Below are 115,343 nucleotides of genomic sequence, written 5' to 3' on the forward strand. Positions count from 1 at the left end.
TCGCACGGCAAGGACACGCGCGGCATCTTCCGGGTGCACCAGTTCGACAAGGTCGAGATGTTCTCGTACGTCGACCCGGCGGACTCGCGGGCCGAGCACCAGCGCCTGCTGGACTGGGAGAAGCAGTGGCTGACCTCGTTGGAGCTGCCGTTCCGGGTGATCGACGTGGCTTCGGCCGACCTGGGGTCTTCGGCGGCCCGTAAGTTCGACTGCGAGGCGTGGATCCCCACCCAGGGCAAGTACCGTGAGCTGACGTCGACTTCGGACTGCACGGAGTTCCAGTCGCGGCGCCTGGCGATCCGTATGCGTGACGGCAAGACGGTGAAGCCGCTCGCGACGCTGAACGGCACGCTGTGCGCCGTACCGCGCACGATCGTGGCGATCCTGGAGAACCATCAGCAGGCCGACGGCTCCGTACGCGTGCCAGAGGTGCTGCGGCCGTTCCTCGGTGGCCGGGAGATCCTGGAGCCGGTCGCCAAGGCCGCCAAGTGAGCGACTCCGCTCCCGCCTTCCCGTACAAGCTCGTCGCGACCGACCTCGACGGAACGCTGCTGCGCTCCGACGACACGGTCTCGGAGCGCACCCGTGAGGCGCTCGCCGCGGCCACCGCGGCGGGCGCCGCGCACATCGTCGTCACCGGGCGGGCGGCGCCCTGGACCCGCCACATCCTCGACGAACTCGGGTACGACGGGATCGCGGTGTGCGCTCAGGGCGCGCAGGTGTACGACGCGGGAGCGCACCGGCTGCTCACCACGCTGACCCTCGACCGGCAGCTGGCCGCTCTCGCGCTCGCCAAGATCGAGGCGGAGGTCGGCGCGCTGGCCCTGGCCGCGAGCCGTGACGGCCTCGACGGCGATGTGCTGATCGGTCCCGGCTACCAGGTCCAGGGACTGCTGCAGGCCGTCCCGTTCACCGACCTCGCGGAGCTGTGGGCGGAGCCGCTGACGAAGCTGTACATCCAGCACCCGCGTCTGACCGACGACGAACTCGCGGACGCGGCACGTCAGGCGGCGGGCGGTCTGGTGTCCATCACCATGGCGGGCGAGGGCATCGTCGAGATCCTTCCCCTCGGTCTCTCCAAGGCCACGGGCCTCTCACTCGCGGCCCGCCGTCTGGGCGTCAAGGCGGCCGACACGATCGCCTTCGGTGACATGCCCAACGACATCCCGATGTTCAGCTGGTCCGCCCACGGCGTGGCCATGGCCAACGCCCACCCCGAACTCAAGGCGGTCGCCGACGAGTTGACCCTGTCCAACGAGGAGGACGGGATCGCGGTGGTACTGGAACGGTTGCTGGGCTGAGCGCGCAACGCTGCCGCTGTGACCTGGCACCTGGCACATCACAGCGGCAGCGTTCCGGCAACGTCGGGAGGGGCGGCCCGCGCGAGATGCGCGCTCGAAGCGGCCGCCCCGGGCAGCTCCCCGTGCGGGGCGGACTCGACGGAGCGGTAGCTACTCCGGAGTGCGCCGCGGGCTGCCCTGTCGGGAGCTCGACGGACTGCTACTGATGGGCATCGTCGCGCTCCTCTCCCAGAATGCGGCGCCGGAGGAACCCGGCGACCTGGACATAACTACTCTGCCCGTACGCCGAGTTGGGCGCCACCGAATAAAAGGGCGCTCCGGGTAGAAGCGCACTCCGGGCAGGGCAGCCCGGGAGCGGCTACCGCCGGCGCCACCTGCGTCGTCGCGCCTTGCTGAAGAACCAGCCCGCGGGCGGCTCGTCGGACCGCCAGGGCTGTGGCTCGGGACCTCCGTTGCGCCAGCGGGCCGCGAGCATACGGGCGCGTGCCGACGGCTCGGCCGTCTCGGCGGACCGTATGAAGTCCTCGTCCAGGACGAGTTCGTCCCAGGTGTCCTCGGACTCCCCCTGACCGTCGCTTCGCGGTGCCTGCCTTGCCATCCCCGTTCCTCCTTGTCGTGCATCCCCTTTGGACAAGTGTGCCGTTGTGCGTGTAAAGCCGATCTCAAGATCAGAAGCTCCGCGTCGCAAGAGGCCCCGCACCGCACGGTCCTCGCAGCGCGAAAAGCTCCACGCGCGCGTGCACCCCCGACATCGGGCACGCGCGCGTGGAGCCGCCCCGACTCCCCGGAGCGCTTGGACCGACCGGCACTTGGAGGGCGGTCTTACTCCTCGCCGGCCAGTGTCAGCGTCCGCAGCTTCTGCCCCGCGAACCATGTGGCGGCCACGGTCACCACGATCAGCAGCACCGTCCCGGTCGCCAGGCCGACGTCGGAGGTGACGAGGTCGGCGCCCGTGACCTCGTGGGCCACGGCGAGCGACCACTGCTGGACGCTGAGCGTCCGCGCCCCGGACACCAGCGTCCCGAAGAGGGCCTCCCATACCAGGGCGTAGACGAGCCCGAAGACCACCGCGTGCCGTGTGATCGTGCCGAGCAGCAGGAAGAGGGCGGCATACGCGATGGAGGCGACCAGCGCGGCCACGGTGTACGCGACGGCGATCTGCTGCCCGTTGCCGTTGAGGATCATCCCCGCGAGGAACGTCGGGAGTGCGGAGAACGCCATGGTCACGGCGATGGCAACGATCAGCTTGGTGAAGATGATCGTGGGGCGCTTGATCGGCTTGGCGAGCAGATACACGACGGAACCGTCGTCGATCTCCGGCCCGATCGCGCCCGTACCGGCGATGACGCCGATGATCGGGACCATGGTGGCGAGCGCGAATCCGCCGAGGAGGTTGACGGCCACCTGGTCGTCGGTGCCGGTGAAGGCACGGACCGCCACGGAGAGCACGATCAGCAGCAAGGGCAGCGCGCCCAGGATGAGGGCCCGGCGGCGGCCGAGCAGGGCCCGGTAGGTGAGCCGGGCGACTGTGGGGTCGTACATCTTGGCCTCCTACGCCGCGACGAGATACGAGAAGACGGACTCGAGGGACTCGTCCGACGGCGAGACCGTCAGCAGCCGGATGCCATGGTCACGGGCCACCCGCGGCAGCAGTGCCGTGAAGCGCCCGAAGTCGACCGCCTGGATACGCAACGCGCCCTCTTGGAGGTCCACTTCGATGCCGGAGGTCGACGGGTCGGCGATCAGCGCTGCCGCGAGCGCGCGGTCGTCGCTGGAACGCACGAGGTAGCGGTGCGGGCGGTCGGTCATCAGGCGGCGGATGCGCCGGAAGTCGCCGCTCGCGGCGTGCCGTCCGGCGACGATCACCTCGATGTGCGAGGCGAGTTGCTCGACCTCTTCGAGGATGTGGGACGAGAACAGCACCGTGCGGCCCTCGTCTCCCATGCGGCGCAGCAGGTTCATCAGCTGCATGCGCTGGCGCGGGTCCATGCCGTTGAAGGGTTCGTCGAGCAGCAGCAGGGACGGTTCGTGGACGAGTGCGGAGGCCATCTTCACGCGCTGCCGCATGCCCTTGGAGTACGTCGATATCTTCCGGTCCTGTGCGTATTCCATCTCGACCGTGGTGAGCGCCTTCTGGGCGGCCTTCTTGCCGAGGCCGTGCAACTCGGCGTTGGCGACGACGAATTCGCGGCCGGTGAGGAAGTCGTACATCCCCTCGCGCTCCGGGACGATGCCGATCTTCTTGTAGATCTGTTCGTTGCGCCAGGTCGGCTGGCCGTCGAGTGTGACGGAGCCCGTGGAGGGGGCGAGGAAGCCGCCCATCATGTTGATGAGGGTGGACTTTCCGGCGCCGTTCGGGCCGAGCAGGCCGGTGACACCGGGGCCGATCGTCATGGTGATGTCGTTGACGGCCACCACGTTTCCGAACCAGCGTGATACGTGGTCGATGTTGAGCGTGGTCACAGTCCGACCTTTCGGTAGCGGCGCATCAGGAGGCCGTAGCAGCCCGCGATGAGGCCCAGGACGACGAGGAGGTAGACGACGCCCTCGCCGGTCGACGGGCTCACGCCTCCGGGGAAGGAGGTCTCGGCGCCGAGGAAGGCGGTCTGTACTCCGTCGATGAGCGTGATGGGTGAGAAGAGGCCGAGCCAGGCGATCGCTCCGGTGCTGTCCTGGCTGTACGCGATGGCCTGGACGGTGGACACCGCCCCGTAGGAGATGGTCAGCGTGGCGATGACGGCCGCGATGCCGAAGCCGCGGCGCGGGGTGACCGCCGAGATGACCAGGCCTATACCGGCGAAGAGCAGTGAGAGCAGTGCCACGGAGACAAGCCCCTGTGCGAATCCCTTGGTCTGGTGCGAGAAGTCGAGTTTGGCCAGCAGCGCGCCCACATAGAGCACGAGCAAGGGTGCGGCGGTGAGGATGAACATCGCCGAGGCCAGCGCCGCGTACTTGGCGCGGACGTAGTCGGCGGTCTCGATGGGGCGCGAGAAGTACAGAGGTACGGTCTTGAAGCGCAGGTCGCGCGAGACGGACTGCGGTGCCTGCGAGGCCACGTACAGGCCGATGACCGCCTGCAGGAAGATCGCGTACCGCGTGTAGTCGACCGGCAGGTCCTTCGCCGTGGTGGCGACCGCGACGGCGACCATGATGGCCGCGGGCACGCACATCACCACGAAGATCAGCATCGGCAGGACCTTGGACTTGACCGAGCGGCCGAGGCCGTACGAGCCGCGCAGGGACTGCGAGTAGAGCGAGCGGCGGGCGTAGGCGCGTCCCAGGCGCGGGCCGTCGTAGTTGCGGTAGCCGATGTTGTGGATCCGGCTCTGCTCGCCGGCCTGGGCCGGGGTCTGCTCAACCGCCATGGCCGACCGCCTCCTTCCGCTCTTCGTCCCGCGCGTCGTCGGCGTCCTTGAAGACCTCCGAGATGTGGTGCCTGCGCTGTTCCATACGGACCAGGCCGAGGCCGAGGTCGGCGACGATGTCGCGTACGAGGTCGTACGTCTCCTCGCCGTCCGCCGTCAGCAGCAGGATGTGACCGGCACCCGGCAGTCCGCTGCCGTCGTGGGTGTCGATCCCGCGCGCGTGCAGCACTTCGCGCACCGCACGGGTGCCGTCCGGGTGGTCGTCGGTGTCGGTGACCTCTATCGCGAGGATCGCCGTGCTCTGGGTGAAGTCCGTGGTGGAACTGGACCGCAGGAGCTTGCCGCCGTCGACGACGACGACGTGGTCGCAGGTGCGCTCCAGCTCGCCCAGCAGGTGCGAGGTGACCAGGACCGAGATGCCGAAGTCCGTGTGGATGCGGCGGATCAGGCCCAGCATCTCGTCGCGGCCGACGGGGTCGAGGCCGTTGGTCGGCTCGTCGAGGAAGACCAGCTGGGGGTCGTGGACGAGGGCCTGCGCGAGCTTCACTCGCTGCTTCATGCCGGTGGAGTAGCCGCCTATGGGGCGGTACCGCTCCTCGTACAGGCCGACGTGGCGCAGCGTGTCCGCGGTGCGCTCGCGGGCCGCCGCCGGAGGCAGGCCGGACATGCGCGCCATATGGACGACGAACTCGGTGGCCGAGACATCGGGCGGCAGGCAGTCGTGCTCGGGCATGTACCCGACCCGCTCGCGGATGTCACCGCCCTTCGTGGCGACATCGAGGCCGAGCACTTCGGCGCGGCCCTCGGTGGCCGGGGACAGACCCAGCAGGATCTTGATCAGTGTGGACTTGCCGGCTCCGTTGGCTCCGACGAGTCCCGTCACACCGGGCCCGACATCCACGGAGAGCCGGTCAAGCGCGGTCACCCTGGGGAACCGCTTGCTCAGGCTTTCGGTCGCGATCACAGTCACGATTCGAAAGTAGTGGCGCAGGCCACAGCAGGGCGTCACCCCAGGGAGCTGTATCGGCGTCACTCTCCGGTATTACGGGCCCGTAAGGGTCCCCCTGAGGTCGAACAACCGGCGCCGGATTTCCACATCGGGCTGGTTGTCCACATCGGGCGGATTGTCCACAGGCTCCGCACCTGCCCGTTGACGCGGCTTCCAACAATTGGAACATTCGACAGGGCCCGGCATGCGATCGCTGACGGGCCTGACCGGCATGCGTAAGGGGGAGCGTGTGAGCAAGCGAGGCCATACGAGCAAGAAAGATCGCCCGACAGGCGAAGGTCTGCTCAAGGGCGCGCGCGAGCGCTGGGTGCGGACGGGCGAGGTCGAGTTGTGCGTCGCCGAACTGGGGGACCCCGCGCGGCCGACTGTCCTGCTCGTCCACGGCTATCCGGACACCAAGGAGGTGTGGTCCGAGGTCGCTCCACGCCTCGCCGAGCGCGGTTTCCACGTGGTGCTGTACGACGTCCGGGGCCACGGCAGGTCAACCGCGCCGCAGCCGCTGCGCGGCGGGTTCACTCTGGAGAAGCTGACGGACGACTTCCTGGCGGTCGCGGACGCGGTCAGCCCCGACCGGCCGGTGCATCTGGTCGGGCATGACTGGGGCTCGGGCCAGGGCTGGGAGTTCGTCACGGTCGGGCGCACCGAGGGGCGGATCGCCTCCTTCACGTCGATGTCCGGGCCCTCCGTGGACCACTTCGGGCACTGGATCAAGAAACGCATGGCCCGCCCGACCCCGTGCAGGCTCGGTCAACTCCTCGGCCAGGGAGCCAAGTCCTGGTACATCTACGCGATGCACGTCCCTGTCCTGCCCGAACTTCTCTGCCGCGGCCCGCTCGGCAAGCAGTGGCCGAAGATCCTGCGGCGGATCGAGAAGGTCCCCACGGACGAGTACCCGACCGCCTCGCTGCCCTCGGACGCGGCGCACGGCGTGTGGCTGTATCGGGACAACATGCGGGCGCGGCTGCGCAATCCCCGCCCGGACGCGTACGCGCACGCGCCCGTGCAGCTCATCACGCCCCTGGACGACGCCTTCCTGTCCGAGCGGCTCTACGACGAACTGGAGCTGTGGGCCCCGCGGCTGGTCCGCCGCACGCTCCCGGCCAAGCACTGGATCCCGCGCACCCGGCCGGATCAACTGGCCGCCTGGATCACCGAGTTCGTGACCTCGACCGAGAGTGGAACGCCCACACCGGTGGCAACCGGCAAGTACGCGGACCGCTTCGGCGGGCAGCTCGTGCTGGTCACCGGGGCGGGCAGCGGCATCGGGCGGGCCACCGCCCTGGCGTTCGCCGAGGCCGGAGCACGCGTGGTGGCCGTCGACCGGGACGCGCAGAGCGCGGCCCGCACCGCGGAGCTGTCCCGGCAGGGCGGCGCCGCGGAAGCGTGGGCCGAGACGGTCGACGTCGGTGACGAACAGGCCATGGAGAAGTTCGCCGACAAGGTCGCCGCCGAGTACGGGGTGGTCGACGTACTGGTGAACAACGCCGGGATCGGGCTCTCCGGCTCCTTCTTCGACACCACGACGGAGGACTGGAAGAAGATCCTCGACGTCAACCTGTGGGGCGTGATCCACGGCTGCCGGCTCTTCGGCAGGCAGATGGTCGAGCGCGGACAGGGCGGCCATATCGTCAACACCGCGTCGGCGGCGGCGTATCTGCCCTCGAAGACGCTGCCCGCCTACAGCACCTCCAAGGCGGCGGTGCTGATGCTCAGCGAGTGCCTGCGCGCGGAGCTGGCGGGCCAGGGCATCGGCGTCTCGGCGATCTGCCCGGGATTCGTCAATACCAACATCACCTCGACCGCACACTTCGCGGGCGTCGACGCCGACGAGGAGAAGCGGCGCCGGAAGAAGACCGCGCGGCTATACGGGCTGCGCAATTACCCGCCGGAGAAGGTCGCCGACGCCGTCCTGCGCGCCGTCGTCCACAACCAGCCCATGGTGCCTGTGACCCCCGAGGCCCGCGGCGCCCACCTCATGGCCCGCTTCACACCCAGGGCACTGCGCGCGATCGGACGGATAGAGCCACGACTGTGAGGAGACGGCTGAGACAGCTGCGATGGCTCGCGATGGCTGAGGAAAAACACCGAAGTGACAGAGAGTTGTCCACAGGTACCGCCAACTTGCCCTGTGGATAACGCATTTAGCTGTGGATCAAACCTCCGCACCTAAATAAAATGCGTGATCAGCGTCTCACCAGGCACTCTGGCGCCATGAACGAATCCGAGACCGATTCCGAGACCGATGCCGAGACCGGCTCTGAGATCGACGAACGCCGCACCGTGAAGGTGTCGAAGTATTTGTCGAAACACCTGCGGCATCAGCCAGAGCGGATAGGGCTCACGCTCGACGAGGGCGGCTGGGTCGAGATCGAGACGCTGATGGCCGCGGCGGCAGCCCATGGCTTCCGGTTCACGCGGGCCGAGCTCGACCACGTGGTGGCCACCAACGACAAGCGGCGCTTCGCGATCGAGGGCACCCGGATCCGCGCCAGCCAGGGCCACTCCGTCGAGGTGGACCTCGGTCTGCCCCTGGCGACGCCGCCCGCGTACCTCTACCACGGGACCGTGGCCCGCAACCTGGACGCGATCCGTGCCGAGGGCCTCAGGCCCATGAACCGGCACGACGTGCACCTCTCGCCGGACCGCGAGACCGCGAGCCGCGTCGGTGCCCGCCGCGGCCGTCCCGTCGTGCTCTCCGTGGACGCCTCCGCCATGCACCGCGACGGCCACGCCTTCCGCGTCAGCGCCAACGGCGTCTGGCTCACGGCCGCCGTGCCCCCGCGCTACCTGCGGTTTCCCGGCCCGCACTGACCGGCCGCATCGGCGGGCCCTGGGCTGCGCCTGGGTTCGGAGCCATGAGTCTGCGCCTGAGCACCGTGATCCTGCCGTACCGCCGCCGGGCCGGCATGAGGGAGGGCGTTCTGCGTGGCAGCGCGCAGAGCAGCTGGGGTTCCACACGGCGTACACGTACGACCATCTGTCGTGGCTTACGTTCCGCGAGGGTCCATGGTTCGGCGCCGTGCCAACAGTGCGTGGGCTCAACGCGGAGCGGCGCAACCCCGTCCGGGGAGATCTGGTGCTCCCGTTGCTCGCGGTCACCGGAGCATAGGGTCGTAGGCATGCGACTGAGCACCGTAGTCCTTCCCATCCATCGGTGGAGCGAGGGACAGAAGACCTGGCAGCGGGCCGAAGACCTCGGGTTTCACACCGCGTACACGTACGACCACCTGTCCTGGCGGAGCTTCCGGAACGGGCCGTGGTTCGGGGCGGTACCCACGTTGACCGCAGCAGCGAACGCTACGCAGCGTATGCGATTGGGCACGCTCGTGACCTCGCCGAACTTCCGGCATCCGGTGACCCTCGCCAAGGAGCTGATCTCACTCGACGACATCTCCGGTGGCCGCGTCACCCTCGGCATCGGCGCGGGCGGCAGCGGCTTCGACGCCAGGGCGCTGCTGAAGAACGGCCAGGAACCCTGGACGCCGCGCGAGCGGGCCGACCGCTTCGGCGAGTTCGTACCGCTGCTCGACCGGCTGCTCACCGAGGACTCCGTCTCGTACGACGGCCGGTTCTACTCGGCGTACGAGGCCTACAACATCCCCGGTTGCGTCCAGCGCCCCCGGCTGCCCTTCGCGGTGGCCGCCACCGGGCCGCGCGGGCTGCGTCTCGCCGCCCGGTACGGGCAGGCGTGGGTGACGACGGGCGACCCGAAACTGTTCGAGACGGGCACTCCGGAGCAGTCGGTCCAAGCCCTTCGGGGCCAGGCCGAGAAGCTGGCCGCCGCGTGCGATGCGGTCGGCCGTGACGTCGACGAGCTCGACAAGATCCTGCTCACCGGTTTCACCCCGGACCGCGGCCGTCCACTGGAATCCCTCGACGCGTTCGTCGACTTCGCCGGCAAGCACAGGGAGCTCGGCTTCACTGACATCGTGATCCACTGGCCCATCCCGGACTCGGACTTCGCGGCGGACGAGAAGGTCTTCGAGCAGATCGCGATGGAAACGGTCGAGCAGCTGAGCTGATGCTCTTCCCGGCACCGGCACCGCAGGTCAGGGCGTACGACCCCCGGGTGTGCGGTCTCTCGTACGGCCATGTGTGTGATCCGTCGTACGGCCGTGCGGGCAGCTGCGGGACAATGGCGGCGTGACCTCAGCGACCCGCCGGCCCCAGACTCCGGCCTCCACCGTTCCACCCCGGCTGATCGCAACGGATCTGGACGGCACCCTGCTGCGCGACGACCACTCCGTCTCGCAGCGCACGATCGCCGCTCTGGCCGCCGCCGAGGAGGCCGGCATCGAGGTCTTCTTCGTGACCGGCCGCCCCGCCCGCTGGATGGACGTCGTCAGCGACCATGTTCACGGCCACGGCCTCGCCATCTGTGGAAACGGTGCTGCCGTGGTCGACCTGCACGGCGGCGCCGGCAACCATCGCTTCGTCAAGGTCCGGGAGTTGGCACGGGAGAACGCGCTCGATGCCGTGCGGCTGCTCCGCGAGGCCGCGCCGGGGACCGTGTTCGCCATCGAGCAGACGTACGGCTTCTACCAGGAGCCGTCGTACCCGAAGATGCACATGGAGATCCCGGACACTCTCGCGCCCGCCGAGAAACTCCTGGCGCCGGACGGCCCCGGTGCCGACGAGCCGGTGCTCAAGATTCTCGCGTTCCACCACGAGATCGACCCGGACGACTTCCTCATGACCGCCCGCCTGGCCATCGGCGACCGCGCAGGCGTGACCCGCTCCAGCCCCAGCGCACTGCTGGAGATCAGCGGCCCCGGTGTCTCCAAAGCCAGCACGCTCGCGCTGTGCTGCGCCGAGCGCGGCATCTCGCACGAGGAGGTCGTCGCCTTCGGGGACATGCCGAACGACGTGGAAATGCTCACCTGGGCAGGTACGTCGTACGCGATGGGCAACGCGCACCCCGACGTGATCGCCGCGGCCTCCGGACGCACGGTCGCCAACAACGAGGACGGTGTGGCGGTCGTGATCGAGCGGATGCTGGCTCTCTCCTAGTTGAGCCGCACTCCGCGCTCGGCCAGCCACCTCACCGGATCGACACCTGAGCCGTGATACGGCGTCAGGCGCACCTCGAAGTGCAGGTGCGGTCCGGTGGAGTTGCCGCTCATGCCCGACTGACCGACCCACTGCCCGGTGGCCACCCGCTCCCCCTGGTCGACGGCGACGGTCGCGAGATGCGCGTACTGCGTGTAGTAGCCCCCTCGGTGCCGCACCACGACCTCGACGCCGAACGGGCCGCCGCACGACACCCTGACCACGCGCCCCTTGCCCACCGACCGCACCGACGTGCCGATGTCCACCGCGAAGTCTTGCCCGGTGTGCCGATTCGCCCAGTGCTTGCCGCCGCTCCCGAATCCCGCGGAGAGTTCATACGTCTTCAGCGGCGCGACCCAAGCCGCCGTGAAGCCCGTTTTCGGCTGGTCGAGCCGGACAGCGCCCCGGCACGCACCCGCCGCGACCGAGGCGTCCGCCTGCCCCTGAAGCGTCGACTGCGCCGCTTCGAGCTGCTGCTCGATCCCTCGCTTCATCTCGGCGAGCTTGGCATTGCGCCGTCCCAGCGTCTGCCAGGCCTTCGCGGCCTTCGCCTCGTCGGTGGCGAGCCGGGCCTCGGCGCGGCGGCTCTTGGTGACGGCGTTGTTGACCGCCAGGTCCGCCTGCCAGACGGCACGCTGACCGCGCATCACCTCCTCGGGGCTTTCCGCGAGCAGCAACTGCGCGGTGTGCGGAAGCCCTCCACCGCTGCGGTACTGGGCGCGCGCGATCCGTCCGAGGTCCCCGTGCAGCACCGCGATGTTCCGTCGCTCCCGCGCGAGAAGCCGCTCCAGCCGCTTCGCCCGGGCCCGCTGTACCCCGGCCTTCCTGCGTCCTTCCTCGTACCGCTGCGTCATGGCGGACGCCTTCTCGACGAGCCGCGCCACCTCGGCGCTGAGGCCCTCGGGACCGTCGGTGTCACCTATGGCCGCCGTGGGCCGGGCCGTCAGAACGGCCAGCGCGCACAGCAGCGCCGGTACAAGCAGGGAATGGCGTCGAGATGGGCGCATGAAACGGATCGTGTCCCGCGCCGGGGCCGCGGGCCTGTTCAAGTCGTACGCCTGGGGGAGCGAATGCCACGGACGGACCACTTTGCTGCTCCGAACAGCGGCCTCGTTCACGGCACTTGAGTGGACCGTCGGCAGGGCGGTTCCGTACGGAGACTTGGCCGCTCCGTACGGATCTTGGCCGGCTCAACGAGCCACCGCCAACAGCTCCGACGCCTCCTCCCGCTCCCGCATCTCCCGCAGCGGACCGTCCACGGCGGCCAGTTCGCCGTACGGGCCCCGCTGCACCACGCGACCGTCCGCCAGCACGATCACCTCGTCCACGGTCTCCAGACCCGCCAGCCGGTGGGTGATCAGCAGCGTCGTACGACCCTCGGTCGCGGCGAGCAGATCGGTGGTCAGCGCGTCGGCCGTCGGAAGGTCGAGGTGCTCCGCGGGCTCGTCGAGGACGAGGACCGGGAAGTCGGCGAGCAGTGCACGGGCCAGCGCGAGCCGTTGCCGCTGCCCGCCCGACAACCGTGCCCCGTGCTCGCCGATCAGCGTGTCGAGCCCCTCGGGCAGAGTGTCGGCCCAGTCGAGCAGCCGGGCCCGCCCGAGCGCGTCACGCAGTTCGTCCTCGGTCGCGTCCTTCCGGGCGAGCAGCAGGTTCTCACGCACCGAACTGTCGAAGAGATGCGCATCCTGCGCACACAGCCCGACTAGGCGCCGTACGTCGTCACTGCCGAGGTCGTACGCGTCCACGCCGCCCAGCGTGTACGTCCCCGCGTCCGCGTCCAGGAACCGCAGCAGCACCTGCGCGAGGGTCGTCTTGCCGGACCCGGAGGGCCCGACGACGGCGATCCTCTGCCCTCGTCCGAGCGTCAGGTCGAGCCCGGCCAGCGCGTCCCGGTCCTGCCCGTGGTGGCGGGCGGACAGCCCTTCGAGGACGAGCGGGAACGGCGACGCGGGCGCCTGCCCCGGCCGCTCAGGTTCGCGTACGGGATCGGGGGCGTCCAGGACCTCGTACACGCGCTCCGCGCTCTTGTGCACCCGCTGCCTGTACTGGACCGCGAGCGGCAGCCCCAGGACGGCCTCGAACGCGGCGAGCGGGGTGAGGACGACGACGGCCATCAGTACGCCGCTGAGGCGTCCGTCGGCGACCGCCTGGGCGCCGACGAGCGCGGTGACCGCCACGGTGAGCCCGGAGACGAGCGCGATGAGCCCGTCGCCGAGCGCGGTGGCGGTCGCTGTGCGCGAGGCGATGCGGGTGAGCGCTGCGTCGGCCCGCCGCGCTTCGGCGGTGCGCGCGGGCAACGCACCGGCGACCGTCAGCTCGGCCGTCCCCGCGAGGAGATCGGCCACGCGGGTCGCCAGGACGCCGCGGGCGGGGGCCAGCCTGCGCTCCGCGCGGCGCGCGACGGCGCCGGTCACCAGGGGAACGCCGGCTCCGGCGGCGAGCAGCCCGAGGGCGAGGGCGGCCCCGGCCTCGGGCAGCAGCCAGGCCGTGAACCCCACGGAGGCGGCGGACACGACGACCGCTGCCGAGGCGGGCAGCAGCCAGCGCAGCCAGTAGTCCTGCAGCGCGTCGACATCGGCGACGAGCCGCGAGAGCAGGTCACCGCGCCGGGCGGTCCGCAGCCCCGCGGGAGCGAGCCGTTCGAGCCGCCGGTACACGGCGACCCGGGTGTCGGCCAGCATCCGCAGCACGGCATCGTGCGACACCAGCCGCTCGGCGTACCGGAAGACGGCCCGCCCGATCCCGAACGCCCGCGTGGCCGTGACGGCGACCATCAGATACAGCACGGGAGGCTGCTGCGAGGCCCGCGAGATCAGCCACCCCGAGGTGGCCATCAGCCCCACAGCACTGCCGAGTGCGAGGCTGCCGAGCACGAGAGCGAGCGCAAGCCGACCGCGCCTGGGTCCGGCCATGGCACGGACGCGGGCGAGGAGGCCGCCCCGCTCCTCAGTGGAGAGCGGCAGTTCGTCATGGCCGGCCGTGGGCACCGCCTCCGCTCCGGTGCGGCGCGCCTCCGTACCGCCGGGGTGTGCGGAACCGGCTCCCGCGACGGGCACCGCGGACTCCAGCCGCACCACCCGATCCGCCACCCCCAGCAGCGCCGGCCGGTGCACCACGAGCAGCACCGTCCGCCCCACCGCCAAACGCCGGACGGCCTCCACCACCTCGGCCTCGGTCTCCCCGTCCAGCGAAGCCGTCGGCTCGTCGAGCAGCAGCACAGGCCGGTCTGCGAGGAACGCCCGGGCCAGCGCGAGCCGTTGCCGCTGCCCCGCGGACAGCCCGGCCCCGTCCTCGCCCAGTACGGTCCGTATCCCCTCGGGCAGCGCGTCCACGAACTCGAGCGCGCCCGCGTCACTCAACGCCCTGCGTACATCGGAGTCGTCCGCGTCGGGTCGCACCAGCCGTACGTTCTCGGCGATGGACCCCGCGTACAGATGAGGCCGCTGCGGCACCCAGGCCACATGCGAACGCCACTTGGCCAAGTCGGCCCCGGCAAGGTCGACTCCCCCGATCCGCACCCGACCCGAAGCGGGCTTCACGAACCCCAACAGCACATTCAGCAGCGTCGACTTGCCCACGCCGCTGGGCCCGACGAGCGCGACCGTCTCGCCGGGTTCGACCGCGAAGGACACGTCCGACACGGCCTCGGACGGTCGCTCCGGGTACCGGACCGTCACCGCCTCGAAGCGAATCCCGCCGGCGGGCGGCACGATCGCGGTCCCGGAGTCCGGCACCTGCGTCTCCAGCACCGAGAAGATCTCCTCGGCGGCGGACAGTCCCTCCGCCGCCGCGTGGTATTGCGCCCCCACCTGCCGCAGCGGCAGATAGGCCTCGGGCGCGAGAACGAGGATGACCAACCCCACATACAGATCCATGTCGCCGTGGACGAGCCGCATCCCGGTGGTCACCGCGACCAGGGCGACCGACAGCGTGGCGAGCAGTTCCAGCGCGAAGGACGAGATGAAGGCGATCCGTAGAGTCCGCATGGTCGCCTGCCGGTACTCGCCGGTGATCCGCCGGATCGACTCTGCCTGCGCCTTGGCCCGTCCGAACACCTTGAGCGTGGGCAGACCGGCGACCACATCGAGGAAGTGCCCCGAGAGCCGTGACAGCAGCCGCCACTGACGATCCATCCGGGACTGCGTGGCCCAGCCGATGAGCACCATGAAGACGGGGATGAGGGGCAGTGTGCCGACGATGATCGCCGCCGACACCCAGTCCTCCGTGACGATCCGCGCCAGCACCGCCACCGGCACGACCACCGCGAGTCCCAACTGCGGGAGGTAGCGCGAGAAGTAGTCGTCGAGCGCATCAACTCCGCGGGTGGCAAGCGCGACCAGCGACCCCGTCCGCTGCCCGCTGAGCCACCCCGGCCCCAGCGCGCCCGCGCGCTCCAGCAGCCGCCCCCGCAGCTCCGACTTGACCGCCGCGCCGGTCCGGTGCGCGGCGAGTTCCGTGAGCCAGGAGACAAGCGCCCTGCCACCTGCGACCGCCACCAACAGCAGGAGTGGCGTACGGAGTTCGGCAACCTCCAGCCCGTGCTGGAAGGCGCCGACCACTATCTCGGCGATGAGCATTGCCTGGGCGATGACCAGCCCCGCCCCGGCAGCGCCCAGCACTACGACCGCCACCAGGAAGAGGCGAGTGGCGCGGGCGTACCGGAGCAGTCGCGGGTCGATCGGTTTCACGTGAAACACACCCTCGGGTCAGGCAGGTGTGTTTCACGTGAAACACACCCTTTTCTCAACGGGCACGTTTCACGTGAAACGTGCCCCTGAATTCAGATGGTGAGCGAGCTCAGTGCGCAACCTCAGCGATGTGCTGCGTACCGATCCGCTTGCGGAACACCCAGTACGTCCACCCCTGGTAGAGCACCACGACCGGTGTCGCGATCCCGGCACACCAGGTCATGATCTTCAGCGTGTACGGGCTCGACGAGGCGTTGGTGACCGTCAGGCTCCAGTCGTCATTGAGCGAGGACGGCATGACGTTCGGGAAGAGGGTCAGGAAGAGCATTGCCACGGCGGCCACGATGGTGATGCCGGACAGGGCGAACGCCCAGCCCTCGCGCCCCGCCTGGTTCGCCCCGATCGCCGCGGCCAGCGCGACCACCGCCACGATCAACGCGACCAGGCTCGTGCTGTCGCCCTTGTCGGCCTGGGTCCAGCCCAGGAAGACCAGCGCGAGCACGGCGGTCACCACACCGAGCCGCAGCGCCAGCTTCCGCGCCCGCTCCCGGATGTCGCCCAGCGTCTTGAGCGCGGCGAACACCGCTCCGTGGAAGGTGAACAGCGCCAGCGTCACCAGGCCGCCCAGGACGGCGTACGGGTTGAGCAGGTCCCAGAGGTTGCCGACGTACTCCATGTCCCGGTCGATCTTCACGCCCCGCACGATGTTGCCGAAGGCCACGCCCCACAGGAACGCGGGGATCAGCGAGGTCCAGAAGATCGCACTCTCCCAGTTGCGCTGCCAGCTCTCCTCGGGCCGCTTCGCCCGGTACTCGAAGGCGACTCCGCGCACGATCAGACAGACCAGGATGAGCAGCAGCGGCAGATAGAAGCCGGAGAAGAGCGTGGCGTACCAATCGGGGAAGGCGGCGAAGGTCGCACCGCCCGCGGAGAGCAGCCAGACCTCGTTGCCGTCCCAGACCGGCCCGATGGTGTTGATCAGCACCCGCTTCTCTGCCCGGTCACGGGCGAGCAGCTTGGTGAGGACACCGATCCCGAAGTCGAAACCCTCCAGGAAGAAGTAGCCGATCCACAGGACGGCGATGAGGACGAACCAGACGTCGTGAAGTTCCATGACTCTGCAGCTCCCTGGGCCTAGTAGGAGAAGGCCATCGGCTTGTCGGCGTCACGGGAGTCGCCGCCGATCTTCGTGGGCGGATTGAGGTCGGCCTCGGTGAGCTCGGGCGGTCCGGCCTTGACGTACTTCGCGAGCAGCTTGACCTCGATGACAGCGAGGGCCGCGTAGAGCGTCGTGAAGACGATCATCGAGGTGATGATCTCGCCCTGGGATACGCCGGGGGAGACCGCGTCGCGGGTCTGCAGCACGCCGTAGACGACCCACGGCTGGCGGCCCATCTCGGTGAAGATCCAGCCCCAGGCGTTGGCGATCAGCGGGAACGCCATCGTCCAGAGCGCCAGCAGCCAGTACAGCCGGGTGAGTCTCCGCCCGAGCGGCTTCTTCAGCAGCACCAGATGCGGTACCTCGTCCTCGCCGGTCCGCACTGCGGCCGGCAACAGGAACCTCTTCCGAGTGAGCCACAGCCCCAACAGGCCGAGCGAGAGGGACGCCATACCGAAGCCGATCATCCAGCGGAAGCCCCAATAGGCGACGGGGACGATGGGCTTGTAGTCACCGGGGCCGAACTTCTCCTGCAGGGCCTCATTGGTGTCGTTGATGCCGGGCACATAGGACTCGAAGTCGCTGTGAGAGAGGAAGGAGAGCAGTCCGGGTATCTCCAGGGCGACCTTGTTGTGCCCCTTGTCGACATCCCCGTACGCGAACACGGAGAAGGGCGCAGGGCTCTCACCCTCCCACAGCGCCTCGGCGGCGGCCATCTTCATCGGCTGCTGCTCGTACATCACCTTGCCGAGGGTGTCCCCGCTGACCGCGGTGAACAGACCGCCGACCGCCAGGGTGACCAGGCCGAGCCGGAGCGAGGTCCGCATCACCGGGATGTGCTTCTTGCGCATCAGGTGGAAGGCCGCGATGCCCACCATGAAGGCGCCACCCGTCAGGAAGGCCGCCGAAAAGCTGTGGAAGACCTGGTTGAGCGTGGTGTTCTGGGTCAGAACCAGCCAGAAGTCGGTGAGTTCGGCGCGGCCCCGCTGTTCGTTGATCCGGTAGCCGACGGGGTGCTGCATCCAGGAGTTGGCCGCGAGGATGAAGTACGCCGACAGAAGCGTGCCGATCGAGACCATCCAGATGCAGGCCAGGTGGATCCTCTTCGGCAGCTTGTCCCAGCCGAAGATCCACAGACCGATGAACGTGGACTCGAAGAAGAACGCGATCAGTGCCTCGAAGGCGAGCGGGGCACCGAAGACGTCACCGACGAAGCGTGAGTAGTCGGACCAGTTCATGCCGAACTGGAACTCCTGCACGATGCCTGTGACGACACCCATCGCGATGTTGATCAGGAAGAGCTTCCCCCAGAACTTCGTCGCCCTGAGGTACTTCTCTTTCCCCGTACGCACCCAGGCGGTCTCCAGGCCGGCCGTGAGCGCGGCGAGCGAGATGGTCAGGGGGACGAAGAGGAAGTGGTAGACGGTGGTGATGCCGAACTGCCATCGCGCCAGGGTCTCCGGCGCCAGAGCCAGGTCCACGTCGTCAGTCTCCTTACGTCGCCGTGGTCACAGCGGCAGTTTGACCCGCTTGTTCGCAGACATCACGGGATCAACCGGGCTAGCTTGTGAACGCGTTCACATTCACAAGCAATTATGACGCACGACCGCTCGAGCCGTGAGGGGTGGGGGGTCCCTAAGCGTGGACCATCCGGCCCCCGGCACGAAGACGCAGGTCAGAGCATGTGAACCGAAGAGGGGCAGGAGACCCGCCGGCAGAGCCCCGTCCACGACGGAACCCTGCCGGCCACCGGAAGCTAGAGCTCCTTTCGGAACCCCTCCGTAGCCTTCAGGAAGATGTCGTTCGCCTCGGTCTCGCCGATCGTCACGCGCACGCCCTCCCCCGGGAAAGGCCGCACAACGACCCCGGCCTGCTCACAGGCCACCGCGAAGTCGACCGTACGCTCGCCGAGCCGCAGCCAGACGAAGTTCGCCTGCGTCTCCGGCACCGTCCAGCCCTGCCCACGCAGAGCCTCGACGACGCGGGTGCGCTCACACACCAGCGAGCCCACCCGGCCGAGGAGCTCGTCCTCGGCACGCAGTGAGGCGACCGCCGCGTCCTGCGCGAGCTGGCTCACACCGAAGGGCACGGCGGTCTTGCGCAGCGCCGCTGCCACCGGCTCATGGGCGATCGCGAAGCCGACCCGCAGCCCGGCGAGTCCGTACGCCTTGGAGAACGTACGCAGCACGCACACGTTCGGCCGCTCACGGTAGATCTCGACGCCGTCCGGCACCTGGAGGTCTCGGATGAACTCCCGGTACGCCTCGTCGAGGACTACCAGGACGTCGTTCGGCACTCGGTCGAGGAACCGTTCCAGCTCGGCCCGGCGCACCACGGTGCCGGTGGGGTTGTTGGGGTTGCAGACAAAGATCAGCCGCGTCCGCTCGGTGACCGCGTCCGCCATCGCGTCGAGATCGTGCACGTCCCCCGGCGTGAGCGGCACCCGCACCGACGTCGCCCCGCTGATCTGCGTGATGATCGGGTACGCCTCGAAGGACCGCCAGGCGTAGATGACCTCGTCACCGGGACCGCTCGTGGCCTGCAACAGCTGCTGGGCGACGCCGACCGACCCCGTGCCGGTGGACAGATGCGCAAGCGGCACCCCGAACCGGTCCGCCAGCTCACTCATCAGTGCCGTGCACGCCATGTCCGGGTAACGGTTGAAGGAGCCCATCGCCGCGGCCACCGTCTCCATCACCCCGGGCAGCGGAGGATACGGGTTCTCGTTGGAGGACAGCTTGTACGCCACCCGACCGCCGGCCGCAGCAGGCTTCCCCGGCTTGTATGTGGGGATACCCTCCAGCTCGGCACGCAGCTTGGGGCTCGTCTCGCTCACCGCAGTCCTCCTCGTGACCGTCTCCGGCTCATGACCACCACCGGATACCAATACTCCTCACCTTAAGAGGATTCGGCGCCGCTGCGTATGGCTCGGGACCGACCGCGTAGGCGGCCCTCGGGCATCGGCCCCCGGAGGCGTACGAAGTGGGGGGCGCGCCGCTGTCCAGTTCAAGCGCCGGTGGCTCGCGCCGTGGCGCGCATCCCCCATGCAGGTGAGTTGAGACCTCTTCGAAACATGACCCCTTCGGCAGGCCCATACGCCCCGACAAGTGACGTACTGTCATTGAATCGCTCAACTACCTTCTCTTCCAAGACAATTGAGTGCTCTCGACCATGCAGAAACGTGCCTGTCAACGAGTGAATATGCGTCCGCACTACCCCACCGCATGAGCCCTACTATCGGCTCGCCATGACAGCAGCAGGGAAGCACCAGGTGAGCCGGGCCGAGACCACCCGTCGAAGCAGTCGGCCGGGCCGGGCGGGCATCAGAGACGTGGCCGCGGCCGCCGGAGTCTCCATCACGACCGTGTCCGACGCACTCAACGGCAAGGGCCGGCTCCCGGACGCCACCCGACGCCATGTCCGCGAGGTCGCCGACCGGCTGGGCTATCGCCCCTCCGCCGCGGCCCGCACGCTCCGTACCGGAAAGTCGGGCCTCATCGGCCTGACCGTCACGACCTACGGGGATGAACCTTTCACCTTCACAGAGTTCGCGTACTTCGCGGAAATGGCCAGAGCCGCCACCTCGGCCGCGCTCGCCCGGGGCTACGCCCTGGTCATCCTCCCCGCCACCTCGCGCCACGACGTGTGGTCGAACGTGGCCCTGGACGGAACCGTGGTCATCGACCCCTCCGACCAGGACCCCGTCGTCAGCGAACTGGTCCGCCAGGGTTTACCGGTGGTCTCCGACGGCCGCCCGGCCGGCTCGCTCCCGGTGACCGCCTGGGTGGACAACGACCACGAAGCCGCGGTGATGGGCATCCTCGACCATCTGGCCGACGCGGGCGCCCGCCGGATCGGCCTGCTCACCGGGACCTCCACGGACACGTACACGCATCTGTCGACGACCGCGTACCTGCGCTGGTGCGAGCGTGTCGGCCAGGATCCGGTGTACGAGGCCTATCCCGCGCACGATCCCTGCGCGGGAGCCGCCGCCGCAGACCGGCTGCTCGCCCGGCCCGATCGGCCCGACGCCGTGTACGGGCTGTTCGACCCGAACGGCACCGACCTCCTCGCGGCCGCCCGCCGTTACGGTCTGCGCGTACCGGAGGATTTGCTGCTCGTCTGCTGCAGCGAGTCCGCCGTGTACGCCAACACCGAGCCGCCCCTCACCACTCTTTCACTCAAGCCGCGCCACATCGGCACGGCCGTGGTCCAGCTCCTCATCGACGCCATCGAGGGAGTCGCATCAGACCAACCGGTCGAGCAGGTGATACCCACGGAGCTGATCGTGCGGACCTCCTCCGAGCGACGGCCGCCGCGTACGACCGTCAGCCCGCCCCGATCACCGGAAGAGGAGTGACGTCAGGCGGTGACATCCGGTGTGAAAGCCCTTCCAATTCGGGAGAAAACCACGGTGAACCGGGGTCCTGCCCCGATTCACCACCCCTGGGTCATCACATGGCGCGATCCGCATTCCTATGATGGGCGCACGACACCGCGGGCCGCTGCGACCAGGCAGTCCGATGCGGTGCAGATGCGGCGCGATGGTGGTGGAGGGGTCGATGACTCAGGGGGCCGGTCAGGGACCCGAAGTGCGGACACCGACGGTGCGCGACTTCCGCGTGCCTGCGTACGTCCACGAAGCCGATCCGTATACGCAGCCGTCCGGCCCTTACTCCCAGCCTGGACCTCATCTGCAACAGCCGCCTCATGCGCAGCAGATGCCTCCCGATGAGGGCACCAGACCGGGCGAGGACCCTGAGGGCTACACGCCGACGCAACGCGATCTGCCCGTCATCAACCGCGGTGACACCCTTCAGGTGCCGATCAGCCCCGAAGCCGCGACCGTCCCGCAGTCCACCGAAGGGCCGGGCCCGCTGTACGTCGTCGGCGATGTGCACGGCTATCTCGACGAACTCGTCGCCGCGCTGCGCGAGAAGGGCCTCATCGACATCGACGGCCGCTGGTCGGCGGGCACCGCAAGGCTGTGGTTCCTCGGGGACTTCACCGACCGAGGGCCCGACGGCATCGGCGTCATCGACCTCGTGATGCGGCTGTCCGCCGAGGCCGCCGCAGCCGGCGGCTACTGCAAGGCGCTGATGGGCAATCACGAACTGCTGCTGCTCGGCGCCAAGCGATTCGGCGACACCCCCGTCAACTCCGGTGCAGGTACGGCCACTTTCCAGGCCGCCTGGCTGCTCAACGGCGGCCAGAAGACCGACATGGAACGCCTCGAGGACCACCATCTGCAGTGGATGGCCCGCCTCGACGCGATGGAGCTGGCGGACGGACACCTTCTGGTGCACTCCGACACCACCGCCTATCTCGACTACGGCGACTCCATCGAAGCGGTCAACGACACCGTCCGCGAAGCCCTCACACGCAACGACGCGGACGAATGCTGGGACCTCTTCCGCAAGTTCACCAAGCGCTTCGCGTTCCGCGACGACGGGGGCGCCCAGGCCGTGCGCGAGCTCCTCGACATGTACGGCGGCTCCCGCATCGTCCATGGTCACAGCCCCATTCCGTATCTCCTCGGCGAGGCCGGTTCGGAAGACGACGACGATGCCGCGGGCCCTGTGGTCGAAGGACCGCATGTGTACGCCGACGGGCTGGCCATCGCGATGGACGGCGGCGTGACCATGGCCGGAAAGCTACTGGTCCAGCAACTGCCCTTGGATAGCTGACCCTTCTCCGGGCAGGCGTTCTCCCACCGGGGACGGTGCCGGCCAAGGGGCAATTTCTGGAAACCCCCTGTCACCGCGTGCTGTCCCCGCTCTACCATCGGCTTATCCGTAGCAGGCTCCCCTCCGTTTCTGCCCGACGGCTCGTCAGCATGCCGAGCCCCAAGCCCTACGGAGCATCGGGGGATGCACATGAACAGCGTTCCGCAGCACCTGCTGAGCGAGGACCGCCAAGAGTACGAGCGGATCCTCGATGAGGCGCTGCGCTCCGCACCACACCGTCCGGAACTCGCCGCTGTAGGCCAGCGGCTCAACCCCGAACAACTGCGCACCATGGCGCTCAACGCCTCCGCTCTCATCACGGCCGCCGCGGCGACCGAATATCAGCACTACGTGAAGGTCCGCGAGGAACAGCGCCAGCCGGCGCCACCCACCCCACGCGTCCACGAAGGATCCGGATCCACGGACCCGGGCACACGTGTGGTGGGACTCGCCGCCACGGTGGGGGAGGCGGCCGAGACTGCCGGGGCAGGCGCCACCGCCGTCGCCGCGGTACTCACTCCCGTCCTCGCCGGTACCGCCTCGGCGATCTTCCTGCTCGTCGGCTACCTCCTGAAGATGCTGAACCCCGAGCCGGCGTTCGCCCAGACTCTCCTCACCACCGGGTGGGTCTTCGGCGCGGTGACCGCGGCGGCGATCCTGATCGCCGCGGTCGGGCTGCTGCTCACCGCTCTGCGCAACGGGGAGAGCTCGTTGCAGGCCGGCGCGCAGAGCGAGAGCAGCGAGGAAGTGACCCGGGCCAGGGAAGCCTGGCGCGAGGCCCTCCTGGAGCGCGGCATCATGCCGTTCCTCCGAGAGGCACTCGCCGACCCGGGCTCAGCGGTCCTCGGCCGTACGACACCGCCGCAGCCGACCAGCCGAATCCCCCACCTCGGCTACAACCGCCCGGGCTTCAGCAGCCCCGACGGCGGCCCCGCGGCGGGCCCCCGCCCCAGCTACTCGAGCCCGGACTTCTCCAGCCCGGACTTCGGGGGACCGGAGCATCAGCCGGAGTAGCAGCGACCGGGGCGATACCGAAAGCAGCCGAACCGGAACCCGGAACTTCCGGTCGGACGGACAAGCCGCACGGGCACCCCGGCCCACGACCACAAAGTCGAGGGCCGGAGCCCGGAGCGGTGCGCTGCCGCCGTGCCCGGACCAGGCTCAGTCCGCGAGCGGCAGATACACCCGGTTACCCGCAGCTGCGAACTCTTTCGACTTCTGCACCATGCCTTCCTCGATCTCCGTCTGCGTACCGCCGTGTTCGCGGCGGATGTCGTGGGAGATCTTCATCGAGGACAACCAAACCCCTGAGATGGCCCTCAAGAACGGGATCAGAGGATGCCCGCCTGGCCGGCGGCCGTCATCCAGGTCGGGAACTCGGACAGGAGCCGGTCGTACAGTTCCTGGTCCGGGACTGTACTGATGTCGTCCACAGCGAAGAACCCCACGTTGTCGACACGGCGACCAGGCAGGGTGTCGAATCGCTCCAACACGCCGTAGTTGGACCGGCCCAGCCCGATGAACTGCCAGAAGATGGGCTCCTCAACCGCGTCCCTGAGCTCCCGCTCGATCGCGGCGTTGCGATAGATGCCTCCGTCGGAGAAGAACAGCACCAGGGTGGGGGCAGCGGCCGGGTTTTCCCTGACATACGTTCGGACGTGGGCGATCGCCTTCTGTTCTTCGTTCTGGATGCCGACCGTCCGCATGTCGACCTGACCGGATTCCAGTCCCTTGCTCGGTTTCTTGCTGCGGCGGAAGAGGCTCGCCTGTCCCACCCGGACGTGCAGCCGCAGCCATTCGGGGAGTTCCCCCAGACGCAAATCAGGAAGTCGAGCCGCGTTCGAAGCGAACGTCCAGGCTTGCATCTCTCCGTCGTCGTCAAGCTGTGCGGCAACCGCGGCCATGCGCTCCACCACGTCGGCAACGACACCCCTGGAGTAGAGGAACGACATGGAGCCGGAAGCGTCCAGGACCAGGATGACGCGCGCAGTGGCCCCGGCTGCTCCATGCTTCCTCAGACTGATCGCCACCTGCTCCTTGCGTAGGGACAGACGCTTGCGCATGTCGACGGGCAGCCGTTCCTCGCCATCTCTGATGCGTGGGCCGAAAGACGCCGTGGCCGTGACAGGTGGCGCCGGAACAGGTGCCGTCGGCAAAGCAGACGTGTCCGAGGGGACATCGTCAACGGTGATCCCGAAATCGGTGGCCAGTCCAGCGAGACCGGAGGCGTAGCCCTGCCCGACTGCGCGGAACTTCCACTGCCCCGCCCGCAGGTACAGCTCGCCACCGATGAACGCCGTCTCCATGTCGGCCTCCATGTCGAACCGTGCGAGCTCGGTCCGCGTCCCGGCGTCCAGCAGCCTCATGGCCAGCCCAGGCACCTGACCGAACGTCCCTCCGTCGGCCGACGCACACAGCACGACCCGTTCGATGGCCGGCTCCAGCGAATTCAGGTCCACCTCTACCGTGTCGGTCATCACACCAGCGCCACTCTGTTTTCCCAGGTGCGTCACGGCGTTCGATGCATGTTGCGGCTGGTTGTAGAAGACGAAGTCACCATCGCCACGAACGCGTCCGCCCGCAGTGAGCAGCAATGCCGAAGCGTCGACGTCGGGCACATCAGGCCCTTCGGACCAAGCAAGCTCAACGCGCACCGCAGGAGAATCGACGGGAAGGTTGGCGCCCTTACTCAGTGCTCTCGCTGTCATGGAGTCAGTCTGCCGACCCGAGAGCCGAAGGGCTGCCTTCCTGAACTCTCAAAGGAGCGATGCCCCGGAGAGCCGGGGCATCGCTGCCTTGTTCTCAGTCAGCGATCGGCAGATACACGCGGTTGCCGCTCGCCGCGAACTCCTTCGACTTCTGGAGCATCCCCTCAGCGACCTCCTCGGCCGTCGCCCCCGCAGCAGCCGTACCGCCGAACTGCTCTGTGATGCTTTGGCTAATCTTCATCGAACAGAACTTCGGCCCGCACATCGAGCAGAAGTGGGCCGTCTTGGCGGGCTCGGCCGGGAGGGTTTCGTCGTGGAACTCTCGGGCCGTGTCAGGGTCGAGGGCCAGATTGAACTGATCCTCCCAGCGGAACTCGAAGCGGGCGTCGGACAGCGCGTCGTCCCATTCCTGCGCACCTGGGTGCCCCTTGGCGAGGTCGGCTGCGTGGGCGGCGATCTTGTAGGTGATGACGCCGGTCTTGACGTCGTCACGGTTGGGCAGGCCCAAGTGTTCCTTGGGCGTGACATAGCAGAGCATGGCCGTGCCCCACCAGGCGATCATCGCGGCACCGATGCCGGAGGTGATGTGGTCGTACGCCGGCGCGACGTCCGTCGTCAGCGGGCCGAGCGTATAGAACGGAGCTTCATCACAGATCTCCTGCTGAAGGTCGATGTTCTCCTTGATCTTATGCATCGGGATATGTCCCGGGCCCTCGATCATGGTCTGTACGTTGAAACGCTTGGCGATCGTGTTGAGTTCCCCGAGCGTCCTCAACTCCGCGAACTGAGCTGCGTCGTTGGCGTCCGCGATCGAGCCGGGCCGCAGCCCGTCGCCGAGCGAGTACGTGACGTCGTAGGCGGCCAGGATCTCGCACAGCTCCTCGAAGTTCTCGTAGAGGAACGACTCCTTGTGGTGCGCGAGGCACCAAGCCGCCATGATCGAGCCGCCACGCGAGACGATGCCGGTCTTGCGGTTCGCGGTGAGCGGTACGTACGGCAGGCGCACGCCCGCGTGCACGGTCATGTAGTCCACGCCTTGCTCGGCCTGCTCGATGACCGTGTCTTTGTAGATCTCCCAGGTCAGCTCCTCGGCGCGGCCGTCGACCTTCTCGAGCGCCTGGTAGAGCGGGACCGTGCCGATGGGGACGGGGGAGTTGCGCAACACCCACTCGCGGGTGGTGTGAATATTGCGGCCGGTGGACAGGTCCATGACCGTATCGGCGCCCCAGTGGGTCGCCCAGGTCATCTTCTCGACCTCCTCCTCGATGGAGGAAGTGACCGCCGAATTACCGATGTTGGCGTTGACTTTCACCAGGAATCGCTTGCCGATGATCATCGGCTCGATCTCCGGGTGGTTGACGTTCGCGGGCAGCACGGCTCGTCCGGCGGCGATTTCCTCGCGTACGACCTCGGGCTCGACGTTCTCGCGGACCGCCACGAATTCCATTTCCGGTGTGATCTCACCACGTCGTGCGTACGCGAGTTGCGTGACGGCCGTACCGCTGCGGCCCCGGCGTGGCTGGCGCGGACGCCCAGGGAAGACGGCGTCGAGGTTGCGCAGTCCGCCGCGTGGCGAGGTGTGCTTGATCCCGTCGTCCTCGGGGCGGAGGGGACGGCCCGCATACTCCTCGGTGTCGCCGCGGGCGATGATCCAGTTCTCGCGCAGTGGCGCCAGGCCCCTGCGGACATCGGTGTCGACGGTCGGATCGGTGTACGGGCCGGAGGTGTCGTACAGGGTGACTGACTGCCCGTTGGTGAGGTGCACCTGACGGACCGGCACCCGCAGGTCAGGGCGCGAGCCCTCGACGTATGCCTTGTGCCAGCCGATGGACTTCCCGGCCTCGCCGTTCCCGGACGAGGCGGAATCCCCGTCCGTGTGGCTGGAGGCAGGCGTGCGTACGTCCTTGTTGGTCATGAGACCTACTCCCTACGCCGGCATTACCCGGTAACAGGTTCAGCGGTCGACGCAGCGGTTTCCGTACGGCGATGTTCCACGTGAAACATCGCTGGGACGGAGGTCAGCGCCCTCTCAGCCCGGTGCCCCGAGCTCCCGCGTGTACAAAAGGTCCTTCCACGCTAGCGTCATGTTGGGCGCGCTGAACAGTGGGCCCCTTTCGTTCTTGCGATGATCGGTCGGTGACTACAACGCATCAGCCCCCGCTTCCCCCGTCCGAACCGCCGCACGGGCCCGGTCCCGGCGACAGCCACGGCTCTGGTGACGGTCATGGCCACAGCCATGCGCACAGCCATGGCCATGGTCCTCCAGCCCCTGTGTCCAAACACTTGCGCAAGATCATCGCTGCGGTGCTGATTCCCTTCGCCACGGCGGTCGTCGTAGGCCTGGCCGTGCTGTGGCCAGGCGGTGCTCCACCCCATGAACGCACCGGCGTCGGCTTCGACCGGCAGACCCAGCAGGCCACGGTGACCAAGGTCGACGAGGTGGACTGCAAGTCCGTCAACGCCTCGGGGGGCACCCCGACCGGCGACACCTCGACCGCGGAGGGCTCCTCCGCTCAGCAGCAGGCGAACGGCATCTGCAAGAAGGCGACGGTCCGGGTCGACACTGGCAAGGACAAGGGCCGTACCTTCACGGAGATCGTCCAGCCGGACTCGTCGCGGCAGCTGAGCCAGGGGCAGGAAGTGATCGTGGCGTACGCGCCCGACGCCCCCAGGGACCTTCAGTACTCGGTCACCGATGTGAACCGCAGGCTTCCGATGGCGCTGCTCGCGGGGATCTTCGCGCTCGCCGTGGTCGTGGTGGGCCGGATGCGCGGCGTCATGGCGCTGATCGCGCTGGCCGTCAGCTTCCTTGTCCTGACGTTCTTCATCCTGCCCGCGATACTTCAGGGATCGAACCCTCTGGTCGTGGCGGTCGTCGGGGCAAGCGCCATCATGCTGATCGCGCTCTATGCCTGCCACGGACTCTCCGCCCGAACATCGGTCGCAGTGCTCGGAACCCTGCTCTCACTGCTGCTGATCGGGGTGCTCGGCTCCCAGTTCATCGACTGGTCCGCGCTCACCGGCAACACGGACGACAACACCGGTCTGATCCATGGCCTGTACCCGAGCATCGACATGAGCGGTCTGCTGCTCGCGGGCGTCATCATCGGTTCGCTCGGTGTGCTCGACGATGTGACGGTGACGCAGACATCGGCGGTCTGGGAGCTGCACGCGGCCAATCCGTCGATGGGCTGGCGCGGGCTGTACCGCGCGGGTATCCGTATCGGCCGCGACCACATCGCGTCCGTCGTCAACACGCTCGTCCTCGCGTACGCGGGCGCCGCGCTTCCCTTGTTGCTGCTGTTCTCGATCGCGCAGAGCGGCGTGGGGACGGTGGCCAACAGTGAGCTGGTCGCCGAGGAGATCGTGCGTACGCTCGTCGGCTCGATCGGCCTGGTCGCCTCCGTACCGGTCACCACGGCCCTGGCCGCTCTCGTGGTCTCGGCGGACCGCCCCGGCTCCGCGTCCCCGGCGCAGACACCTACGCAGGCACAACCACCGGAGCAGGCACAGGCAGGCGTCAGGACGCCGGTGCTCGGCGGAAGGGGACGCCGCCGCAAGCGCTGAAGCGTTACGGCACTCTGAGTGCCGTACGACCGTACGACTCAGCCCGCGCTCTGTTCCTCCGCCAGGATGCGGTCCAGGGCCTCGTCGAGGTGTGTGTCGAAGTCGGCGAGAGAGTGCTCCTGACCCAGTGGCACCAGCTTGTCCGTGCGGTCCAGGAACGCCACGAGCGGCACCGCACCGCAGCGGAACAGTGCCTGGTCGACGCCCACTTGGAGCCGGATCAGCACATCGCCGAACCCCTCGGAGCCGGCGGGCGCAATGTGCACATCGCCGACCCCACACGGCCGCCCCACCCCGTCGATCAGCAGCTCCCGGCCGAAGGCCCAGGTCACCGGGGCATCGCCGGGCAGGTGGAAGGTCAGCCGTACGGCATAGGGATCAGAGGTCTCGTATCGAAGCTCCACCGGAATGCGGAAGGAGAGCTCCTCCGACACAAGAAAGCTCATCATGATCTCTGCCTGTACTACTGACTCGCGCATCGCCTACCCCACCGTCTGCCGTCGACTGGCCAGGAACCATCCACCTGACACTGCTGGCATCTTGCTGAAAGTACACACCAGATCACAAGGAGTGAGTTTTCAGATGCTGATAGAGAGGGCGAGCGTCCCTGGCAGCCTGCCGATCTCGTTCTGCAACTGCCGTGCCGCGGGCAGCAGTCGGTCCGCCTGGTGGGCGGGCAGTGAGATGGCCATCGAGCCGACCGTGGTGCCCGCAGTGATCGGAATCGCGGCGCAGACCGTGCCCAACGCGTATTCCTGCCGCTCGACCACGGGCTGCATGCGTTTTGCCCCGTCGAGGCGCCGCAACAGAATGTAATCGTCACGCACCGTGTACGGAGTGATCGACTGCACAGGATACCGGTCGAGGTGGTCGCGGCGGGCCTCCTCGTCGAGCTGGGACAGCAGGCACTGGCCGATCGCGTGGGCGTGCCCGGTCTCGCGGAAATCGGCCCACTCCTCTACCGCCGGATTGGCGGGGGTGTCGGCGACACACTGGACGTCGATCTCGCCCTCTCGGTAGACCGCGTAGTACACGGGCACCCCGATTGAATCGCGCCACTGCGCGAGCGCGTCGACGACCGTGCTGCGACGTTTCTGCCGGGCGGCGCTGCTGCTGAGTCGCTCGGCCGCCTCGCCGAGGAAGAACAGGCCCTTCTCGCGGCGCAGATAGCCTTCGTGGGCGAGGGTGCGCAGCAGATGGTACGCCGTGGGCAGCGCGAGGTGGGCCTCGCGGGCCAGTTGCTTGGCGGGTGCCCCGTGCTCGTGCTGGGCAGCGGATTCCAGGAGGCGCATCGCACGCTGCACGGATCCGATGAGTGTCGTGGGGTTCGGCTCGGTGGAAGGGACGTTCGGTCCTGGGGATGCGGTGTCAGCAGTGGCCAAGGGTCACTCCCTAAGCGCGAGGGGGCCACCCGTGCGGGGGTGTCACGGGAGGGGTCTGTGCGCCGCCCGCGGGGATCAACCCCGCGTCGAATTCCGGACTTTAACCGCCCACCACCGCTCGCGGACGGCCTGCCCCGAAACTTCCCTCCCCCGAGGGAATCGTTGATTCCTGTTATTGCCGACCGGTTGTCGGCAACCCCCTGCGGCAGCCCATCTACCCGCTTCCGCCGCGTACGAGCTGCTCCACCAAGCGCTCTACCAGTCGCTCCGTGACGATGAGCTCGCCATGAACTTCCGTACGACGTACATGACTCCGCCGACCAGTGCCACGAACACCAGCACCTTGAAGAGCAGGCCGATCACGAACCCGACGACGCTCGCTATCACGCCGCCGAACACGACCAGAGCGATGACCGGCACCGCGACCCACTTCACCCACCACGGCATCCCCGCGAAGATTTCACCCATCGCCCTTGTTCCTTGTCTCTCTGCCCGTCGCCCCCTGCTGAGGGGGCGACGGGTCTCGAATGTCCTGCCTTCGATGCTAGGCGCGACAGGGGTGTCGGCGGGGGCCTGGCACCCCTTGTCCTCCCCTGATCGTTCCCCTAGGGAACCCTGAGACCGGACGTCAGCTCTCCGGCGGAGAGAAGACCACCAGAACCCGCAGATCCTCGCTGATGTGGTGGAACTTGTGGGCCACCCCCGCGGGCACATAGACAACGCTGCCGCGCGCCACCTGGGTCGTCTCCATGCCCACCGTGATCGCGGCGCGGCCGCTCACGACGAAGTACACCTCGTCCTGGCGGTGGGGTTGCTGCGGGTCCTGCGTGCCCGCGTTCAGCGCGTACAGGCCGACCGACATGTTCTTCTCGCGCAGAAACTGGAGATACGCACCGTCGTTGGCGGCGCGCTCCGCCTCCAGTTCATCCAGCCGGAATGCCTTCATCGCCCTCGTCCGCACTAGTTACCGATCTCGTCTGCCACGATCAGACACATGAAGAATTTCGTAGTCAAGACGATCGCCAACGCGGGCGCTCTCGCCATCGCCGTATGGCTGCTCGACAAGATCACCGTGACCGGCGACAGCACGGGCAAGAAGACCGGCACCCTGCTTCTCGTGGCGCTGATCTTCGGCCTGGTGAACTTCCTGGTCAAGCCGATCGTGAAGGTGCTCACCTTCCCGCTGTTCATCCTCACCCTCGGCCTGATCACCCTGGTGATCAACGCTCTGATGCTGCTGCTCACCTCATGGCTCGCGGACAAGCTCGACCTGAGCTTCCATGTCGAGGGATTCTGGACCGCCGTCCTGGGCGGCCTGATCATCTCGATCGTCTCCTGGGCGCTGAACGTCGTCCTCCCCGACAAGGACTGAGCGATCCTGATGCCCTATCGCGTGTGTTTCGTCTGCACCGGCAACATCTGCCGCTCCCCGATGGCCGAATCCGTCTTCCGCGCGCGTGTGGCGGAGGCCGGGCTCGACGGACTGATCGAGGTGGACAGCGCCGGCACCGGCGGCTGGCACGAGGGGGACGGCGCCGACCCGCGCACCGTTTCCGTCCTGGAGGCGAACGGCTACGACAGCGACCACACGGCCCGCCAGTTCCGGGCCTCATGGTTCTCCCGGCTCGACCTGGTCATCGCGCTCGACAGAGGTCATCTGGAGGACCTGCGACGCCTCGCGCCGACCTCGGCGGACGCGGAGAAGGTCCAGCTCCTGCGCTCGTACTCCCGCCCGTCGCCCGACCACCACCCCTCAACGAGTGCTTCACACGCCCCTTCTGAATCCGCAGGCCACGACCTCGACGTACCGGACCCCTACTACGGAGGCATGGACGGCTTCGAGGAGTGCCTTGAGATGGTCGAGGCAGCGAGCGTCGGTCTGCTCGCCACGGTTCGGGAACACGTGGAGGGAGAGGCGGCATGACGGATGCCAATACGGGGCCGGGCGACGGCACGCGCGCGGTGCGGGCCGGGCTTCCCGACCCCGTCAAGCACGAGCCGACCCTCCCAGGGCCGGTCTTCGCCGCCCATTACCACCTGCCGGGCGAGATCACGGGCCCGTACGCATACGGCCGCGACGAGAACCCGACCTGGACCCACCTCCAGCGCGCCATCGGCGAGCTGGAGGCGCCGGGCCAGGGCAACGTCGAGACGCTCGTGTTCGCCTCGGGCGTGGCCGCCGCCTCGGCGGTCCTCTTCTCACAGCTGGGTACTGGTGACACGGTCGTGCTGCCCAGCGACGGCTACCAGGTGCTGCCGCTCATACGCGAGCAGCTCGAGGCGTACGGCATCGAGGTGCGCACCGCGCCGACCGGAGGCGACGCCCAACTCGGCGTACTCGACGGCGCGAAGCTGCTGTGGATCGAGAGCCCGTCGAACCCGGGGCTCGATGTGTGCGACATCCGGCGGCTCGCCGCGGCGGCACGCGCGCGTGGCTGCCTGGTCGCCGTCGACAACACCCTGGCGACCCCGCTCGGACAGCGCCCGCTGGAGCTCGGCGCCGACTTCTCGGTGGCCAGCGGCACCAAGCAGCTCACCGGGCACGGGGACATCCTGCTGGGGTACGTAACTGGTGGCGACGCCTCAGCCATGGCCGCCGTACGGCGCTGGCGCAAGATCGTCGGCGCCATTCCGGGGCCGATGGAGTCCTGGCTCGCACACCGCTCCATCGCCACGCTCCAGCTGCGCGTCGACCGGCAGAACGCCACCGCCCTGACACTGGCCGAGGCGCTGCACGGCCGGGACGAGGTGACGGAACTGCGCTATCCGGGGCTGCCCGACGATCCCTCGTACAAGATCGCCTCGCAGCAAATGAGGCGCTACGGGTGTGTGGTGTCGTTTTCGTTGCCCACGCGCGCGCGTGCCGACCGTTTTCTCGAGGCGCTGCGCCTGGTGGACGGTGCGACGAGCTTCGGCGGGGTGCGGTCCACGGCCGAGCGGCGCGGACGGTGGGGCGGGGACGCGGTCGGGGAGGGCTTCATCCGGTTTTCGGTCGGCGCCGAGGATCCCGGGGACCTGGTGGCGGATGTGCTCCGCGCCCTCGATGAGTCGGCGCGGTGACGGCTTCCTGAGCGACCGATCAGTAACCCGAAATCGGACGGCGGACGGTCCGAGCCTCCCCCCTCGTGGCTCGGACCGTCCCGGTTCTGCGCGCGAAGAACCGCGCGAACAAGGCTAGTTGACTCTGTGTCAGTGTCCAATCACAGTAGCGACAGAGACCTATCGACTTATTTATAGTTGAGCGCTGCCGTGGGGCTGCAGAGAGGGGCGACACACCATGGATCTGGCCTTGCTACGGACCTTCGTGACCGTGCACCGGGCCGGCTCCTTCACCCGCGCCGCCGCGCTGCTCGGCCTCTCGCAGCCGGCCGTCACCTCCCAGATCCGCACCCTGGAACGTCAACTGGGGCGGCCCCTCTTTCTGCGCCAGGCCCGCGGCGTGACCCCCACGACCATCGGCGACGAGCTCGCCCACAAGGCCGCCCCGCATCTGGACGCCCTTGTGGAGATCGCCGAGACCGGCCTCGACGAAGCCTCCTCCGTACGTACCCTTCACTTGGCTGGCCCGCCGGAGTTCACCGCCGAACGTGCCCTGCCCGCACTGACAGAGCTGACCGGAGACGACGGCCAAGGCCTAGCTTTGCGGGCCTCGTTCGGCAATGCCGAGGAGACGCTGGAGGGGCTCGCCGCCGGACATCACGATCTGGCCATCAGTACGGCCCGTCCGCGCGGTGCCCTGCTCACGGCGACTCCGCTCTGCGACGAAGAGCACGTCCTGGTCGCCTCGCCGCGTTGGGAGGCCCGTATCGGCTCCGGCAAGCTGCTCTGCGAGGGCGCGCCCGCCCTGGAGAACTTCCCCGTGGTGGAGGTGCACGAGTCGCTGCCGTTCGTCGCCCGCTACTGGGCCGCCGTCTTCGACTGCCGCCCGGCAGCGTCGGGCACCGTCATCGTCCCCGACCTGCGTGCGGTCCTCGCCTGTGCGATCACCGGCGCGGGGCTCGCGGTGTTACCCCGCTATCTGTGCGCAACGGCGCTGGAGTGCGGCGACGTGGTGGCGCTGCTCGAACCCGCGGTGCCCCCGCTGCGTACGTACTTCCTGGTGGTACGCACCGGCACGCTCGCCATGCCGCATATCGCGCGGGCGCACGAATGGTTGCTTCAGGCCGCCACCGACTGGTCATGACGGGGATGTTTCACGTGGAACCAGCGGGGCCACATTTCTTTCATGACCGTCCGACCCGTGGTCAAGCGCACCGCCCGCGCCGTCCTGCTGGACGGCGACGACCTGGTCCTGATCAAGCGAACCAAGCCCGGCGTGGATCCCTACTGGCTGACGCCCGGCGGCGGGGTCGAGCCGGAGGACACATCCGTCGTCGACGCACTCCACCGTGAAGTCCACGAAGAGCTCGGCGCCAAGATCACCGACGTGGTGCCCTGCTTCGTCGACACCGTCGAGCATATTGGTGAGGACGCCAGCACCACCGGCGTGAAAGTACAGCACTTCTTCGTGTGCCGGCTGGAGTCGATGGACCCCTCCCAGCGTCATGGCCCCGAGATCGACGAGCCAAGCGGCGAGTACGAGATCGTACGCATTCCCTTCACCCGGGTGGGGATCGCCTCCGTCCATCTCGTACCGCTGTCGCTGCGGCACTATCTGGACGGCAACATCGAGGGCGTACGGGCATTGCACGCGCCTGACCTGGGCTGACGCTCCGCTCGTCGGGTTAGCATCGGGTCAGTTCACGGCCGCGACGAGTTCCTCCACCGAGTCGTGTCGTATCCGCTCCGACGGGATGCCGATGTCTCTCAGCGTGTGCACGCCGCTGCGGATCATGCCGGGCGGGCCCGAGAGATACGCGTCGAACTCGTTCCACGGCCCGTACTCCCGTATGGCGTCGGGGAGCTGGACATGCGCCTGCTGGTCGACGATCGGGCGGACCGCGAGCCAAGGGTGGATCTGCTGGAGCCGCAGCATCGTGTCGATGTCGTACAGGTCGTGATCGGTGCGGGCACCGTAGAAGACCTCGACCGGGCGCCGCTCGCCATGCTCGGCAACATCCTCGACCAGTGCCTTGATGGGGGCGATCCCGGTGCCGCCGCCCAGGCAGAGCAGCCCGCTGTCGGTGGTGTGGTCGACGGTCATCGACCCGGACGGCGGGCCGAGCCGGATGATGTCGCCGGGCCGGGCATGGTGCACGAGCGCGTTGGAGACCCAGCCCGCCGGGACCGCTTTCACGTGGAAGGACAGCAGCCCGTCGGAGCGGGGTGCCGAGGCGAAGGAGTAGTGCCGCCAGATCCGCGGCCACCAGGGCGTCTCCAGGCTGGTGTACTGCCCGGCCAGGAAGGGGTATGGCTGGTCGGGGCGGACCGTGATGACGGCGACGTCGGGGGTTCTGAGGTCGTGCGAGACGACCTCGGCGTGCCACCAGGCCGGGGCGAGCAGCTCGTCTGCGGCCGCGGCATCGATCATGATCTGCGAGATCGTCGTATATGTTCGGACCCAGGCCGCCTCGGTCTCCTCGTCCCAGATCGCCGAGGCGTGCCGGCTCAGGGAGCCGATGAGGCACTCGCCGACAGCCGGATAGTGCTCGGGTCGGGTGCCGTACTTGCGGTGCCCGCGGCCGAGGTTCTGCAGATACGCGACCAGGACCTCGGTGTTGTCGATGTGCTCGGCCGCGGTCAGCAGCGCCTTGAGAAGCCGGTCCCGCTGTGTGTCCATCGCGGCCGGGAACAACGGGCGCAGGTCGGGGTGGCGCACGAAGAGCAGAGCGTAGAAGTACGAGGTGACCTTGTCGGCGATGGGGGCCACCTCGGCCATGGTGCGGCGGACACGGACGGCGTCGGGGGACGCAGGATGGGAGGAGTCGGATCGCTGTTCGGGGAGGCGGGGTTGAGGGTCCGGCTGGTACGGGGTGGTGGTCTCGCCGGGGGCGTCGGTCGGGGAGGCGTTGGTGGTGTCGGCCCTGGCTTCGGTGTTGGCGGCGTCGGCCGGGTCGGCTTCCGCGACGGGAGATATTCGTTTTTGCGCTGCCTTGCCGTTGCCTGTCGCCGGCCTGCCCACGGGGCGCAACGCGGCCAGACGGCTGCCCTCGGTCGGCTCCTGCTCGCCGCCCACGGGCGGCTCCGGCTGCCTGCGCGGCGTGAACCAGCCGCCCTCGCCGTTGCCCCCTGAAGTGCCGTTGTCGGCCGACGTGGTGGTCGGAGCGTCCATGCTGTGCCTCGCCTCGAACATCTTTCGGTCGGTCTGCGCACTTCCTCGATCGGAAGATGCCTGCTTTCCCCCGCAGACGGCGTATTTTTCCGTTCTGTCCCGCTGGCCAATTCGGGCACGTTCAAACCCGAAATCCCGCCCCCTACGGACAAGTAGGACAAGAGTGTGACAATGGCCGCACTACCGCCATCGCAGCGTCCCACCCTTCACCGACATCCTGGCCGCATTACGGAGAATGCGGGTCTTCGATCTCTCTGTCCCGTTAGGCTGTGTTGACCTGCGCTCGTTCCCGCGGGACATGCGCGCGACACGCGCACATCACACCGGAACCGGAGTCGACCCTACCGGTCACGGTCCGCCGCACAAGTCCCCAGTTTCCTGCGCCTGGAATTGCCAGAGACCGAACCGGCTATTCCTTCAATTACCGGGAACGTCGGACTAGTTCATAGGCATCCAACAGATCACGCCCCATATAGGAGTGCGTGGCCAGCCCCGTCAGATGCTGATCCGCATTGACGGCGACGGATACCGGAACCGCCCCGAACAGGTCCTTGTCCGACATCGAGTCGCCGTACGCAATACAGTCCGCCCGTCCCAGTCCGTACTCCGCGCAGAGCCGGTCCGCGATCTGCACCTTGGCGGCGGCGCTCAGAATCCCCGCCGGATCCACGGGCTCGGTGAACGGCACGGCAGGGAAGCGCGAACCGTGGGCCGCATGCGCACCCCACTCCGTCAACCGCTCCACGAAGAACGACGGCGACAGCGAGATGACGGCGCAGTAGTCGCCGCTCCCTCTGATCTCCGCCCAGACGTCCTCAATGCCCGACAGCCAAGGAGCGCCTGCGAAGGCCGCTGCCACATGTGCCTCGGTGAGTTCCGCCCAGAGGGCATGCACATGCGTCGCATACTCCGGCGGGCTTATACGTCCCGCGCCGACCGCCTTGTCGAGGGCCACCGTCTCGGCTTCCAGCCCGAGTTGCCGGGAAATCTCCACGGGCGCCGAGCTGCCATGCAGCAACGTCCCGTCCAGATCGAAGAGATGAAGTCTCGCCATGTACGCCGAGGCTAGTACGTGGGGTTACTCCCACTGTCAGACGTCCTCACCGCTCCCGCCCGGCACGGTGTTTCACGTGAAACTAACCCGCCCCGCACGCCGGGCCACCCTCGTTGTCCATGTAGCCGCCTCCGCATGCTGGCTCGGGCTCACGCTCGGGCTACTCGTGCTCGGAATCACTGCGGCCACCACAGGTTCCGCAGTGACCGTGGAGGCTTCCGTCCGCGCCATGAAGCTCTTCGCCGACTGGCTCCTGCTCCCCCTCGCGTTCCTTACCTTCCTCAGCGGTCTGGTGCTGTCCCTGGGCACCCCGTGGGGTCTGGCGAGGCACCGATGGGTCTACACGAAGTTCTGGCTGACTCTGGCCACGGTGACCGCCACAGTCTTCGCGCTGCGTCCTGGAGTCAACTCCGCGGTCGCCGCCGTCTCCGCGGGCGGACCGCTGCCCGACGTCAGCGAGGTACTGGCCGGGCCGATCGTCTCGCTGTCCGCCTATGGCTTCATGACGGTGATCTCGGTCCTCAAGCCCTGGGGCCTGACCAGGCGTGGTCAAAATCTGCGCAAGGCCGCCCGGAAACCGGTGGACGCCGAGCGCACCAGTCAGACAGCCTGACAAGCGTGCCGACTTCTTCCCTCGCCGCCCTGCCTATCCGCCGTCTGACGCCGCGGGACCTCGCCGCCTGCGCCGACTTGTCCGAGAACCGGGGCTGGCCCCGCGAGGAGCACAAGTGGGGTCTGCTACTGGCGGCAGGTAAGGGCTATGCCATCGACGACCCGGGCGGCGGCCTCGTCAGCGCCTGCGTCGTGACCTCGTACGGACCACGAGAGCGCCCCGATCTGGCCACCATCGGCATGGTGCTGGTCGCCGAACGGTACGCCCGGCAAGGCGTTGGTCGGCGCCTGATGCAGCACGTTGTCACGGAACTGGGCACCACCCCGCTGACCCTGCACGCGACGCCGTACGGCCGCCCCCTGTACGAGGAGCTGGGCTTCAAGGCCACTGGCCGGGCCGAGATGGTCCGCGGGCACTTCACGCCCGGCGGTCCGGAGCCCGAGGCCACCACGCGTGCGGCCACGGCCGAGGACCTTCCCGCGATCCTCCGGCTCGACGAAGAAGTCTTCGGCACCGACCGCACGCACATGATCACGCGGCTGCCGGCCTTCGCCGACCAACTGCGCGTCGCCGAGGAGGACGGGCAGATCACCGGGTACGCGGCCGCCTGGCCCAATTTGGACAACCATGTCGTGGGCCCGCTGATCGCCCGGGACACGGAGACGGCGAAGGCGCTCATCGCCTCGCTGGCCGCCCACACCAACCACGTACTGCGCACGGATATTGACGTACGGCACGAGGAACTGCTGACGTGGGTCAAGGCCCGCGGCCTCGCCTCCACCAGCTTCAACGCGGTCATGACGTACGGCATCGCGGAACTCCCCGGCGACTGGACGCGCCGGTTCGCTCCCCTGACGGTGGCGGCAGGCTGAGCCACCTTGTACGAGACTGCCCGGGCCGCGGATCAGCGGCCGGACGGCGTTCCCTCCGTCCGTCGGACTCCGCGGCTGCCACGACGATGCTCGGGACGTCGGCGCGGCGCTCCAGGGCGGCCTACAGTACGGCGAGCAGCAGAGCCGCGACGGCGAGAGCGGCGCCGACCCAGTTGGGGGCGGTACCGAGGCGGGCCTCAAGCTCCCAGAAGAGGCGCGTCGCCCTGCGTGAGGCACTCGACGAAGCGGCCAGAATCCCGAACTGGCCTCGCTGGTCCGTGTCATGGAGTCGGTGAGCGTGTCCGCCTCCACGCCCGCACAGAGCACGCCTGCGCAGGACGTGCCCGCATAGGCTGCCGCCATGGGAGACCTCGAGATACGACCCGCTGTCGCGGAGGACGTCCCGGTCATCGTCGCGATGCTCGCCGACGATCCGCTGGGCGCCCAGCGCGAATCACCGGACAACCTGTCCCCGTACCTGACCGCACTGAACCGCCTGAGCGGTGACCCGAACCAGCACTTGGTCGTCGCCGTACGCAAAGGCCGCGTCGTCGGCACCCTCCAGCTCACGATCGTTCCCGGTCTGTCCCGCAAGGGAGCAACCCGCTCGATCATCGAAGGCGTGCGCGTTCACGCCGACGAGCGCGGCAGCGGCCTGGGTTCCCGTCTCATCGAGTGGGCCGTCGACCAGTCCCGGCGCGAGGGCTGCCAGTTGGTCCAGCTGACCTCCGACGCCACCCGCGCCGACGCCCACCGGTTCTACGAACGCCTCGGGTTCACGGCCTCCCATGTGGGGTTCAAGCTGCCTCTCTGAGGCGGCGTATGCACCCGCGGAGGCGTTGTGTTTCACGTGAAACACAACGCCTCCCGTCGTACGGAACGCTCCCGTCGTACGGGACGCTCTTGTCGCGCGGGATGCTGCTCGTCCGACGCTACGGCTACCGAACCCCGCGCCACCCCTCCGGATCCACCCCACCCGGCACCGGCGCCCCCTCGTCGTACGGTCGCCGTGTGAAGACGAACGACCCCAGGTCCAGATGACTCACCGACCCGTCAAGGCGCCGTACGGCCCGCAGAAGCTCGCCCGCGTAGTAGCCGTCGAGTCCGGTCCATGTCCCGTCGCCGTTGGCCTGAAAGCGCGAGCGACGGCCATTGCCCGACAGGGGTCCGATCGAGACGCCTCCATCGACCGTGAGACGCAGCGCGGAGGCCTGCGTGCCCCAATACCACGGCCCCGCCAACTCCAGTACGGATGCGTCGACTTCAGACAACGGACGCCATGGCTCGGGGACCCGGGGTTCGGCCTCGGCGACGATGCGTACGAGGTCCGCGGCGACCGTCGTCACCAGCGGGCCCGAGGTGCAGTTGGCGAGCACGACGGAGGCCAGATCGTCTTCGACGTTGATCACGAGACCGGCGAGGAAGCCAGGTAGGGACCCCGAATGCCCCACGAGAATCCGCCCGTCCCGATGCTGAATCTGCATGCCGAGGCCATAGGCCGTACCGGCCACCACCTCCTCGGCCTCGGGCGGTGCCGCAGGCGTACGCATCTCCAGCACCGACCGTGCACTCAGCACACGATCGTCTCCCTTGGCCAGGAAGGCGGCGAAGCGCGCCAGATCGCCTGTGGTCGACCAGAGCTGACCGGCCGGCGCCATCCGGCCCAGATCCTCGGCGGGCTCCGGCAGCATCACATCCGCCCAGGGATGCACGGCCCAGCCGCCGGCGTGCGGTTCCTGTGGGCGGCTGCTCGTACGGTGCAGCCCCAGGGGTTCGAGGACCTCATGCCGCAGAGCCTCCTCCCAGGGGGCGCCCCTCAGCTCCTCGACCAACGCACCCAGCAACGTATAGCCGGGGTTCGAGTAATGGTGCCGCCGCCCCACGGGGTGCCGGTGCGGCTGTTCGCCCAGCACATCGGCGAGCTCTGGGCGTAGCGAGCCCGGAGTGCGCTCCCACCAGGGCGCAGGCGACTCGGCCGCCAACCCGCCCGTATGCGCGAGCAGTTCGGCGATCGTCGCCTCCCCCGCCCCCGTGTCCGGCAGATGTTTCTCCAGCGGATCGCCGAGGTCCAGCACTCCCTCGTCCCGCAATCGCAGCACCAGCACCGCGGTGAACGTCTTGGTGATCGACCCGATTCGGTACTGCACGTTCTTGTCCGGCCCGTGCCCGTCCACCGAGGTCCGCGCCCCGTGCCACACCGCCTCCCCGCCCCGCACGACCACCGCCACCATCGACGGCGCCCGTCCCTCGGCCTGAGCGGTGGCAATACGGTGCAGCAGAGCCTGGCGCGTACTGGGCAGCAGTTCTTCCTGAAGTGTCGTCATGAGCCCAGTCCACCTGGCTGACCGCTCGGCGTCGAATCCAATAAGCATGACCGCATTCGCGGAGCCGCTGCTTGAGAGGACAACTTGGCGCTCGTGCGTACGCAAGGTGATGTACCACTTCACTCACGAGCGGCGAGGGTTCAACAACTTCTCCAGGCGGAGGTTCGTGAGGCGCCGGTTACCGCAGACGTTGTGCTCGCAGAACGGTGTCGTGGGTGTGGTGCGTGCCCTCGGGGGCGGGAGCGGTTCGCGGGCGGGTTTCGTTGATCAGAACAGTCCAGTTGTGATCGAGGAGCCTGGCAATGTCGTCGGGCTGGTGGTAGTCGCTGGGGTCGAAGCCCTGCTCCGGGCGCGGGGACAGGCCGGCAAGGTCGTGGGTGGCGAAAAGCAGGGTGCCGCTGGGTGCGACGGCGTCCAGCAGGCCGCGCAGCGCAGTGTGGTCCGGCTGGTGTGGAAGGGGAAAGTAGTGGGCGGACACCAGATCGAACGCGCCGGCCGGGGTGGCATGCTGGTCAGGTCGGCCCGTGTCCGCGCCACTCGGCCAGCGATGTCCGTAGCTACTGCTGCGGCGCGTTCCAGGGCGGCCTGCGAGATGTCGACCGCAGTGACCTGCCAACCTCGCCGGGCCGGCCAGAGGGAATCTGCGCCTTCACCGCATCCTACGTCGAGCGCCTGTCCTGGCGGCAGGTCGGTGACTTCGGCGATGAGCACCCCGTTGGCGGCACCGCTGAAGAGTCGGTCACGGCTGCGATACCTGTCGTCCCAGAAACTGCGCGTCCATTGCCCTCACTCTCGGCAGCGATCTGGTGCGGTCAGAGGTCAGACGCCGTAGCGCCAGTCGCCTATTCCCCGTTCGCGGAGGTGAGTTTCCGCTTCCGGTGAGACGGGGTACTGCCCGGCGTATACGGCGTGCCGGGTGTCCTCTGCGCTGAGGTCAGCGCTGATCGCTACCGCTGCGTGCCCCGACCCGCCGCCGACGATCACCACTTCATACGGGCCACTCCGGCTGAGCTGGGGTTGTCGGCTCATCGTGACCACTTCCCGCACCAATCTGACCCCACCAGCGACAAGCTGACAAAGGATCAGACTCAGGCCTGCATATCCACAAAGCGCGAGTAGTGCCCCTGGAAAGCGACCGTGATCGTCGCCGTCGGACCGTTACGGTGCTTGCCCACGATGATGTCCGCCTCACCCGCGCGCGGGGACTCCTTCTCGTACGCATCCTCGCGGTGCAGCAGGATCACCATGTCCGCGTCCTGCTCGATCGAGCCGGATTCACGCAGGTCGGAGACCATGGGCTTCTTGTCCGTGCGCTGCTCGGGGCCACGGTTCAGCTGCGACAGCGCGATGACCGGAAGCTCCAGCTCCTTGGCCAGAAGCTTCAGGTTTCGCGACATGTCGGAGACCTCCTGCTGACGGCTCTCGGACCGCTTGGAACCGCCCGACTGCATCAGCTGCAGATAGTCGATGACCACGAGCTTCAGGTCACTGCGCTGCTTGAGTCGACGGCACTTGGCGCGGATCTCCATCATCGACAGGTTCGGGGAGTCGTCGATATAGAGGGGGGCGGCCGAAACGTCCGGCATCCGGCGCGCGAGCCGGGTCCAGTCCTCGTCGGTCATCGTGCCCGAACGCATGTGATGCAACGCCACACGCGCCTCCGCCGACAGCAGACGCATAGCGATTTCGTTGCGGCCCATCTCGAGCGAGAAGATCACACTCGGCATGTTGTGCTTGATCGAGCAGGTCCGCGCGAAGTCCAGCGCCAGCGTGGACTTGCCCATGGCAGGACGCGCCGCGATGATGATCATCTGGCCCGGGTGCAGACCATTCGTGAGCTGGTCGAGATCGGTGAACCCGGTCGGTACTCCGGTCATCTCCCCCGAGCGCGAACCGATGGCCTCGATCTCGTCGAGCGCACCTTCCATGATGTCGCCGAGCGGCAGATAGTCCTCCGTGGTGCGCTGCTCGGTGACCGCGTAGATCTCGGCCTGGGCGCTGTTGACGATCTCGTCGACGTCACCGTCGGCCGCGTACCCCATCTGCGTGATGCGCGTACCGGCCTCTACCAGGCGACGCAGCACAGCACGCTCATGAACAATCTCTGCGTAGTACTCGGCGTTCGCCGCCGTCGGGACCGTCTGAACGAGGCCGTGCAGATACGAAACGCCGCCGACCTTGGTGATCTCGCCGCGCTTGGTGAGTTCGGCGGCGATCGTGATCGGGTCGGCCGGCTCACCCTTCGCGTAGAGGTCGAGGATCGCGCTGTAGATGGTCTCGTGCGCCGGCCGGTAGAAGTCGTGTCCCTTGAGCAACTCGACGACATCGGCGATGGCGTCCTTGGACAGCAGCATGCCGCCGAGGACTGACTGCTCGGCGTCCAGATCCTGCGGCGGCACACGCTCGAAGGACGAACCTCCGCCGTCCCAGACCCCGTTGTCCCGTCCGCGATCGTGTTGCTCGTCGCGACCCCTGCCACCGTCACGGCGACGGGAGGCGGGCAGACGATCACTGGGACCGCTGTCGGCCCACGGGTCGTCCAAGGGCTCGGAAATACTCACCGAGCCACCTCCTCCCGTCCGCCGAGCGGACCTAGCCGTGCCTCATCTTTCTACGGCACGGCACTGACAAATGAGAGGCCCAACTCCGGTTCTCACGCATCGGTTTTGCGAGGTTTTCCGAGGACGGAAGGGAAGCGGGCGCCGGACCACGGTAGGCCTGCGGGCACCGTCAGCCAATCTGGTTATCCACAGGCCATGTGGACGACTGCCCGGATGCTGTGGAGAACCTCGCGAAACCTGTGCACGACCCGGTGGACAGGCCTGTGAACAAGCCTTCGCCTCCCTTCCAGCACCCGCCTTGACCTGCACATATCCCGTCCACCGGCTGTGCAGAAGAAAAACTTCCGCGATCAGACCAAGATCGTTACGAACGGCCCGCAACAACACCTTCCACAAGGGAAGAAGTAATAGGCGAACAATAGTTGCATCTATTACCTGTGGAAGATTAGATTGATGTGCATGACACAGGCTTCAGCGGCACCCAAGGCCGCCCGGCGTCGCCACGATCGAGAGATCGTGGCACTGGCCGTCCCGGCCTTCGGCGCACTCGTCGTCGAGCCTCTCTTCCTCATGGCCGACAGCGCCATCGTCGGCCATCTCGGCACTCCGCAGCTCGCCGGTCTCGGTGTCGCCTCCGCCCTCCTCACCACCGCCGTCAGCATCTTCGTCTTCCTGGCGTACGCCACCACGGCCGCCGTTGCCCGCCGCGTCGGCGCAGGCGATCTCCAAGCCGCGATCCGTCAGGGGATGGACGGCATCTGGCTCGCGCTCATGCTGGGAGCAGCCGTCATCGCCGTCGTCGTACCGACGGCTCCCGCCCTGGTGGAGCTTTTCGGCGCTTCGGACACCGCCGCTCCCTACGCCACCACGTATCTGCGGATCTCGGCGCTCGGCATCCCCGCGATGCTCGTCGTTCTCGCCTCCACCGGAGTACTCCGCGGACTGCAGGACACAAAGACACCGCTGTACGTCGCCATCGCGGGCTTCATCGCCAACGGAGCCCTCAACGTCGGCCTGGTCTACGGTGCGGACCTCGGCATCGCCGGCTCCGCCTGGGGTACCGTGATCGCCCAGTGCGGTATGGCCGCGGTGTATCTCGCTGTCGTCGTCCGTGGAGCACGAAAGCACGGCGCCTCACTGCGACCGGACGCCGCCGGGATACGCGCCTGCGCCCAGGCCGGAACGCCTCTGCTGATACGCACGCTCTCACTGCGGGCCATCCTGATGATCGCCACCGGCATGGCAGCCCGGCTCGGAGACGCGGACATCGCCGCGCACCAGATCATCCTGGGGCTATGGAATCTGCTCGCCTTCGCCCTGGACGCGATCGCCATCGCCGGTCAGGCGATCATCGGCCGTTATCTCGGCGCGGGTGACGCCCAAGGCGCCCGCGACGCCTGTCGCCGCATGGTGGAGTGGGGCATCGCGGTCGGTGTCGTACTCGGCGTGCTGGTGATCGTCACCCGGCCACTCTTCGTCCCGCTCTTCACCAGTGACTCGGTGGTCAAGGATGCGGCACTGCCCGCTCTCGTCGTGGTGGCCCTCTCCCAGCCGGTCTGCGGCATCGTCTTCGTACTCGACGGCGTCCTGATGGGCGCCGGAGACGGCGCTTACTTGGCACGGGCGATGCTCGTGACGCTCGCTGTCTTCACGCCCACCGCCCTGCTCGTACCTGTTCTCGGCGGCGGTCTGACGGCGCTGTGGGGAGCAATGACTCTGATGATGACAACGCGCATGCTGACCTTGTGGCTGCGCTCCCGCTCAGGTCGCTGGATCGTCACCGGGGCAATGCGCTAAGCAGATCCGAGCACAACCGGATGCGCGCGGTTTCACGTGAAACGACGACCACTTGACGGACCGGTCCACGCCGTTTCACGTGAAACACGGGTGTCCATACGTCCCAGCCAAAGCGTCTGCCTCCAAAGGGCCCGGGCCGCATGCGCAGGGACATGCATATGGGGCCGCACCCCGAAAGGCACGGCCCCACACTGTTTCAGCGAGCGCAGCACTTAGGCAGCGACGACCTCGATGTTGACCTTGGCGGCAACCTCGGGGTGCAGACGCACGGACGTCTCGTGAGCGCCCAGTGTCTTGATCGGCGAGCCCAGCTCGATGCGGCGCTTGTCGACCTCGGGGCCACCGGAAGCCTTGATCGCCGAGGCGATGTCGGCCGGAGTGACGGAACCGAAGAGCCGACCGGCGTCGCCGGAGCGGACGGCCAGGCGAACCTTGACGCCCTCGAGGCGGGCCTTGATCTCGTTGGCCTGCTCGATGGTCTGGATCTCGTGGATCTTGCGAGCACGACGGATCTGCTCGACGTCCTTCTCGCCGCCCTTGGTCCAGCGGATCGCGAAGTTCCGCGGGATCAGGTAGTTGCGGGCGTAACCGTCCTTGACGTCGACGACGTCACCCGCGGCGCCGAGGCCGGAGACCTCGTGAGTGAGGATGATCTTCATATGTCGGTCACCCTTCCCTTATCGCGCGGTGGAGGTGTAGGGCAGCAGCGCCATCTCACGGCTGTTCTTGACGGCCGTGGCGACGTCACGCTGGTGCTGCGTGCAGTTGCCGGTCACGCGGCGGGCACGGATCTTGCCGCGGTCGGAAATGAACTTCCGCAGCATGTTCGTGTCCTTGTAGTCCACGTACGTGACCTTGTCCTTGCAGAAAGCGCAGACCTTCTTCTTCGGCTTGCGCACAGGCGGCTTCGCCATGGTGTATCTCCTGTGTGATCAAGAAGTGTGGGTACGAACCCGCCCTTAGAAGGGGGGCTCGTCCGAGTAGCCGCCGCCGTTGCCGCCGGAACTGCTGGAGCTTCCGCCCCAGCCGCCACCGCCGCCACCCTGCTGGCCGCCGCCGGCCGGCGCACCGGTCGCCCAGGGGTCGTCGGCGGGAGCGCCTCCGCCCTGCTGCTGACCGCCGCCGGGGCCTGAGCCCCAACCGCCGCCCTGCTGGCCGCCGCCACCGCCGCCGCTGTAACCGCCCTGGCCGCCTCGGCCCGTGGTCTTGGTGACCTTGGCCGTGGCGTTGCGCAGGCTCGCGCCGACCTCGTCGACGTCGAGCTCGTAGACCGTGCGCTTGACGCCCTCACGGTCCTCGTAGGACCGCTGCTTCAGCCGGCCCTGCACGATGACGCGCATGCCTCGCTGGAGCGACTCGGCGACGTTCTCCGCCGCCTGACGCCAGACCGAGCACGTCAGGAAGAGGCTCTCGCCGTCCTTCCATTCGTTGGTCTGACGGTCGAAGGTGCGGGGGGTGGACGCGACACGGAACTTCGCGACCGCCGCACCGGAAGGGGTGAAGCGCAGCTCGGGGTCGTCGACAAGATTGCCGACGACCGTGATGACGGTCTCGCCTGCCATTGGGGGAACCTCTCGGCGGGTTTGCTGCTGGCTGCTTGTGCTGCTACTCGATGCCCGAGATCAACTGAGCGGAAGAGCTCAGTGCATCTCGGGACGGAGGACCTTGGTCCGGAGGACCGACTCGTTCAGGTTCATCTGGCGGTCGAGCTCCTTGACGACCGCAGGCTCGGCCTGCAGGTCGATGACCGAGTAGATACCCTCGGGCTTCTTCTTGATCTCGTACGCGAGACGACGACGGCCCCAGGTGTCGACCTTCTCCACCTTTCCGTTGCCCTCACGGACAACGGAGAGGAAGTTCTCGATCAGCGGGGAGACAGCGCGCTCCTCGAGATCGGGGTCGAGGATGACCATCACCTCGTAGTGACGCATGTGGAACCCACCTCCTTTGGACTCGGCGGCCACGGTCGTTCCGTGGCAGGAGGGTTGTGATGCGTTAGCAACGGTATCGGCCACCACTGACAATCGGGCTCGTCACTCAGTGAATTGAGTGGGAGTCGCGTCATGGCACGGGCAGACACCGGTGCAGACGGTACAGACTACCCGGACACCGGCTTCCGGTTGAAATCCGGGGGTGTGGGCCGTCAATCTGTACACATCGGGTGTGTATGGCGCTACGATGCGCCGTTTTCCGCAGGAGGTGCCCTATGGCACAGACAGTGCGCCCCAACGTCGCCGGATCCCTGTTCGCCACCGATCACAAGCCTCACCCGCTCCAGGACACGCTGCTCGCCGTGACGCTGGTGCTGGGGGCGACGTCCTTCATCACGGCGATGTTCCACCACCTGCACCTGATCAGCTCCTGGACAGGGCTGCTGGGGATTCTCACGGGAGCGACCGGACAGTTCGTCTCCGTGACGACGCGGGAGCGCTTCGGTCTGATTCTGGGTCTCGGTGCGGCGGGTGTCGGCTTCATGCTCGGCATGGCGCACGGCGGTCTCTTCGGCTGAGCGATTCCCCGGCGGACGGGGACATCGGCCAACAGCCTCCCCACTCCCGGCTCATGGGCCGGGCGCCCCTTCCGGACCTCCCGGCCGTGTATGCGCCGGGCCCAGGTTCCGTAGGGCCAGACGGGGCGCTCGCAGGGCGCAGTAGGCTTCGGCGCGAGAGCCGGAGCCCCTGTACCCATGGGGACACACCAGCCCGAGGAGCGCCCCGTATGAGCCTGACCCTGAGGACCATCAGTCGAGAGCAGCATCTGGCGTACATCCAGAGCCTGCCCGCGGCGAGCCACATGCAGGTCCCGGCCTGGGCAGACGTCAAGGCGGAGTGGCGCGCCGAGAATCTCGGCTGGTTCGACGACAGGACGGGCGAGATGGTCGGGGCGGGCCTCGTGCTGTACCGGCAGTTGCCCAAGATCAAGCGCTACCTCGCTTATCTGCCCGAGGGCCCGGTCATCAACTGGTTCGCGCCGAATCTGACCGAGTGGCTGGATCCGATGCTCGCGCATCTCAAGCAGCAGGGCGCCTTCTCCGTGAAGATGGGCCCACCGGTCATCATCCGCCGCTGGGAGGCCGCTTCGATCAAGAGAGGCATCCAGGATCCGGATGTGAAGCGGCTGCGCGATATCGAGGCCGACTTCATCGAGCCGCGGGCCTTCGAGGTGGCCGACCGGCTGCGTCGCATGGGCTGGCAGCAGGGCGAGGACGGCGGGGCCGGCTTCGGCGACGTACAGCCCCGATATGTCTACCAAGTGCCGCTTGCGAACCGGTCGTTGGAAGACGTCCACAGGGGCTTCAACCAGCTGTGGCGACGCAACATCAAGAAGGCCGAGAAGGCCGGCGTCGAGGTCGTCCAGGGCGGCTACCAGGACTTGGAGGAGTGGCAGCGCCTCTACGAGATCACCGCTGCGCGCGACCACTTCCGGCCCCGCCCGCTCTCGTACTTCCAGCGCATGTGGACGGCCCTCAACAACGAGGACCCCAATCGCATGCGGCTCTATTTCGCCCGACACGAGGGCGTGAACCTGTCCGCCGCGACGATGCTGGTCGTCGGCGGGCACGTCTGGTACTCGTACGGCGCCTCGGACAACATCGGGCGTGAGGTCCGGCCCTCGAACGCGATGCAGTGGCGCATGCTGCGCGACGCCTACGCGCTCGGTGCCACGGTCTATGACCTGCGGGGCATCTCCGACTCGCTGGACGAGACCGACCACCTTTTCGGCCTCATCCAGTTCAAGGTGGGTACGGGCGGGCAGGCCGCCGAGTACCTCGGCGAGTGGGACTTCCCGCTCAACAAGCTGCTCCACAAGGCGCTCGACATCTACATGTCGCGCCGCTGACGCATCAGAATTCGCCTTCATACCTCTGATACACCGCAGCCACGAGAAAGGTTCCAGGTCCGGCCATGGCGCTCACCCTCTACGTCGACACCGCGCGCTGGCGGGCGCACCACAAGCACGTGTCCGAGCAGTTTCCGGGGCTCGTCCCCGTCTGCAAGGGCAACGGGTACGGCTTCGGCCACGAGCGCCTTGCGGACGAGGCCACGCGCCTGGGTTCGGACATCCTGGCCGTCGGCACGACGTACGAGGCTGCCCGGATCAAGGACTGGTTCGGGGGTGACCTGCTGGTGCTGACGCCGTTCCGGCGGGGCGAGGAGCCCGTGCCGCTGCCCGATCGCGTGATCCGCTCCGTGTCGTCGGTCGACGGGGTCTACGGCCTCGTGGGCGCCCGCGTCGTCATCGAGGTCATGTCCTCGATGAAGCGGCACGGTGTGAGCGAGCATGACCTGCCCCAGCTCCACGCCGCCATAGAGAACGTGCGGCTGGAGGGCTTCGCGATCCACCTGCCGCTGGACCGTACCGACGGCTCGGATGCCGTCGAGGAGGTCATCGGCTGGATGGACCGGCTGCGTGCGGCCCGGCTGCCGCTGCACACCATGTTCGTCAGCCATCTGAAAGCCGAGGAACTCGCCCGTCTGCAGCAGCAGTTCCCGCAGACGCGTTTCCGCGCCCGCATCGGTACACGGCTGTGGCTGGGGGACCACGAGGCGACGGAGTACCGCGGAGCCGTCCTGGACGTCACTCCCGTCTCCAAGGGCGACCGCTTCGGATACCGGCAGCAGAAGGCCGCATCTGACGGCTGGCTGGTGGTCGTGGCGGGCGGTACGTCGCACGGGGTGGGCCTGGAGGCCCCGAAGGCTCTGCACGGCGTCATGCCGCGCGCCAAGGGCGTCGCCCGGGCCGGCCTCGCCACGGTCAACCGGAACCTCTCGCCGTTCGTCTGGGGCGGCAAACAACGCTGGTTCGCGGAGCCTCCACACATGCAGGTCTCGATCCTGTTCGTGCCCTCGGACGCCCCGGAACCGAAGGTCGGCGAGGAGCTGGTGGCCCATCTGCGGCACACCACCACACAGTTCGACCGGATCGTCGAGCGCTGACCGCCCGAACCTCAACGCAAAAGGCCGTACACGGACTCTGTGTACGGCCTTTTGCGTGGCTTCCCTACGCCCTGTTCGCTCAGGGCGAACCGCCGCCCGCCGGCGTACCCCGGCTGCCCCACTCCACGTGCGGCCCGTCGAAGTGCGCCGCATTCTGCGGCGGATGGGCCGCGGCCCCCAGTACGAAGGCGTCCTCCGCCCAGTCCAGTACCCCACCCGACGGATCGTCGTCCCCGGCTCGGCGTACCACGTCTCGTTCCGGCATGAGGATGTCACGTACGACGACGGCGCACAGGTAGAGCGTCCCCAATAGGTGGATGACGATGACGACGTGATAGCCGTCGGTGGGCAGTCCCTTGTGGGCATCACCACTGGTCGTGTACGCGAGGTACATCCAGATCCCGAGGAAGTAGGCGACCTCGCACGCCTGCCAGATCAGGAAGTCCCGCCACTTGGGGCGGGCCAGCGCGGCGAGGGGGATCAGCCACAGTACGTACTGCGGTGAGTAGACCTTGTTGGTGAGGATGAAGGCCGCGACGACCAGAAAGGCGAGTTGGGCGAAGCGCGGCCTGCGCGGGGCGGTCAGCGCGAGTCCCGCGACGCCCAGGCAGGACAGCAGCATCAGCACCATGGCGAGCGTGTTGACGGTGTCGGTGGTGAGCGGGCTGTCCATGCGATGGGACAGGACGAGCCAGAACGAGCCGAAGTCGACGCCGCGCTCCTGGCTGAATGTGTAGAACTTCGACCAGCCCTCTGGGGCGAGCAGCAGCACTGGGAGGTTCACGACCAGCCAGGCGCCCCCCGCGCCGCGCAGCGCGGTGCCGAACTCCCGCCACCTGCCCGCGCGCCAGCACAGCACGAGCAACGGCCCGAGGAGCAGGAAGGGATAAAGCTTGGCGGCCGTGGCAAGGCCCAGCAGGACGCCGAAGGCGAGCGGGCGGCTCCGCGCCCACATCAGCATCGCGGCGGCCGTCAGGGCGACGGCCAGCAGGTCCCAGTTGACGGTGGCGGTGAGCGCGAAGGCGGGTGCGAGGGCGACCAGCAGACCGTCCCAGGGCCGCCGCCGGTGGGTGCGGGTCGCACAGACCGCGATGACCGCCGCGCACACCATCAGCATCCCGGCGTTGACCATCCAGTAGACCTTTGCCTGGTCCTGGATGCTGCCGCTGCCGGGTGTCAGCCAGGAGGCGACCTCCATGAACACGCCGGTCAGCACCGGGTATTCGAGGTACTCCATATCGCCGCTGAGCTTGTCGAAGTACGGCACGAGCCCCTCGGCGAAGCCGCGGCCCTGGTAGAGATGCGGGATGTCGGAGTAGCACGCGTGCGTGTACTGCGAGCTGGCCCCGACGAACCAGGCGCCGTCGTAGCACGGCAGCTTCTGCACCATGCCGAGGGCGAACATGCCGATCGCGACGAGCACGATGACGCGTACCGGGGTCCACCAGGACGTTCCGAGCAGCGCGCGCCGCCCGATGGGGCCACCGATCAGCTCGCTGCCGGTCGCGGCGACCGCGTCCTCCTTGGTCGGCCGTACCGGCTCCGGCTCGTGCGAGCTCGCTCGCTTCGTCTCTGCACTGGGCATGCCGACCATCCTGCCGTACGTAGCTGAGGGTGTGCTGGGTCCAATCGCCGCGGCCGTGGCTGGTCGCCTGACTGAAGGGCTTCGCCTTGTGTACGACAAGGGCCGCCGCACCCTGGTCGGTGCGGCGGCCCTTGTTTCACGTGAAACAGTGTGTTTCACGTGAAACACACACGGTGACGGCTACTCAGTGCCTCACCCGAAGATGCCTCCGTTGTCGTTACCGCCGTTGTTGCCAGGAGGATCGGACTCCGTCGGCGAAGCACTCACACCTCCGTCGGCTCCGCCGTTATCAGCACCACCGTTGTCCTCTCCTCCGTTGTTGTTGCACTCGAAGTCGAAGGGCTCGCAGGTGTTGCTCGGCGTGGGCGAGGGACTCGTCGTCGGCTCGCTGGGCGTCGGGCTCGGCGTCGGGGTCTCCTCCTCCTCGGGCTCGGGCTCGGGGAGCGAAGGCGTCGGGGTCGGGGTCGGGATGTCGTTGACGACCTCACCGATGGGTTCGGGTTCCGGGAACTTCTCCGCGCGCTTGCCCTTGAGCGCGTCCTCCATGTAGTCGTGCCAGATCTCGGCCGGGAACGAGGCACCGTGGATCTTCTTCTGACCACCCGTGCCGAACATTTCCAGGAACCTGCGGTTCTTGTTGTCCGCGTTGTCGTCCATGCGGTACATGGAGATCGCGGTCGAGAGCTGTGGGGTGTAGCCGACGAACCAGGCGGACTTGTTGCCGTCGGTGGTACCGGTCTTGCCAGCGACCTCACGGTCGTCGAGCGCTGCCGCGGTGCCGGTGCCGTCTTCCACGACGGTCTTCAGAACGTCGGTGACGTTGTTGGCTACTGGGGGGGTGAAGGCCGTTTCGGTCTTGGCGATGTCTGCGTGCCTGAATACCGTTCCGTCCTTGTCTTCGATCTCCTTGACCGAGTATGGATCGTTCTGCTTGCCGCTGGCCGCGAAGGTGGCGTACGCGCCTGCCATACGGATGGCGCTGGGGTCGGAGGTGCCGAGCGAGAAGGACGGGTAGTTCGAGCTGGCCAGACTGCTCTCCAGAACGCCCGCGTTGATCGCTGCCTCCTTGACCTTGTCCAGTCCGACGTCCATGCCGAGCTGCACGTAGGCGGAGTTCGCCGAGACCCTCATCGCCTCGCGGAGGTCGATCCGGTAGCTCGGGGCGTTGTACGACTCACCGCCGTCGTTCTTCTGCAGCCACACCTTGCCCTTGTTGTCCTGCCAGACGTTGCCGTCGTAGTCCTCGATCTTGAGCTTGTTCTTGCCGCTGTAGAAGCTCTTGGGCGAGACGATCGTCCGCTCGTCCTGCGCCTGGATCGGGTCGCTTTCGGGATTGCGCGCACCCCACTGCATCGCGGACGCCAGCACGAACGGCTTGAACGTCGACCCGACCTGGGCGCCGGTCTGGTCGGCGTTGTTGGTGAAGTGCTTCGTCGCGTCCTCGCCACCGTAGATGGCCTTGATCGCGCCGTCCTTCGGGTCCACCGAGGAGCCGCCGAACTGGACGTGCGTGTCCGTTTCGGGACGCTCCTTCGGCTTGATGTTCTCCTTCTGGACCTTCTTCACCGCGTCTTCGAGCTGGTTGACCATCTTCTTGTCGAAGGTCGTGTGGATCTCGTAGCCGCCTCGCTGGAGTTTCTCGGCGGTGACCCCGGTCTCCTTGCTGTTGTTGACGATGTACGCCTTGGCAAGGTCGACGAGGTAGCCGGTCTGGCCGCTCAGCTGGGCATTCGACCGCGGGTTCTCGGTCTTGGGGAGCTTCGTGTACTTCTGTCGCTCCGATGCCGACAGGTGACCGTACTCGACCATCTTGTCAAGCGTGTCCTGCATCTGCGCAAGGGCCCGCTTCTTGTTTGCGTCGGACGTGGCAGCCGGGTCGATGGCGGTTGAACCCGCCGGGTCGTAGTAGGTGGCGCCCTTGAGCGTTGCCGACAGGAAGGCGCATTCGCCCGGGTTCAGCTTGATGGCATCCTTGTTGAAGTAGACACGTGCCGCTGCCTGGATTCCGTAGGCGCCGCGACCGTAGTAACCGGTGTTCAGGTAGCCCTCGAGGATCTTGTCCTTGGGTTCGGTGGTACCCACCTTCATCGAGACGAAGATCTCTTGGAACTTCCGCGAGATCGTCTGCGACTGATCCTCCAGCATCGCGTTCTTGACGTACTGCTGGGTGATCGTGGAACCGCCCTGCGTCTCGCCGCCCCGGGCCATGTTGAGTACGGCGCGGGTGATGCCCTTCGGGTCGATGCCGCTGTCGTCGTAGAAGGTCTTGTTCTCCTGGGAGATGACGGCGTTCTGCATCGCTTTGGGAATCTGCGAGAGGTTGATGATCTGGCGGTTCGTCTCACCACCCGTGGCGACCATCTCGGTGCCGTCAGACCAGTAATAGACGTTGTTCTGCGCCGTCGCCGCCTCGGCGACGATCGGAACGCTCACCATGGCGTACCCGACGCCCGCAATGGCTACCAGGCTGCCGAAGAAGCCGATGCACAGCCCGGAGACAAGCCTCCACGACGGCACCCACCGCGCCGCGCCGTACTTGCCCGCGCGCGGATAGTCGATGATGCGCTTCCTGGGCGGCTCGGCCCCGCGGCCCCTGCCACGCCCGGGCCCGTTCGGCCCGCCGGGACCGCCTCGGCGGCCGCCACCACCGTGGCCACCGCCTCCCGCGCCGTCGGCCGCTCTGCGCCGGCCGCCGCCGCTGGTGCTTCTCTGGGCAGCCTTTCGAGCCTCTGCTCGGCCACCGTACGGCCGTTCCTCGCCTCCTGATCCGTAGGAGGCGGAAGGAGACCCGGTGGCGCTTCGCGGTGCCGCGCGGCGGCCGGAGGACGAGCCGGTTTGGCCGCGTCGGGCCGCGGCGCGTCCGCCGTCTTGCGGCTGCGGCGGTTTGCGACGGTGCTCGCTCATCGAACGGTTACTCCTCGGGCAGGCGCACCTTTGCGCGCCTGGAAACGGCGGCTGGTTTCCCGGTCCCCCCGAAGTACGGATGCGGTCGTTCTGTCATTCACCCGTACTGCACCGAGGACGAGGACGTCCCCAAACGTCACTTGGTTCCCGGTGATGTGCATGGCGCACAGACTACGCACCGGCAAAACCTACCGAGGGCCGAAGGCAACCCCAAAACAGGCAACTCGCTTCCCACGAATCGGTGATGTGACGCCGCTCACTGTGCCCACTCTTGTCGCGTACGGATGGCCGTTCTATCGTGCTGATGTATCGAGTCGATACATCAGCTCGGCATAACGACCGTCATGGCAAGGCTGCTGCAGAGAGGAGGCGACGATGAGCCGGCGTTCCGGGATCCTCGAGTTCGCCGTACTCGGCCTGCTCCGCGAGTCCCCGATGCACGGCTATGAGCTGCGTAAACGGCTCAATACGTCACTGGGTGTGTTCCGTGCCTTCAGCTACGGGACGCTCTACCCCTGCCTCAAGACGCTGGTCGCCAACGGCTGGTTGATCGAGGAATCGGGGGGTGCCCGCGATGAAGCACCTGCCGCTCCACTCGCGGGACGCCGCGCCAAGATCGTCTATCGGTTGACGGCGGAAGGTAAGGAGCACTTCGAGGAACTGCTCTCGCAGACGGGTCCCGACGCGTACGAGGACGAGCACTTCGCCGCTCGCTTCGCCTTCTTCGGGCAGACGTCACGGGATGTACGTATGCGGGTCCTCGAAGGCCGCCGCAGTCGTCTCGAGGAGCGCCTGGAGAAGATGAGCGCCTCCCTGGCGCGCACCCGGGAGCGCCTCGACGACTACACCCTTGAGCTCCAGCGCCACGGAATGGAGTCCGTGGAGCGCGAAGTGCGCTGGCTGAACGAGCTCATCGAAAGCGAGCGGGCCGGACGGGACCAGCAGCGTCCCGCCTCGGACCGCTCCGCTCAGCAGGACAGCACATCTGGAGAGTCGGGCGGCCTGCCCCGGCACGGGGACAATCCCCGGCCGGATCCGTCCGACGACACCGCCACGTGAAGTCCGCTCAGGGCTTCACCGAGTACACACAGGGAGCAACCGGAATGGGTTCGGTTCGCGTAGCCATCGTCGGCGTGGGCAACTGCGCCGCCTCGCTGGTCCAGGGCGTCGAGTACTACAAAGACGCCGACCCGACCGCCAAGGTGCCGGGTCTGATGCACGTCCGGTTCGGCGAGTACCACGTCCGCGACATTGAGTTCGTGGCCGCCTTCGACGTCGACGCGAAGAAGGTCGGCCTCGACCTCGCGGACGCCATCGGTGCCAGCGAGAACAACACCATCAAGATCTGCGACGTCCCGAACTCCGGTGTGCCCGTGCGGCGCGGCCACACCCTGGACGGGCTCGGCAAGTACTACCGCGAGACCATCGAGGAGTCCGCCGAGGCCCCGGTCGACGTCGTCCAGGTCCTCAAGGACCAGCGGGTCGATGTCCTCGTCTGCTACCTCCCGGTGGGCTCCGAGGACGCGGCGAAGTTCTACGCCCAGTGCGCCATCGACGCCAAGGTCGCCTTCGTCAACGCCCTTCCGGTCTTCATCGCCGGCACGAAGGAGTGGGCGGACAAGTTCACCGAGGCCGGAGTCCCGATCGTCGGTGACGACATCAAGTCGCAGGTCGGCGCCACGATCACACACCGCGTCATGGCGAAGCTGTTCGAGGACCGGGGCGTCATCCTGGACCGCACGATGCAGCTGAACGTCGGCGGCAACATGGACTTCAAGAACATGCTCGAGCGCGACCGCCTGGAGTCGAAGAAGATCTCCAAGACGCAGGCCGTCACCTCCCAGATCCGCGACCGCGAGATGGGTGCCGACAACGTCCACATCGGCCCCTCCGACTACGTGGCCTGGCTGGACGACCGCAAGTGGGCGTACGTCCGTCTCGAGGGCCGCGCCTTCGGTGACGTCCCGCTGAACCTGGAGTACAAGCTCGAGGTCTGGGACTCCCCGAACTCCGCGGGTGTCATCATCGACGCCCTGCGCGCCGCGAAGATCGCCAAGGACCGCGGCATCGGTGGCCCGATCCTCTCGGCGTCGAGCTACTTCATGAAGTCCCCGCCGGTCCAGTACTACGACGACGAGGCCCGCGAGAACGTCGAGAAGTTCATCAGCGGCGAGGTCGAGCGCTAAACGCTTGGTTCCATGGGCTGTTGAGGGTCCCCGGGTCATGTACCCGGGGACCTTTCCCATATGTGAGGCTGTGCCGCATGGCTGTCGTACGGGACCTGCGCGTACTCCTGCGCTTCCGGAACTTCCGGCGCCTGCTCGCCGTACGACTGCTGTCCCAGGGCGCTGACGGCGTCTACCAGGTCGCGCTCGCCACGTACGTCGTCTTCTCGCCGGAGCGGCAGACCTCGCCGGCCGCGATCGCCTCGGCGATGGCGGTGCTCCTCCTCCCGTACTCGCTCGTCGGCCCCTTCGCGGGCGTGCTGCTGGATCGCTGGCGACGCCGCCAGGTCTTTCTGTACGGGAACCTCCTGCGGGCGCTGCTGGCCTCCCTGACGGCCGTGCTGATCGTGAGCAACGTCCCGGACTGGCTCTTCTACGTCTCCGCGCTGAGCGTCACCGCGGTCAACCGCTTCGTCCTGGCGGGTCTGTCCGCCGCGCTGCCCCGTGTCGTCGACTCCGAGCGCCTGGTGATGGCCAACTCCCTGTCGCCCACGGCCGGGACTCTCGCCGCGACCGCGGGCGGCGGGATCGCCTTCGTCGTACGTCTCGTCATCTCGGACTCCGACGCCGCGGTCGTCCTCGTCGGGGCGGCGCTCTATCTGTGCGCGGCACTCGCCTCGCTGCGGATGGCGCGGGAACTGCTGGGTCCCGACCAGGAGTTGGTGCAGCCGCATCTGAAGGCGGCCCTTGCGGGTACGGCACGTGGCCTGGTGGCCGGCGTGCGTCATCTGGCCGAGCCCGCACGCCGCGAGGCAGCCTGGGCGTTGACCGCGATGACGCTGATGCGGTTCTGTTTCGGCGCCCTGACGGTCATGGTGCTGATGCTCTGCCGGTACGCCTGGTCGTCCGGCTCCGGGGAGGACGGTCTCGCTCTGCTGGGGCTGGCCGTGGGGATCTCCGGGGCGGGCTTCTTCGTGGCGGCGGTGGTGACTCCGACGGCGGCCGGGAGGCTCGGGCCGGGAGGCTGGATCGTCGTCTGCGCCGGATCGGCCGCGGTCCTGGAACCCGCGCTCGGTCTGTCGTTCACCGAAGTGCCCGTACTGATCTCGGCCTTCGTCCTCGGCCTCACCACCCAAGGCGCGAAGATCGCCACCGACACCGTGGTCCAGTCGTCTGTCGACGACGGCTTCCGCGGCCGGATCTTCTCCGTGTACGACGTGCTGTTCAACGTCGCCTTCGTCGGCGCCGCCGGAGTGGCCGCCCTGATGCTGCCTCCTGACGGCCGCTCAGTCCCGCTGGTGGTCACGGTGGCCGTTATCTACGCGGCAGTTGCTGCGTCTATGGCCCGCTTTGAACGGCGTCGAGTGTCACATCAGTGACACAGAGCGTCTCCGAAGCATTGAGTTGTCAGTGAGGGCCGATAGCTTACGTGGGTCTTATTTCGCGCTGCGCGCTCCTAACGTTCTAGGGGGACCCTCAAGTGACCACTCCGCCGCCCCAGGGCCAGAATCCGTACGCTCAGGGGCAACAGCCTCAGGGCCAGAACCCGTTCGCCCAGGGCCAGACGACACCCCAGGGTCAGCCTCAGTTCCCCGGCCAGCCCGGCTATCCGCAGCAGCCGAACGCGCCGTACGCCCCGGTCCCGCCTCAGCAGCGGAAGCGCGGAGTCAAGTTCTACCTGCGCATTGCGGTCGTCGTTGCCGCCGTCATCGCCGCAGGCATCGGCTTCATCGCGAGCCGGGACGACGCCGCCACCGCCAAGGTCGGCGACTGCATGAGCGTCGGCAACCCGAAGAGCACCACCGAGCCGGAACTCGAGGTCGTGGATTGCGGCGACTCCAAGGCCGCGTACAAGGTCGAACAGAAGAAGACCGACGACTCCAGCTGCGACCGCACCAAGTACGCCCAGTACACCGAGACCGGTGGCAGTAGCGAGTTCACCCTCTGCCTGTCGGAGTACCCCGCCAAGTAGAAGCTCATCTGACGCACGAGGGCCGCTGTTTCACGTGAAACAGCGGCCCTCGGCGTATCCGGATCCAATCGATGCCGGGCCATGTTTCACGTGAAACATGGCCCCGTTTCACGACTCAGCTCTGCACGGCCCACCACTCCTTGAGTGCCGACACCGCCGCATCGTGCTCCATCGGCCCGTTCTCCAGGCGCAGCTCCAGCAGGAACTTGTACGCCTGGCCGATGACCGGCCCAGGCCCGACGCCCAGGACCTCCATGATCTGGTTGCCGTCGAGGTCCGGCCGGATGGCGTCCAGCTCCTCCTGCTCCTGGAGTTGGGCGATGCGGTCCTCCAGGCCGTCGTACGCGCGCGAGAGTGCGGCGGCCTTGCGCTTGTTGCGCGTGGTGCAGTCGGAGCGGGTCAGCTTGTGGAGGCGGTCGAGGAGCGGGCCTGCGTCGCGTACGTAGCGGCGGACCGCGGAGTCCGTCCACTCCCCGGTGCCGTAGCCGTGGAAGCGCAGGTGCAGCTCGACCAGTCGTGAGACGTCCTTCACGAGGTCGTTGGAGTACTTGAGGGCCGTCATGCGCTTCTTGGTCATCTTGGCGCCCACCACCTCGTGATGGTGGAAGGAGACCCGGCCGTCCTTCTCGAAGCGGCGCGTGCGCGGCTTGCCGATGTCGTGCAGCAGCGCGGCGAGGCGGAGGGTGAGGTCGGGACCGTCCTCCTCCAGCTCCATCGCCTGCTCGAGCACGATCAGCGAGTGGTCGTAGACGTCCTTGTGCCGGTGGTGCTCGTCCCGCTCCAGACGCAGTGCGGGCAACTCGGGCAGCACATGCGCGGCGAGTCCGGTGTCGACGAGCAGCGTCAGCCCCTTGCGCGGGTGTGTGGAGAGGATCAGCTTGTTCAGTTCGTCCCGGACACGCTCGGCGGAGACGATCTCGATGCGCTCGGCCATGGCCTTCATCGCGGCGACGACGTCCGGTGCCACCTCGAAGTCGAGCTGTGCGGCGAAGCGGGCAGCCCGCATCATCCGCAGCGGATCGTCGGAGAAGGAAGCCTCGGGCGTGCCCGGAGTACGCAGCACACGCTCCGCCAGGTCGCGGCGCCCGCCGTGCGGGTCGATGAACTCCTTCTCCGGCAGCGCCACGGCCATCGCGTTGACCGTGAAATCGCGGCGTACGAGGTCTTCCTCGATGGAGTCGCCGTACGACACCTCGGGCTTGCGCGAGGTCCGGTCGTACGCCTCCGAACGGTACGTCGTCACCTCGATGTCGAAGCGCTGAACAGCGTCCCCGACCCGGGCATCCTTCTGCGCCCCGACCGTCCCGAAGGCGATCCCGACCTCCCACACGGCGTCCGCCCAGGGCCGCACGATCTTCAGTACGTCTTCGGGGCGGGCATCGGTCGTGAAGTCCAGGTCGTTTCCGAGCCGACCCAGGAGGGCGTCCCGGACCGAGCCGCCGACCAGGGCGAGGGAGAATCCGGCCTCCTGGAAACGGCGGGCGAGATCGTCGGCGACGGGGGACACCCGCAGCAGTTCGCTCACCGCGCGGTGCTGCACCTGGCTCAGGGCATTGGGGTTGTCTTCGTTGGCGTTCGGCACAACAGAAAAGGGTACGTGGCGCGGGCGACGGCGAGCGCCTCCATTAATCGTGTACCGGTGCTTCCCCCATCCTTGGTGGGCGCCTCCCTCAATACGTGCACATAGGCGACAGCCCGGCCCTGGCCCCCGATCTTGTGGGGCGGACCGCGGCACTTCCCCTCAGCGTGCATCGTTACCATGCGTGGACGCACATTCCGACGACCACTGACGACGACGAGGGACGGGCGAGCGCGTGGCCGAGGCGGCAGACTTCCAGGGGACGAGTGCCTCAGCTGCCCGCCGGTGGCTTCGGCGCACCGGAGTACTGCTCGCCGGAGCGCCTTTGCTGGCCGGCCTGCTCCAGCTGCCCGCCTCGCCCACCGCGGGTGCTACCGAGCACACCGCCGTGGCCGACGCCACCGGCTCCAGCACGGTCGACGTCTCCCTGGACTCACTCAGCCCCAGCGTCCCCTCGGACGGGGACACGCTCACCGTCTCGGGCCGGGTCAACAACAAGGGCAAGCAGTCGGTCACGGACGCCCAAGTCGGTCTGCGCGTGGGACCGACGGTGAACGGCCGCTCGTCGATCGACACGGCCGCGAAGAGCAACCCGTACGCGGGCACCGAAGTCGGCGGCTCATACGTGCAGGATTTCGCCGAGCTGACGCCGGGTGTCCCGCAGAGCTTCAGTATCTCCGTCCCCGTCGACGACCTGGACCTCGGTGCCGATGGCGTCTACCAGCTCGGGGTCACGCTCACCGGGGAGACCGCCGCCCAGCCGTACGAGCGGATTCTCGGCATTGAGCGGACCTTCCTGCCGTGGCAGCCTGAGGCTTCGGAGACGAAGACCAGGACGACGTTCCTCTGGCCCCTGATCTCCACCCCCCATATGACGGCCGAGACGGGTTCGAACGAGCAGCAGACCCCTGTCTTCAAGGACGACGACCTGGCCGCGGAGCTGGCGCCCGGCGGCCGGCTGCAGCAGCTCCTCACGCTTGGCAAGGAACTCGACGTCACGTGGGTGATCGATCCGGACCTTCTGGCCTCCGTGGTCGCGATGACGAGCAGCTACGAGATCCAGACCGGCGCCGAAACCACCACGGCAGGCACCCGCCAGGAGGCGGTCGCCAATCAGTGGCTCGCCGAGCTGGAGAAGGCGGTCGAGGGCGAGGAGGTCGTCGCCCTTCCCTTCGCCGACCCGGATCTGGCGTCGCTGGCCCACAGGGGCAAGGACGTCGCCGGCTCGCTGAGTCACCTCAAGGACGCCACGGAGGTGGCCGCCACCACGGTGGAGTCGATCCTCCACGTGACGCCCAGCACGGACTACTCCTGGCCCGTGAACGGCGCGATCGACCCGTCGATCGTCAAGGTCGCCACCTCCGCCGGCGCCGACACAGTGATCTCCCGCAGCGACAGCCTGAAGGAGACCGGCAGCCTGTCGTACACGCCCAGTGCTGCCCGACCCATCGGCGGCGGCACCACGGCGGTGGTCGCGGACGCCCGCCTGTCGACGGCGTTCCAGGGCGACATGGCGGTGGCCGGCAACTCCACGCTCGCCGTGCAGGAATTCCTCGCCCAGACCCTGATGATCACCCTGCAGCAGCCGGGGAAGCCGCGCAGCATCGTGGTCGCCCCGCAGCGCATGCCGTCCGCCAGCCAGGCCCAGACGATGGCGCAGGCGCTCACAGCCCTCCAGGGCGGGAACTGGTCACAGTCGGCGGACCTGTCCGCGGCCACCGAGACCAAGCCCGACCCTGGCGCCACTACGCGGGTCCCCTCGGCGTACCCCTCCTCGCTGCGCAAGCAGGAACTGCCGCCGAAAACCTTCGAGCAAATCGAGGAGACTCAGCGGAAGATCAACAAATTCCGGGTGATCCTCACCGAGGAGGACCGGGTGATCACCCCCTTCGGGCGGGCCCTGAACCGGGCGATGTCCACGTCCTGGCGCGGTCACGAAGCCGAGGCGGTCGTGTACGGCTACGGCGTGGATGCGTACATCGATGAGCTCACCGAGCAGGTCGCACTGATCAAGAAGTCCGAGGCGAAGCTGTCGGGACGCAGCGCCACGATTCCGATCACCGTGCAGAACAACCTTGTCCAGGGCGTCGACCATCTGGTGCTGCGCCTGACGTCGGAGCAGCCGTCGCGCCTGCGTATCGGTGATGGTGCCTCCTACGAACAGCAGGTGGAGGTGTCGGGCGGGCACAGCCAGTCGGTGAAGTTCACCGCCAACGGCCGGGCCACCGGCCAGTACGCGGTGACCGCCCAGCTCTACACGGAGGACCGCCAGCCGTACGGCCGACCCATCACGTTCTACGTGAACGTCACCGAGATCCCCCCCGCCGTGATGCTCGTCATCGCCGGTGGTGTCCTGCTGCTCGTACTCGCCGGATTCCGGATGTACACCCAGCGCAAGCGCGCGGCCGCCCGGCAGGCGGAGGAGGGGCTGGACGACGGCCCTGAGGACGACGCCGAGGATGGTCGTGAAGAGGCTTTCCACTCGGAGTCGGAGACGAAGTCCGAAGCAGAATCGGGGTTGGCGTCCCCGGCGGAATCGAGGGCAGACGACCCGGAGCAGCCGAGTGACCCTCCACCGGACACCGCACCGGAGAGCACCGGCCCGTCCGGCACGGGTGAGAGAGTGGACCGTTGAGCGATGTCGTGGCCGGTGGGCCGGGGACGATGAGGTGGGGTAACCATGAACGCGCCGTACGACGGTGACCGCGGTGAGGGCGCGGGGGGCTCCGGCTACCCCGACGACCCGCCGCAGGGACCGCCGGAGCCCGGCCAGGTGCCGCCACAGCCCCCCGCCGACATGTACGTCCAGGACGCCTACGGACAGGATCCCTACGGGGTACGGGATCTCGCCGCCCAGGACCCGGTCGGCGAGGCGCTCCACGACCGCGCCGCGTATCCACCGCCGCCGCCCGGCACATACCCGCCGCCGCAGCAGCTCTACGCCCAGCCGCCGCAGTCGCCGTACGCTCCCGATCCAAGTGTGTGGGCGCAGACCCCGGCGCCCGAGCCGGAAGGCCTGTCGCAGCATCTTCCCTACGGTGACGACGCCCGTACGACCCAGTTCGTGGGCGTGGACGACCTGGTGACACAGGCCGGGGAGCAACGCCACGAGCCGGATGCCTTCGCGTATCTCTTCCGTGACCAGCAGCAGGGCGGTGCGTACCCGCCCGCGGCCTCGCCCGGTGTGCCATCCCCCACACCCGAGCCGGCTCCCGCCGCCCCTCAGTCTCCGCCGCCTGCGCCCGCATCGGCGCCGGCGCCCGCTTCGAAGAAGTCCGGGGGCCGCGCGTCGAGTCTGCTGAAGTCGAGCGCGGTCATGGCGGCGGGCACGATGGTGTCCCGTCTCACCGGCTTCATCCGGTCCGCGCTGATCGTCGCCGCGCTGGGCACTGCCCTCCTGGGCGACACCTTCCAGGTCGCGTACCAGCTGCCGACGATGATCTACATCCTGACGGTGGGAGGCGGCCTCAACTCCGTCTTCGTACCGCAGCTGGTGCGTGCCATGAAGGAGGACGAGGATGGCGGTGAAGCCTATGCGAACCGTCTTCTGACCCTTGTCATGGTGGCGCTCGGCGCGCTGACCCTGCTCGCGATGTTCGCCGCACCGCTCCTGGTCCGCATGCTGTCGAACTCCGTCGCCACCACCCCCGCGGCCAACGAGGTCGCCATCACCTTCACCCAGTACTTCCTGCCCACGATCTTCTTCATGGGCATCCACGTGGTGATGGGCCAGATCCTCAACGCTCGCGGCAGCTTCGGGGCGATGATGTGGACTCCGGTCCTCAACAACATCGTCATCATCGTGACGCTCGGCATGTTCATCTGGGTGTACGGCACTTCGGCGAACTCCGGGATGGCCGTCGGAAACATCCCGCCGGAGGGCCAGCGGCTGCTCGGTATCGGTGTCCTGCTCGGCCTTGTCGTCCAGGCCCTCGCGATGATCCCGTACCTGCGCGAGACCGGGTTCCGGCTGCGGCTGCGCTTCGACTGGAAGGGCCACGGCCTCGGCAAGGCCGCGATGCTCGCCAAGTGGACGATCCTGTTCGTCCTCGCGAACCAGGCGGGCGCCGTCGTCGTCGCCCAGCTGGCCACCGCAGCGGTCACGGACACGGGTACCGCCGGTACCGGCTTCAGCGCTTACGCCAACGCCCAGCTCATCTGGGGTCTCCCGCAGGCCATCATCACCGTCTCGCTGATGGCTGCCCTGTTGCCGAGACTCTCGCGCTCGGCCGCTGAGCAGGATGCGGGCGCCGTCCGCGACGACATCTCCCAGGGCCTGCGCACCACAGCCGTCGCGATCGTGCCGATCGCCTTCGGCTTTGTCGCACTCGGCATCCCGATGTGCACCCTGATCTTCGGCTCCTCCGGTACAGACGCGGCCACGAAGATGGGTTACATGCTGATGGCCTTCGGGCTCGGCCTCATCCCGTATTCCGTGCAGTACGTCGTGCTGCGCGCCTTCTACGCGTACGAGGACACCCGGACCCCCTTCTACAACACGGTCATTGTGGCCGCCGTCAACGCAGCGGCCTCGGCGCTCTGCTACCTCCTTCTGCCACCTCTCTGGGCGGTGGCGGGAATGGCCGCCTCCTACGGTCTCGCGTACGCGATCGGCGTGGGCGTGGCCTGGCAGCGGCTGCGCAAGCGGCTGGGCGGCGACCTGGACGGAGCTCGCGTCCTGCGTACGTACGCCCGCCTCGGCATCGCCTCGGTACCGGCGGCGTTGCTCGCCGCCGCGGCCTGTTATGGAATCACCCAGGGGCTGGGGCAGGGTGTTCTCGGCTCCCTGGCCGCCCTCCTCGGCGGTGGCATCGCCCTGCTCGGCGTCTTCTTCGTCGCGGCTCGGCGGATGCGCATCGAGGAACTGAACGGAATGGTCGGCATGGTCCGGGGGCGCCTCGGGCGCTGAGGCGGGGTACGCGCACAACCATCGTCCGGGACCGCGTGTCGTGCATAGCGGCGGACTGTGGGCACAATTGGCTTTGGCGTCGGACAGCGGGCAATGGAGATGGGGAGGCAGGAACGACGGTGGCGGAACGGAGCACGGCTGCCGTCGACGTGGCAGACAACAGCGGTGATGAGCCGCTGACCGCCAAGGCGGACCAGTCCACGGCCGACGGGGTGGCCCAGAACCGGGAGCGGGACACGAAAAGCTCGGAGAGCGAAGAGGCACAGGGGAGCGGCGGGGACGAGAGCCCCGGCAGGACCTCACCGCCCGAGTTGCACAGCGGCCACAAGCTCGCCAGACGCTACCGGCTCGAAGAGTGCGTCACCCGTCTGGACGGTTTCAGCAGTTGGCGTGCCGTGGACGAGAAGCTGCGTCGCGCCGTCGGCGTGCACCTGCTGCCCGCCGATCATCCGAGAGCGCGCTCCGTCCTGGCGGCGGCCCGTTCCTCCGCCCTCCTGGGCGATCCCCGCTTCGTCCAAGTGCTGGACGCGGTCGAGGAGGACGACCTGGTCTACGTGGTGCACGAATGGCTGCCGGATTCCACGGAGCTGACGACGCTTCTGGCCGCCGGCCCGCTGGAGGTGCACGACGCGTACCAGATGGTCAGTCAGGTCTCCCAGGCGATGGCGGCCGCGCACCGCGAAGGGCTGGCTCATCTGCGACTGACTCCAGGCGCCGTGCTGCGTTCCTCGTCCGGCCAGTGGCGCATCCGTGGGCTCGCCGTGAACGCCGCGCTGCGCGGCATCAGTTCCGACACCCCGCAGCGCACCGACACGGAAGGGATCGGCGCGCTGCTGTACGCCGCCCTCACCCAGCGCTGGCCGTACGAGAACGACGCGTACGGCCTCTCCGGGCTACCGAAGGGTGTCGGGCTCATCGCGCCCGATCAGGTGCGGGCCGGAGTGCACCGCGGCCTGGCGGAACTCGCGATGCGCGCGCTCGTCAACGACGGCGCGACGGCATCCCGTCAGGAACCGCCGTGCACCACGCCGGAGGAGTTGGTGAAGGCAATCGGCGAGATGCCCCGCATCCGCCCGCCGGAGCCCGCGTTCACCGGGCCGCCGGACTACCAGCGCACCACGTACCAGCAGGGCAGCTACGGCCGCCCCGCGGCCCACCCGGGCGCCACCCAGCCGGTGCCGACCCCGCCGCCCCCGTTGCAGAGCCGTACCGGCAAGGCCCTCAAGTGGGCCGTGTCCGCGTTGCTCATCGCCGCGCTGGGCCTTGGCAGTTGGCAGTTGGCAGATGCCCTCATGGAGCGCGGGAAGTCCGACGACACCAACAAGACGCAGACGACGGACGACAACGACAAGGGCAGCGACAAGACCAGGCCGACCAAGCCGATCACCATTACTGGTGCTCGGGACTTCGACCCGTTCGGCCCCGACGGTTCGGAAAAGCCAGGCGACATAGACAAGGTCTACGACAGCACTCCCGGCACCTACTGGCAGACAGACTTCTACAGGAGCGCTGACTTCGGACGGCTGAAGCCGGGCCTCGGCGTCATCCTCGATCTCGGCAAGGTCCAGCAGATCGGGAAGGTGACCGTCACCTTCGTAGGAGACACGTCTGTCGAGCTACGTGCCGCCTCCAGTGACGCGAACTCGGAGCCTACCTCCTTCGACGCCTACAACAAGGTCTCCGAAGGCTCCGGTACGAGCGTGACGCTCAAGCCCGGCGAACCCCTCAAGTCCCGCTACGTTCTGGTCTGGCTGACCGAGTTGCCACTGATGGATGACGGTACGTACCGCGGCAGGGTGGTCGACGTCAAGGTGACTAGTTGAGAGCTCGCTTCCGTCAACGACGTATGGAGCGCGCCTCTGCGAGCAGCTTGTGGTGGGCTTCAGCCAGACGATGTAGGTCGTCTCGGTTTTTTTTGATCATGGCCCGCTGAATTTCAGATTCCTCACCGCTCCAGATCCGCACCAGGTCGGTACGCGTCTTGCAGTCGACATCGGCTTTCGCGGAAGATATCTCGCGTTTTGTGACCTCTTTACCGGAGTTCTCGTCCGCCCCGAGCGCCTGTAGCGGGGTGCCGTAAGGGAAACCCTTATCTTTCATGCATTGCGACCACTCTTTTATCGTTTTAAGGACGACGGATGAGGTCAGAGACCGCTCAAAACTTTCTGACGCAATTCTCTGCGCCACTTCGACCGCCTTTTCATCGGTGTACTTTCCCCGGAGATCTTTCTTAACCTCCCCGAGACAGCCACCTTCGGGCACCGCCACTCCGTTCACTTCGGCGGGGCTGTTTGGGCGCCCGTTCAGAGCGAGAACCTCGTCCGTAGAAAGCTCGGGACCACCAGAAAACCTAGGTGTATCGGGGAAGTGATATCCGTACTCTGACACCACGTCCGCATTAAGAACTCCATATCTACGATTGGTTCCCGCAACATACTTTGCGGCCGAGTTGGAGCTCTCAGACCTGTATCTGAGGCCGTACTTCCGCATACAGGCGTCCGCGAGCGTTTCCTCTGCTCTGGCGATCACACGCAGTTGCTCCGTGGTGAACGCATACTCGCCTATCGGAAACTCCAGATATTCCTCCAAAGCCGAAGCCTTGTGCGCACTGTTCACTCCAGAACCGGCCGGAGAGGGCGGAGAGGTTGGCGTAGGGTGCGGCTCTTCTCCTTGCGTGCTGCAGCCGGAGGCGCACACAAGAGCAGCACACGCCACTGCAGTGAAGTAATGGACTCGACTTCTGCTGACCATGCGATCACCTTTTGCAATCCAGAGAAAATGGGTGCCGGAGGCATCTGACCGCACCCGGCACCCAATGATTCTCAGTTCTTTCTAGCTAAACTGGTAGCAGTTCCAGCCCTGGGCCATCTCCCCGTCAACGATTCTCAGCGACGCGTTCTCGTTGTACGTGCGCTCCAGTTGGTTTGCCTGCGCCTGCTTGTTTCCCTGAGCCCAGAGCCAGTCACACGCCCCGCCATAGTTGGAGCTGTAGTAGACCGTGGCGCTCTCACTGACGGTTCTGGCGATGAAAAATGCTGAAGCAGCGTTGTTCTTGACCGAGAGCCCCTTGCCTGCCCCACTCGTCGCGAACGTATACCCGGCCAGATTACTGACCCCGCCGTAACCGACGAAATTCGCAGCAGATCCGTCGAAATTCGAGTTGTAATAGAAACGAAAACACGGGTAGGCGCCACTGCAGTCCTTGCCCGTATAGGTGGTCGCTCCGGCTTGAGAGACACCGGACAGTGTCAACAAACCAGCCACAGCACCGATGGCTGCCGCTTTCTTGAAGAGCTTCACCCTTCCCCCCTTCTGGTCAGGAAATGACGCTTGATCGTACTTTCACTCTTTCTGAAAATCAAGAGAACAAATCATGCTCACTTTAACCTTTCCTGCCGAATTAAACGTGATATGCGTCACTCAATGGATTCGTGGCACCTTCGCCGAGTTCTTGCCCGTGAAGAGCCTTGACATCTGCTTCACCCTCTCCCGTCGGGTGGCTGCCATCGGCACGGCACATACATTGCTCGACCACCCATCGCGTTCCCCGGGCGAAGTCCGTAAGGTTGCCGGTGAGGGGAGGGACGGAGTGCAAGAAGAGCCTTCGCTCACCAACATGAGCGATCAGGACCTCTTGGCCTGCCATGTCCACGGCGATTCCGATGCCTTCGGTGAACTCGTTAGGCGTCATCGTGACCGGCTGTGGGCGGTAGCGCTGCGGACTCTGGGAGACCGTGAGGAGGCCGCGGACGCGGTCCAGGACGCCCTTGTCTCCGCCTATCGCGCCGCCCACACCTTCCGCGGCCAGTCAGCCGTCACGACGTGGCTGCACCGCATCACTGTGAACGCCTGCCTGGACCGCGCACGCAAGACAGCCTCACGGAAGACGTCTCCCGTCGACGACACGGAACGCCTTGAGCAACTCCTGGAGCCCCACGAGTCGGCGTCCGCGCCGGCCGAGCGCAACGATCTGCACCGCGAGCTCCTCGAAGCCCTCGGCACCCTGCCGCTCGATCAGCGGGCCGCCCTCATCCTGGTGGACATGCAGGGCTACCCGGTGGCAGAGGCTGCCCGCGTGCTCGACGTGCCGACCGGCACGGTCAAGAGCCGTTGCGCACGCGGCAGAGCCAGGCTCCTCCCGCTGCTCAGACACCTGCGTACGGACGCCGGAAGTGGCGAGGGCAGCAAGAAGTCGGGCGTGGGACGGAACCGCACGCAGGGGACATCCGTCCCACCCGCAGCGGGAGTACAGGATGCAGGGCCAAGCGATTCAACTGCTGTGAAGGGCGGAGGTGGGCGAGCGTGACATCGACCGACACGGCCGGGCACCCGGAAGTCACGGAGATCTCCGACCTCACCGAAGGTCTGCTCCCGCCCTCGCGTATGACAGATGTGCGCCGGCACGTGGAGGACTGCGCGCTCTGTGCCGACGTGTACGCATCGCTGGAAGAGATCCGCGACATGCTCGGCACACTGCCGGGACCGTCGCGCATGCCTGCCGACGTCGCGGAGCGCATCGATGCCGCTCTCGCCGCGGAGGCACTGCTCAATGCCACGGAGCCTGACGCCGATACCGCGGGCGCCCGGGAGCTTGTGGGCGCCTCCCGTCCCGTGGCCGACGAGAGCGGCGGCTCGCGTGTTTCACGTGAAACATCGACCGCGGCCGACCGTCCCGCAGGCCGCCCTCGCGCCGCCACCGGACCGGGTCGTACGAAGCGCACACGCCCAAGCCGTCGCGGCGCCGTCCTCCTCGGCGCCATGTTCACGGCAGCCGCGCTCGGGCTGGGCGGCGTGCTCCTTCAGTCGATGGGCGACGACACTCCGGGCACTACTCCGGAGCAGGGTCGCGCCGACTCCGCGAACACCTTCACCGAGGGGAAGCTGGAGAGTCAGGTCGCGGATCTTCTCGCCTCGAGCGAGGGCCAGGACGACGGCAGTCGCAACAACAAGTCGCCCTGGGGCCACCAGTCCGACCCAGACGAGCCGAGCACGCTGAAGGAACCCAAAGCTGCGGTGCCCGAGTGCATCCAGCAGGGCATCGGTCGCAACGAAGCCGCTCTCGCCTTCGAGAAAGGCACGTACGAAGACACGAACGTCTATCTCGTGGTGCTGCCCGACGCCTCCAACGCCACACGGGTCACGGCCTACGTCGTCGACTCCGCCTGCGTGGCCAAGTCCCCGGACTCGGCGGGCAAGGTGCTGCTGCGGCAGTCCTACGAGCGACGCTGATCGACCTCCGCTCCGGTCCATGGCATCCAAATGGCATCCGTGCTGTCGCTGTGCGGTCACGCGTCGCCGTGTGCCCGGACACAGCGGGAATGCACGCCCCTTAGGATCCGTTGGGTGGGGTGAGGGCTCTGAGAAAAGCTCCCACCAGTCGTACGAAGCAGTCTTCAGAGACGAGGAATCAAGCCGTGAGCGACGTCCGTAACGTGATCATCATCGGTTCGGGGCCCGCCGGCTATACGGCGGCGCTGTACACCGCACGCGCGTCGCTCAAGCCGCTGGTGTTCGAGGGCGCCGTGACCGCGGGTGGCGCGCTGATGACCACCACAGAGGTGGAGAACTTCCCCGGCTTCCAGGACGGCATCATGGGCCCCGAGCTCATGGACAACATGCGCGCCCAAGCCGAACGCTTCGGCGCCGAGCTGGTCCCGGACGATGTCGTGGCGGTCGATCTGTCCGGGGAGATCAAGACGGTCACGGACACCGCGGGCACCGTGCACCAGGCCAGGGCCGTGATCATCGCCACCGGCTCGCAGCACCGCAAGCTGGGCCTGCCGAACGAGGACGCGCTCTCCGGGCGCGGGGTGTCCTGGTGCGCGACCTGTGACGGCTTCTTCTTCAAGGACCAGGACATCGCGGTGATCGGCGGCGGCGACACGGCGCTGGAGGAGGCCACCTTCCTCTCCCGGTTCGCCCGCTCCGTGACGGTGGTCCACCGCCGGGACACGCTGCGCGCCTCCAAGGCGATGCAGGAGCGCGCGTTCGCCGACTCGAAGATCACGTTCGTGTGGGACAGCGAGGTCGCCGAGATCCAGGGCGACCAGAAGCTCTCGGGGCTCAAGCTGCGCAACGTCAAGACCGGCGAGCTGACCGAGCTGGCGGTGACGGGCCTGTTCATCGCGATCGGCCACGACCCGCGCACCGAACTGTTCAAGAGCCAGCTCGACCTGGACGACGAGGGCTACCTCAAGGTCGACACTCCCTCCACCCGCACCAACCTGACCGGCGTCTTCGGCGCCGGCGACGTGGTCGACCACACCTACCGCCAGGCCATCACCGCGGCCGGCACCGGCTGCTCCGCCGCCCTCGACGCCGAACGCTATCTCGCCGCCCTCGCAGACCACGAGGCCGCGGCGGAGCCCGAGAAGACCACCGTCTGACCCCCAACCACCTCACCGCACCAACCAGTTAAGGAGCCCGCAGTGGCCGGCACCCTGAAGCATGTGACCGACGACTCCTTCGAGCAGGACGTCCTCAAGAGCGACAAGCCCGTCCTGGTGGACTTCTGGGCCGCCTGGTGCGGTCCGTGCCGTCAGATCGCGCCGTCGCTCGAGGCAATCGCCGCCGAGTACGGCGACAAGATCGAGGTCGTCAAGCTCAACATCGACGAGAACCCGGGTACGGCCGCCAAGTACGGCGTCATGTCCATCCCGACCCTGAACGTCTACCAGGGCGGCGAGGTCGCCAAGACCATCGTCGGCGCCAAGCCGAAGGCCGCGATCGTCCGGGACCTCGAGGACTTCATCACCGAGTAATCGGGCTATGCCGTTGCACAGACGTGGCGTTGTTTCACGTGAAACACGAATGGGCCAACCCGGAGGGGGTGGCCCATTCGCATGTACGCCCGGAAGCAACAGCTGCCGACCAGAAGTCACGAATGTCTGCTGGATGCAGTAGACGCCACAAGCGTTTACAGCGGCCGAAGAGCCGGCTCCTTCTGCACCGCCCCCAAGAGCCGGTCGAGCGCCAGCTCCACGTCTTCCTTCCAGGAGAGCGTCGTCCGCAGCTCCAGTCGCAGCCTCGGGTACGTCGGATGGGGCCGGACTGTCTTGAAGCCCACTGCGGTCAGATGGTCGGCGGGCAGGACGCAGGCCGGTTCCTTCCACCGGGCGTCTCCGAAAGCCTCGATCGCCTTGAAGCCCCGCCGCAGCAGATCCTTGGCGACCGTCTGGACCATCACACGTCCGAGTCCCTGTCCCTGATAGCCCGGCATGATGAAGGCCGTCATCAACTGGACCGCGTCAGGGGAGACCGGGCTCGTGGGAAACGCCGTGGATCGCGGCACATACGCGGGCGGCGCGTAGAGCACGAAGCCCACCGGCACCTCGTCCACGTAGACGACCCGGCCGCAGGATCCCCACTCCAGAAGGGCGGCGGAGATCCACGCCTCCTTCTCCAGCTCGGGTGTGCCTGCCTTTACCGCGGCCTCACCGCTGACTGGGTCCAACTCCCAGAAGACGCACGTGCGGCAGCGCTTGGGGAGGTCCTGGAGGTTGTCCAGCGTGAGCGGTACGAGCCGACGCCCCATGAAGGCAGTTCCTCACTTCCTTCGCCCGCGGCATCACGAGCGGCTGTCAGAGCGCTCCTTTCCCTGAGCAGGCCGCCGACGAACCCGCCGACCGCGCCAAGCCCCAGGCCCGCGCTCACCAGTCCGGTGCGGTTCATGGCCCGCATGACCCCCGCCTCCCCATAGAAGGTGCTGCCAGGTAGATGCGCCATACCCGAACGCATCGTATCCACGATGCGATTCCATCGATACCGCCAGAAAGCAAAGGGCGGGCCGTGTTCCGGTACACACCGGACACGACCCGCTCTGAGGGTCGGCCGATAGGAATCGTGACCACCCTTGAGGCTCAGGCCTCAGACCCCTCGGAATCCTCGGAGTCATCGTCCAAGAGACTCTTCTGGAGGACCGGCCCCTCGCCGGGAGCCAGCGAGCCGAGGATCCGTTCCAGATCATCTATTGAGGCGAACTCAACGGTGATCTTTCCCTTCTTCTGGCCGAGGTCGACCTTCACTCGGGTCTCGAAGCGGTCCGAGAGGCGCGTGGCCAGGTCGGTCAGCGCCGGAGAGACCCGCGTGCCGGCCCGTAGCCCCTTGGAGCGTGGCGCGGACTTGGGCCGCGATCCCATGAGGGTGACGATCTCCTCGACGGCCCGCACCGAGAGACCCTCGGCCACGATGCGGTGAGCCAGACGGTCCTGCTCCTCCGAGTCGTCGACAGAGAGCAAGGCCCGTGCATGACCGGCAGAGAGCACCCCAGCGGCGACACGGCGCTGGACCGCGGGCGAGAGCTTCAACAGACGCAAGGTGTTGGAGACCTGCGGACGGGACCGGCCGATCCGGTCCGCCAACTGGTCGTGCGTGCAGTTGAAGTCCTTCAACAGCTGGTCGTAGGCGGCCGCCTCCTCCAGCGGGTTCAGCTGAGCGCGGTGCAAGTTCTCCAGGAGCGCGTCCAGGAGAAGCTTCTCGTCCTCCGTGGCCCGCACGATCGCCGGGATGGCCTCGAGCCCTGCCTCACGGCAAGCCCGCCAGCGCCGTTCGCCCATGATCAGCTCATAGCGACCCGGGCCCAACTGCCGTACGACGACAGGCTGGAGAAGACCGACCTCCTTGATGGAGGTCACAAGTTCAGCGAGAGCGTCCTCGTCGAACACTTCACGGGGCTGGCGCGGGTTCGGCGAAATGGAGTCGAGGGGCAGCTCGGCGAAATGCGCCCCGACAGGAGCCGCCGGCACTTCCGCGAAACCGTTCGCCGATGGCTCCGCGGTTTCATGTGAAACATTGCCCGGCGGAAGCGTGGCGACCTTGGCCGCCGCGACCCCACGCTCTGCGGTGAGTACGGGCACCGCGGCCGACGAGGTCGATGCCCCGCCCGCCGCCGGAGGCGCCGCCTTCTCCCCTGCCGGGGCCGCTGGGATCAATGCGCCGAGACCACGGCCCAACCCCCTCCGTCGCTCGCTCACTGGATCCCCTCCACCATGCTCTGATCGTTGTGTGCGCCCAAGTGGGCATGCTGCGCGTCATACGTCACGCCGACGCCGCGCAACGCGATTTCCCGTGCCGCCTCAAGATAGGAGAGGGCACCGCTCGACCCCGGGTCGTAAGTCAGCACCGTCTGCCCGTAGCTCGGCGCCTCGGAGATGCGAACCGAGCGCGGAATGCTCGTCCGCAGCACCTCCTCGCCGAAGTGGCTGCGCACCTCGTCCGCGACCTGGGACGCCAGTCGCGTCCGGCCGTCGTACATGGTGAGCAAGATCGTCGAGACATGCAGGGCGGGATTGAGATGGCCTCGCACCAGGTCGACGTTCCGCAGCAGCTGACCCAGACCCTCCAGCGCGTAGTACTCGCACTGAATGGGGATCAGGACCTCCGCACCGGCAACCAGTGCGTTGACCGTCAGCAGGCCCAGCGACGGCGGGCAGTCGATGAGGATGTAGTCCAGCGGCTGCTCGTACGACTGGATCGCTCGTTGCAGCCGACTCTCCCGTGCCACCAGAGAGACGAGCTCGATCTCCGCACCGGCGAGATCGATCGTGGCGGGTGCGCAGAAGAGACCCTCGACGTCGGGGACCGGCTGGACGACCTCGGAGAGCGGCCTGCTCTCGACCAGGACATCGTAGATGGACGGGACTTCGGCGTGATGATCGATGCCGAGCGCAGTGGACGCATTGCCTTGAGGGTCGAGGTCGACCACCAGGACCCGCCCACCGTGCAGGGCGAGCGAAGCGGCGAGGTTGACCGTCGTCGTGGTCTTCCCCACTCCGCCCTTCTGATTGGCGACCACCATCACACGGGTCTGCTCGGGCCGTGGCAGACCCTCGCCGGCGCGGCCTAGAGCCTCCACCGCCAGTTGGGCAGCACGACCGATGGGAGTGTCGTCCATCGGGGGCGGTGTTTCACGTGAAACACCGTCCCCCATCGACTCGGTACGGGGACCGGGGACCGGATCGGTCATCGGTCCCGCGATGTTGGCGTCGGACCGCAAGGATTCACTCTCCTCGACTTCAGGCTCGCAATGAACAGAGCCTCCCATGCCTTCGGGGTCGTGAACCAGCGAGGTCCGTTCTTCTGTGGAGAAATCCGCCACTGTGGACAACTTCGCGCCCTCTCCGGGCGACGTGTCGTTGCCCGGAGAGGGTTTCCTCTTGAAGGATCTGAGGGGATTGCGGTCGCGGGGTCCGGCCGCAGTGCGGCCGCGATTGATGATGCCCTGCAGCAGTGAGCGACGTTTCACGTGAAACACGATGCACAGCGCCCGCGAGGACGCTTGCTCGACACTCCGGCATACGCAGTTTTGGCAGCTTGCGTGGAGTACGTCTCGTCGTCAGGACGGATCAGCGACGACGCCGCGTTCGTCCGGTCCGTGCCGCCTTGGCACGCTTGGCCGCGAAACGTACCCCTCCCGGGCTCTCCCCGACCTCGACCCGTACCACGGTGGCGAGCGGACTCACCACACCCTCTCCTACGTGGAGTACGGAGGTCTCCACGGCACCGAGCTTGCCCAGAGCGGCCCCGGCACTCTTGACCTCTTCCTCCGCGGTGTCGCCCTTGAGCAGAAGCATCTCTCCGTACGGACGCAGTAGCGGCACGCCCCATGCAGCGAGGCGGTCCAAGGGCGCCACGGCCCGTGCCGTCACCACATGGACCGGAGGCAGCTTGCCCAAGACCTCCTCGGCGCGGCCACGGACCACGGTGACATGGTCGAGACCGAGCAACTCGACGACCTCGGTGAGGAAGTTCGTACGCCGCAGCAGCGGTTCGAGCAGCGTGATCTTCAGGTCTGGGCGGACGAGAGCCAGTGGGATGCCGGGCAGCCCGGCGCCGGAGCCGACATCGCACACTGTCACTCCTTCGGGCACGACTTCCGAGAGCACCGCACAGTTCAGCAGGTGCCGCTCCCACAGGCGAGGCACTTCGCGGGGACCGATCAGGCCGCGCCGTACTCCCGCGTCCGCCAGCAGTTCCGCGTATCGGACCGCGTCTGCGAAGCGATCGCCGAATACCGCCCGGGCCTGCTCAGGCGCAGGGGGGAGCTCCGCTGCCTCCATCACGGGGAACCGTCCTTCCGTACCGCACAAGCGCACTGGGCGCTGATCACCAGGGCCACAAGGAACCAACAGGCACTATCAGGCTGACAAAGTTCGGCCCCGCCTGCGCAACAGACGGGGCCGGAGGAACCGTACGTACCGATTCAGGCGGGAAGCACGACGACGAAGCGCTGCGGCTCCTCGCCCTCGGACTCGCTGCGCAAGCCCGCAGCCTTGACCGCGTCGTGCACCACCTTGCGCTCGAAGGGAGTCATCGGCTTCAGCTTCACTGCCTCACCGGAGCTCTTGACCTCGGCCGCGGCCTTGGCGCCCAGCTCGGACAGCTCCTCGCGCTTCCTGGCGCGGTAGCCCGCGATGTCCAGCATCAGCCGGCTACGGTCTCCGGTCTCCCGGTGGACAGCCAGCCGCGTGAGCTCCTGAAGAGCCTCGAGCACCTCGCCGTCACGGCCGACCAGCTTCTGCAGATCGCGGCTGCCCGTGTCGCTGATGATCGAGACAGCGGCGCGATCGGCCTCGACATCCATGTCGATGTCACCGTCGAGGTCGGCGATGTCCAGCAAACCCTCGAGGTAGTCCGCCGCGATCTCACCCTCCTGCTCCAGGCGGGTCAGAGTATCGCCACCCTCGGTGGCGGCGGACGTGGTGCCTTCCATCACGGGATGGACTCCTTCTTACTTCTTGGAGGGAGACTTGGGCCGCTGCGGACCCTTGCGTCCGGACTGGGCCTTGCTGCGTGTGCTGCCCGAGGCGGACTTGCCACCCGTCGGCTTGGTGTCCGCCGGCTTGGCGTCCTGCGGCCCGTCGGACTTGCTCAGGGAGGTCTTCGCCCCGGAGTCACCCGTCGTCTTGGCGCCGCTGGTGCCGCCGTGGGTGCTGCCCGACTGACGCCGGGACTTACTCTGCCGCTTGGGCTGCTGGCGCTTGGGGGTACTGGTCGCCGGGGTACCGTCCTCAATCTCGGCGACGGTCGTGACCTCGCTCTTCACCACGGTGCCGTCGGCCTGGGCCGCGAGGCCCGCCTTGGTCAGACCGTTGATGAACTTGCGCTCGTACTCATTGCGGTCACGGCCCTTGGCGACGATGGCCTTGACGATGGCCTTCTCACCGCGGCCGCGCGTCTTGCCGTGGTGCGTGACGCGCTTGTCCAGGCGCTCCAGGTAGGAGGCCTGGGCCTTGGAGCCCGGAGTCGGGTTGTTGTGGATCACGTACATCTGCTGGCCCATGGTCCACACGTTGGTGGTCAGCCAGTAGACGAGGACACCCACGGGGAAGTTGATGCCGAAGACGGCGAACATGATGGGGAAGACGTACATCAGCATCTTCTGCTGCTGCATGTACGGCGTCTTCACCGTGGTGTCGACGTTCTTCGTCATCAGCTGGCGCTGCGTGTAGAACTGCGATGCCGACATCAGGACGATCATGACCGCGGTGACGATACGGACGCTGGTCAGCGAGGCGTCGAGCGCCGTGACGTCCGCAGAGCTGTCGGTGAACTTCGCGGCCAACGGGGCACCGAAGATGTGCGCCTGCTGCGCACTCTCCAGCAGGCGCGTGTTGATCACACCGACGGTGTCGTTGTTCGCGATGCTGTTGAGCACGTGATATAGGGCGAAGAAGAACGGCGACTGCGCCAGGATGGGAAGGCACGAGGAGAGCGGGTTGGTGCCCGTCTCCTTGTACAGCTTCATCATCTCTTCGGACTGACGCTGCTTGTCGTTCTTGTAGCGCTCCTGAATCTTCTTCATCTCGGGCTGGAGCGTCTGCATGGCCCGGGTCGCCTTGATCTGCTTCACGAAGAGCGGGATCAGGCAGATACGAATCAGGATCACCAGGGACACGATGGACAGGCCCCAGGCCCACCCGGTGTCGTCGCCGAAGAGAGCGCCGTACACCGAGTGGAACTGGACGATGACCCAGGAAACGGGCGTCGTGATGAAACTGAAAATACTGGCAATCGTGTCCACTAATCAGGCTCCTTGAGCATGCGACGGGGTCTCGGCGGCCGGGCTCGAGGGCTGGTCGGACATACCGTGCCCTCCAATGGCCGGTTCGGCGGCGGAGTTCCCGCCCTTGCGTGCGCGCCAGGTGTTACGCAGCATTTCGTGCCACCGCGGACGCTTGCGCGGCGGGACATGGTCCACACCGCCCAGCGACCACGGATTGCACCGCAGGATCCGCCAGGCAGTGAGTGCCGTTCCCTTGATCGCACCGTGGCGGTCGATGGCCTGGTACCCGTAGTGGGAGCACGACGGGTAGTACTTGCACACCGGCCCGAGCAGCGGGCTGATGGTCCACTGGTACAGCTTGATGAGAGCCAGCAGTGGGTACTTCATCGCGCGCCCCCTCCCAGTAGCCGCCGCAGAGCGGCATCCAGGTCTTGGGCCAGCTGTGCATGGTCGGCGTCACCCGCACCGGGCAGCGCTCGTACGACTACCAGGCTACCGGGGGGCAGCAGAGCCACTCGATCGCGCATCAGATGACGAAGTCTGCGCTTCACCTTGTTGCGTACGACCGCGCCGCCCACCGCCTTGCTGACAACGAAACCCGCACGCGACGGGGGAGCGCTCTCCCCAGGCGCGTGCGGGTCCATTGCACCACTACGCAGGTGGACGACGAGAAGCGGGCGTCCGGCCCGGCGTCCCCGGCGTACCGCGGTCGCGAAGTCCTCGCGCCGCCTCAGCCGATTCTCGGTAGGCAGCACGTCATGACCTGTGCTGCGAGATCAGGCGGACAGGCGGGCGCGACCCTTGCCACGGCGGGTCGCGAGAATCGCGCGGCCGGCACGGGTGCGCATACGCAGCCGGAAGCCGTGGGTCTTGGCGCGACGACGGTTGTTCGGCTGGAAGGTGCGCTTGCTCACTCGGGGGCTCCAGAAAGAATCGGTAGTTGCGGGGTGCCGTCCTGGCTGTCACCGTGCGCCCACGAGTAGCTCGCATTACGCCCGAGTGCACCGCTTCCCGATCACTCCTACGTGATCTATGCCCATCGGAGGCAGGCGGCAGCAGCCATCGACAACTCGACCTGGCAACGGTACGCGCGGCTACGCCATCCGGTCAAACCAGCGGCGACAGGAGACACTATCCACAGGCTGGGGACAACAACTTGAACCGCAGCGGTCGCCCTGACTACCGTGGCTGGACTTCGATTCGTTCCCTTCTCCTGACCCATCTGATTCGTTCGCCCCGCCTGAACTGCCTGGTTCCACCCGCCCACCCGAGTGACATACCGACCCGTCCCGCGAACCACTCGTTCGAGGGACCCGTGAGAGAGCGTGCCCTGTGGCTGACGTACCTGCCGATCTTGCCGCAGTGTGGCCACGCGTATTGGAACAACTCCTCGGTGAGGGACGAGGGCAGGGCGTCGAGGCGAAGGACGAGCACTGGATCAAGCGCTGCCAGCCGCTGGCCCTGGTCGCGGACACCGCACTGCTCGCGGTTCCCAACGAATTCGCGAAGGGCGTGCTCGAAGGGCGCTTGGCGCCGATCGTCAGTGACACGCTGAGCCGCGAGTGCGGCCGTCCGATCCGTATCGCGATCACCGTCGACGACTCCGCCGGCGAGCCCCCGCCGACACCCCCCGCCCAGCGCCGGCCGCGCTACGAGGAGACCGAGTCTCCGTCCGCCCAGGGCGGCAGAGACGGATACGAGGGACGGGACGGATACGAGGGGTACGGCCGCCACCGCGCGGACGACCGGCCCCACGACCGCAACCACGACCACCCTCAGGGCCGCCCCGACCCGCTCCCGACCGCCCGTGCGGATCAGCTTCCCACCGCCCGCCCTGCGTATCCCGACTACCAGCCGCGCCCCGAGCAGGGCAGCTGGCCGCGGCCCTCGCAGGGCGACGACTACGGCTGGCAGCAGCAGCGCTTCGGCTTCCCGGAACGGGACCCGTACGCGACGCCTCCACAGGACTACCGGCCGCAGTCCCTGGAGCGTCCGCGCTACGAGCAGCAGCGGCCCGACTACGACCAGCCCCGCTCCGACTACGACCAGCGGCCGGACCGCCGTGAGCTGCCCGAGCAGCCGTCACCGTCCAGCAACGGTCACGTCCACCGCGGCGGCCCCGTCGGCTCGACCCTGCCCGCCCCCAGCGGCGCACCCGGCCCGCTGGCCGCGCAGCCGGCTCCCGCGACAGGTCCCGGCGAGCCCACCGCACGCCTGAACCCGAAGTACCTCTTCGACACGTTCGTCATCGGGGCCTCGAACCGTTTCGCGCACGCGGCCGCGGTCGCCGTCGCCGAGGCACCGGCGAAGGCGTACAACCCCCTCTTCATCTACGGAGAGTCGGGACTCGGCAAGACACACCTGCTGCACGCGATCGGCCACTACGCCCGCAGCCTCTACCCGGGCACACGCGTCCGGTATGTGAGCTCCGAGGAGTTCACCAACGAGTTCATCAACTCCATCCGCGACGGCAAGGGCGACAGCTTCCGCAAGCGCTACCGCGAGATGGACATCCTCCTTGTCGACGACATCCAGTTCCTCGCGGACAAGGAGTCGACACAGGAGGAGTTCTTCCACACCTTCAACACGCTCCACAACGCGAACAAGCAGATCGTGCTGTCCTCGGACCGGCCTCCCAAACAGCTGGTGACCCTGGAGGACCGGCTGCGGAACCGTTTCGAGTGGGGGCTGATCACCGATGTCCAGCCGCCCGAGCTGGAGACACGCATCGCCATTCTTCGTAAGAAGGCGGTGCAGGAGCAGCTCAACGCCCCTCCGGAGGTCCTGGAGTTCATCGCCTCGCGGATCTCACGGAACATCCGTGAGCTGGAGGGCGCGCTGATCCGCGTCACGGCGTTCGCCTCGCTCAACCGACAGCCGGTGGACCTCGGCCTCACGGAGATCGTCCTCAAGGACCTGATCCCGGGCGGTGAGAACGCAGCTCCTGAGATCACGGCGACGGCCATCATGGCCGCGACCGCCGACTACTTCGGGCACACCGTGGAGGACCTGTGCGGAGCCTCGCGCAGCCGGATTCTGGTGACAGCCCGGCAGATCGCCATGTACCTGTGCCGGGAACTCACCGACCTGTCGCTCCCGAAGATCGGCGCGCAGTTCGGCAACCGTGACCACACGACCGTCATGCACGCCGACCGCAAGATCCGCGCCCTGATGGCCGAGCGGCGCTCCATCTACAACCAGGTCACCGAGCTCACGAACCGCATCAAGAACAGCTGACAGCTCTTTCCATACGTCGCTGACGGCGCCCCGGGGACACTTCCCCGAGGGCGCCTTTCGCTGAGCTCGTACGGCTCCTGCCGGGTTCTCGCAGGCCTTCTGCGGTCGTCCTCCGCCGCTGCGGACCGTGATCCCCCATCGAACCGCGGTCACCCGGCGAGCACCCGCTGTTCGAATACGTGCCGCGTTACGGCCATCCTCCACAGATTCCGGGACTTTCCAGCGTCCACACCCTGGGGACCGGGAAGTTGTCCAGACTGCGTCCACAGGGCGAGCCGGCGAAAAAGGATCAAGCCAGGTCAGCCCACTGTGGATTCGTGGACGGGCGATCTCCACAGCCTGTGGACGACGAGAAGATCCACAGGCTGTGTGGAAAGTTGTCCACCGGCGGCCCACAGGTTGAGGCTGGTTGTCCCCAGCGATCCCCGACTTCTCCACATCACTGTCCACTGTTCGGCAACGTGACGTGCACTTTCACCGTGCCGAGTGAAAGGCGTCACACCAAGATGCCCGCTTGGGCTGTGGGGAACGTGGGCAAACCTGGGGACGCAGCTGGGGAGAAGTAGCCCGAGCCTGTGCATCGGGTGTGCAGAACTTTTCCCCGTCCACAGCGAACCCGAGTTGTCCACCGCCTCCGCCCACAGGGCCAGTGGACAAAAAACCGGTGCTGACCTGCACATACAGGGTTATCCACGGTATCCACAGCCCCTACTACTACTCCCAACTAGAGAGAGCTGAGAATTCGTTTCGAAGACGGGGCTGTGCACAACTCGCGCTCGGCGCCTCAGGTGCCGCTCGGAACGACTTGACCCCGAGGGGCACCGACTGTCAGTGCCGTGCGTCAGACTGGTCCCCGGTGTCCTTCCCCTGAGCGGACCGAGCGACACCGAGTCAGACGACGAACGCGAAGCAGGGCGAGAGCGCCGGCAACAGACGGAGGCGGCAACGGTGAAGATCCGGGTGGAACGCGACGTACTCGCGGAGGCAGTGGCCTGGGCGGCACGCAGCCTCCCGGCACGACCGCCGGCGCCTGTGCTCGCCGGCCTTCTGCTGAAGGCCGAGGAGGGCGCGCTGAGCCTGTCCAGCTTCGACTACGAGGTCTCGGCGCGCGTCTCCGTGGACGCCGAGGTCGACGAGGAAGGCACGGTGCTCGTCTCCGGGCGCCTGCTCGCCGACATCTGCCGCGCCCTGCCCAACCGGCCGGTGGAGATTTCCACAGACGGTGTACGGGCGACGGTGGTCTGCGGCTCATCGCGCTTCACACTCCACACCCTGCCTGTGGAGGAGTATCCGGCGCTGCCGCAGATGCCGTCGGCCACGGGCACCGTCCCCGGTGAGGTCTTCGCCTCCGCCGCCGCCCAGGTGGCCATCGCCGCCGGCCGCGACGACACGCTGCCCGTCCTCACCGGCGTACGCATCGAGATCGAGGGCGACACGGTCACGCTGGCGTCCACCGACCGTTACCGCTTCGCGGTCCGTGAGTTCCTGTGGAAGCCGGAGAACCCGGAGGCGTCCGCGGTCGCCCTGGTGCCCGCCAAGACGCTCCTGGACACCGCCAAGGCCCTCACGAGCGGCGACAGCGTGATCCTGGCGCTGTCCGGTTCGGGCGCGGGCGAGGGCCTGATCGGCTTCGAGGGCGCGGGACGGCGTACGACCACGCGCCTGCTGGAGGGCGACCTCCCGAAGTACCGCTCGCTGTTCCCGACAGAGTTCAACTCGATCGCCGTCATCGAGACCGCCCCCTTCGTGGAGGCCGTCAAGCGCGTGGCCCTGGTCGCCGAGCGGAACACTCCGGTGCGGCTCTCCTTCGAGCAGGGTGTGCTGATCCTGGAGGCCGGTTCCAGCGACGACGCACAGGCTGTGGAAAGGGTGGACGCTCAGCTGGAGGGCGACGACGTCTCGATCGCCTTCAACCCGACCTTCCTGCTCGACGGCCTCAGCGCCATCGACTCTCCGGTGGCCCAGCTCTCCTTCACGACGTCCACCAAGCCGGCGCTCCTCAGCGGCAAGCCGGCCGTGGACGCGGAGGCGGACGAGGCGTACAAGTACCTGATCATGCCGGTGCGGCTCAGCGGTTGAGCGATGTGAGCCGGCTCAATCCTGGCGGTGGCCCCGGCTGGGGGTGTGGGGGTAATCCCCCACAAGATCGCAGTATGCCGGTGCGGCTGAGCGGCTGACGAGTTTGCAGTTGAGGGCGTACGTCTGAGCGGCTATGCCCACAGATGTGCGGGAGCGTCCGGGTTTAGGCTCGGACGCAGGTACGAAAGTGCCCTCACGCCACGTCGTCAGTGAAGGAACACCCTGATGGAGCTCGGTCTCGTCGGTCTAGGCAAGATGGGCGGCAATATGCGCGAGCGCATACGCCGCGCAGGTCACACCGTCTTCGGATACGACCGCAACCCGGACCTCGCCGATGTCCACAGCATCGAGGAGCTTGTGGGCAAGCTCGACGCTCCTCGCGTGGTGTGGGTGATGGTCCCGGCCGGGGCGGCGACCCAGTCCACCATCGACGAGCTCGCCGATCTCCTGGAGCCCGGCGACGTCGTCGTGGACGGCGGCAATTCGCGCTGGACGGATGACGAGAGGCACGCCGAGGAGCTGGCGGCCAAGGGCATCGGCTTCGTCGACTGCGGCGTCTCGGGCGGCGTCTGGGGCCTGGAGAACGGCTATGCGCTGATGTACGGCGGCGACGCCGAGAACATAGCCAAGGTGCGGCCGGTCTTCGACGCGCTCAAGCCGGAGGGCGACGCGGGCGCCGTGCACGCGGGCAAGGTGGGCGCCGGGCACTTCGCGAAGATGGTCCACAACGGCATCGAGTACGCGATGATGCAGGCCTACGCCGAGGGCTGGGAGCTCCTGCAGGCCGTCGACTCCGTCACCGACGTACGCGAGGTCTTCCGCTCCTGGCAGGAGGGCACCGTCATCCGCTCCTGGCTGCTCGACCTGGCGGTCAACGCCCTCGACGAGGACGAGCACCTGGAGCAGCTCAAGGGTTATGCACAGGATTCCGGAGAGGGCCGCTGGACTGTGGAAGCCGCCATCGACAACGCGGTTCCGCTGCCGGCGATCACCGCGTCGCTCTTCGCGCGCTTCTCGTCCCGGCAGGACGATTCGCCGCAGATGAAGATGATCGCGGCGCTGCGGAACCAGTTTGGCGGCCACTCGGTCGAGAAGAAGTAGTCCACATCCCGGGTTCTTCACACCTGGGGTGGCCCGGTCGTCCACAAGCAGGGGACAGGCCGGAGGCAACCGGAAGCATCACGTTGGGGGAGGTCGGCGAACGACCATGCACGTCACGCATCTGTCGCTGGCCGACTTCCGCTCGTACGCCCGGGTCGAGGTCGCGCTCGATCCGGGCGTCACGGCGTTCGTGGGCCCCAACGGGCAGGGCAAGACGAACCTCGTCGAGGCGGTCGGCTATCTGGCGACCCTCGGCAGCCATCGCGTCTCCTCCGATGCGCCTCTTGTACGGGTGGGTGCGGACCGCGCGATCATCCGGGCGCAGGTCCGGCAGGGCGAGCGCCAGCAGCTCGTCGAGCTGGAGCTGAACCCCGGAAAGGCGAATCGCGCCCGTATCAACAGGTCGTCGCAGGTCAGACCCCGTGACGTACTCGGCATCGTACGAACCGTGCTGTTCGCCCCCGAGGATCTTGCGCTCGTCAAAGGCGACCCGGGCGAGCGCCGACGCTTCCTCGACGAGCTGATCACCGCGCGCGCCCCGCGCATGGCGGGCGTGCGCTCCGACTACGAGCGCGTACTCAGGCAGCGGAACACGCTCCTGAAATCGGCCGCGCTGGCCCGCCGCCACGGCGGCCGATCCATGGATCTGTCCACACTCGACGTGTGGGACCAGCATCTCGCGCGCGTGGGCGCCGAATTGCTCGCGCAGCGGCTCGATCTGATAGCCGCGCTTCAGCCGCTGGCCGACAAGGCGTACGAGCAGCTGGCGCCCGGTGGCGGCCCCGTTGCCCTGGAGTACAAGCCCTCCTCGCCCGAAATCGTCGGCCACGGGCGCGAGGAGCTGTACGAGCAGCTGATGGCGGCCCTGGCGGAGTCCCGTAAGCAGGAGATCGAGCGGGGCGTCACGCTGGTCGGCCCGCACAGGGACGAACTGCTGCTCAAACTTGGCCAGATGCCCGCGAAGGGATATGCGTCACACGGTGAGTCCTGGTCGTACGCGCTGGCGCTGCGCCTGGCCTCGTACGACCTGTTGCGGGCCGAGGGCAATGAGCCGGTGCTGGTCCTCGACGATGTGTTCGCCGAGCTGGACACCCGACGCCGCGAACGTCTTGCCGAGTTGGTCGCGCCGGGTGAGCAGGTCCTGGTGACGGCGGCGGTCGACGACGATGTACCGGCCGTGCTGACGGGGACGCGGTACGTGGTGGCGGAGGGCACGGTGGAGCGCGTATGAGCAAAAACACACCGGAACCGGAGAAGAGCCCCAAGTCTCCCGAACCGTCCGGCGTGGACCTCGCGCGTGTGGCCCTGCGCGCGGCGAAAGAGCAGGCACGCGCGCGTGGGGACGCGGCGCAGCAGAAGAAGCAGGCGCGGCGTGGTGGCCTGCGCTCCGGCGCGCGCGCCGACGGCCGCGATCCGATGGCGCTCGGCTCCGCCATCAACCGGCTGATCACCGAGCGCGGTTGGGAGACTCCGGCCGCTGTGGGCGGGGTCATGGGCCGGTGGCCTCAGATCGTCGGGGACGACCTGGCCAAGCACTGCGTACCGGAGAAGTACGACGAGGACGAGCGGATCCTCGTCGTACGGTGCGATTCCACGGCCTGGGCGACGAATCTGCGCCTGCTCGCCCCGCAGCTGGTGGCCCGCCTGAACGAGGACCTCGGCCACGGCACGGTGCGGTTGATCAAGGTGCATGGTCCCGGGGGGCCCGTCCGCCGCTTCGGCCCCCTGCGCGCGCCCGGCAGCAAGGGTCCCGGCGACACCTACGAGTGAGCCAGACCGGGCGGTATGCCGTTCGTAGCGCGGGGTTGGCATCCCGAAGCGCTGAGTGCCGCTGTGAGCCTCTTGGACTCCCGGTCGACGTATGGGGAGTCGGCCGAGTCCGGTTCAGGGCGGCACATGCGGACTCAGGTACCGGCAAACGCCCATCACTGTCGGCGCTACCGGTAGACTGGAGGCTAATCCCGCCCCACTTGTGGGACACACCGAGCAACGCTGACTAAGGCTTACCAACGCAACACGCCGCAGCCGCTCCGGCCATCCGCTGAGAGCTTGGTCTGTGCTGTGCCAGAAAGGGCGCTTCGTGGCCGATTCCGGCAACCCCAACGAGAACATCCCGTCCACCGACGCCGGCGCGAACGGCGAGGTCACAGCCTCGTTGTACGACGCCAGTGCCATCACCGTCCTCGAGGGTCTGGACGCGGTCCGCAAGCGACCCGGCATGTACATCGGCTCGACCGGTGAGCGCGGACTGCACCACCTGGTGCAAGAGGTCGTCGACAACTCCGTCGACGAGGCGCTGGCCGGCCACGCGGACACCATCGACGTCACGATCCTCGCCGACGGCGGCGTGCGGGTTGTCGACAACGGTCGTGGCATCCCGGTCGGCATCGTCCCCTCCGAGGGCAAGCCGGCCGTCGAGGTCGTGCTGACGGTCCTGCACGCGGGCGGAAAGTTCGGCGGCGGCGGCTACGCGGTCTCCGGCGGTCTGCACGGCGTGGGTGTCTCCGTCGTGAACGCCCTGTCGAGCAAGGTCTCCGTCGAGATCAAGACCGACGGCTATCGCTGGACGCAGGACTACAAGTTGGGGGTCCCGACGGCCCCGCTTGCCAAGCACGAGGCCACGGACGAGCACGGCACCACGGTCACCTTCTGGGCCGACCCGGACATCTTCGAGACCACCGAGTACTCTTTCGAGACTCTCTCGCGGCGTTTCCAGGAGATGGCGTTCCTCAACAAGGGGCTGAGGATCAACCTCACCGACGAGCGCGAGTCGGCGAAGGCCACAGCCGGGGCGGACGAGGCGGGCGAAGACGAGAAGCACGAGGTCAAGAGCGTCTCGTACCACTACGAGGGCGGCATCGTCGATTTCGTGAAGTACCTCAACTCCCGCAAGGGAGACGTGGTGCATCCCACCGTGATCGACCTCGAGGCCGAGGACAAGGACAAGAGCCTTTCCCTCGAACTCGCGATGCAGTGGAACAGCGGTTACAGCGAGGGTGTGTACTCCTTCGCCAACATCATCCACACGCATGAGGGCGGTACGCACGAAGAGGGTTTCCGTGCCGCGCTGACGAACCTGGTCAACAAGTACGCGCGCGACAAGAAGCTGCTGCGTGAGAAGGACGACAACCTCACGGGTGACGACATCCGCGAGGGTCTGACCGCGATCATCTCGGTCAAGCTGAGCGAGCCCCAGTTCGAGGGCCAGACCAAGACCAAGCTGGGCAACACCGAGGTGAAGACCTTCGTCCAGAAGGTCGTCTACGAGCACCTCAACGACTGGCTGGACCGCAACCCGACCGAGGCCGCGGACATCGTCCGCAAGGGCATCCAGGCGGCCACCGCGCGCGTGGCGGCCCGCAAGGCGCGCGATCTGACGCGCCGCAAGGGCCTGCTGGAGTCGGCGTCCCTGCCGGGCAAGCTCTCCGACTGCCAGTCGAACGACCCCACCAAGTGCGAGATCTTCATCGTCGAGGGTGACTCCGCCGGCGGCTCCGCCAAGTCCGGCCGCAACCCCGAGTACCAGGCGATCCTCCCGATCCGAGGCAAGATCCTCAACGTCGAGAAGGCACGGATCGACAAGATCCTGCAGAACCAGGAGATCCAGGCGCTGATCTCGGCCTTCGGCACCGGAGTCCACGAGGACTTCGACATCGAGAGGCTCCGCTATCACAAGATCATCCTGATGGCGGACGCCGACGTCGACGGCCAGCACATCAACACCCTGCTGCTGACGTTCCTGTTCCGCTTCATGCGGCCGCTGGTCGAGGCGGGTCACGTCTTCCTGTCGCGCCCCCCGCTCTACAAGATCAAGTGGGGCCGGGACGACTTCGAGTACGCGTACTCGGACCGCGAGCGCGACGCGCTGATCGAGCTCGGCCGGCAGAACGGCAAGCGCATCCGTGACGACTCGGTCCAGCGCTTCAAGGGTCTCGGCGAGATGAACGCCGAGGAGCTGCGCATCACGACCATGGACCAGGAGCACCGCGTCCTCGGCCAGGTCACGCTCGACGACGCCGCCCAGGCCGACGACCTGTTCTCGGTCCTGATGGGCGAGGACGTCGAGGCGCGCCGCCAGTTCATCCAGCGCAACGCCAAGGACGTCCGGTTCCTCGACATCTGAGTCGGTCTCAGCTGACCGCACCAGAAAGGATCTTCACCAGCAATGACCGACGAGAACATTCCAGTCACGCCTGTGGACGAGGGCCTGGCCCTGCGCGTCGAGCCTGTCGGGCTCGAGACGGAGATGCAGCGCTCCTACCTCGACTACGCGATGTCCGTCATCGTCTCGCGCGCGCTGCCGGACGTACGGGACGGTCTCAAGCCCGTCCACCGCCGTGTGCTGTACGCCATGTACGACGGCGGCTACCGGCCCGAGAAGGGCTTCTACAAGTGCGCCCGCGTCGTCGGCGACGTCATGGGCAACTACCACCCGCACGGCGACTCCTCGATCTACGACGCGCTGGTCCGCCTCGCGCAGCCGTGGTCGATGCGGATGCCGCTGGTGGACTCCAACGGCAACTTCGGCTCTCCGGGCAACGACCCGGCCGCGGCCATGCGGTACACCGAGTGCAAGTTGATGCCGCAGTCCATGGAGATGGTCCGCGACATCGACGAGGAGACCGTCGACTTCACGGACAACTACGACGGCCGCTCCCAGGAGCCGACGGTCCTGCCGGCCCGCTTCCCGAACCTGCTGATCAACGGCTCGGCGGGCATCGCGGTCGGCATGGCCACCAACATCCCGCCGCACAACCTGCGCGAGGTCGCGGCCGGCGCCCAGTGGTATCTGGAGAACCCCGACGCCTCCCACGAGGAGCTTCTGGACGCTCTGATCGAGCGCATCAAGGGACCCGATTTCCCGAGTGGTGCTCTGGTAGTGGGCCGAAAAGGCATCGAGGAGGCCTACCGCACGGGCCGCGGCTCCATCACGATGCGTGCGGTCGTCGAGGTCGAGGAGATCCAGAACCGCCAGTGCCTGGTGGTCACCGAGCTCCCCTACCAGGTCAACCCGGACAACCTCGCGCAGAAGATCGCCGACCTCGTGAAGGACGGCAAGATCGGCGGCATCGCGGACGTACGCGACGAGACCTCGTCCCGTACCGGCCAGCGCCTGGTCATCGTCCTGAAGCGGGACGCGGTCGCCAAGGTCGTACTGAACAACCTCTACAAGCACACCGATCTGCAGACGAACTTCGGCGCCAACATGCTGGCGCTGGTGGACGGCGTGCCGCGCACGCTGTCGCTCGACGCGTTCATCCGCCACTGGGTGAGCCACCAGATCGAGGTCATCGTCCGTCGTACGCGCTTCAGGCTGCGCAAGGCCGAGGAGCGCGCGCACATCCTGCGTGGCCTTCTGAAGGCCCTGGACGCCATCGACGACGTCATCGCACTGATCCGGCGCAGTGACACCGTCGAGATCGCGCGAGAGGGCCTGATGGGCCTCCTGGAGATCGACGAGATCCAGGCCAACGCCATCCTCGAGATGCAGCTGCGGCGCCTCGCCGCCCTGGAGCGCCAGAAGATCGTCCAGGAGCACGACGAACTCCAGGCGAAGATCACCGAGTACAACGCGATCCTCGCCTCGCCGGTCCGCCAGCGCGGCATCATCAGCGAGGAACTCGCCGCGATCGTCGAGAAGTTCGCCGACGACCGCCGCTCCAAGCTGGTGCCCTTCGACGGCGACATGTCCATGGAGGACTTGATCGCAGAAGAGGACATCGTCGTCACCATCTCGCGCGGCGGCTACGTCAAGCGCACAAAAACCGACGACTACCGCTCCCAGAAGCGTGGCGGCAAGGGCGTACGCGGCACAAAGCTCAAGGAAGACGACATCGTCGACCACTTCTTCGTGTCGACGACGCACCACTGGCTGCTGTTCTTCACCAACAAGGGCCGCGTCTACCGGGCCAAGGCGTACGAGCTGCCGGACGCCGGCCGGGACGCGCGCGGACAGCACGTCGCGAACCTGCTGGCCTTCCAGCCGGACGAGGCGATCGCCGAGATCCTCGCGATCCGCGACTACGAAGCGGCGCCTTATCTCGTACTGGCCACCAAGGGGGGGCTGGTAAAGAAGACGCCTCTCAAAGATTACGATTCCCCGCGTTCCGGCGGCGTCATCGCGATCAACCTCCGTGAAACAGAGGCCGGTTCCGACGATGAACTGATCGGTGCCGAGCTGGTTTCGGCCGAGGACGATCTGCTTCTGATCAGCAAGAAGGCGCAGTCGATCAGGTTCACGGCGACCGATGACGCCCTGCGCCCCATGGGCCGTGCGACCTCGGGTGTGAAGGGCATGAGTTTCCGTGAGGGCGACGAGCTGCTCTCGATGAATGTTGTTCGAACAGGTACGTTCGTGTTCACTGCCACCGACGGTGGGTACGCGAAGCGGACGCCCGTCGACGAGTACCGCGTCCAGGGTCGCGGTGGCCTCGGCATCAAGGCCGCCAAGATCGTGGAGGACCGTGGATCGCTCGTCGGCGCGCTGGTGGTCGAGGAGACGGACGAGATCCTCGCCATCACGCTGTCGGGCGGTGTGATTCGTACACGGGTCAACGAGATCAGGGAGACGGGCCGTGACACCATGGGCGTCCAACTGATCAACCTGGGCAAGCGCGATGCCGTCGTCGGTATCGCTCGGAACGCCGAGGCCGGTCGCGAGGCCGAGGAGGTCGACGCTGTGGACGTCGACGAATCGGACGAGGCCGACACGGTCGACGGCACGACGGACGAGGGCGACGAGTCCACGGCCGAGTAGCGCGAGGAGTGAGTCATCGTGAGCGGAGCCACGGGCGCCGGATCGACCGGTACGGAGACGGACGGCGGCCGTGGCCCCGCCATGGATGCGAAGGACTCCCACGACTCCAATGACTCCCATGACGCACATGGATCCCAGGGGGCAACTGTGACGGACACCCGAGGCGCGCAGACGCCGCAGTACGCGGCGGGCGCGGCCCCAGGCGCGCCGGTGCCCCCGGCTTCCGGTTCGCCGTTGCCCGGCGAGCGGCAGTCCCAGCAGCCCGCTCAGCCGTACCACCCGCCGCAGGCGTACCCGACACAGCCGCCGCCACCGTCACCGCCGCCGGCGGCCGGCGCCGTCCGCCGGCCGCGCACCGGGGCGAGTACGACACCTCGCACCCGCAAGGCGCGCCTTCGGGTGGCCAAGGCCGACCCCTGGTCGGTGATGAAGGTCAGCTTCCTGCTCTCCATCGCGCTCGGCATCTGCACGATCGTCGCGTCCGCGGTGCTGTGGATGGTCATGGACGCCATGGGCGTCTTCTCCACGGTGGGCGGCACGATCTCCGAGGCCACGGGCTCGAACGAGTCCAACGGCTTCGATCTGCAGTCCTTCCTGTCGCTGCCGCGCGTGCTCATCTTCACGTCGATCATCGCGGTCATCGACGTCGTCCTCGCCACCGCGCTCGCCACCCTCGGCGCGTTCATCTACAACCTCTCCGCGGGCTTCGTCGGCGGCATCGAGCTGACGCTCGCGGAGGACGAGTAACCGTCTTCGGGACCTCTTGGCGGTGTGAGCGCATCCTTGTCAGGGATGCGCTCCAACGCTGTCCGGGCAGGCAAGAGGCCACCTCGGATATCGATTTTGGGACTGACCCGGAGGTGCGCTAATCTTCAGAGGTCAGCGCGCGGGATGTACACCGCAAAGCGCGGCGGGGCTATAGCTCAGTTGGTTAGAGCGCATCCCTGATAAGGATGAGGCCACAGGTTCAAATCCTGTTAGCCCCACACCACGAAGACCCCCAACCAGTTGTGGTTGGGGGTCTTCTTCGTGTCCGGTGGCGTACGCAAGTTCGCCCGGCTGTGAGGTTGCGAGGGGCATTCGGCGGCTACATCAGGTCGTGCACGGGGTGGCGGAGTCCGCCGCCTCCTGGGCCTCGGACGGGGTCTCCACGTCCGTCGGCGGGCGGTGGCGGCAGTTGGGGGCGGAGCCGTGGGCCTCGGCGTGGATGCGTTGCTTCATGGTGGGAGGCAGGGTGCGGCTGAAGGACAGGGCCCAGCCGGACATCGCGGGGGCCGTGACCGTGGGGCTCGCATTGCGGGCGGACTCGGTCTGAGGTACAGCGGTGGCCGCGCCGGCCGTCGTGACGAGTCCGAGCGTCGTGCACAGTGCGATGAAGGCGGTGATGACGGCGGTCCACAGCTTCATGACCTTGTTCCTGGCCACGGTCCCTCACTTTCGGGTTGGGTGATTTGCGTACTTTCCTCATGATGTGTAGGAGAGCCGCGAAGTGGTGGACCGACGCTCGTGGCGCATCGCTCTTCAGATGAACACCACCCGGATGGACCCAAGAGGTCCGTAGAGTGGATGAAGGCGCTGAAAATTACAGAATGTGGCGAGTTGTCGCTCTGCGGTCGGAGCCATGGCGTCCGCTTCTACGGCTGTGTGCCGGGCGGGAGTTGAGGGCCGACGCAGGTCACCGATCGGTATCGGTCGGTGTGTATAGTCGGGCGCCAGAAGTCCCCTACGTCAAGGAAAGACGAGGTCGCGCGGTGAAGAAGCTTCTCCTGGTCGCACTGGCCGCCATCGGCGGGCTCCTCGTGTACCGCCAGATCCAGGCGGATCGCGCCGAGCAGGATCTGTGGACGGAGGCGACTGACTCCGTGCCCACGGGTTCGTGAGTACCGACGACAGTCTCAGTACAGACCCCGGCCGCCCTCGCGGTCGGGGTTTTCGTTGTCCACATGTCTTCGTGTTCCTCCACGTGTCCCCCACAGGAAGCGCTTGCGTCGCCGAAGCGGGGGATGGCGCGGTGGCGGGCGGGGCAGGATGGTCGGGGCTTCGCGGTGTCCGGGGCGTGACGATGCCGGTCCGCGGGAGCCCGGTGGGTGACGATCCAGGGCTACGACGAGGGGTGGCGCGTGATGGGGCGGCGCACGGGGTGGTGGCGCGGCCGTACGGCCTTGACCTGCGTGGCGGTGCTGTGCGCGGTCGCGGTGCTGCCCGGACCGGCGCAGGGGCAGGCGCGCGGCCAGGGGATGGCAGCCGGTACGCCTGATCCGTACGTCTTCGCCGAGGACGCCCAGCGGATCGATGGTGCGCCGAACGCGGCCGAAGCCGTACAACTGACCCCGGGCGAGACCTACAAGAGCTCCGTCCAGAACAACGAGAAGGTCTACTACCGCCTCCAGCTCGACAACGTCTCCAACGCGTACGTCTCGGCCACCGCCCTCCCCGGAACGGGGACGAACGTCGCCTCCTCGGACGGCCTCAAGGTCTCCCTCCAGGACCCCGACGGCCACAGTTGCTTCTCCGGAGACGCCGAGGTAGCCCGCTTCGGGCCCACCGAGAGCCCGCGCCCCCTCACCGCCTGGGCGTCGCGCCGGGCCGGCGGGTACGCCTGCCGGACGGCAGGGACGTACACCGTGGTCGTGGAGCGCACCAGCCGAGCCGATTCCTCGCCGGACGACTGGAGCCTGGAGCTTCAGTACGTGTCCGAGCCCGCCCTGAAGAGGACCGGCCCGACGACCGCCCCCGAGACCTGGAACTCCGCCACCCCCAAGCCCGTCAGCGGCACGCCGAAGAACCGCAGAGGCGGCACGAGCTTCAACGAAGCGCGCGCCCTCGGACAGGGCGTCTGGAAAGACGGCATCCGGGCCGGGCAGACGCGCTTCTACCGGATCCCGGTCGACTGGGGGCAACAGTTCTACGCCACGGCCGAACTGGGCGCGGCCGACGGCGACGGCTTCCTGGGCAACGCCCTCGTCATGTCGCTCTACAACCCCGTGCGCGCCTTCGTGGACGACGCCGACACCGGATACGACGGCACACCGAAGTCGGCCGCCCTGGAGCCGCTGCCGGCGGTCGCGTACGAGAACCGGTACACCGTCGACAACCAGGTCAGCGGGATGCGGTTCGCCGGCTGGTACTACCTCGCCGTGCATCTCGGCGCCGAGGCGGCCGACAAGTTCGGCGACGGGCCGCTCGGGCTGACGCTGCGTGTGCGGGTGAGCGGTGCGGCGGGCGCCGAGCCGGCGTACGCGGGGGTGGCCAGGCCTCGCGGTGTGTTCGACGTCACAGCGGGGGACAAGGGCGCGGCGCCGAGCGGGGCCGCGGCGGCGGACGGACGTGACGGCGGGGACAGCGACACAACGATGAGGCTGGTGGCCGCGGGCGGGATCGGCGCGGGGAGCGTGCTCGTGTTGGGGCTCGGGGTGTGGACTGTGGTCGCCCGGCGACGGGCGGATGGGGCGGCAGCGATGGCCGGCGGTGCGGTCGCGCGGGAGTACGAGCCGCCGCGGGCCCGGTAGTTCGCCGACTCAGGCCGGGGCCTGGCCGACTCGAGCCGGGCTTCGCCGACTCAGGTCCGGTTCTCCGCGACCTCAGGTCCAGGCCTTGCGGGCTCAGATCCGGGCCTCGCGGGCTCAGATCCGGGCCTCGCGGGCTCAGATCTGAGTCAGGGCCCAGAACCCGACCGCGAAGCAGACCAGCGCGAGCAGCAGCACCGGAATCGCCACCTGCGCGGGCGGCCCGGGGCGCCGGAGCGCGCGCCTGCCACGGTGCCGCGCAACTGGTTGCGGCTGAGGCGGAACCTGAACGTCGCGAGCGGTGTACGAACCAGTAGAGGCGAATGCGTGCGGCTGCGACGCGGGGGTCGCGGCCTGGGGGGAGGGCACATGCGTGGGTCCGTACGACGGAGCATGGGCGGGAGCCGGGAGCGCGAACGAGCTGGGAGGAGTGGGGGCCTGCTCGGGCTGTGGCTGCGCTGGTTGCTGGGGCTGATGCGGAGGCGGCAGGTGGAAGCTGCCGGTGTCCGACATCGTGGACTTCGGGGAGGGCTGTGGGGGTACGGCATCGGGGGCCGGGGGAGGCGGTACGGCGTCGGGCGTGGGGGTGCTGTCATGGGGTACGGCGCCCGCGCGGGCCGGAGTCGAGACGGCACCCGTCTGTGGATGTGGCGGCGCGGTGCCGGCGTTGGTGTGCTGAGTCGCGCTGCCGTGGCCAGGGCCGGGGTGCTGAGGAGTGCTGGTCTGCTCACGGTCAGGCGTGGTCGGGAGTGTGCCGCCCGGGCCGGACCCCGCGGGGAGCGGACCCTCCGGGCCGAACCCCGGTGGAAGTGGGCCGAGTTGGTCGAAGATCTCGATCACTTCGTCGTCGGGGCCGGGGTCCTGCAGAAGCTCCCTGGCCGAGGCGAGCGCCTTGCGCGCCCCCGTGGCGGTGCGGAACCGCGCCCGTGGGTCCGGCTGCACCAGGGCCGCCACAACCTGCCACAGCGGCTCCGGAACGCCCTTCGGGGCACCCGGGGTGCCGTGCGCCGCGAAGTACTCGATGAGCGCCTTGGCATCGGGTCTGGCGCCCTCCAGCAGATAGAGGGCGACCAGCCCCACGGCGAACAAGTCGGCGGGGAAGTCCGGCTCCTCACCGAGCAGTTGCTCGGGCGCGAGGTAACCAGGCGTCCCCACCACATAGTTGGTCTCCGTCAGCCGTGGCTCACCCAGGCGCATAGCGATGCCGAAGTCGGACAGCCGCAGCCGCGGGCGGCCCGTTCCGGTCGCCTCCAGCAGGATGTTGGCAGGCTTGACATCGCGATGCACGACCCCCTCCGCGTGCACCGCGGCAAGCCCCGCCAGCAGCTGGTCGAGCAGAGTGCAGACGAACGTCGGCGGCAGGGGACCGTAATCCCCGACCAGATGAACCAGCGAGCCTCCGCCGACCAGGTCCATGGTGAACAGGACCTTGTCGTCGTCGGCCGCCCAGCTGGCGGGAGCAAGCACATGCGGATGATCGATCCGCAGCGCCTGCTCCCGCACGAAGCGCAACAGCGCGTGCGCGTCGCTCTGTTGCAGAACCTTGGCGGCCACATACCGGCGCCGCCGGTGGTCCCAGGCGCGCCAGACCGCACCGACTCCCCCGCGTCCGATCGGATCGACCAGTTCGTACCGGCCGGCGAAGACCTCACCCATGGTCGTGCGTCGCTCCCCCTTCGGCGGTCGGCACGGCGGCCTCATCGAGAGGCCCGGCTGCCGGGCTCCCCGCCTCCAGCAGGATCAACAGACCTACGGCTACGAGGTGTTCGACGGCCGGGCAGCGGGCTCAGCTCTGGTGGGACTGGTAGTGCGCGACCGCCTCGGAGGTGCGACCCGCCCCGTACACCCGGAGGAACTCTGCCAGTTCCGGGTGGCTCGGGGCGAGACTGTCCGCCGCCTCGATGATGTCCCCCGCGGCCGACACGGAGCGCAGCAGCGACTGTATCTCGCGCACCACACGCTTGACCGTGGGAGCACCCGAACTGGTCGACGACTGTGTGCTGTTGTTGAGCACCGAGCCCCCCTGCGACTTCTTGATCTCCTCCATGCGCTCGGTGGCCTCAGCCGCGCTCACGCTGCCGTCGGCGACCTGACCCGCGAGGTCCTGCAGCAACTGCACTCGCTGCACCACCGCCGGGTTGCCGATTTTGGCGCGCTGACCACTCATCAGCTGCGACAACATCGGTGCTGACAGTCCCAATACCCCCGCCAGACGAGCCTGGTTGAGCCCCAGGTCGTCTATGAGCCTACGGAAGAGCGCCCCCAGCGGCTCCCCGTACCAATTCCGCTGCAGCTCCCGCGCTCTTGCGGTTGCTTCCTGCTGTGCGGCGTCCATGCGCGTCTCCCCATCGCTTCGTACCGCGGTTCGCTGAAGCGAACCACGTCGAGCATCTTATGGAGAGTGGTCGTCTGCTGGGACCCCAATCCTTTTGCAGGATCCTGGGGGTAACCCGGTACTCTGGGCTGCGACGCTCTTCCGGGAGAAGATTCTCCCGGCGGACGCGTCCCTTCCGGGGCCTTAGCTCAGTTGGTAGAGCGCTGTCTTTGCATGGCAGATGTCAGGGGTTCGACTCCCCTAGGCTCCACCCCTCTGACCAGCCAGGATGCCGAAAATCGGCCCTGGCTGGTTCACCGTGCCCATCACGAAACCCATCACTACGGTCCAGGGCATGGCTACCCAGCACCGGCAACGAGGCAGCATCCGCCAGCGCAACGGCGTGTACGAGGTGCGCGTATACGCCGGCCTCGATCCGCTGACCAAGAAGCGCATCTACCTCACCGAGACCGCCCACGACCTCACGGCCGCCGAGAAGGCCCGCACGCGGCTACTCTCCCGCGTCGACGAACAGCGCCACCCGAAGACCAAGATCACAGTTGGTCGGGCGATCGACCAGTGGATGGCCGTCGCCCGCCTCGAAGACGACACCCGCGACCGGTACGAGATCGCCATCCGCATGCACCTGCGGCCCGCCTTCGGCACGGTGCAGGCGTCGAAGCTCCATCCACAGGCTGTGGAAATTCTCTACGCCCGCCTCGCGCGCTGCCGTGAGCAGTGCGAGGGGAAACGGAAGGGCAAGGCCGATCCTGAGACCGGGACGGTCCACGAGTGCAGGCCGCTGTCCAACGGCTACCTGCGAAAACTGCACTACATCCTGCGTCCCGCCCTGGAGCGCGCGTACCGCTGGGACTACATCAGCAGCAACCCGATGGACCTGGTCGACGCACCGCCCGAGGACGAACCCGAGCCCGACCCGCCCTCCGACACCGAGGTCGCCTCGGTCCTCAACAGCGCCTGGCAGCGCGATCCCGACTGGGGCACCCTCCTCTTCCTCGTCGCCGTCACCGGCTGCCGCCGCGGCGAGCTGTGCGGCCTGAGATGGATGAACGTCGACCTCGACAACGGCGTCCTGTTCGTACGGCGCGCGACCAACAGGCGCAACAAGCTCAAGAAGACCAAGACCAAGCGCATCCGCCGCATCGCCATCGACCTCATCACCGCGGGCATTCTGCGGGACCACCTGGAGCGCTCACAGAAGCGCGCCGCGGCCTGCAAGGGCAAGATCACACCCGAGAGCTACGTCTTCTCTCTCGACCCCGACGGCAGCGAACCCCTGAAGAAGAACTCCGTCACCCAGCGGTACAGGCGCGAAGCCGTCCGCCACAAGCTCCGCAGCACCCGCCTCCAGTCCCTCAGGGACTACTCCGTCACCGAACTCATCGTCGCCGGCGTCGACCTGCGCACAGTCTCCGGCCGCCATGGCCACAGCACCGGCGCCACCACCCTGCGCCACTACGCGGCCTGGGTCGAGGTCGCCGACCAGCGGGCCGCCGAGATCCTCCCCGCCCGCCTGCCACGCCTCGGCGACGGGCCGCTGGCGGAAGGCGACCTGGCCCCCCGGGAGAAGGTCACCGCCGAGCTCCGCGAGGCCATCGAGGACGGTGTCATGCCGCCCGGCTCCGACTTCCCCACTCTGGAGGACCTGGCCGCCACCTACGGCGTCTCCCACGGCACCGCACACCGCGCCTTCGCTCAGCTCAAGAAAGAGGGCCTCATCGAAGTCAGCCGCGGACGCCGCGCCGTCGTACGCCGCCCCCAGGAGGACACCCCCGATGCCGCGTAAGAGCCCTCTCTGCACTCCTTCCCCCGACCCGGTCGGCGCCGCGTACCGTGAGAGGCGGGACGCGCTACGGATCCGGGAGGCGTACGGCATGAGCGAGCGACAGTGGACGATCGAGACGATCTGCGACGCCCTCGTCGGCCCGGCCGCCAAGCAGCAGTTCCTCGGCGAGATCAACCGAGTCCCGGTCCACGAGATCGTCACGGTCTTCGCCAAGTGGCAGCAGATCGCCTCCGACATCACGGCCGCCGTCGAGCGCGGACGTGAGCTCGCCAGAGCTGAGGCCGAGACCGGCGAGATTCCAGGCGAGTGGATCGACGTCACCGACCGCATCCAGGCCGAGGCCTCTGCCGCCCGCGCCCGCGGCGTCGCCTGATGGCCTTCCGGCTCAAGTACAGCGCCAGCACGGAAGCGGTACACGACGCTATGCCAGCGGCCGAGAGCGAGCAGCTGTCGCTCGCGCTCGCCGCGGCCTGCGAGGACCCGATCGCTGCGACCGAGGTGTATGGCGAGGATGACGGCGTGATGCGCACGATCGTGACCGAGCATGCCATCGCCGTGATCCTGGTCGGCCACATCACCAAGACGCTCACGGTGCTGCAACTTAGAAGCTGTTGTCTTTCCGGACATGATCGATGGGTTTCTGCTGGTCAGGCATAGTGCCGGGGTTCGGTGGCAGGGATGGCGCGTCATGTTGTCCCGGCCGGGAGGGTGCTGTTGATGCCATCGGTGATGGGGTTGTTGGAGGACCAGGAACGTGCTGCCCGGCAGCGGGTGGAAGTACTGCGCGAGCAGACGGACCGGCTATTGGCGGAGTTGCACGAGGCGGAGACGGACTGGCAGGAGCTGGTGATCTCGCAGCGGAGGGTCAGCGGGGTACTGGCCGGGCAACTCCGGGAGAAGGGTCCGGAGTTGGAGCAATCGGTGGCTGTCGCGGCCGAACCGCCGGCGCCCGGACCGGTCGTGAACGCGGAGACGAAGACGCAGGTCGTGGCACCGGCCCGGCCGGGCTCGATCGTGCCGCGGTGGGGGCCGGGGGCCGACGTGCGCGCGCTGGCGGTGGAGCATCAGCGGATCGTGGCGGTGCTGGCCGAGGCGAAGCGGGCGGGCCGGGAACCGATGATCTGCCGGGAGATCGCGGAGGAGTTGGGGATCGAGCTGACCCCTTTGAAGATCGAGGGGGCGGTGCGTTCGCGGGCCCGCCGTCTGGCGGAGCGGGGATGGCTGGTGCGGACGGAGTCCGGCAGGTTCAGCCTCGCGGACGGGCCAGCCGACGCGTCATCAGCCTGATCATCGACCAGTGGATCATCGCTTCGCCGGTGTCGCAGCGGCGCTCGTAGTCCCGGGCGAGGCGACGGGAGTTGAGCAGCCACCCCAGCGTGCGCTCCACCATCCACCGCCTCGGCAGCACCACAAACCCCTTCATGTCGTCGCTGCGTTTGACGATCTGCACCGTGAGCTGGAGCTTCTTCCTGGCCCAGGTGACGAGCTTGCCGGTGTAGCCGCCGTCGGCCCACACCAGGCTGATCTTCGTGAAGCGGGCCCGCAGGCGGGGCCGTAGCGTTCGGGCCGCGTCCCGGTCGGTGATACTCGTGGCAGTGACCATGACCACCAGGAGCAGTCCGAGGCAGTCGGTGACGATGTGCCGCTTGCGCCCGTTGATCTTCTTGCCGCCGTCGTAACCGCGTGATGTGGCCGGCACGGTCGCCGCCCCCTTCACCGACTGCGAGTCGACGATGGCCGCAGTCGGCTCCGGCGAGCGCCCGGCGTCCTCGCGGACCCTGTCACGCAGCCGGTCGTGGAGTTCGGCGGTGAGTCCGCGCTCGCGCCAGCGGCGGAAGAAGGCGTAAACCCGGTCCCAGGGCGGGAAGTCGGCCGGCATCGCCCGCCACTTGATGCCGTTGTCGACGACGTAGAAGATCGCGTCAATCATCTGGCGGTGGCAGTAGGCCTCGGGCTGGCCACCCCGGCCCTCCAGCCAGGTCGGGACCGGAAGCCCGTCCCGGACCTCACTCCACTCGGCGTCCGTCATGTCCGTGTCGTAGGCCCGCGTCCGGTCCTGATGATCGGCCGCGTTCCCGAACCGGTGCGCGAGACAATCGCACACCGAGGGCGCCGAGTTGAACTCCACTGGCAAGGACGCGTAGAACAGCGACAACAGGGTCTCCCTGCACTCGAGTTGGTCTCAGCAACCCTCGTGCTGCACCGGAGACCCTGCCTTCATGCACCCGCCGGCGAAGATCACCCGGCACGGCCCGACATTTCGATCACAGTCGCGCTCATGATCGATAGGGATACAGGTTCTAAGGCGTCACGGCGGCCTGGCTCGAGTGGCTGATGTTCGACCTGAACGGTCATGTAGAGGCCGAGTGACCTCAGCTTGGGAAGCTGCGATCATTGCGGCTGGTTCGGGCGCTGACCTGGTCGAACGAGTGGGCTGCGGACGCACCGGCGGTGCGTGCTTTCACCGTGATTCCCCGCTGTTCCCCGCCCTGTCTGGTGCGCTTGTGGTGCGGTTGCTATGTCCCTCGGTTGCTCGGCTCGGCATGTAGCGCTCGGGGAAGTTGGGATGGTTCTGGTAGGGGAGTGCAAGGTCGAGCAGGTCGTCGCACGGCCAGAGGTCACCGTCGAACTGACAGTCATTACGGTCATCCCAGGGACGCTCCGGGTCGCCTTCGGCCGGACTGAGCGTGTGACGGTTCAGCACGCGTCGCTTGGCCTCGACTTCACGCAGCACGCGGGCGGGGTCGTGTAGGGCCACGTGCTGCGCGATCGCGGGATGGAATCCGGTGAGATCTACTTGGCAGAAGTCGACCGTGTCCCCGCGCGCGGTCCACTTTCCGCAACACCCGGCCCCGTCACAGCGTCGGGCCAGGGCGGCTTCCTCGTCCAAGCGCGCATTGAGGAACGCCACCAGGTCGTTGTTCATGAGGGCATCCTCGACGACGGACCGTGCGCCGGCACGTCGTTTACGACCGTCGCTCTCCTCCAGGACCTGATCAACACGCTTTCCAACTGTGTCGGTGGCCTCAGGAGCCTCGGACGGGGCCGTTCACCTGCGTTCATGGGCGGCCGGTCGCCTGAGCGGCTACCGCCTCCGGTCCCGTCTGAACGTCCGTGAACGGCGCTGAACGGGACGGAAACCGAGACGGACGGCGGGGCCTGGCTCGTTAGTATCTTCGCTGTTGAAGGGGGAGCCATGGCACTGGTCCGCAAAGGATCACGACGGATCGTTGTCGACGGCACGGCTTACCGCTGGCGGCTGCGAGGCAGGCCGACGTACTGCCAGGGGCTGATCTGGACGCCGTGCACGTTCGTGGTCGAGCATGCGGACACCCCGGGGGCGACGCTCGTGGTCACCACCGACCAGCCGCATCCGAGCAACTGGATCGGTTGTGAGGCTGAGCCTGTACTGCCATCTGGTGTTGCCGCGGCTGTTCGGCTTGCCCTGCGTGAGGGTTGGACTCCGACAGTTCCGGGCTCCGCGTTCCACCTCGATCAGTCCGCCGGCTTCACGCCTTCGAACTACTGAGGTTGAACTCGTGGTGTCGTAGGGGCTGACGGCTGGCCGTCGGCCGCGGTATCGCCGGAGGCATGCGGTATCCACAAGGGGGGCGGGCTGACCGCCGAACGGCAGCAGTTTCGTGAGGAGTTACGGCTCCAGGCGGCGGAACGGTTCGCTCGGGGTGAGGCGAACTCGGTGATCACCAAGGACCTGCGGGTGAGCGTCCGTTCGGTGCAGCGGTGGCGGCGGACGTGGGACGAGGGCGGTCCCCGGGCGCTGCGGTCGCAGGGCCGGCATCGTTTCCGAGGCTGAGCGAAAAGCAGTTCGCGCAGTTGGAAGCGGAGCTGGCCAAGGGTCCGGCCGCGCATGGCTGGGAGGATCAGCGGTGGACGCTGGCGCGGGTCAAAACGGTGATCGGCCGGCGCTTCCACCTGACCTACACGATCCAGGGCGTGCGGAAACTCCTGGTCCGCAACGGCTGGTCCTGCCAGGTTCCAACCCGACGCGCTGCCGAGCGGGACGATGACGCGGTCGCCGGGTGGGTCAAGGAGGTGTGGCACCGCGCGGAAGACTCGCGGCGGCTCGTGGAGCCTGGCTCGTCTTCGAGGACGAAGCCGGATTCTCCATGACGCCGCCGCAGGCGAAGCCCTGGTCACAACGCGGACACACACCGGTGGTGCGGGTCCGCGGCCGTTCCCGCAGACGGATATCCATTGCCGCACCGACCTGCTACAAACCCGGCCACCGCTCAAGGCTGATCTACCGGCCACGCAGAGACGACGGCCGACGCGACGGGCGCAAAAGCCTCTCCTGGCGCGACTACCGGGACCTGCTGATCGCCGCCCACCAGCAGCTCGGCGGCCCGATCGTCCTGGTCTGGGACAACCTCAACGTCCACAAAGCCGCCGACCTGCGGCAGTGGGCGGCAGCCCGGGAGTGGCTGACCATCTACTACCTGCCGCCCTACGCACCCGACCTCAACCCCGTCGAAGGCATCTGGTCTCTCCTGCGACGCGGATGGCTCTCCAACGTCGCCTTCAGTACCCCCGAACACCTCGACCAGCGCATCCGACGCGGCTTACGCCTCATCCAGTACCGCAGTCACCTCATAGACGGCTGCCTCGCCGAGACCGGCCTGACCATCGGACCCGCCTGATCAGCGACACGACACCACGAGTTCAACCTCAAGTAGAGGAGTTCGAGAGGCCGATGGAGAAGCAGCCGACCGAAGTCCGTGCGACCCGAGGGGCCCCTCAGGCCGCCATCAGCGCCGCCAGGGCGCGGTCCATTGCGGCGTTGAACTCTTCCGGCGTCAGCGGCAGACGGGACTTGACGTCCCGACTCCACTGGTCGGCGAGGACCTCGGCGGAGCCCGCCTCAACACCGTCGAGCGCCGCGTCGGCCAGGTCCGACGGAGCGATCTTGTCCACGGGCCAGCCCGCCGCCATGTCGGTGTCGGCCAGGCCGAGGTGTACCGCTGTGACGAGCGTGCCCTGTTCGGCGAGCTCCAGGCGGACGCCGTTGGTCATGGCCCAGGCGGCGGCCTTGGTCAGGTGGTAGGCATTGGCGCCCTTGCCCCCGAACCACGACATGGCGGAGAGGACGTTGACGATCGCGCCCCCGCCGTTCCTGGCGAGCGCCGGCGCGAACTCCCGGATCATTCCCAGGTGGCCGAACATGTTGGTCTCCAGCTCGTGCCGCACCGCGTCCAGCGAACCGGTCACCAGGTCGGTCCCCGTACTGATTCCCGCGTTGTTGATGAGTATCGAGACGTCCGGGGCGGCCTCGGCGGCGGCCCTCACGGATGCGGGATCGGTGATGTCGAGGGGCAGCACTTCGACCCCGGGCAGGTCCACGGTCTCCGGTCGGCGGGCCGTCGCGTAGACCTTGCGGGCGCCCCGTTCGAGCAGGCGCTGGGCGAAGGCGCGGCCCAGGCCGCGGTTGGCTCCGGTGACAAGGGCGACGGAGTTGTTGATATCCATGGCCGGTACGCTAAAACCTGACGCTAGCGTCAGAGGCAAGTGCTGGTCGTCAGGCCTAGGGGTGAGAGGAATCACCATGACTGTCACAGTGGCCGCAGCCGAGCGGTTGATCCGCATCGGCGAGGTGGCACGGGGTGCCGGCGTCTCAGTGCGCGCCGTGCGCTACTACGAGCAGCAAGGGCTGCTCATCGCGGAGCGCAGCCCGTCCGGCCAGCGCCTGTACCGGCAGGACGCCATCGCCCTGGTCCGCTTCTTCCAGCAGATGTTCGCCGCCGGCCTCACCAGCCGAAGGATCACCGAACTCATGCCGTGCTGGGACTCCGGGCACACCGACGCCGGGCAACGAGCCATGCTGCGAGCCGAGCGTGAGCGCATCCAGGCCAAGATCGACGACCTGCAGGCCGCCCTGGACCACCTCGACGAGGTCATCGCGATCACGGACACGCACCCGTAGGCGCGGTCGGCCAGACGTCTCATCAGCGATCTGACCTCGCTGTCTTGGTTGTGACGAGCAGTCGTCTCCTCGGCGTGGAGCGTCGGGTGCTTCTTCGCAATCTTGTCGCGCAGCTGTGTCTCCGCCCGCATGTCCTTGGCGATGCCCTGGTGCGTCTGCGCGGCCTGCCGCTCGCGGACCAGCTGCCCGTGGACGAAGGCCAGTTCTTCCCTGGTCTGCTTGTCGATGTCATGAGCGAGCCGGGACGCCCTGGAGCGCATCTCGGCGAGTCTCGCGGTGATGCTCTTGATTTCCTCCGGAGCCTCCTGCAGGGCACCGAGCGCGGCGGCGAAGTCGCTGGAGTGGATGACCTCCCACGCGGCGACCCGGGCGCTGTCCTGTTCGGCACGAGGCGTGGTCACCAGCGCGTCGGCCTGGTCCAGGAGCCTGTGCGCCTCGACGGCGTACGCCTGTCCGCGGGGCTGGCTGCCAGCTCTCTCCTGGGCGATGAGTTCGGCGAGCTGCGCCGCTGCCGTGTCCGCCGCCGCGGCGGCGCGGCCAGCCTCGCGCGCGGTGTCTTCGAGCTGCTGGGCCAGGTCTGCGGCACCGAGTGCGCCGTACGGACGCCGCTTCCAGGACGGGATGGCGAGCCGCTCGTGCTCCTCACGTATCCGGGCCAACTGCTGCTTCTGCTCGTCGCTCAGCTGGAACTGTTTGCGCTCCAGGGTCTCCAGGCGGGCGTCCATCTCCTTCGTCTTCCGCTGGATGTGGGCGACGAATGCCGCAGCCTCCTCCACGTCGCGCGGCGGCCTCTCCATGCCGAAGGCCTCGGCGATCCGCCGGGTCACTTCGTGCGGATTGTGGTCACGCAGGGCCTCGACAGCGGCGGCCACGACGGCGTGCCGATCCGGAGCGGAGGGCGCCTGGGCGGCCAGGTGCCGTTTGTGGGCCTCGCGTTCGGCCTGCTCGACAGACGGAGTGAGAGCCCTCGCCGCGTGTGCCCGGCGCAGCTCGCGCTCGGCGTCCGCGCGGGCCTCGGCGGCTTCACGGTCGCGCTGCAGCGGCAGCTGCGCGGGGGCCGGCGGCTCGTCCAGCAGATCCGAGATCATGCCGTCCGGCCTGGACTGTCCGAGGAACTGCGCGAATGCGGCGATGGCGCGCTGCAGCAGCTCCTTCTCGCTGCGGGCCGTGCCGAGCCGGGCCTGGGTCTGCTCGTCCTCGAGGACCGCGAGGGGCAGCCAGAGGTGGTTGGCCTTCTTGGCACGGCTGATGCCGGGGTAGGTGGCGAAGGCGTTCGCGCCGTGCCCGTACAGCAGCGACGTGTTGCAGGTCAGACTCTGGCTGGCCACGGCCGCCAGCAACTCCGCGCGGCTGAAGGACTTTCGGGCCTTGGTCAGCCCGGTCCTGGGATCGAACACGGTGGCGGCGAGGTCGGTGGGCGGGGGTATTCGTGGTCCTGGGCCGGACCCGTCGGTGTCTGCTGGGCCGTCCGGGCCGGGCGGTCCGGGAGCGGCTGCCGCCACCAGCACATCGACGTCGATGCCCATTTCCTCAGCCCGTCGGCGCCAGCTGTCGCGCATCGTCGTGGCGTCGGCATCGAGCTTGTCGCGCTTGGCCGCCATCGACACCGCCGCCTTCTCCTGGCGGCCGGCGTCGGTGCCGGCCTGCTCGTCGACGAGGGCGGCCCGGCGCGAGAAGGCGTCGCGCAACTCGGCGGGGATGCCCACGATCTCCCAGGCCCCGGTGCGCTCGTTGCGCTCGCGCCGGACGCCGAACCGCTCGTACAGCAGGGCGCGGACCCGGGCCTTGAAGTAGGCATCCGCGGCGCCGGCGTGCGCGTGCAGGTCGTTGCCGGAGTTCGCGATCGAGCGCCACGTGCCGTCCTCGCACAGCCCGAGGTTGGCGATCGTGACGTGCAGGTGTAGATGCGGGTCGCCGGGCTCCCCGGCCCGGACCGGGCGTGCGCTCTGGTGCTCGACCGACCACGCCAACAAGCCCCCGATCGCCAGCCGTACGGGCTCGCCGTCCTCGCTGCCGACCGCGTAGCCACACCACCGTTCGATCTGGCCGAAGGTGTCCCGCTTGGCCTGATGGACGAGCGCGCGTAGCTCCTGCTCGTCGAGCAAGTCCATGAGGCCCTGCAGGATGCTGTCGGACTTCGGCAGGTCGAAGACGAAGTCCCAGCCGCGGACACGGCTGTCGACCCGCATGTCCTTGTGCGCCCAGGCGTCGGCGAGTTCCTTCTCGCTGTAGATGTCGGCGAGGGAGAGGCCGACGGCGCGGACCAGCTTGTGGAGCGTTTCCACCTGCATCCGGTGCCGCTCGCCCTGGCGGTGCACCATCCGCTGCATCCGCTCCAGGACGCGCTGCTGCTTGGGCTTGCCCTCCAAGAGGGCGGCAGGGTCCATGCCCTGCTTCTCGGCGGCCTCCACGATCGCCTCGACCACCCGGGCCGTGGTCAACTGCGCCTTCGGATGGGCATGGACAGCGGTCCGAGTGGTGATCAGGCGGGCGCCGGTCGCCGGGTGACACCCGTTCATCAGCCGGCGCGCCGCGTTCCTGCCTTCCTCGTCCAGGACCTCGCCCTCGGCCAGGCCGACCGCCCCCAGCCCGGAGCCCATCCACACCAGGGGAGCGCCGCCCTCCGATCTCAGCCGGTAATCGACGGCCGCATCCTCGCCGTCGTCGATGACGACGGTCTCCTCGGCGGACGACTCGACCACGGCACAGCCGGCCTGCTGCCGCAGCCGGTACTCCACCTGTGCGTCCGCGATGATCCTCGTCAGCCACGCCATCCGCGGCCCCCTTGCGGCCGCCGCGCCGGGCGCTCCTTCGAGTCTGGCGGTTCATCTTCCTCTTCCAGAGCGGTCACTCTTGCGGCCAGCTCCGCGACCTTGCGCTCCAAGTCGTCGAGACACGCAAGGGCCGCCGTCCACTCTTGGTTGGGCATCAAGTCCACCTCCGTCTTGATCCCCTGAGGCTGACTGAGCCTGCAAGCGCGGAACGGCGGGGAGCGTCGAAATACCCGCAGGGCGGGAATCTTTCTTCCCAACTTCCTGCCAGGCGGGAACTCGGCCCCTGAACAACTCGATGTCGCTGGCCGGGAGAAGACACCCAGCACCTGGGCATATACCCGTCTCAGCTAATACTCCAGCCGTAGTTATGGATCTTGGTGGGCTGCCATCGACAAGCAGCCGAATACGGGAAAGCGGGCGGAGTGAGTACTCACTCATTGACGGAGTGAGTACTCACTCCGTACTCTCGCGTCATGACAGCACCCAAGGAGAACCAGACCACCCGCCGCCGCGCCCCCGGCATGTCGCCGGAACAGCGGCGCGCGATGATCATCCAGACCGCGATCCCGCTGATCGCCGAGTACGGCGCCGCGGTGACGACCGCGAAGATCGCCCGCGCCGCGGGCATCGGCGAGGGAACGATCTTCCGGGTCTTCGCCGACAAGGACGAGCTGCTGCAGGCCTGCATTGCCGAGGCGCTCTCCCCCGAGCACGCGGTCCGCGAGCTCGGCGCGATCGACGTATCCCAGCCGCTGCCCGACCGGCTCGCGGAGGCGGCCGAGGCGCTGCAGGCGCACATGGACCGGATCGGCGCGATCCTCGGCTCGCTGGGGCACCGCGGCGGGAAGCATCCCGGCACGGTGCGCGGCGCGGGCCGCGACGAGTCGATGACCCGTACCCGCGCGGCCCTCGCGGAGCTGCTGGAACCCGACAAGGCCGCCCTGCGCCGGCCGCCGGAGCAGATCGCGGCCCTCTTCTTCGGGCTGCTCTTCACCCAGCCGCGTACGGAGGACGAACCCGACCTGACCCCGCAGGAGCTGGTGGAGGTCTTCCTGCACGGGGCGCTCTCGGGGGGCGCCGAGTGAGCGCGCGGAGAAGGCGCCTGGGGGTAACGGCCCTGGCCGTCCTGGCCCCCGTCCTGGTGTGGCTGGTCGCGGACCCACTGCTGGGGCACCGGCTGCGGATCGCCGACGGCGAGCAGACGCTCGACATCGGCGCCGTGCCCGTGGCGGTCGTCGCACTGCTCACGTCGCTCTCCGGCTGGGGACTGCTGGCCGCCCTGGAGCGGTTCGGGGCGCGGCGCGCCCGCGCCATCTGGACCGGGGTGGCCGGCGCCGTACTGGCCGTTTCCTTCCTGCCGTTCATCGGCGACGGCATGGACGGCGGCACCCGGGTCTCCCTCGCTCTGATGCATCTGGCGGTGGCGGTGGTGTTGGTCCCGGGGCTGGGCGGCAGATCCCCCGGGGCGGGAGCCGGTGCCGCCAGGGGGTGACCGCCAGCTGAGTCCACCCGCATCCAGCTCGCCCTGCGCCGGGCGTGGTGTGACGGCGATCCGGTGGACTGGGTGCCGTGGAATGTGGCTCCGGGAACGATCTGGCTGGTCGGCAGCCCGGCTGTCGTCGCGGCCGCAGCGACCATGGACGAGGTGTTCTGGGACCACCGCGACCAGTTCATCCAGCAGACCGCACCCGGTGAAGAGGTATGGCGACAGGCCAGGGACCGCATGGAAACCGCCCGGCTGCACTTCATCAATGCAGCCCGCCCGCATGTCGATCCCCGGCACACCCGACTCACGCAGGTACCTGTCAGCCGCCCTCCGCTGCCTCATCTGACGGACTCCGGCGCCGACCAGCAGCCGGACGGGCGCCCAACGCCGGACGCATCCGACGCTTGACCTCGGCATCCCCGTTCAAAGGACCGGGCCGGCGACCGGTTCCGGCGCGCCAGAGGACGAGGACCGGCTGAGCGTGGAGGAGTCGGACCGGATCCCGCGGAATCCGCCTGGCGCCGACAATCCGAGCTGAGTACCTGCTCTGCCCGTAGGTGATCAAACAGAAGGTGAGGACGAAGGGGGTTCCGCTCTGGGGAACCCCAGCAGGCCGGGGCTCGGGACGCGCCGAGCACGCGGAACGAGCCCGGTTCCGACAAGCCGTTTTGCCCCACCGTCAGGCGGCTATGTTCAGCCAGTCATCCCACACCCACGGCAGGCACGCTGTGTAGCGTGGCATCGCTCCCGAAGGGGCTCGCCTCCGAAAGCGTCAGCGGTGTCAGCGAAAATCGCTGAACTGCGGAAACGACGTCAGCGCTTGTCAGCGATGTCAGCGTTATTGGGTTTTTCGCTGACAACGCTGACGTCCGCGCTGAGGTCCCCCCTTCCTTCCGCTCACGACGACGTCCGTACAGCCGTCGCGTCGGCACAGGCCGACGACATGCTCCTCGAACTCCTGCCACGACATGGCGTCCACGGCCGCTATGGACACCTCGCGCGCATTGCGCTCCTCAGTAGCACGCCACGCACGGTCCCCATCCCGTGCTGCCCTGTGCGCTCGCGGCAGCCACCATCCGGCTCCGCCGAGCACCCCGATGCACAACACTCCGACTGCGTACGGCCAGACAACGCCCCCGCTCCACACCAAGACCACCACGAGGGCCACACCCGCCAAGCTGTCCCACTTACGGAACACTGCCGTGCGCGCCCTACGCCGCGGCCGTCGTCCTCCTGTTCGTGCCGCCATACCGTCCCCTCGCACCGCGTCCCTTCGACCCTGCGGGCAGTCTGAGAAGCGGACCAGTGCGCCACAAGAACGCGTTGTCAGCCGACGGCGGCTCCGAGGCGGCTGCCCATCACTCCGCGTGCGAATCTCAGCCAAAACGCGGAACCAGGGGAGTCCGTGTAGCCACCGGAGAAAACAAAGGCGCAGGTCGATGACCTGCGGAGATGGTGCGCACACTTTTGCATGGCAGATGTCAGGGGTTCGACTTCCCTGGGCTCCACACCCTGAAGACCCCTCTGACCTGTGGAAACGAGGTTGGAGGGGGGCTTTCTGTACAGGCTTTGCGCGATCCTCGATCCCCGGCCGACTCGGCTGGTTCCACGTGAAACATCGTTGTGGGCGGGAGACCTCAGGTCTCCCGCCCACAACGATGTTGAAACCAGTGGATACGAGCCGACATGAACCGGCGGCGTCAGCCGCGCTTGTTGCGCTCCGCCGCCTCTGCCTCGGCCTGCTTCGCCTGGACCTCGGGATCGAGCGCCTCCTGGCCGCTGCCGTCGACCGAGGCCAGCTGACCGGTGTCCGGCACCTCCGTGGCGGCCGGCGGCTCCACCAGCCAGTCGGGGTTGGCCTGCTTGTCCCACCACTTCCAAGCGGCGAAGGCACCGCCCGCCAGGACGCCAAGAACAGCCAGCCCCTTCGCAAGGCGCCCGACCCTGGCCCGCCGCTGATGCCTACGGGCCAGCTTCTCGATCTCCTTCGGTGAGACCTGGCCGCGCAGCGCCGCCAGCGCCGCCGCACTACGGGCCGCCGCCTCCTCACGGACAGGCCCGGCCGCCGCCCTGGCCTGCTCGATCCTCGGCCGGGAGTAGTCAGCGGCCTGCCGGGCGGCGATGCGGGCGCGCAGCGCAGCCTCGTGGGCGGCGTAGTCAACCTTCGGCGGCACATGAGTGCGCGCCTGCTCCAGGCGCGGCGCGAGATGGGCGTCGTACTGCGTACGAGCCTGATCGGCGGCCTGGTGAGCGGCAGCCGACACCTTCGGTGCGAGCCGTACGCGTGCTTCCTGCGCGTAGTGCGCGGCCCGGTCCTTGGCCGTGTCGGCGTAGGGCGCCACCGCTTCCGCGGCGTGCAGCACGCTGCCCTTCGCCGAGCCGGTCGCGGCGCGCACGCTGTCGATGCGGGTCACGGGATCCTCCTCCTCGGTGGCGTACGGGGGGCATTGAGAAATCCCCCAGAAAGACACAGTTCACCTTTCCACCCTTATCAGGATCATGCCTGTCGGAGCGCTCCGGAGCGTTCGCGAGCGGGCATCCGAGCCATGCGTACCGACCGCAAGCGCACTCGGGGCAATAACTGATCAATACGGTGCAACAAGGGCTTGCCGACGACAATGCCACGGATTCTCCGGCCACGCGCCCCTTTGGGACGAAGCAGCTCAGACCGGTGGCGACGCGAGACGGGCAGCGCAGGCCGTGCGAGGATCGAGGAGTAACAAAGGACAACGGAAGGCAGATCGTGGCCGAGCAGCTCTACGCCACCCTGAAGACCAACCAAGGCGACATCGAAGTGCGGCTCCTGCCGAACCACGCGCCCAAGACGGTCCGGAACTTCGTCGAGCTCGCCAAGGGCGAGCGTGAGTGGACCAACCCCGAGACCGGGGAGAAGACCACGGACAGACTCTACGACGGCACGGTCTTCCACCGGGTGATCAGCGGATTCATGATCCAGGGCGGCGACCCCCTGGGCAACGGCACAGGCGGCCCCGGCTACCAGTTCGAGGACGAGTTCCATCCCGACCTCGCCTTCGACAAGCCGTACCTGCTGGCCATGGCGAACGCCGGCCCGGGCACCAACGGCTCGCAATTCTTCATCACCGTCTCCCCGACGGCCTGGCTGACCCGCAAGCACACCATCTTCGGCGAGGTCACCGACGCGGCCAGCCAGAAGATCGTCGACGCCATCGCCTCGATGCAGACCAACCCGCGCACCGACCGCCCCGTCAACGACGTGGTCATCGAGTCGGTCGTCGTCGAGACCCGCTGAGCCCCGACCGTCGCTGAAGACCCGACCGTCGCTGAGGCCGGCCCACCGCCGAAGCCAAGCCTCCGCGCCCGTACTTGCGGGAGCCAGGACGCGAGCCGGGGCCCGAAAACCAAGGCCAGGGAACCAATGCGCCCCGCCCGTCCGTAGAAGGAAGGGCGGGGCGGTGCATTGGGGTATCCGCCCCTGGGACACCGCCGAGTGCCCGCCGTACGGAGAATGAGGGGACCCCATGGACCAGGTGCCAGGCAGCCCGCAGGGACCGCAGGACGCCCAGAACCTGCCCACCTGCTACCGGCACCCCGACCGGGAGACCGGCATCCGCTGCACCCGCTGCGAGCGCTCCATCTGCCCCGAATGCATGGTCAGCGCCTCAGTCGGCTTCCAATGCCCCGAGTGCGTACGAGACGGCTCCGGCACAGGCCACTCACCGGCCGTCAGCCGGCCACGCACCCTCGCCGGCGGCACGATCACCGAAGACCCCCGGCTCATCACCAAGATCCTCGTCGGCCTCAACCTTGCTTTCTTCCTGGTCCAACTCTCCGTCGGCGAACGCTTCGATGAGCGCTTCGAACTCCTCGGGCTCGCATACGTGCCGGGCCTCGGCAGCGTCGAAGGCGTCGCCGAAGGACAGTGGTACCGCCTCGTCACGGCCATGTTCCTGCACGGCAGCGTCATCCACATCGCCTTCAACATGCTCAGCCTGTGGTGGATCGGCGGCCCCCTCGAAGCAGCCCTCGGACGCGCCCGCTACATCGCCCTCTACGCAATCTCCGGCCTCGCAGGCAGCGCCCTCACCTACCTGCTCGCCGAACCCAACCAGCCCTCACTCGGCGCCTCCGGCGCCATCTTCGGCCTCTTCGGCGCGACCGCCATCCTCATGCGTCGGCTCAACTACGACATGCGCCCCGTCATCGCCCTGCTGGTGATCAACCTGATCTTCACCTTCGGGTGGAGCAACATCGCCTGGGAAGCCCACATCGGCGGCCTCGTCGGCGGCGTGATGATCGGCTACGCGATGGTCCACGCACCTCGCGCACGGCGGACTCTGATCCAGTACGGCGTCTGCGCGCTGGTGCTGATAGCCGTTGTGGTCATGACACTCATCAGGACCGGTCAGCTCACCTGAGGTGCCGACGTTGTCCACAGACTGTGCCGGATCTTGTGCATGCTGTGTGGGAACGGGTGTGCCCCCTGCCGCTGACCTGGGTTTCCCCAGGCAGGGCAGGGGGCGAACGGACTTCCGGATCCCGGTAGGTCAGTCACACCGGGGTCAACGCCCAATGGGTTATCCACAGATCGGCTGTGTTTTCCACCGCTGATCGGCCATGTTTTCCACCGCTGTGGACAGCTGTGGATAACTTTCCGTGGGCAGCTTCAGTCAGGACTTGCCGTACAGGTCCTCGACACCTTGGGGCCGCGTTACTTCCACTGCGTCGAAACGCCGAACCCCGCGGCGATGAAGCCGAAGCCCACCACGATGTTCCAGTTGCCGAGGGAATCGATCGGCAGCGAGCCGTCCGTCACATAGAAAACGACGATCCAGGCGAGGCCGATGAGGAACATGGCCAGCATGACCGGGGCGACCCAGCCGCGGCTGGTCAGCTTGATGTTGGTTGCCTGCTTCGCCGCGGGCGGCGTGTAGTCGGCCTTCTTGCGGATACGTGACTTCGGCACGAGGGTCTCTCCTGTCGATGCGCTGCGTGGCCGCGCAGGGAACGTGGGCTGGCTCCGGAGCAGCGTACAAGGGGACTCTTAGGGCTCCCCCGGGCGTCCGTTAGCGTAGTGCTTCCGCGGCGCCGAAGGAGATAAGGGTACGTTGAGCAATTCTGCCGACTCGCCCCAGGCGGGTTCCAGCCCTGTGCGTATGCGGCGTTTTCGTCCGGTGCGTGTGCTGACGGTGGCTGTGTTCGCTCTCGCCGGGTTGATCTTCTTCACCAGTTTCAACACGGCCAAGGGCACCAATATCCGTACGGATGCCTCGTTGCTGAAGCTCTCCGATCTCATCCAGGAGCGCAGCCACAAGAACGGCCGGCTCGGCGAGAACAACGCGACGTTGCGCGAGGATGTCGAAGCCCTCGCCGAACGTGACGACGGCAGTACGAAGGCGGAGGACGAAAGGCTCGCTGCTCTGGAGGGCAACGCGGGCACGCAGAAGCTCAAGGGCGAGGCCCTCACGGTCACGCTGAACGATGCACCGCCGAATGCCACGGCCAAGCTCCCCGGTTACCCCGAGCCTCAGCCGGACTACCTGGTCATTCACCAGCAGGATCTGCAGGCGGTGGTCAACGCCATGTGGCAGGGCGGCGCCAAGGGCATCAAGGTCATGGACCAGCGGCTGATCTCCACCAGCGCCGTGCGCTGCGTCGGCAACACCCTGATCCTTCAGGGCCGCGTCTATTCGCCCCCGTACAAGATCACCGCGGTTGGTGACCCGGAGAAGCTGCAGAAGGCCCTGACGGCGTCTCCTGCGATCCAGAACTACATGGTGTACGTCAATGTCTATGGGCTCGGCTGGAAAGTCGAGGAGAAAGGGGCAGTGACTCTTCCCGGCTACTCGGGCACAGTGGATCTCCACTACGCGAAGCCTGTGGAGTAAGCCCGCCGGGAGCCGCCGATGCGAGTGATCATCAGGA

The 115,343-nt window shown here is 67.7% G+C and carries 102 protein-coding genes, 2 tRNA genes and 5 pseudogenes (2 of these 109 running past the window's edge); 59 read left to right on the forward strand and 50 right to left on the reverse strand.

What is annotated here, in order from left to right; genetic code table 11:
- A protein-coding gene (serS, locus tag OP79_RS17925; RefSeq protein WP_033321249.1) for a serine--tRNA ligase crosses the window boundary here: on the forward strand, positions 1 to 492 show its end. The gene continues 795 nt to the left of window position 1, outside the view; the window shows 492 of its 1,287 coding nt (coding positions 796-1,287); its start codon lies off the left edge, out of view; the stop codon is at positions 490 to 492.
- A complete protein-coding gene (locus OP79_RS17930) occupies positions 489 to 1,301 on the forward strand; it encodes an HAD family hydrolase (RefSeq protein ID WP_033321250.1) in 813 nt (270 codons plus the stop codon). Before serS ends, OP79_RS17930 begins: the two co-directional genes overlap by 4 nt.
- 358 nt (positions 1,302 to 1,659) lie before the next feature.
- On the opposite strand, the gene OP79_RS17935 is transcribed toward OP79_RS17930, so the two are convergent.
- From OP79_RS17935 to OP79_RS17955, 5 genes are all read right to left on the reverse strand, one after another.
- Positions 1,660 to 1,899 carry an SGM_3592 family protein gene (locus OP79_RS17935; protein ID WP_033321251.1) on the reverse strand — a complete coding sequence of 80 codons (240 nt, stop codon included), beginning with the start codon at positions 1,897 to 1,899 and terminating at the stop codon, positions 1,660 to 1,662.
- Between the two features lie 224 nt (positions 1,900 to 2,123).
- The gene (locus OP79_RS17940; RefSeq protein ID WP_033321252.1) at positions 2,124 to 2,843 is read right to left on the reverse strand and encodes an ABC transporter permease subunit; all 720 of its coding nucleotides are present in this window, start codon (positions 2,841 to 2,843) and stop codon (positions 2,124 to 2,126) included.
- Between the two features lie 9 nt (positions 2,844 to 2,852).
- Entirely contained in the window at positions 2,853 to 3,764 is a 912-nt protein-coding gene (locus tag OP79_RS17945) for an ABC transporter ATP-binding protein (protein ID WP_033321253.1), read from the reverse strand.
- A complete protein-coding gene (locus OP79_RS17950) occupies positions 3,761 to 4,666 on the reverse strand; it encodes a membrane protein (protein WP_033321254.1) in 906 nt (301 codons plus the stop codon). Before OP79_RS17950 ends, OP79_RS17945 begins: the two co-directional genes overlap by 4 nt.
- A complete protein-coding gene (locus tag OP79_RS17955; protein ID WP_033321255.1) occupies positions 4,656 to 5,630 on the reverse strand; it encodes an ABC transporter ATP-binding protein in 975 nt (324 codons plus the stop codon). Before OP79_RS17955 ends, OP79_RS17950 begins: the two co-directional genes overlap by 11 nt.
- Before the next feature lie 274 nt (positions 5,631 to 5,904).
- Between OP79_RS17955 and OP79_RS17960 the strand changes: the two genes are divergently transcribed.
- The 5 genes and pseudogenes from OP79_RS17960 (at position 5,905) to OP79_RS17975 (ending at position 10,685) form a co-directional block, all read left to right on the forward strand.
- Positions 5,905 to 7,710, forward strand: coding sequence for an SDR family oxidoreductase (locus OP79_RS17960; RefSeq protein WP_281193206.1), 1,806 nt, complete (start codon positions 5,905 to 5,907; stop codon positions 7,708 to 7,710).
- Positions 7,711 to 7,886: 176 nt separating this feature from the next.
- Positions 7,887 to 8,486, forward strand: a complete 600-nt coding sequence (locus OP79_RS17965) for an RNA 2'-phosphotransferase (protein WP_063741937.1) — start codon at positions 7,887 to 7,889, stop codon at positions 8,484 to 8,486.
- A 44-nt stretch (positions 8,487 to 8,530) separates the two neighbouring features.
- Positions 8,531 to 8,706: pseudogene (locus tag OP79_RS57030) on the forward strand (LLM class flavin-dependent oxidoreductase); the annotation flags it as partial.
- An 88-nt stretch (positions 8,707 to 8,794) separates the two neighbouring features.
- Positions 8,795 to 9,697: an LLM class flavin-dependent oxidoreductase gene (locus tag OP79_RS17970; RefSeq protein ID WP_033321256.1), complete on the forward strand. Its 903-nt coding sequence runs from the start codon at positions 8,795 to 8,797 to the stop codon at positions 9,695 to 9,697.
- A gap of 121 nt (positions 9,698 to 9,818) precedes the next feature.
- Positions 9,819 to 10,685, forward strand: coding sequence for a Cof-type HAD-IIB family hydrolase (locus OP79_RS17975; RefSeq protein WP_033321257.1), 867 nt, complete (start codon positions 9,819 to 9,821; stop codon positions 10,683 to 10,685).
- On the opposite strand, the gene OP79_RS17980 is transcribed toward OP79_RS17975, so the two are convergent.
- The 5 genes from OP79_RS17980 to hisC form a co-directional block, all read right to left on the reverse strand.
- Positions 10,682 to 11,731: a M23 family metallopeptidase gene (locus OP79_RS17980; protein ID WP_033321351.1), complete on the reverse strand. Its 1,050-nt coding sequence runs from the start codon at positions 11,729 to 11,731 to the stop codon at positions 10,682 to 10,684. The genes OP79_RS17975 and OP79_RS17980 overlap by 4 nt on opposite strands.
- Before the next feature lie 183 nt (positions 11,732 to 11,914).
- Positions 11,915 to 15,412 carry a thiol reductant ABC exporter subunit CydD gene (cydD, locus tag OP79_RS17985; RefSeq protein WP_033321258.1) on the reverse strand — a complete coding sequence of 1,166 codons (3,498 nt, stop codon included), beginning with the start codon at positions 15,410 to 15,412 and terminating at the stop codon, positions 11,915 to 11,917.
- Between the two features lie 109 nt (positions 15,413 to 15,521).
- The gene (gene cydB / locus OP79_RS17990; protein WP_033321259.1) at positions 15,522 to 16,526 is read right to left on the reverse strand and encodes a cytochrome d ubiquinol oxidase subunit II; all 1,005 of its coding nucleotides are present in this window, start codon (positions 16,524 to 16,526) and stop codon (positions 15,522 to 15,524) included.
- Between the two features lie 20 nt (positions 16,527 to 16,546).
- Entirely contained in the window at positions 16,547 to 18,052 is a 1,506-nt protein-coding gene (locus OP79_RS17995; protein ID WP_033321260.1) for a cytochrome ubiquinol oxidase subunit I, read from the reverse strand.
- Between the two features lie 275 nt (positions 18,053 to 18,327).
- A complete protein-coding gene (hisC, locus tag OP79_RS18000; RefSeq protein WP_033321261.1) occupies positions 18,328 to 19,407 on the reverse strand; it encodes a histidinol-phosphate transaminase in 1,080 nt (359 codons plus the stop codon).
- 411 nt (positions 19,408 to 19,818) lie between these two features.
- On the opposite strand from hisC, the gene OP79_RS18005 reads away from it, so the two are divergent.
- From OP79_RS18005 to OP79_RS18015, 3 genes are all read left to right on the forward strand, one after another.
- Positions 19,819 to 20,931 carry a LacI family DNA-binding transcriptional regulator gene (locus OP79_RS18005; protein WP_078491853.1) on the forward strand — a complete coding sequence of 371 codons (1,113 nt, stop codon included), beginning with the start codon at positions 19,819 to 19,821 and terminating at the stop codon, positions 20,929 to 20,931.
- 202 nt (positions 20,932 to 21,133) lie between these two features.
- Entirely contained in the window at positions 21,134 to 22,258 is a 1,125-nt protein-coding gene (locus OP79_RS18010; RefSeq protein WP_033321263.1) for a metallophosphoesterase, read from the forward strand.
- Between the two features lie 183 nt (positions 22,259 to 22,441).
- Positions 22,442 to 23,311 carry a hypothetical protein gene (locus OP79_RS18015; protein ID WP_033321264.1) on the forward strand — a complete coding sequence of 290 codons (870 nt, stop codon included), beginning with the start codon at positions 22,442 to 22,444 and terminating at the stop codon, positions 23,309 to 23,311.
- Between the two features lie 147 nt (positions 23,312 to 23,458).
- On the opposite strand, the gene OP79_RS58045 is transcribed toward OP79_RS18015, so the two are convergent.
- The 3 genes from OP79_RS58045 to thiC form a co-directional block, all read right to left on the reverse strand.
- Complete coding sequence (locus OP79_RS58045; RefSeq protein WP_281193210.1) at positions 23,459 to 23,587, reverse strand: hypothetical protein; 129 nt, start codon at positions 23,585 to 23,587, stop codon at positions 23,459 to 23,461.
- 41 nt (positions 23,588 to 23,628) lie between these two features.
- A complete protein-coding gene (locus tag OP79_RS18025) occupies positions 23,629 to 25,005 on the reverse strand; it encodes a VWA domain-containing protein (RefSeq protein WP_033321266.1) in 1,377 nt (458 codons plus the stop codon).
- Between the two features lie 94 nt (positions 25,006 to 25,099).
- The gene (gene thiC, locus OP79_RS18030; protein WP_033321267.1) at positions 25,100 to 26,920 is read right to left on the reverse strand and encodes a phosphomethylpyrimidine synthase ThiC; all 1,821 of its coding nucleotides are present in this window, start codon (positions 26,918 to 26,920) and stop codon (positions 25,100 to 25,102) included.
- Positions 26,921 to 27,141: 221 nt separating this feature from the next.
- Between thiC and OP79_RS18035 the strand changes: the two genes are divergently transcribed.
- Entirely contained in the window at positions 27,142 to 28,572 is a 1,431-nt protein-coding gene (locus OP79_RS18035) for a YibE/F family protein (protein ID WP_033321268.1), read from the forward strand.
- A gap of 38 nt (positions 28,573 to 28,610) precedes the next feature.
- On the opposite strand, the gene OP79_RS18040 is transcribed toward OP79_RS18035, so the two are convergent.
- The 4 genes from OP79_RS18040 to OP79_RS18055 all read right to left on the reverse strand — a co-directional run bounded on the left by OP79_RS18040 (position 28,611) and on the right by OP79_RS18055 (position 30,900).
- Positions 28,611 to 29,051: an SsgA family sporulation/cell division regulator gene (locus tag OP79_RS18040; protein ID WP_033321269.1), complete on the reverse strand. Its 441-nt coding sequence runs from the start codon at positions 29,049 to 29,051 to the stop codon at positions 28,611 to 28,613.
- Positions 29,052 to 29,150: 99 nt separating this feature from the next.
- A complete protein-coding gene (locus tag OP79_RS18045; RefSeq protein ID WP_033321352.1) occupies positions 29,151 to 29,864 on the reverse strand; it encodes an IclR family transcriptional regulator in 714 nt (237 codons plus the stop codon).
- A 345-nt stretch (positions 29,865 to 30,209) separates the two neighbouring features.
- A complete protein-coding gene (locus OP79_RS18050) occupies positions 30,210 to 30,422 on the reverse strand; it encodes a DUF5326 family protein (protein ID WP_033321270.1) in 213 nt (70 codons plus the stop codon).
- A gap of 160 nt (positions 30,423 to 30,582) precedes the next feature.
- Complete coding sequence (locus OP79_RS18055) at positions 30,583 to 30,900, reverse strand: cupin domain-containing protein (protein WP_033321271.1); 318 nt, start codon at positions 30,898 to 30,900, stop codon at positions 30,583 to 30,585.
- Between the two features lie 48 nt (positions 30,901 to 30,948).
- Between OP79_RS18055 and OP79_RS18060 the strand changes: the two genes are divergently transcribed.
- The 5 genes from OP79_RS18060 (at position 30,949) to OP79_RS18080 (ending at position 34,662) form a co-directional block, all read left to right on the forward strand.
- Positions 30,949 to 31,326, forward strand: a complete 378-nt coding sequence (locus OP79_RS18060) for a phage holin family protein (RefSeq protein ID WP_033321272.1) — start codon at positions 30,949 to 30,951, stop codon at positions 31,324 to 31,326.
- A gap of 9 nt (positions 31,327 to 31,335) precedes the next feature.
- Positions 31,336 to 31,878, forward strand: coding sequence for a low molecular weight protein-tyrosine-phosphatase (locus OP79_RS18065; RefSeq protein ID WP_033321273.1), 543 nt, complete (start codon positions 31,336 to 31,338; stop codon positions 31,876 to 31,878).
- Entirely contained in the window at positions 31,875 to 33,014 is a 1,140-nt protein-coding gene (locus OP79_RS18070; protein ID WP_033321274.1) for a cystathionine gamma-lyase, read from the forward strand. The genes OP79_RS18065 and OP79_RS18070 overlap by 4 nt, the downstream gene beginning before the upstream one ends.
- Before the next feature lie 217 nt (positions 33,015 to 33,231).
- Positions 33,232 to 34,137: a LysR family transcriptional regulator gene (locus tag OP79_RS18075; RefSeq protein ID WP_033321275.1), complete on the forward strand. Its 906-nt coding sequence runs from the start codon at positions 33,232 to 33,234 to the stop codon at positions 34,135 to 34,137.
- A 42-nt stretch (positions 34,138 to 34,179) separates the two neighbouring features.
- Positions 34,180 to 34,662, forward strand: a complete 483-nt coding sequence (locus tag OP79_RS18080) for an NUDIX domain-containing protein (RefSeq protein WP_033321276.1) — start codon at positions 34,180 to 34,182, stop codon at positions 34,660 to 34,662.
- Between the two features lie 27 nt (positions 34,663 to 34,689).
- Here the strand turns inward: OP79_RS18080 and OP79_RS18085 are convergent, their stop codons facing one another.
- Both OP79_RS18085 and OP79_RS18090 read right to left on the reverse strand, forming a co-directional pair.
- Entirely contained in the window at positions 34,690 to 36,165 is a 1,476-nt protein-coding gene (locus tag OP79_RS18085) for a globin domain-containing protein (protein WP_245685356.1), read from the reverse strand.
- Between the two features lie 421 nt (positions 36,166 to 36,586).
- Positions 36,587 to 37,219: an HAD family hydrolase gene (locus tag OP79_RS18090; RefSeq protein WP_033321277.1), complete on the reverse strand. Its 633-nt coding sequence runs from the start codon at positions 37,217 to 37,219 to the stop codon at positions 36,587 to 36,589.
- Between the two features lie 76 nt (positions 37,220 to 37,295).
- On the opposite strand from OP79_RS18090, the gene OP79_RS18095 reads away from it, so the two are divergent.
- From OP79_RS18095 to OP79_RS18105, 3 genes are all read left to right on the forward strand, one after another.
- Positions 37,296 to 37,832 carry a DUF2269 family protein gene (locus tag OP79_RS18095; RefSeq protein WP_033321278.1) on the forward strand — a complete coding sequence of 179 codons (537 nt, stop codon included), beginning with the start codon at positions 37,296 to 37,298 and terminating at the stop codon, positions 37,830 to 37,832.
- Positions 37,833 to 37,837: 5 nt separating this feature from the next.
- On the forward strand, positions 37,838 to 38,704 hold the full coding sequence (locus OP79_RS18100; protein WP_033321279.1) for a GNAT family N-acetyltransferase: 867 nt from the start codon (positions 37,838 to 37,840) through the stop codon (positions 38,702 to 38,704).
- Between the two features lie 361 nt (positions 38,705 to 39,065).
- Positions 39,066 to 39,518, forward strand: coding sequence for a GNAT family N-acetyltransferase (locus tag OP79_RS18105; RefSeq protein WP_033321280.1), 453 nt, complete (start codon positions 39,066 to 39,068; stop codon positions 39,516 to 39,518).
- Between the two features lie 124 nt (positions 39,519 to 39,642).
- Here the strand turns inward: OP79_RS18105 and OP79_RS18110 are convergent, their stop codons facing one another.
- From OP79_RS18110 to dnaB, 4 genes and pseudogenes are all read right to left on the reverse strand, one after another.
- Positions 39,643 to 41,028 (reverse strand): serine hydrolase domain-containing protein, encoded by a 1,386-nt coding sequence (locus tag OP79_RS18110; RefSeq protein ID WP_033321281.1) that lies wholly within the window; start codon positions 41,026 to 41,028, stop codon positions 39,643 to 39,645.
- A gap of 178 nt (positions 41,029 to 41,206) precedes the next feature.
- Entirely contained in the window at positions 41,207 to 41,506 is a 300-nt protein-coding gene (locus OP79_RS58540) for a hypothetical protein (RefSeq protein ID WP_425428580.1), read from the reverse strand.
- A 74-nt stretch (positions 41,507 to 41,580) separates the two neighbouring features.
- A pseudogene (locus tag OP79_RS58545) lies at positions 41,581 to 41,742 on the reverse strand (class I SAM-dependent methyltransferase); the annotation flags it as partial.
- 374 nt (positions 41,743 to 42,116) lie between these two features.
- The gene (gene dnaB, locus OP79_RS18120; protein WP_033321282.1) at positions 42,117 to 43,589 is read right to left on the reverse strand and encodes a replicative DNA helicase; all 1,473 of its coding nucleotides are present in this window, start codon (positions 43,587 to 43,589) and stop codon (positions 42,117 to 42,119) included.
- 459 nt (positions 43,590 to 44,048) lie between these two features.
- On the opposite strand from dnaB, the gene OP79_RS18125 reads away from it, so the two are divergent.
- Positions 44,049 to 45,386 carry an MATE family efflux transporter gene (locus OP79_RS18125; RefSeq protein ID WP_033321354.1) on the forward strand — a complete coding sequence of 446 codons (1,338 nt, stop codon included), beginning with the start codon at positions 44,049 to 44,051 and terminating at the stop codon, positions 45,384 to 45,386.
- Positions 45,387 to 45,598: 212 nt separating this feature from the next.
- Here OP79_RS18125 and rplI read toward each other — a convergent pair whose 3' ends face one another.
- From rplI to rpsF, 4 genes are all read right to left on the reverse strand, one after another.
- On the reverse strand, positions 45,599 to 46,045 hold the full coding sequence (gene rplI / locus OP79_RS18130; RefSeq protein WP_033321283.1) for a 50S ribosomal protein L9: 447 nt from the start codon (positions 46,043 to 46,045) through the stop codon (positions 45,599 to 45,601).
- 18 nt (positions 46,046 to 46,063) lie between these two features.
- Entirely contained in the window at positions 46,064 to 46,300 is a 237-nt protein-coding gene (rpsR, locus tag OP79_RS18135) for a 30S ribosomal protein S18 (protein WP_003949403.1), read from the reverse strand.
- Between the two features lie 45 nt (positions 46,301 to 46,345).
- Positions 46,346 to 46,948: a single-stranded DNA-binding protein gene (locus tag OP79_RS18140; protein WP_033321284.1), complete on the reverse strand. Its 603-nt coding sequence runs from the start codon at positions 46,946 to 46,948 to the stop codon at positions 46,346 to 46,348.
- 78 nt (positions 46,949 to 47,026) lie between these two features.
- On the reverse strand, positions 47,027 to 47,317 hold the full coding sequence (gene rpsF / locus OP79_RS18145; RefSeq protein WP_033321285.1) for a 30S ribosomal protein S6: 291 nt from the start codon (positions 47,315 to 47,317) through the stop codon (positions 47,027 to 47,029).
- Positions 47,318 to 47,592: 275 nt separating this feature from the next.
- Here rpsF and OP79_RS18150 point away from each other — a divergent pair, with 275 nt between their 5' ends.
- The 3 genes from OP79_RS18150 (at position 47,593) to OP79_RS18160 (ending at position 50,323) form a co-directional block, all read left to right on the forward strand.
- Complete coding sequence (locus OP79_RS18150) at positions 47,593 to 47,895, forward strand: hypothetical protein (RefSeq protein WP_033321286.1); 303 nt, start codon at positions 47,593 to 47,595, stop codon at positions 47,893 to 47,895.
- A 209-nt stretch (positions 47,896 to 48,104) separates the two neighbouring features.
- The gene (femX, locus tag OP79_RS18155; RefSeq protein ID WP_033321287.1) at positions 48,105 to 49,226 is read left to right on the forward strand and encodes a peptidoglycan bridge formation glycyltransferase FemX; all 1,122 of its coding nucleotides are present in this window, start codon (positions 48,105 to 48,107) and stop codon (positions 49,224 to 49,226) included.
- A gap of 65 nt (positions 49,227 to 49,291) precedes the next feature.
- Positions 49,292 to 50,323 carry an alanine racemase gene (locus tag OP79_RS18160; protein WP_033321288.1) on the forward strand — a complete coding sequence of 344 codons (1,032 nt, stop codon included), beginning with the start codon at positions 49,292 to 49,294 and terminating at the stop codon, positions 50,321 to 50,323.
- Positions 50,324 to 50,402: 79 nt separating this feature from the next.
- Here OP79_RS18160 and OP79_RS18165 read toward each other — a convergent pair whose 3' ends face one another.
- Both OP79_RS18165 and OP79_RS18170 read right to left on the reverse strand, forming a co-directional pair.
- Positions 50,403 to 51,917, reverse strand: a complete 1,515-nt coding sequence (locus OP79_RS18165; RefSeq protein ID WP_033321289.1) for a glycosyltransferase family 87 protein — start codon at positions 51,915 to 51,917, stop codon at positions 50,403 to 50,405.
- Positions 51,918 to 52,100: 183 nt separating this feature from the next.
- Positions 52,101 to 54,812 (reverse strand): transglycosylase domain-containing protein, encoded by a 2,712-nt coding sequence (locus OP79_RS18170; RefSeq protein WP_078491855.1) that lies wholly within the window; start codon positions 54,810 to 54,812, stop codon positions 52,101 to 52,103.
- 375 nt (positions 54,813 to 55,187) lie between these two features.
- Here OP79_RS18170 and OP79_RS18175 point away from each other — a divergent pair, with 375 nt between their 5' ends.
- The 4 genes from OP79_RS18175 to OP79_RS18190 all read left to right on the forward strand — a co-directional run bounded on the left by OP79_RS18175 (position 55,188) and on the right by OP79_RS18190 (position 58,949).
- Positions 55,188 to 55,871 carry a PadR family transcriptional regulator gene (locus OP79_RS18175; protein ID WP_033321290.1) on the forward strand — a complete coding sequence of 228 codons (684 nt, stop codon included), beginning with the start codon at positions 55,188 to 55,190 and terminating at the stop codon, positions 55,869 to 55,871.
- Between the two features lie 44 nt (positions 55,872 to 55,915).
- Positions 55,916 to 56,998 (forward strand): inositol-3-phosphate synthase, encoded by a 1,083-nt coding sequence (locus OP79_RS18180; RefSeq protein ID WP_033321291.1) that lies wholly within the window; start codon positions 55,916 to 55,918, stop codon positions 56,996 to 56,998.
- Positions 56,999 to 57,075: 77 nt separating this feature from the next.
- Positions 57,076 to 58,356, forward strand: coding sequence for an MFS transporter (locus tag OP79_RS18185; protein ID WP_033321292.1), 1,281 nt, complete (start codon positions 57,076 to 57,078; stop codon positions 58,354 to 58,356).
- Between the two features lie 101 nt (positions 58,357 to 58,457).
- Positions 58,458 to 58,949, forward strand: a complete 492-nt coding sequence (locus OP79_RS18190) for an LppU/SCO3897 family protein (protein WP_033321293.1) — start codon at positions 58,458 to 58,460, stop codon at positions 58,947 to 58,949.
- A 115-nt stretch (positions 58,950 to 59,064) separates the two neighbouring features.
- Here OP79_RS18190 and OP79_RS18195 read toward each other — a convergent pair whose 3' ends face one another.
- Positions 59,065 to 60,531, reverse strand: a complete 1,467-nt coding sequence (locus OP79_RS18195) for a CCA tRNA nucleotidyltransferase (RefSeq protein ID WP_033321294.1) — start codon at positions 60,529 to 60,531, stop codon at positions 59,065 to 59,067.
- Between the two features lie 232 nt (positions 60,532 to 60,763).
- Here OP79_RS18195 and OP79_RS18200 point away from each other — a divergent pair, with 232 nt between their 5' ends.
- The 3 genes from OP79_RS18200 to OP79_RS18210 all read left to right on the forward strand — a co-directional run bounded on the left by OP79_RS18200 (position 60,764) and on the right by OP79_RS18210 (position 67,260).
- Entirely contained in the window at positions 60,764 to 63,163 is a 2,400-nt protein-coding gene (locus tag OP79_RS18200) for a DUF6049 family protein (protein WP_033321295.1), read from the forward strand.
- Positions 63,164 to 63,208: 45 nt separating this feature from the next.
- The gene (gene murJ, locus OP79_RS18205; protein WP_033321296.1) at positions 63,209 to 65,437 is read left to right on the forward strand and encodes a murein biosynthesis integral membrane protein MurJ; all 2,229 of its coding nucleotides are present in this window, start codon (positions 63,209 to 63,211) and stop codon (positions 65,435 to 65,437) included.
- A 119-nt stretch (positions 65,438 to 65,556) separates the two neighbouring features.
- Positions 65,557 to 67,260: a protein kinase family protein gene (locus OP79_RS18210; protein ID WP_033321297.1), complete on the forward strand. Its 1,704-nt coding sequence runs from the start codon at positions 65,557 to 65,559 to the stop codon at positions 67,258 to 67,260.
- Between the two features lie 13 nt (positions 67,261 to 67,273).
- On the opposite strand, the gene OP79_RS55285 is transcribed toward OP79_RS18210, so the two are convergent.
- Both OP79_RS55285 and OP79_RS51775 read right to left on the reverse strand, forming a co-directional pair.
- Positions 67,274 to 68,026 carry a hypothetical protein gene (locus OP79_RS55285; RefSeq protein WP_157857325.1) on the reverse strand — a complete coding sequence of 251 codons (753 nt, stop codon included), beginning with the start codon at positions 68,024 to 68,026 and terminating at the stop codon, positions 67,274 to 67,276.
- 243 nt (positions 68,027 to 68,269) lie between these two features.
- Positions 68,270 to 68,737, reverse strand: a complete 468-nt coding sequence (locus OP79_RS51775; RefSeq protein ID WP_078491856.1) for a hypothetical protein — start codon at positions 68,735 to 68,737, stop codon at positions 68,270 to 68,272.
- 316 nt (positions 68,738 to 69,053) lie between these two features.
- On the opposite strand from OP79_RS51775, the gene sigM reads away from it, so the two are divergent.
- The 4 genes from sigM to trxA all read left to right on the forward strand — a co-directional run bounded on the left by sigM (position 69,054) and on the right by trxA (position 72,198).
- Positions 69,054 to 69,743 carry an RNA polymerase sigma factor SigM gene (gene sigM / locus OP79_RS18215; RefSeq protein ID WP_033321298.1) on the forward strand — a complete coding sequence of 230 codons (690 nt, stop codon included), beginning with the start codon at positions 69,054 to 69,056 and terminating at the stop codon, positions 69,741 to 69,743.
- Complete coding sequence (locus OP79_RS18220; protein WP_033321299.1) at positions 69,740 to 70,666, forward strand: anti-sigma factor; 927 nt, start codon at positions 69,740 to 69,742, stop codon at positions 70,664 to 70,666. Before sigM ends, OP79_RS18220 begins: the two co-directional genes overlap by 4 nt.
- Positions 70,667 to 70,851: 185 nt before the next feature.
- A complete protein-coding gene (trxB, locus tag OP79_RS18225; protein WP_033321300.1) occupies positions 70,852 to 71,823 on the forward strand; it encodes a thioredoxin-disulfide reductase in 972 nt (323 codons plus the stop codon).
- Positions 71,824 to 71,865: 42 nt separating this feature from the next.
- On the forward strand, positions 71,866 to 72,198 hold the full coding sequence (gene trxA / locus OP79_RS18230) for a thioredoxin (RefSeq protein WP_033321301.1): 333 nt from the start codon (positions 71,866 to 71,868) through the stop codon (positions 72,196 to 72,198).
- A 155-nt stretch (positions 72,199 to 72,353) separates the two neighbouring features.
- On the opposite strand, the gene OP79_RS18235 is transcribed toward trxA, so the two are convergent.
- From OP79_RS18235 to rpmH, 9 genes are all read right to left on the reverse strand, one after another.
- The gene (locus OP79_RS18235; RefSeq protein WP_033321302.1) at positions 72,354 to 72,971 is read right to left on the reverse strand and encodes a GNAT family N-acetyltransferase; all 618 of its coding nucleotides are present in this window, start codon (positions 72,969 to 72,971) and stop codon (positions 72,354 to 72,356) included.
- Positions 72,972 to 73,296: 325 nt separating this feature from the next.
- On the reverse strand, positions 73,297 to 74,409 hold the full coding sequence (locus OP79_RS18240) for a ParB/RepB/Spo0J family partition protein (protein WP_033321303.1): 1,113 nt from the start codon (positions 74,407 to 74,409) through the stop codon (positions 73,297 to 73,299).
- Complete coding sequence (locus OP79_RS18245; protein WP_078491865.1) at positions 74,406 to 75,479, reverse strand: ParA family protein; 1,074 nt, start codon at positions 75,477 to 75,479, stop codon at positions 74,406 to 74,408. The genes OP79_RS18240 and OP79_RS18245 overlap by 4 nt, the downstream gene beginning before the upstream one ends.
- Positions 75,480 to 75,780: 301 nt before the next feature.
- A complete protein-coding gene (gene rsmG / locus OP79_RS18250; protein WP_033321304.1) occupies positions 75,781 to 76,497 on the reverse strand; it encodes a 16S rRNA (guanine(527)-N(7))-methyltransferase RsmG in 717 nt (238 codons plus the stop codon).
- A 140-nt stretch (positions 76,498 to 76,637) separates the two neighbouring features.
- On the reverse strand, positions 76,638 to 77,150 hold the full coding sequence (locus OP79_RS18255; protein ID WP_033321305.1) for a Jag family protein: 513 nt from the start codon (positions 77,148 to 77,150) through the stop codon (positions 76,638 to 76,640).
- Positions 77,151 to 77,165: 15 nt separating this feature from the next.
- Entirely contained in the window at positions 77,166 to 78,458 is a 1,293-nt protein-coding gene (gene yidC / locus OP79_RS18260; RefSeq protein ID WP_033321306.1) for a membrane protein insertase YidC, read from the reverse strand.
- 3 nt (positions 78,459 to 78,461) lie between these two features.
- A complete protein-coding gene (gene yidD, locus OP79_RS18265) occupies positions 78,462 to 78,827 on the reverse strand; it encodes a membrane protein insertion efficiency factor YidD (RefSeq protein ID WP_033321307.1) in 366 nt (121 codons plus the stop codon).
- A complete protein-coding gene (gene rnpA, locus OP79_RS51780; protein WP_078491857.1) occupies positions 78,824 to 79,195 on the reverse strand; it encodes a ribonuclease P protein component in 372 nt (123 codons plus the stop codon). The genes yidD and rnpA overlap by 4 nt, the downstream gene beginning before the upstream one ends.
- Before the next feature lie 21 nt (positions 79,196 to 79,216).
- A complete protein-coding gene (gene rpmH, locus OP79_RS18270) occupies positions 79,217 to 79,354 on the reverse strand; it encodes a 50S ribosomal protein L34 (protein WP_030354375.1) in 138 nt (45 codons plus the stop codon).
- 418 nt (positions 79,355 to 79,772) lie between these two features.
- On the opposite strand from rpmH, the gene dnaA reads away from it, so the two are divergent.
- From dnaA to OP79_RS18315, 9 genes are all read left to right on the forward strand, one after another.
- Positions 79,773 to 81,677, forward strand: coding sequence for a chromosomal replication initiator protein DnaA (gene dnaA, locus OP79_RS18275; protein ID WP_033321308.1), 1,905 nt, complete (start codon positions 79,773 to 79,775; stop codon positions 81,675 to 81,677).
- A gap of 948 nt (positions 81,678 to 82,625) precedes the next feature.
- Positions 82,626 to 83,756, forward strand: coding sequence for a DNA polymerase III subunit beta (gene dnaN / locus OP79_RS18280; RefSeq protein WP_033321309.1), 1,131 nt, complete (start codon positions 82,626 to 82,628; stop codon positions 83,754 to 83,756).
- Between the two features lie 225 nt (positions 83,757 to 83,981).
- A complete protein-coding gene (gene gnd / locus OP79_RS18285) occupies positions 83,982 to 84,857 on the forward strand; it encodes a phosphogluconate dehydrogenase (NAD(+)-dependent, decarboxylating) (protein WP_033321310.1) in 876 nt (291 codons plus the stop codon).
- A 106-nt stretch (positions 84,858 to 84,963) separates the two neighbouring features.
- Positions 84,964 to 86,088, forward strand: coding sequence for a DNA replication/repair protein RecF (recF, locus tag OP79_RS18290; protein WP_033321311.1), 1,125 nt, complete (start codon positions 84,964 to 84,966; stop codon positions 86,086 to 86,088).
- A complete protein-coding gene (locus OP79_RS18295) occupies positions 86,085 to 86,627 on the forward strand; it encodes a DciA family protein (RefSeq protein ID WP_033321312.1) in 543 nt (180 codons plus the stop codon). The genes recF and OP79_RS18295 overlap by 4 nt, the downstream gene beginning before the upstream one ends.
- Before the next feature lie 310 nt (positions 86,628 to 86,937).
- The gene (gene gyrB / locus OP79_RS18300) at positions 86,938 to 88,980 is read left to right on the forward strand and encodes a DNA topoisomerase (ATP-hydrolyzing) subunit B (RefSeq protein WP_211270816.1); all 2,043 of its coding nucleotides are present in this window, start codon (positions 86,938 to 86,940) and stop codon (positions 88,978 to 88,980) included.
- A 42-nt stretch (positions 88,981 to 89,022) separates the two neighbouring features.
- The gene (gene gyrA / locus OP79_RS18305) at positions 89,023 to 91,614 is read left to right on the forward strand and encodes a DNA gyrase subunit A (protein ID WP_033321314.1); all 2,592 of its coding nucleotides are present in this window, start codon (positions 89,023 to 89,025) and stop codon (positions 91,612 to 91,614) included.
- A gap of 18 nt (positions 91,615 to 91,632) precedes the next feature.
- Positions 91,633 to 92,361, forward strand: coding sequence for a DUF3566 domain-containing protein (locus OP79_RS51025; RefSeq protein ID WP_078491858.1), 729 nt, complete (start codon positions 91,633 to 91,635; stop codon positions 92,359 to 92,361).
- A gap of 165 nt (positions 92,362 to 92,526) precedes the next feature.
- A tRNA-Ile gene (locus OP79_RS18315) sits at positions 92,527 to 92,600 on the forward strand.
- 106 nt (positions 92,601 to 92,706) lie between these two features.
- On the opposite strand, the gene OP79_RS18320 is transcribed toward OP79_RS18315, so the two are convergent.
- Complete coding sequence (locus tag OP79_RS18320) at positions 92,707 to 93,021, reverse strand: DUF6344 domain-containing protein (protein ID WP_308429631.1); 315 nt, start codon at positions 93,019 to 93,021, stop codon at positions 92,707 to 92,709.
- 344 nt (positions 93,022 to 93,365) lie between these two features.
- Here OP79_RS18320 and OP79_RS56420 point away from each other — a divergent pair, with 344 nt between their 5' ends.
- Positions 93,366 to 93,494 carry a DLW-39 family protein gene (locus tag OP79_RS56420; RefSeq protein ID WP_003999697.1) on the forward strand — a complete coding sequence of 43 codons (129 nt, stop codon included), beginning with the start codon at positions 93,366 to 93,368 and terminating at the stop codon, positions 93,492 to 93,494.
- 207 nt (positions 93,495 to 93,701) lie between these two features.
- A complete protein-coding gene (locus OP79_RS18325) occupies positions 93,702 to 95,123 on the forward strand; it encodes a hypothetical protein (RefSeq protein WP_245685357.1) in 1,422 nt (473 codons plus the stop codon).
- 135 nt (positions 95,124 to 95,258) lie between these two features.
- Here the strand turns inward: OP79_RS18325 and OP79_RS18330 are convergent, their stop codons facing one another.
- Positions 95,259 to 96,776 carry a serine/threonine-protein kinase gene (locus OP79_RS18330; protein ID WP_033321317.1) on the reverse strand — a complete coding sequence of 506 codons (1,518 nt, stop codon included), beginning with the start codon at positions 96,774 to 96,776 and terminating at the stop codon, positions 95,259 to 95,261.
- Positions 96,777 to 96,906: 130 nt separating this feature from the next.
- Complete coding sequence (locus tag OP79_RS18335; protein WP_033321318.1) at positions 96,907 to 97,455, reverse strand: helix-turn-helix domain-containing protein; 549 nt, start codon at positions 97,453 to 97,455, stop codon at positions 96,907 to 96,909.
- Between the two features lie 177 nt (positions 97,456 to 97,632).
- On the opposite strand from OP79_RS18335, the gene OP79_RS18340 reads away from it, so the two are divergent.
- The 4 genes from OP79_RS18340 (at position 97,633) to OP79_RS18355 (ending at position 99,898) form a co-directional block, all read left to right on the forward strand.
- Positions 97,633 to 97,705, forward strand: a tRNA-Ala gene (locus tag OP79_RS18340).
- An 84-nt stretch (positions 97,706 to 97,789) separates the two neighbouring features.
- Positions 97,790 to 99,241, forward strand: coding sequence for a tyrosine-type recombinase/integrase (locus tag OP79_RS18345; RefSeq protein ID WP_169786204.1), 1,452 nt, complete (start codon positions 97,790 to 97,792; stop codon positions 99,239 to 99,241).
- 88 nt (positions 99,242 to 99,329) lie between these two features.
- Complete coding sequence (locus OP79_RS18350) at positions 99,330 to 99,614, forward strand: hypothetical protein (protein ID WP_033321359.1); 285 nt, start codon at positions 99,330 to 99,332, stop codon at positions 99,612 to 99,614.
- Complete coding sequence (locus OP79_RS18355) at positions 99,614 to 99,898, forward strand: hypothetical protein (RefSeq protein ID WP_051744729.1); 285 nt, start codon at positions 99,614 to 99,616, stop codon at positions 99,896 to 99,898. Before OP79_RS18350 ends, OP79_RS18355 begins: the two co-directional genes overlap by 1 nt.
- A 481-nt stretch (positions 99,899 to 100,379) precedes the next feature.
- On the opposite strand, the pseudogene OP79_RS18365 reads toward OP79_RS18355, so the two are convergent.
- Positions 100,380 to 101,270, reverse strand: a pseudogene (locus OP79_RS18365) (IS5 family transposase); the annotation flags it as partial.
- Between the two features lie 432 nt (positions 101,271 to 101,702).
- Positions 101,703 to 102,167 (reverse strand): DUF6221 family protein, encoded by a 465-nt coding sequence (locus OP79_RS51800; protein WP_245685359.1) that lies wholly within the window; start codon positions 102,165 to 102,167, stop codon positions 101,703 to 101,705.
- Between the two features lie 270 nt (positions 102,168 to 102,437).
- Here OP79_RS51800 and OP79_RS18375 point away from each other — a divergent pair, with 270 nt between their 5' ends.
- Together OP79_RS18375 and OP79_RS58550 are read left to right on the forward strand one after the other, a co-directional pair.
- On the forward strand, positions 102,438 to 102,770 hold the full coding sequence (locus tag OP79_RS18375) for a hypothetical protein (RefSeq protein WP_033321320.1): 333 nt from the start codon (positions 102,438 to 102,440) through the stop codon (positions 102,768 to 102,770).
- 62 nt (positions 102,771 to 102,832) lie between these two features.
- Positions 102,833 to 103,899: pseudogene (locus OP79_RS58550) on the forward strand (IS630 family transposase).
- Positions 103,900 to 103,996: 97 nt separating this feature from the next.
- Here OP79_RS58550 and OP79_RS18390 read toward each other — a convergent pair.
- Complete coding sequence (locus tag OP79_RS18390; protein WP_033321322.1) at positions 103,997 to 104,725, reverse strand: SDR family oxidoreductase; 729 nt, start codon at positions 104,723 to 104,725, stop codon at positions 103,997 to 103,999.
- Positions 104,726 to 104,801: 76 nt separating this feature from the next.
- On the opposite strand from OP79_RS18390, the gene OP79_RS51805 reads away from it, so the two are divergent.
- Positions 104,802 to 105,179 carry a MerR family transcriptional regulator gene (locus OP79_RS51805; protein ID WP_078491861.1) on the forward strand — a complete coding sequence of 126 codons (378 nt, stop codon included), beginning with the start codon at positions 104,802 to 104,804 and terminating at the stop codon, positions 105,177 to 105,179.
- Positions 105,180 to 106,711: 1,532 nt separating this feature from the next.
- Here OP79_RS51805 and mobF read toward each other — a convergent pair.
- Positions 106,712 to 107,953: pseudogene (mobF, locus tag OP79_RS57035) on the reverse strand (MobF family relaxase); the annotation flags it as partial.
- Between the two features lie 473 nt (positions 107,954 to 108,426).
- On the opposite strand from mobF, the gene OP79_RS18400 reads away from it, so the two are divergent.
- From OP79_RS18400 to OP79_RS18410, 3 genes are all read left to right on the forward strand, one after another.
- A complete protein-coding gene (locus OP79_RS18400) occupies positions 108,427 to 109,038 on the forward strand; it encodes a TetR/AcrR family transcriptional regulator (RefSeq protein WP_033321324.1) in 612 nt (203 codons plus the stop codon).
- On the forward strand, positions 109,035 to 109,445 hold the full coding sequence (locus OP79_RS18405) for a DUF6069 family protein (RefSeq protein WP_033321325.1): 411 nt from the start codon (positions 109,035 to 109,037) through the stop codon (positions 109,443 to 109,445). Before OP79_RS18400 ends, OP79_RS18405 begins: the two co-directional genes overlap by 4 nt.
- Before the next feature lie 72 nt (positions 109,446 to 109,517).
- The gene (locus OP79_RS18410) at positions 109,518 to 109,847 is read left to right on the forward strand and encodes a hypothetical protein (RefSeq protein ID WP_211270817.1); all 330 of its coding nucleotides are present in this window, start codon (positions 109,518 to 109,520) and stop codon (positions 109,845 to 109,847) included.
- 1,292 nt (positions 109,848 to 111,139) lie between these two features.
- Here OP79_RS18410 and OP79_RS18415 read toward each other — a convergent pair.
- Positions 111,140 to 111,853 (reverse strand): DUF5324 family protein, encoded by a 714-nt coding sequence (locus tag OP79_RS18415; protein WP_033321327.1) that lies wholly within the window; start codon positions 111,851 to 111,853, stop codon positions 111,140 to 111,142.
- 329 nt (positions 111,854 to 112,182) lie between these two features.
- Between OP79_RS18415 and OP79_RS18420 the strand changes: the two genes are divergently transcribed.
- Positions 112,183 to 112,710, forward strand: coding sequence for a peptidylprolyl isomerase (locus OP79_RS18420; RefSeq protein WP_033321328.1), 528 nt, complete (start codon positions 112,183 to 112,185; stop codon positions 112,708 to 112,710).
- Positions 112,711 to 112,939: 229 nt separating this feature from the next.
- Positions 112,940 to 113,836, forward strand: coding sequence for a rhomboid family intramembrane serine protease (locus OP79_RS18425; protein ID WP_033321329.1), 897 nt, complete (start codon positions 112,940 to 112,942; stop codon positions 113,834 to 113,836).
- Between the two features lie 293 nt (positions 113,837 to 114,129).
- Here the strand turns inward: OP79_RS18425 and crgA are convergent, their stop codons facing one another.
- The gene (gene crgA, locus OP79_RS18430; RefSeq protein ID WP_033321330.1) at positions 114,130 to 114,384 is read right to left on the reverse strand and encodes a cell division protein CrgA; all 255 of its coding nucleotides are present in this window, start codon (positions 114,382 to 114,384) and stop codon (positions 114,130 to 114,132) included.
- 142 nt (positions 114,385 to 114,526) lie between these two features.
- On the opposite strand from crgA, the gene OP79_RS18435 reads away from it, so the two are divergent.
- Entirely contained in the window at positions 114,527 to 115,306 is a 780-nt protein-coding gene (locus tag OP79_RS18435; RefSeq protein WP_211270818.1) for a DUF881 domain-containing protein, read from the forward strand.
- A gap of 18 nt (positions 115,307 to 115,324) precedes the next feature.
- A protein-coding gene (locus OP79_RS18440; protein ID WP_033321332.1) for a class E sortase crosses the window boundary here: on the forward strand, positions 115,325 to 115,343 show its 5' end (the start). The gene runs 662 nt beyond the window's last position; the window shows 19 of its 681 coding nt (coding positions 1-19); its start codon is at positions 115,325 to 115,327; its stop codon lies off the right edge, out of view.

Origin of the sequence: Streptomyces yerevanensis (genome assembly GCF_000716805.1) — a bacterium.
GTDB lineage: Bacteria > Actinomycetota > Actinomycetes > Streptomycetales > Streptomycetaceae > Streptomyces > Streptomyces flaveus.

Bases quoted from the DNA above. Each gene is read 5' to 3' on its own strand.
- OP79_RS17970 (WP_033321256.1), top strand. From the start codon at position 8,795: ATGCGACTGAGCACCGTAGTCCTTCCCATCCATCGGTGGAGCGAGGGA.
- OP79_RS18150 (WP_033321286.1), top strand. From the start codon at position 47,593: ATGGCACAGACAGTGCGCCCCAACGTCGCCGGATCCCTGTTCGCCACC.
- OP79_RS17940 (WP_033321252.1), bottom strand. From the start codon at position 2,843: ATGTACGACCCCACAGTCGCCCGGCTCACCTACCGGGCCCTGCTCGGC.
- OP79_RS18345 (WP_169786204.1), top strand. From the start codon at position 97,790: ATGGCTACCCAGCACCGGCAACGAGGCAGCATCCGCCAGCGCAACGGC.
- cydB (WP_033321259.1), bottom strand. From the start codon at position 16,526: ATGGAACTTCACGACGTCTGGTTCGTCCTCATCGCCGTCCTGTGGATC.
- OP79_RS51800 (WP_245685359.1), bottom strand. From the start codon at position 102,167: ATGAACAACGACCTGGTGGCGTTCCTCAATGCGCGCTTGGACGAGGAA.
- OP79_RS18085 (WP_245685356.1), bottom strand. From the start codon at position 36,165: ATGGACGCTCCGACCACCACGTCGGCCGACAACGGCACTTCAGGGGGC.
- recF (WP_033321311.1), top strand. From the start codon at position 84,964: ATGCACGTCACGCATCTGTCGCTGGCCGACTTCCGCTCGTACGCCCGG.
- OP79_RS17980 (WP_033321351.1), bottom strand. From the start codon at position 11,731: ATGCGCCCATCTCGACGCCATTCCCTGCTTGTACCGGCGCTGCTGTGC.
- OP79_RS18105 (WP_033321280.1), top strand. From the start codon at position 39,066: ATGGGAGACCTCGAGATACGACCCGCTGTCGCGGAGGACGTCCCGGTC.
- OP79_RS18335 (WP_033321318.1), bottom strand. From the start codon at position 97,455: ATGGACGCCGCACAGCAGGAAGCAACCGCAAGAGCGCGGGAGCTGCAG.
- OP79_RS18045 (WP_033321352.1), bottom strand. From the start codon at position 29,864: ATGCGCCTCCTGGAATCCGCTGCCCAGCACGAGCACGGGGCACCCGCC.
- femX (WP_033321287.1), top strand. From the start codon at position 48,105: ATGAGCCTGACCCTGAGGACCATCAGTCGAGAGCAGCATCTGGCGTAC.
- OP79_RS18075 (WP_033321275.1), top strand. From the start codon at position 33,232: ATGGATCTGGCCTTGCTACGGACCTTCGTGACCGTGCACCGGGCCGGC.
- OP79_RS18040 (WP_033321269.1), bottom strand. From the start codon at position 29,051: ATGCGCGAGTCAGTAGTACAGGCAGAGATCATGATGAGCTTTCTTGTG.
- OP79_RS18180 (WP_033321291.1), top strand. From the start codon at position 55,916: ATGGGTTCGGTTCGCGTAGCCATCGTCGGCGTGGGCAACTGCGCCGCC.
- OP79_RS18010 (WP_033321263.1), top strand. From the start codon at position 21,134: ATGACTCAGGGGGCCGGTCAGGGACCCGAAGTGCGGACACCGACGGTG.
- OP79_RS18110 (WP_033321281.1), bottom strand. From the start codon at position 41,028: ATGACGACACTTCAGGAAGAACTGCTGCCCAGTACGCGCCAGGCTCTG.
- rpsF (WP_033321285.1), bottom strand. From the start codon at position 47,317: ATGCGTCACTACGAGGTGATGGTCATCCTCGACCCCGATCTCGAGGAG.
- OP79_RS18060 (WP_033321272.1), top strand. From the start codon at position 30,949: ATGAAGAATTTCGTAGTCAAGACGATCGCCAACGCGGGCGCTCTCGCC.
- OP79_RS18400 (WP_033321324.1), top strand. From the start codon at position 108,427: ATGACAGCACCCAAGGAGAACCAGACCACCCGCCGCCGCGCCCCCGGC.
- OP79_RS18350 (WP_033321359.1), top strand. From the start codon at position 99,330: ATGAGCGAGCGACAGTGGACGATCGAGACGATCTGCGACGCCCTCGTC.
- OP79_RS18025 (WP_033321266.1), bottom strand. From the start codon at position 25,005: ATGACAGCGAGAGCACTGAGTAAGGGCGCCAACCTTCCCGTCGATTCT.
- OP79_RS18165 (WP_033321289.1), bottom strand. From the start codon at position 51,917: ATGGTCGGCATGCCCAGTGCAGAGACGAAGCGAGCGAGCTCGCACGAG.
- murJ (WP_033321296.1), top strand. From the start codon at position 63,209: ATGAACGCGCCGTACGACGGTGACCGCGGTGAGGGCGCGGGGGGCTCC.
- OP79_RS18160 (WP_033321288.1), top strand. From the start codon at position 49,292: ATGGCGCTCACCCTCTACGTCGACACCGCGCGCTGGCGGGCGCACCAC.
- OP79_RS18295 (WP_033321312.1), top strand. From the start codon at position 86,085: ATGAGCAAAAACACACCGGAACCGGAGAAGAGCCCCAAGTCTCCCGAA.
- OP79_RS18320 (WP_308429631.1), bottom strand. From the start codon at position 93,021: ATGAAGCTGTGGACCGCCGTCATCACCGCCTTCATCGCACTGTGCACG.
- OP79_RS18375 (WP_033321320.1), top strand. From the start codon at position 102,438: ATGGCACTGGTCCGCAAAGGATCACGACGGATCGTTGTCGACGGCACG.
- OP79_RS18185 (WP_033321292.1), top strand. From the start codon at position 57,076: ATGGCTGTCGTACGGGACCTGCGCGTACTCCTGCGCTTCCGGAACTTC.
- OP79_RS18050 (WP_033321270.1), bottom strand. From the start codon at position 30,422: ATGGGTGAAATCTTCGCGGGGATGCCGTGGTGGGTGAAGTGGGTCGCG.
- OP79_RS18355 (WP_051744729.1), top strand. From the start codon at position 99,614: ATGGCCTTCCGGCTCAAGTACAGCGCCAGCACGGAAGCGGTACACGAC.
- OP79_RS18330 (WP_033321317.1), bottom strand. From the start codon at position 96,776: ATGGGTGAGGTCTTCGCCGGCCGGTACGAACTGGTCGATCCGATCGGA.
- OP79_RS17965 (WP_063741937.1), top strand. From the start codon at position 7,887: ATGAACGAATCCGAGACCGATTCCGAGACCGATGCCGAGACCGGCTCT.
- OP79_RS18245 (WP_078491865.1), bottom strand. From the start codon at position 75,479: ATGGGAGGCTCTGTTCATTGCGAGCCTGAAGTCGAGGAGAGTGAATCC.
- thiC (WP_033321267.1), bottom strand. From the start codon at position 26,920: ATGACCAACAAGGACGTACGCACGCCTGCCTCCAGCCACACGGACGGG.
- OP79_RS18080 (WP_033321276.1), top strand. From the start codon at position 34,180: ATGACCGTCCGACCCGTGGTCAAGCGCACCGCCCGCGCCGTCCTGCTG.
- rpsR (WP_003949403.1), bottom strand. From the start codon at position 46,300: ATGGCGAAGCCGCCTGTGCGCAAGCCGAAGAAGAAGGTCTGCGCTTTC.
- gnd (WP_033321310.1), top strand. From the start codon at position 83,982: ATGGAGCTCGGTCTCGTCGGTCTAGGCAAGATGGGCGGCAATATGCGC.
- OP79_RS18015 (WP_033321264.1), top strand. From the start codon at position 22,442: ATGCACATGAACAGCGTTCCGCAGCACCTGCTGAGCGAGGACCGCCAA.
- OP79_RS18005 (WP_078491853.1), top strand. From the start codon at position 19,819: ATGACAGCAGCAGGGAAGCACCAGGTGAGCCGGGCCGAGACCACCCGT.
- OP79_RS51805 (WP_078491861.1), top strand. From the start codon at position 104,802: ATGACTGTCACAGTGGCCGCAGCCGAGCGGTTGATCCGCATCGGCGAG.
- OP79_RS17935 (WP_033321251.1), bottom strand. From the start codon at position 1,899: ATGGCAAGGCAGGCACCGCGAAGCGACGGTCAGGGGGAGTCCGAGGAC.
- OP79_RS18065 (WP_033321273.1), top strand. From the start codon at position 31,336: ATGCCCTATCGCGTGTGTTTCGTCTGCACCGGCAACATCTGCCGCTCC.
- OP79_RS18070 (WP_033321274.1), top strand. From the start codon at position 31,875: ATGACGGATGCCAATACGGGGCCGGGCGACGGCACGCGCGCGGTGCGG.
- yidD (WP_033321307.1), bottom strand. From the start codon at position 78,827: ATGAAGTACCCACTGCTGGCTCTCATCAAGCTGTACCAGTGGACCATC.
- OP79_RS18055 (WP_033321271.1), bottom strand. From the start codon at position 30,900: ATGAAGGCATTCCGGCTGGATGAACTGGAGGCGGAGCGCGCCGCCAAC.
- OP79_RS58045 (WP_281193210.1), bottom strand. From the start codon at position 23,587: ATGAAGATCTCCCACGACATCCGCCGCGAACACGGCGGTACGCAGACG.
- OP79_RS18390 (WP_033321322.1), bottom strand. From the start codon at position 104,725: ATGGATATCAACAACTCCGTCGCCCTTGTCACCGGAGCCAACCGCGGC.
- OP79_RS18175 (WP_033321290.1), top strand. From the start codon at position 55,188: ATGAGCCGGCGTTCCGGGATCCTCGAGTTCGCCGTACTCGGCCTGCTC.
- OP79_RS18125 (WP_033321354.1), top strand. From the start codon at position 44,049: ATGACACAGGCTTCAGCGGCACCCAAGGCCGCCCGGCGTCGCCACGAT.
- OP79_RS18235 (WP_033321302.1), bottom strand. From the start codon at position 72,971: ATGGGGCGTCGGCTCGTACCGCTCACGCTGGACAACCTCCAGGACCTC.
- rplI (WP_033321283.1), bottom strand. From the start codon at position 46,045: ATGAAGATCATCCTCACTCACGAGGTCTCCGGCCTCGGCGCCGCGGGT.
- gyrA (WP_033321314.1), top strand. From the start codon at position 89,023: ATGACCGACGAGAACATTCCAGTCACGCCTGTGGACGAGGGCCTGGCC.
- OP79_RS18425 (WP_033321329.1), top strand. From the start codon at position 112,940: ATGGACCAGGTGCCAGGCAGCCCGCAGGGACCGCAGGACGCCCAGAAC.
- sigM (WP_033321298.1), top strand. From the start codon at position 69,054: ATGAGCGATCAGGACCTCTTGGCCTGCCATGTCCACGGCGATTCCGAT.
- OP79_RS18170 (WP_078491855.1), bottom strand. From the start codon at position 54,812: ATGAGCGAGCACCGTCGCAAACCGCCGCAGCCGCAAGACGGCGGACGC.
- OP79_RS18140 (WP_033321284.1), bottom strand. From the start codon at position 46,948: ATGGCAGGCGAGACCGTCATCACGGTCGTCGGCAATCTTGTCGACGAC.
- OP79_RS17950 (WP_033321254.1), bottom strand. From the start codon at position 4,666: ATGGCGGTTGAGCAGACCCCGGCCCAGGCCGGCGAGCAGAGCCGGATC.
- OP79_RS18090 (WP_033321277.1), bottom strand. From the start codon at position 37,219: ATGGCGAGACTTCATCTCTTCGATCTGGACGGGACGTTGCTGCATGGC.